The sequence below is a fragment of the Pseudanabaena sp. UWO310 genome, from assembly GCF_006861605.1.
Lineage (GTDB): Bacteria > Cyanobacteriota > Cyanobacteriia > Pseudanabaenales > Pseudanabaenaceae > Pseudanabaena.
In genome coordinates, this window is record NZ_SELU01000001.1 from 1 (window position 1) to 115,343 (window position 115,343).

The following is a 115,343-nucleotide window of genomic DNA, read 5'->3' on the forward strand; positions in this document are numbered from 1 at the left end:
ATTCTTACCTATTTAGTAATACCAACTTTTGAATAGTTTCAGTGAGTTCCTTTAATTTAAAGGGTTTACTTAAGTAGGCATTAGCACCTGCGGCAAGACAGCGATCGCGATCGCCCGTCATGGCAAGAGCCGTCAAAGCAATAATTGGCATATTCACGAATTGCGGATCGTCACGCAGTCGCTTAATTGTCTCAAATCCGTCCATAACAGGCATTTGGACATCCATTAAAATGATGTCGGGTTGGTGAGCCTTGGTCATCGCGATCGTCTCTACTCCATTCTTAGCAATGAGAAGGCGATATCCTTTCTGCTCTAGATAATCATCAATCATGCTGATATTAGTTTCATTATCTTCAGCAATCAAAATTAAGGGCTGTCTATACTTATTCGTCCCATCATTTATGCGATCGTGGAGCCGATCATACTGCGGGGCTAGCTCATTCCCTTCGTTACTTACCTTCCCACTCAAATTTACATTGAAGGATTGGGGTGACAGGACGAAGGGAATTTCGATCGCAAAGGAACTGCCAACACCTAGTTCGCTAGTCAGCCCCACCGTACCGCCATGAAGTTCCACAATCTGTTTGACTAGAGCTAATCCCAAACCCGTGCCCGTATACTTCCGATTTAAGGCGCTGTCGATCTGGATAAATGGCTGAAAAAGCTTTGGGATATTCTCAGGGGCAATACCAATTCCCGTATCAATCACCACAAAGCGCAAGCGCTCTTGATGGTCTGATTCGCCTTGAGACTCTTGCCTAGTGACTTCTAGCCTAACCTGCCCATATTCAGGGGTAAACTTTACCGCATTATTGAGAAGATTAATTAGGACTTGACGGATTCGCCTTTCGTCCAACAGGACATCAGGTAGATAGAAGGGAACTTGAATATCGATCTGAATATGCTTTTTGAGAGCCTGCTGTTTGATAAAGGCAAGACTGGATTGGCAAAGTTGCTGAATCGAGGTTGAAGTATAGCTTAACTCGATCTGCCCTGCTTCAATCTTGGCAACATCAAGAATATCGTTAATCAATTCCAGTAGATGATAACTACTACGTTCGACAGTTTTTAACGCTGCGATCTGGCGATCATTAACGACCCCAAATATTTCTTCTTGCATAGCTTCAGTCATGCCTAAAATGGCATTGAGAGGAGTCCGCAGTTCGTGACTCATCGTTGCCAAAAATTCATCCTTGAGACGAGTAGCACGCATCAGTTCGGCATTAGTTCTTTCCAATTGCTGTTCATATTCCTTCCTTACTCGCATATCTCGCATGATAAACGAGAAAAATTCTATTTCTTCTTGCTCCGATTTGTGGGAGAGAATCAATTGCGAAACGGGGATCTCCTCTCCTTCAGCATTCAGTAATGCGGTCTCACCAATCCAACTGCCCGTAGCGATCGCATGGGGGATCCCCACCTTTGTCACTAGGGATGCAGCCCATTCGGGGTGACAATCAGAAATTTGAAACTGTAAAGAGTCTTCATGGAGATTGATGCCACATAGACGCTTTAATTGGGCATTTTTCCAAAAGATCATTCCATTCGCATCAGACATGCTGATGTAATCGGTCGAAGCCTCTAAGATGGCAGTTAAGCGATTTTGTTTTTGCTGGAGATATTTGCGATCGCTAATATCTTCCGCCGTACCAATGGTTTGTTTGACCTTGCCATTAGCATCGCGGCTAAATACTGAGTCGCGCACATAGAACCAATGCCATTCACCATTTACATGCCTTATCCGATATTCCGACTCGATAATTTCGCCATCCTGAGCAGCAAAAATTCTCCTATGATGTTCGGGAAGAATCTTCAGGTCATCGGGATGCAACACGGTGGAAGTAAATTTGTCTCCCATGGCTTGAACTTCTTCAGGATGGTAACCTAAGGTTTTGTAAATTTCGCGATTCGTATAGACAATCTTTTGTTCTTCCATATCGTAGAGATAGAGAACGTTGGGAGAAGCATCGGCAATTTTTTGAATAAAGCTTTGACTCTCTTGCAGGGCTTGTTCGGCTTTTTTGCGATCGCTAATATCTTCCGCCGTACCGATGGTTTGTTTGACTTTGCCCTGCGCATCACGGTTAAAAACCGAATCGCGACTATGGATCCAGCGCCATTCACCATTGGCATGTCTCATCCGATATTCCGACTCGATCGTTTCGCCATCCTGAGCCGCATTAACCCTTTCATAATATTGGGGTAAGATCCTCTGAATATCATCGGGATGCATCACATTGAGAACAAAGTTTGCCCCCATCGCTTGAATTTCTGCGGGAGAATAACCCAACGTAGTAAAAATTTCCCGATTCGTATAAATATTCCGCTGTTCTTGAATATCATAGAGATAGAGAATATTGGGAGAAGCATCGGCAATTTTTTGAATAAAGCTTTGACTCTCTTGCAGGGCTTGTTCGGCTTTTTTGCGATCGCTAATATCTCGCGAGATACATACCCGAATCGATTCCCCTTCCCATTTCATGATACATAGAGAAACCTCGACGGGAAAGACGGAACCATCCTTACGACGATGCAATGTTTCAAAGGTATTGTCATTAAAGGATTCGTCTTTAAATATCTCTCGCAACTCTTCAGCACTCCATTTCGCCTCCCAATCTGACACATTAAAGGCAGTAATTTCACTAGACTCATAGCCGAGCATTTGGGCAAAGCGCTCGTTCGACTCTAGGAGATTCCCAGCTTTATCAAGAATATGGATCCCATCTAAAGTGGTATTAAAGATAGCGAAGCGCCGCTGAATTTCTTGTTGGAGAGCCATCTCTATTCGCTTGCGATCGCTAATATCCCGTGAGATGCAGATAAACACATATTCTCCCTGCCATTCCATCACTCGCCGCGAAATCTCGACGGGAAATACGGAGCCATCTTTGCGACGGTGTAGCGTTTCAAACGTATCTTCATTCAAGATCAACTTTTCGCTATTAAATAATTCTCGTACTTCTTCAGGAGTCCATTGTGCTTCCCAATCCGCCACATTAAAGTTAGTAATTTCCCAAGGCTCATAGCCCAGCATTTGGGCAAAGCGCTCATTGGAATCCATGAGATTCCCTGCTCTATCAAGAATGAGCATCCCATCGGAGGAGGCGTTAAAAATAGTAGCTCGCCGCAGGATCTCCTGTTGGAGAGACATTTCCATTTGCTTGCGATCGCTAATATCACGCGCAATACAAATATACATAGATTCCCCTTGCCATTCCATCACTCGCGCCGAAATCTCTACAGGAAAGATGGAACCATCTTTACGACGGTGCAGCGTTTCAATCGTGTCTTTATCTAAAATTGGTTTTTCAAATAATTCTTGTACTTCTTCAGGAGTCAATTTCGCCTCCCAATCCACCACATTAAAGTTAGTAATTTCCCAAGGCTCATAGCCCAGCATTTGGGCAAAGCGCTCATTAGACTCCTGTAGATTTCCCACCCTATCAAGAATGAAGATCCCATCGGAGGAGGTATTAAAAATGGCAGTTCGCCGCAGGATCTCTTGCTGGAGAGCCATTTCCATTTGCTTGCGATCGCTAATATCTCGAAAAATTCCTTGAGCGATAATCTCACCATCTAGCTCGATGCAACTGCCCGTAATTTCTACAGGAATCAGACTCCCATCTTTTCGGATTACTAGGCTCTCTAGCTTGGGAGCATTATTATTTTGAGTTACGGTTTTAAAATGATTCTTTGCTGCCTCTAAAGCCTCTGGAGGATGAATCTGAGACATATGCATATGCATCAGTTCCTCCCGACTATAGCCTAGGAGTTCTATGGCTTTTTGGTTAGTTTCGATCAGGTTGCCTTTGGCATCTGCTAAAAAGATCGCATCGCTCGCAAAACTAATCAAGGTACTATAACGAGCATTTTTGCGAGCCTCCGCCTCAAACTTGCGGCGATCGCTAATATCGCGAATGAGCCATCGCAAACCGATCGCTTGGGTATATTCGTCACGAATCGCGCCAACAATCACTTCCGCCAGAAATGGATTTCCCTGACGAGGGTGGAAGGAAATTTCCCAAGTTTGTTTGCGATCGCTATGCAATTGCGCCTCAATGCGATCGTAAAACAATGAATAGTCAGCGCGATCAATAAAAACAACTAGGGGCTTACCGACCATAAACTCCCGCTCTACCCCCAAAAACTGGAGAATTGCTTGGTTAGCGGACAGAACAATCCCCGCAGCATTAGTCACCAAATAGCCATCGGGGGCAAAATCAAACAAATCTTGGTATTTCTGTTGCTTGATCGCAAGTTGCATATTTTGATATTTCAGCTCATCATCAGAAATCCTTAGATTTTCTAAGGTTAGCCGCAACTCTTCATTTAGATCGAGAAGAAATTCTTGATTAAAATCAAGGAGATGAGATTCATGTTGGGAGGCTTGCGACTGCTGAGGTGACACCTCTTGCCCTGCGGGATTAGCGATCGCGATATCTGGCAGTACCTCCCTTAACAATAACGCCATCAGGCTATCTTGAGACAAAAGCCCTACTAAGCGATCGCCTGCCAGCACGGGTAAATGCCGAATTTGATGTTGCTGAAACAAACTCACAATGCCATTGATGTCATAGCAATCCGATGCTTGCAGCGAAATAACGGGATGGCTCATTACCATCTGCATCGGTTGTTCGCGGTCATAGCCCTGATTACTAACCCGAACCACATCCCGTTCGGTGAAAATACCGATCAGTCTTTCCGTATCTGGTTCGGTAATCAATAGACAGCTTGCGCCCACCCTATCCATCATCGCGATCGCCTTCATAACCGAAGTTTCTGGCGCAATTCTCACTGGCTCACAGGAGATCGCCGCCATTACTTGCTGATGAATTTGAATACTTTTAGCCACCATTATATTCACCTAAGCATAAGGGGATCGCAAACCAGTTATTTAATGAAGATCTAAATCTTTCAGATGAATAATGGCTTTTTTACTACTAGAAATCACAAGACAATCTTGCTTTTATCAGCTTTCGCTTGTAGACTCACACTGGGTTTCAGGCTCTAAATCAGACTCTAAATCAGGCTCTAAAAAAGATATTACATTATCTTTTAAGAGTTTGCAGGCAAGCGCGATCGCCAAACAATTTCTGTCAGCGAACTCACTGGTTAAATTCACATTGCCCCCATCCATTGCTGCAATTTATCTTACCCAAGCAAGACTCCCCCCCAATCACCATAATCCGTTCCCAATCCAGAATTGATAGAACGAAAGCCCAAAACAGTAGTGGCGTTGCTAAGCAACGCCACTACTGTTTTGGACTTTAGATTTTGGGGTTTAAATATGACCCGTTACTAGAGAGTTTGCAATAGAACCTACAGTCTTATATAGGCTTATGTAAACTCTTAGAACGGGTTCGACGGGGCTCGAACCCGCAACTTCCGCCGTGACAGGGCGGTGCTCTAACCAATTGAACTACGAACCCAAATTTTGCTCTTATAAATTTACCCTTTAGGTAAACCAAGAATCGCTTTTACTCGCTGGTTTGCAGCTCGTTTTTTTCGTTTCTTTATTTAAGCGCTCCTTATTATGTAGATTTACAAGGGGTTTGTCAATACCTTTGGCAAAAGTTTTTTGTTTTTTGTTGTATTCAATCCTCAAACCCGCTTCCAATGGGAAAAAGAAGCCCATCATCTTTTGGAGTTTATAACCCGCAAGAAGAAGAGGGCGACACTGCGTGTCGCCCTCTTCTTCTTGCGGGTTGTGGCGATAGCCACTTAAATAGAGAACAAACAACTTAAAACATCGTAAAAAGCCTGAAAAAGTCATTGCAATTGTGCCACTACGTGATATCCTGTCAGCCATTAATTGCCAGCTAAATTTTTCCTTTAGGATCGAATTGCTGTAGAGGAGTCCCATGAATTGCTTTAAGATCGCAAACATCAAAAGTGCAAAAAGTAGTGCAAAAAGTGTAACCATTGCGATCGCCACCACACTTTTGGCGCAAACAGCTAGTATGGCGCTGCCAATATGGCAATCGCTTGTGCCTTCAGCGATCGCCTTACCGGGACAAAGACCTGACGAAGTTTTGGATTGGATTAAAACTAATCCCGTACTGCGCCCCGAAAGTGGCGAGCGTTTACTGATCCGCAAAAGCGATACCCCTGCGCGTCGATTTCAATTTCAGGCAAGTGTATTAATTCCGGGGCTAGCGGAAGTGCGTGGGGAACCTAATGTTATCCGCAGCGAGCAAATCAAGTTTTTTGACATTATCAATGGCGTGACGAAATCGCGCTTAGAGGAATCTTTACGTTCTATTTATGGGCCAGAGATTATGCGGGATTATGCCACGGCTAAGGTGGTCTATGCCTATCCCACTGCCGAGATGCTTGCGCGATCGCAGGCTAAAAATGCTTCGCCAATTCTTAGGGCTTTGCAAGGGGAATTACGTCAGGGCAAGAAATACGCCTATTGGGTAGAGTTGCTGCAAAATGGCAAGGGTAGCGCCAACTCTGGACAAATCACAGTATTTGAACTAGAAAGTCTTCCCAAACTCAACCTAGAGCTAAGCAATCGCTAGCCTAAGCATCAAAAAAGCCTCGCTAAGCGAGGCTTTTTTGATGCAAAACAAGAAAAGGATGGGGCGGCGCGAAGCGCCGCCATCCTTTTCTTGGGCTTTATTTACAGAAACCAACCATAACTATGTAAACCTTTACCGAGAAGATTTACACCTAGATAACAAGTCCAAACTACCAATAACCCTAAGCTTGCCAAAATCGCAGGTTTACGCCCCTGCCATCCCTTAGTAATACGTGTATGTAAGTAAGCGGCAAATACGAGCCATGTAATCAAAGACCATGTTTCTTTGGGATCCCAACTCCAATAGGAACCCCATGCTTCATTTGCCCAAACACCACCCGCAATAATCCCAATTGTCAGCAGGGGAAAACCTAACCCGATCGCTCGATAACTGAGATTATCTAGGGTTTCACCGATGGTGAGGCGACGCAAGGACAAGGGCTGGGTTGGAGTGGCGCTCGCAGCAGCAGTTAATAAGTTACTGTTCAAGTTACTTTGCGCCGATGGTAAATTACCTGAATTCAAAACACTAGCCATGCTATCAACGGCAAAAGCCGCAAATGTCTCAGCACTAGCGGTTTTATTGGTATCAATCACACTGCGGAGATTTGTGCCAAAGGAACTTCCCTGTAACACCACATCCTGACCACGAGTAACGATCAAAAAGGCGATCGCCAAAATACTGCCCGTCATCAACGCGGCATAGCTTAACAACATTACGCTGACATGCATCATCAGCCAGTTAGACTTCAATGCAGGCACAAGGGGTTCGGATACCTGCATTCCCGAAGGCAGTGCTAGCGCAGCAAAAGCCGTAATTCCCATCGCCAGAGGTGAAGTGAATGCACCAATGAGACGCTTTGCCATATCGTTAGCACTCTTATTGCCAATGCGACTAACGACGATATGCATGGTGGTTATGCCCCATGCCAAGAAAAATAACGATTCGTAAAGATTGCTCAGTGGGAAATAGCCTGCATCAATCCAACGCGCTGCCAGTAGGGTAGCCATACAGAGATTAGCGATCGCCATACCCGCATTTCCCAGCGATCTCAGATAGGGTAAGTTCGGAAATGCGACATGTACCCAAAAAACGAGCATAGTCGCAAAGAGGATAGCAAAGGATGAGTTATCCAGTAAGTTCTGAAGCGCGACGAGTTGCATTCAGGCGATTCTCCAGCAATTTTAAGAAGATTTTATGAATTGATTGTTAAAAGTGCATTTTTTATGCTTTTTAATTGTAAGCGATGACGAGAAGCCTTACCATTTAACCTTTCACTCTACTCCCTTCCCAGTGAAGACGGCGCGAAGCGCCGCAACGTCTGAGGAAACAAAGCAGGAGTCAACGCACAGTTCAATTCGCCACAAGAACAATTAGCCTATAGGATTCAGTTGCCTGAGGAAGCCGATTTTCCTGCTATTTTTGCCGAACCAATGGAGATAGTGGTAAAAGCTCTGCAAACACAGACTAAGTGGGACGATATGTTGCGTCATCTTCCAGATATTTCGCTAGCTTCAGCGCAAGATTATGGCTTGATGTCAGTAAATCTATAAATGGGTTTACTCCCTTCCCAGTGAAGCATTAGACGTTGCGGCGCTTCGCGCCGCAACGTCTAATAGATTTATAGCTATTAGGTTTATAGATATAATTTGCTCATGACACTAAATTACCGATCGCTACCCGCTCAATTACCCAATCCTAATGCACTTGGGGCGATCGTCGCCCTGCATGGTTGGGGTGCAAACTGTGACGATCTGATCTCCCTTGCGCCTCTTGTGGGACTCCGCAACTATCAATGGATCTGTCCTGAAGCCCCCTTTAACCATCCCATGCCCAATGGCAAGATGTGGTATGACTTACAAAGTCTCGATGCGGAAGGACTAGCCCATAGTTGCGAACTGCTCAGTCAGTTTCTCGAAGACCTCCCCGCCATGACTGGTATTCCCTTAGAGAAAACTTTCTTGTTAGGTTTCTCCCAAGGTGGCGCAATGACCCTAGATGTGGGTTTAGTATTTCCCCTCGCAGGATTGATTGCGCTAAGTGGTTATCTGCATATCACAGAGGAACAGCTACAGGAAATCGCCCATGAATCATTACCACCGATCTTAATTGCCCATGGTACGCAAGACCCAGTAGTTCCGATTGGGATCGCCCGCAACACCAGAGAGATGTTCGATCGCTTGGGCGTAAATGTAGCCTATGAGGAATACGAGATGTCCCACGAAATCCGTCCTGAAACCTGCGATCGCATTCAAGCATTTATCTTGGAACATCAAGCCAAATAAAATCAAAAAAAATCCCAATTGTCCCTATAGAACGGCTTAGATCAGCTTAGATCGGCTTTTACAATTTTTTATCCCCTTTTTATTTGTAATTTTGTTTGTAATTTTGTTTGTAATTGTTTTTATTTGTTTTAACAGCTAGTCAATTTTTGATATGACAGTGTATTGTAAAGATCGAAATAAGAATCTATATATAAAAGGAGATATTGTATGAATCTTTCAGATGCTCAAGTTTTCACAGCATTAGTTGTTGCACTGTTCCCCGCAGTATTAGCAGCTTTATTAGGTTCTGCTCTTTCCAACTCCTAGTCTAATTCCTAGTCCTCATCTATCTTTTTTACAGCCTAGAGGTTGCGAATGGTTGCCAAACGAGACTTATCTCCCCATTTTTCTCCACAAGTACCAAAACAAACCCCGCGATCGCAGGGTCAGTACGGGCGAAATGATGTGGTGAGTATGCATTCGCGTAGTAACCATTCGGCAACCTCTGGTGCTAGCTCGCCACCGATGCAGAATGGGGCAAATAGCTACAGTGAAGCAGTTGCTCAGAACGTCCAGCGCAAAAAAGAGCAATTTTGCCGCGCCAAGGCAACTGAGTCCATCATTGTCATTGCCGTCAACGTGGCTTTATCCTTGGCGGCGATCGCGGCGATCGCCAAGTTGCTTCCCTATCAGTCCTCCCAAAAAGATCGTCTCGACGAAATCACTACAGAGGTAAATTCCGTCGAGCAAAGGGTCAATGGAATGCGCGATAAATTACCCCAGACCTTAAATTCGGGCAAGTCCCAAGAAATGCTACTGAGAAAACAAGGCTGGATCAAAAACAATCAAATGACCATCAAGCTGCTTGATCCCTCTGAAGTCGCGACTCCGAGTACGGATGGCATGATGCCCACTACGACCACGGCTCAGAAACCCAATCAGCAAAGACCCTAGACTCTCTACGGCTCGGCGGTGTGATGCACCGCTTATTTTTTCAGATTTTTATCTCGCTCTAGTTCGATCAATCGAATCGCCAATAAAATTTCCGCGAGCATTCTCTGCCAAGCATAATACCAACCTTCCCATCCATCCCAGATTCCGCCTTTGAGGATGAGGCAGTAAGGCAAAATGATGATCGGCGCGATCGCTTTTTGTTGGCGAAGGCGATCGGCAAGACTGAGTTGGGATGGGGGCGTGCTAAATAATTTTTGAGACTCGATCTGCATATACCGATCTTGCGCCCATAGCCAACGACTGAGGGACTTGCGATCGTCGTGATTAATATAGGATTTGAGAGTCCCAGACTCACCATCGATCCTTAACAACTGGGTATGTCCATCGTCAATATAAATAGCTTTATGTTTGCGAAAGAGAACTTGGCGCGGTGGCAGTAATGTCCCCTTCAATGGTTTCCCAAATACACAGTATCGAAAGGGAGCAAAATAGCCATCAAGGAGTTCCGTATGGGGAGAAGCAAATAGCGATCGTATTTCTTGGATTATTGCTTCTGACAAAACATAATCCGCATCCAGAGAGATGACCCATTCAGAATCAATTTGTTCTAATCCGTAATTCCATTGAATTGTATGGGTATCAAAACGCCGTTGATAGATCTCTACTTGGGGATATTGATTTAAAATTTCTAAGGTGCGATCGCTACTAAAGCTATCAATTACAACGATTCTTTTTGCCCAATACAACTGCTCTAAAGTCCGTTCGAGATTGGGTTCCTCATTATAGGTCAGAATTAGCGGCGTAATTGACTGGAGCATTTGCTTTCGGCTCTTGTTTCAGTTCTTGTTTCAGCTATTAAGCACCTCAGCATAATTAATACCAAATCACAAAATGGCTACGCCATTTTGTGATTTTAAAACCCTTACTGGATTTAGGTTTTAATTTCCAAAAGTGTAGCCACACTTTTGGAAATTGGTATAAAATCCAGATCTAAAACCTGCGGCGCACGCGCAGGTTTTAGGGTTTTATATTTAATTAAGCCCACTTACTTATCTAAGCTTTTGACTATAGCAATCCTAAATGATTTAGAGCAATTATCGATCAAACGAACCACAGGGAAATTTTTGAAAGCGTTGCAAAGCAACGCTTTTAAAGATTTTCTTGGTTTAGGTTTGAGCGTAAAGAGCTGTATATAGCAACGAAAGGGTTACTTAATGCATAATAATTTTTGCTTAAGCCCCAAAAAGATGTGAGTGGCGGCGCTTCGCGCCGCCACTCACATCTTTTGGGGCTGGGATTTAGGACAGGCGACAAAACTGACCTGAATGCAATCCTATTTCCCCAAAATCGGGAATCCATACCGCCCAACGTCCATCAGAATATTGACACATTAATAATGCTTCATCGTAGCAACTAGAATTTGGTGGTTCTAACAGGGTTACCCAAGTAGAAGGCAAGGGAGTTAAACATTGCGGAGCATTCTGTCTAATATTGCTCGTGGTTTTTGATAGGTGTTGGCGGGTAGTAGTGTTCATAGCAATATTCCTAGTCGCAGCCCTATTTTTCTTATAAATGATTTAGATCTGCTATGGCTAGCAGGCAGTTATACAGGTATAAATAAAGTATGTCATGAAAGCAATATATACCTAAACTTAAGTATTAAAAGATACAGAAATATTATTAAAAGTTAAAGGTTATTTTTTTAACCTAGCATAAAGCCCAAGAAGAGAATGGCAGTAACACTGTCATTCTCTTCTTGGGCTTTATGTCCTAAACAGCAGCGAGAGCTATAGACAAGTAAGGTTTGCTTAGGACAAAACCCCAAATATGAGTGGCGGCGCAAAGCGCCGCCACTCATATTTGGGGTTTTGATTGCGCCTATCTACTCAGCGATAACTAGGGCGAATTGCTGATTCGATCGCAATAGGGTTTCATTCATGACAAAATACGGTTAAAATCTTGCCCTAGTTTGTAGATATGTGGTGGACTGAATGTACGATCGCCATTATTGGCAAGAGATACCTAGTAAATCTTTGTCGAGCATTGTCCGAATTAATACCAAGATTGGACGGGGGCTCTGGCAATTTCTGGGGATAGGGATGGCAATTTTGGCGATGGCTACCAGTTGCTATTTTGCCTTAGGACATATAGAACCTGTCCAATCCCAGTCCGTGGAAGATTTAAAAAATTATCAAAATTTTGTTGAGCAACAGCGTCAAATCATTCAAAAGCAGCAGGAACAGATTAACGCGCTTGCCAAACCTGCACAATCTCGACTAGAGGCCTTAAGACGTAATGTGCGTGTCACTGACGCGCAGATTAAAGAAAACGAGAAAAAAATTCTCCAAGCCAAAAATCAATTTCAACTTCTCAGTACCAAGCTCCAAGAATTAGAATACGACCTCAATAAAAAACGGGATGCCACTAGCGCTCGTTTGCGTTACTTACAAAGACAACAGTTGCAACGATGGTGGGTGACATTGCTGAGTAGTCGGGACCTCAATCAATTTGCCGATCGCCGCCGCCAGATCGAAAGGATTTACGATAGCGATCGCCGCTTGCTCGCCAACCTGACCCAAAAGTCCGAGCAGGTTGAAAAACAGCGCAATCAAGTAATTGCCCAAAGAAATGAAGTCGAACTTTTAACCCAAAAACTGAAATATCAAAAAGCGAATATCGAAGCCGAAGCGGTGGCTCAACAAAATGCGATCGAACGACTCAAAAGCGATCGGCAAGCTCTCATCCAAGCCGAAGATCGCCTTGCTGAAGACTCGCGACGTTTATCCCAAATTATTTTGGCAAAGGTACAGCCCTACTCTGGGCTCGTTTTACCTCCAGGATCTGGTCAGTTGATGTATCCCACCATTGGACCTGTTACAAGCAATTTTGGTTGGCGAACCCATCCCATCTTAGGAACTGAGCGCTTTCACTCAGGCATCGACTTTGGCGCGGACTACGGCAGCCTCGTCTATGCTAGCGCCCAAGGTCGAGTCATCTATGCCGACTGGTACGGAGGCTATGGTAATGCAGTGATCATCGATCATGGCAATGGCATGACGACCCTATACGGTCACTGTAGCGAACTATACGTGAAGGATGGCGATGCGGTTGAAAAGGGGCAGCCGATCGCAGCCGTCGGCTCGACAGGATTTTCTACGGGTCCCCATTTACACTTTGAATTACGCGCTAACGGCGAACCGATCGATCCTGCCGCCTATCTATAGCTGTCGCTCTCCAAGCGTTATACCAATTCCCAAAATGGCAACGCCATTTTGGGAATCTCAAAACCTTACTGGGTTTGGTTTTTAATTCACAAAAGTGTTGTCACACTTTCGTGAATTGGTATTATATAGCTACAGTCACTTGACTTAGGACAAATCAAACCCCAAGAATTGAGTGGCGGCGCTTCGCGCCGCCACTCAATTCTTGGGGTTTATGTCCTAATACACTTGGCGACAGCTTTGGTTGTTACTACCAAACATCTGGCAAAATCGCGCCTTTAAAATCGGCAGTTTCCGTATTTGCACCGCTAAAATTGGCTTTACTGAGATTCGCACTGGTGAACTCAGCACGATTGAGATCGGCACGACTTAAATCAGCACCAATAAAATAGGCTTCACTACAATTTGCCCCACGGAGATCGGCTCCGATCAGATCGCAGCCGCAGAGATTGGCTCGATAGAGATTAGCTCCGATCAAATTGGCTCGAGATAGATTTGACTCGCTCAAGTCAATATCCATTAAAGTTGCCCCAATCAAGTCCGCTCCGACCAGAGTTGAAACATTGAGATTGCTGTGGGAGAGATCGGCTTCGCTTAAATTAGAACGACTAAAATCTGTCCCCGCTAGATTTGCTTCTCTTAACTCTGCACGGCTGAGATTGGAACCGATTAAACTCGCCCCGATCATGCTAATCCCGTTTAGGCAGGACATATTCAGCTTAGTTGTAGATAGATCGGCGCGATCGAGATTAGCCAGACGGAGATTAGAGCCACGAAGATCGGCTCCACTGAGGTTTGCTTGACTGAGATTCGCTTCACTCAAACAAATCATACTGAGATGAGCTGAACTGAGGTTTGCCCCACTCAAATTTATGCCTCGGAAATTTGCCATGCTCATATCAGCCCCACGGAGATTTGCCGAGTTAAGATTAACTTCTCGAAACTTTGCCCCACGGAGGTTAACCATGCTGAAGTCAATTCCAGAGAGATCGATTCCCTCTAGCTGAATTTCGCTAAGATCGACTCCACGAATATCGGGATGAGTCTCTTTCCATTGATTCCAAGCATTTACACCTAGATCAAGCAGTTTTTTAAATTCGTCGATCGCCACAATTAATCTTTCACCCGCAAAACTAGCAAACTTTTAGGAATAGGTTGCCCAAAATGTCAGCACAATGTATTCCCAGCTTATCGCGGTTTCTAAGGTATCTACATGATCTTAGAAACCGCAAACATTATATTTATCTTGGTTTACGATTCTCTCACTATCTAGGTCAATTCATGTCAATTCATGTCAATCGCTACTTAGTACTTGCGCTCTTGGGGAGTAAACCGATCGCGATCGATGGTTTGCAAACTCATATCCACGGGACGATTGCTCGTTTTCACCACACCCATTTCTAAATAACCGAGCGTATGTTTGAGGTATTTGGCATCATCCCTCTGCGGATAATCATCGCGAGAATGCGCCCCACGACTCTCTTCCCGAGATAAAGCACTAGACATGATAATCTCGCCCACCGTCAGCAAACTCTTCAGTTCGATCGCCTGCATCATTTCCATATTAAATACCGAACCGCGATCGTCTACCAAAAGATCGCGTTCGTAGCGATCGCGTAGGACTTGTAGCTTGGCTAAACCTTCCCTTAAACGGCGATCGTCCCGATAAATGCCACAATGCTCGGTCATCGTATCTTGCAACTGTTGGCGAATATCGGCAATGCGAGCATTACCTCGTTGCGATAACAGTCCTTTGAGTTTAGCCTCCGCATCGGTTATATACGGAAGGGGATCGAGTTGGGGCATGGCGCGATCGCTGACATAGGCTCCCAATTGCTCGCCCGCCCTTTTGCCAAAGACGACACATTCTAAAAGCGAGTTTGCCCCCAATCGGTTAGCCCCATGCACCGATAAGCAAGCACATTCGCCCGCCGCAAAAAAGCCAGCGATCGCTTTGCTATCCGTACCAATTACTTGACAATCGATATTTGTGGGAATCCCCCCCATAGAATAATGAGCCGTGGGACGCACGGGCAAAGGACTGTCGATACAGTCCACTCCCGCTAAACGCAAGCCCTCTTCGCGGGCAAAGGGAATACGACTGAGGATCTTCTCTCGCCCTAAATGACGCACATCCAGATAGACGTAGTTACCGCCATTGATACCCCGACCAGCCGCGATCTCACAAGCAATATTGCGCGAAGTAATATCGCGGGGCGAGAGTTCCATCCGATTTTTGCTGATCGCATAATTTGCCATAAAGCGATCGCCCAAATCATTAATCAGATAAGCTCCCTCACCCCTTACGGCCTCAGAAATCAGCACCCCCGCAGGGTATAACCCCGTGGGATGGAACTGCACAAATTCCATGTCCTGCAAGGGCAGTCCAATATTTGCTGTCAAACATAAACCATCACCCGTTGAGGCAAAATCATTAGAAGTAGTGTTAAATACTCTGCCATAGCCCCCCGTAGCCATCAGTACCGCCTTTGCCCGAAACACCTCTATTTCAGAAGTTTCAAGGCTATAGGCAACAAATCCTTTGATCTCTTGTCCATTATTACCCTCTTCATAAATCAACTGCATTACATACCATTCTTGGTAAATCTTGCCCCCCAATCGCAGTAAATTCATGACCAATTCATGCAAAATCGCATGCCCCGTTTTATCGGCGGCGTAACAGGCTCGACTGTTGGTATGTCCTCCAAATGCTCTTTGGGCGATCTTGCCATTATCGGCTCGCGAGAATAAAACCCCCAAATGTTCCAAATCAATAATTACGTCAGGAGCGGATTGGGTCAATACTTGGACAGCATTCTGATCGGCAAGATAGTCGGAGCCCTTGATCGTATCAAAGGCATGGGTAAGCCAGTCGTCATTATCGACATTTTGCAGAGAAGCGGCGATCCCTCCTTGAGCAGCGACGGAATGCGATCGGATCGGATGCACCTTGGAAATAAGTCCCACGCTGAGATGGGGATAGTTTTGGGCAACTGCCAAGGCAGCTCTAGAACCCGCTAAACCGCCTCCGATAATTAATACATCATGGTCGATCATAGGATTTAACTTTTTTGGATTACTCCCATCATAAAACCGTGTCATACCAAGATAAGAAATGGCTACGCCATTTCTTATAGCTATCGCCAATTGTAACCCCAAGAATTGAGTGGCGGCGCTTCGCGCCGCCACTCAATTCTTGGGGTTTGATTTGTTCTAAGTCAAGTGACTGTGGCTATAGTAAGTAGCTAGGCATAATTAAAAACCAAAACCAGAGAGCGTAATGCCCGCTACGCGGGCGTTACGCTCTTCTAGGTTTTAAGTTTACTTATGCCTAGCTACTTATAAGGTTTTATGTCCTGATAAGGTATTGCCGCCAATCAAATAGCCAACTTGTCAATCTAATAAGTACATCAGCATAATCAAAATCCAGATCTAAAACCTGAGGCGCACGCGCAGCGTGCGCCTCAGGTTTTAGGGTTTTATATTTAATTAAGCCCACTTACTTACTGTTACATTACTAAGGAAATAGTATGTCTATTGGTAATGAAATTCAGCTTATTTTTAGTGTCGATTCTTATCATTTTAGGATTTATCGCTTGTACAGTAATTGCCGCTATTATAAATCCCCATATTCTGACAAGTTTTTTCTCAAATTCCCCTAGTAAACTTTTTTATGATGTTGAGCATTACGCCAACTCCGCCATCCATCAAACCTGCAATGCCTTTTATCCATTATGGCCGTGGTTAATTAATAGACTGGGAAAACCTCAAACCGTCGATGAAGCTGCTTTATACTTTCGTGTTTTTGGCAGTTTATTTTCTGTAATCAGTATTCCTCTATTTTTGTTTCTATTATTGCGAAATATCAAAAGCTATAAAATAGCAATTTTAGTTACGGGGCTATACGCGATCTGCCCTCTTGCGATTTTTAGAGTAATTGGTTACACAGAAGGCATTTTTTCTTTGTTAAGTCTTCTGCTGTTAATAGTTCTCACCGATCTCAAAATAACTTCTCAAGTACCGATTGGAACTTCTAAATTAATCTACTTATTAATATCTACATTCCTTTTATCGCTATTGCTGTCGTTGACCAGACCTTTCTTAATCCAGTCATTATTTGCTTCTATCTCTGCCCTAGGTTCTATTCTAGTCATTAATTGGGTCATTAATAGAATGAAGAATGGCTCGGATTATTGGAAAATATTAAAAATCCATGGTGCAGCTACCATCATGATTTGTGTTGGGGCGATCGCAGGATATTGTATATATGGCTATTACTGCTTAGGGGTAAGGGGGGATTTTCTCGCCCCCTTTCACGATCAGAAAGCTTGGGGAAAGCAATTAGGATTTTATCCACAGCTATTTTTTATCCCACTTACCTATGTCGATTTTATTTCGATATATTTACCATTGATTGCCTTAATTGTGGCATGGTTAATTGTCATCTCTTCTAATATTAGAAAGCTGAGCTTTATAATTCCAAATCTTTGGCAGTGGGTATTGCTATTTGTCTATCCCCCAGCTTTTATGGCTTACTATGGATTTGATTTTCAAAAAAAGAACCTATCAAAAGCTCCTAGCAAGTTACAAGAAATCGGTTTAACTCAATCTTCTCAAAAGATCGCTACTAGTTATACATTTTGGTTTTGTATCTATTTTGCCCTGATACATTCCATTATTATTGTATTTAGCGATGAAAAACTAACGAGCCTCAGGCGTTTTATATTTGGTACTCCCTACTTCTTCGTTGTTGTTGCTTACTTAAGCCAATGCTTCCCATCGCGCATGGTTAGCAAACTACTTTTATGGATATTGGGATTATCAAGTATTGGACTAGTTCAGTATTGGCTGGATTATAGCAATTATGTTTGGATTGGTTAATAACAAGAAGAGAGTAGGGGCGCAAAGCGCCCCTACTCTCTTCTAATAGTAAAACCCAAAAAATCTATGGCGCACGCGCAGCGTGCGCCATAGATTTTTTGGGTTTATATTTAATTGCACCTAGCTACTTACTAGGCTTGCCAGTTAATCCAGTCTTGAGGCTTCAAGAATGTTTCATGAAGCTCAGCTTCGGGAGTATTGGGTTCGGGATGGTAGTCGTAATCCCAACGTACGAGTGGTGGTAGTGACATCAGGATCGATTCAGTCCGACCATTGGTTTGCAGACCGAAGATCGTGCCGCGATCGTAAACGAGGTTAAATTCTACATAGCGTCCACGACGGTATAGCTGCCATTGCTTTTCGCGATCGCCAAATTCCATATGGCGACGACGATTAGCGATCGGGGTGTAGGCAGGGAGAAACGCATTGCCGCAGCTATTCACAAAGGAAAAAATCTCTTCCCAAGTGCGAGGTACATCACCGATCTCGTCACTCATAACTTGAGCGGTTGTAGAGTCGCTACTGTTTTTGTAAAGCCCATCCTCTCCATTTTGATAGTCAAAGAAGATGCCGCCTACACCACGGGTTTCGCCGCGATGCTTGAGGAAAAAGTAATCATCACACCATTGCTTAAATACGGGATAGTAATGGGGATTGTGGCGATCGCAGGCATCCTTAAGCGTACTATGTAAATGTTTGGCATCTTCGCCAAAGCCATAGTAAGGAGTGAGGTCAAGCCCACCACCAAACCACCAGATTGGACCTGCTTCAAAATAGCGGTAGTTAAGATGCACAGTGGGAGCGTAGGGATTCTTAGGGTGTAACACCATTGAAGTACCCGTTGCATAAAAAGTCTCGCCAGCCACTTCGGGATGATGGCGCAAAATGGCTGGAGGTAACTGAGAGCCATAGACTTCAGAAAAGTTAACGCCACCTTTATCAAAATAGTCGCCGTCGGTAATTACCCGCGATCGCCCGCCGCCACCCTCAGCTCGTTCCCACTGATCCTGTTGAAACTTAGCTTTGCCATCGAGTTCTTCTAAGCCTTGGCAAATGCTATCTTGCAGATTCTGCATGAACTGTTTTACTCGGATTTTAGAATCAACGGGAACCTTAGGTAAAACCCTACTAGGGGCGATAGGGGCGATAGTCATAATCGTTTCTTACTACTTACTAATATGTGAATATGCGACTGAGGATTTTTATAAAATTTTTCTACTGGGAGCCCTAACCAAAAAAGTCAAGCCCCAATAAATAGATTAAGGATTGATATATCACTGTTAAATACTTTACATTCACTCTGGGATACCTAGGTGAAATGTAAAGCATTGTGTAGTAATTTGTGTAGTAATTTGGATTGCTAGACGAGTGGCGGCGCTTAGCGCCGCCACTCGTCTAGCAATCTCTACTTTGTTGTAGCTCTTGTTAGGACAAAATCAAAGCCCAAGAGAGGGTTGCCGCGCGGAGCGCGGCAACCCTCTCTTGGGCTTTATGTCCTGATACATTTGACGACAGCTATAATTCATGGTTTTATGAATATCCCTAATATGCAAGAACTACCAGATCAATTTCTCACTTTGCAAACACCAAGGCTTATTCTTCGCAAACTACTACTTAGTGATGCCGAAGATATTTTTGCCTATGCAAGCGATCCATTGGTCTCTGCCTATACTCTATGGGATACGCATCATTCGTTGGATGATACCTATCGTTATTTAAACGATATTGCCTTGGAAGTATATCGTTCTGGAAAAGGAATAGACTGGGGAATTGTCGATAAGAAAAGTAATAGACTAATTGGAACTTGTGGGTTATACACCACACCAATGCATCGACGAGCGGAAATTGGATATGCGCTAGCAAGGGATTATTGGGGACAAGGCTTGATGTCAGAAGCCGTGAGGGCGGCGATCGCTTTTGGCTTTCATGTGATGCAATTACTCAGAATTCAAGCCTTTTGTGCCCTAGAGAATATTGGTTCGGCTAGGGTTTTAGAGAAGTCAGGAATGCAGTTTGAAGGGATTTTGCATAATTATGTTTTTACTAAAGCCCAGTCTTGGGATGTCAAGATGTACGCAATTACGCGATCGCCGATATTCTAATACCAATTCACGAAAGTGTGACAACACTTTTGTGAATTAAACACCAACCCCAGTAAGGTTATACCAATTCCCAAAATGGCGTTGCCATTTTGGGAATTGGTATAACCGATATTCCATAGCTGTCGCCAAGTCTAATAGGACATAAACCCCAAGAATTGATTGGCGGCGCGAAGAGCCGCCAATCAATTCTTGGGGTTTGATTTGTCCTAAGTCAAGTGACTGTAGCTATAAAAGACAAGCCCTCGCTTAGCGAGGGCTTGTTGTGATGCTTAGTCAAAACCAAGGAGGTCAAAAATTTCACGATCCTTAAGCGGTTGAGCATAGAGCGGTTCGGCACTTTCAAGCATACCCTTAGCCAACTTGAGATATTCCTGCTGCACTTCTAGTACTTCAGGATCGGGTTCCATTTCAAATACCGTGCATTTTTTCAAGCGGCTACGTCGAATCGCATCAACGGTGCGGAAGTGGGCTAGGGTCTTTAAACCCACGCGATCGTTAAACTTGTCAATTTGATCGGTTCCTTCGCTACGGTTGGCGATGATCCCGCCCAGACGCACGCGATAGTTTTTCGCCTTCGATTGAATTGCCGCCACAATCCGATTCATGGCAAAGATGGAATCAAAATCATTTGCCGTCACGATCAAGCAATAATGGGCATGTTGTAAAGGTGCAGCAAATCCCCCACAGACCACATCGCCAAGGACATCAAAAATAACGACATCGGTATCTTCGAGCAGATGATGTTCTTTTAGCAATTTAACAGTCTGACCTGTGACATAGCCTCCGCAGCCTGTTCCTGCGGGAGGCCCCCCAGCTTCAATACACATGACTCCGTTATAGCCTTCAAACATGAAGTCTTCGGTCTGCAACTCTTCAGAATGGAAATCAACGGTTTCAAGAACATCGATTACCGTGGGAACCATTCTCTTAGTGAGCGTGAAGGTGCTGTCATGCTTGGGATCGCAGCCAATTTGCAAGACACGTTTACCAAGATGGGAAAATGCTGCGGATAGATTGGAAGATGTGGTGGATTTGCCGATGCCACCTTTACCGTAGACGGCAATTACCAAAGCACCTTCAATGACCATACCGGGGTCTTGATGCACCTGAACACTACCTTCGCCATCTTCACATTTCGTAATGGATGGTGGATGCGCTGTTAAAACTGCCAAAATAAACTCCTATAAAACAACTGTATTAATAAACTTCTCTTGGGCGCTTTGCGCCCAAATCCATTACTTGCCGATCGCCGCTTTTGCTTCGTAGAGAGTTTCTACGGTAATTGAAGTGATGCCGCGATCGCTAGCAAACTTCTCCGTATTGCGTTTGATTTTGCCGCGTACAAAGAAGGGAATCTTCTTTAACTCAGCTTCACCATCGGCGCTCCAAGTAATTCCTGACACCTCTTGAGCTACTTGTATGGGAGTGAGAACGGCTTGGTTGGAGACTCCTGCGGAGGCGATCGCCTGTTCGCTAATTCCCATTTCGCGAGGTAAATCGCGACGAATCTCTTGCGATGGCGCAGCGTGCAGATGGCTCATATGTCCCTCGGCAAACTCGAAGTCTTCGCGGAACATGCCAATCAAATGCTCCTCTAACCCCATCATCAAAGGATGTACCCAGCTATCAAAAATTACATTTGCGCCTTCCCAGCCCATTTGGGGTGAATAACGAGCGGGCACATCCTGAACATGAATGGGCGCAGAAATTACCGCGCAGGGGATACCCAATCGCTTGGCGATATGTCGTTCCATCTGAGTGCCAAGCACTAGTTCTGGAGCGGCTTCGGTAACTTTGGCTTCGACAGCAAGATAATCATCGCTAATTACGGCTTCCAGTCCGTGTTTCTTCGCTACTTCGCGCACTTCCCGCGCAAATTCACGGCTATAGGTACCAATACCAACGAGGGTAAATCCTAGTTCTTCAGTCGCGATTCGCGCAGCCGCAAGGGCGTGAGTCGCATCACCAAAGATAAAAACTCGCTTGCCAGTCAGATAGGTAGAGTCAACCGATCGCGAGTACCAAGGTAAACGGGAAGCCTGAGGATTGGCTGGTGATGAAATACGCGAAGCATCCCAATTTCCCAACGTATCAGACTGCGATCGCTGTAATGCTTCACTCACATCAATATCCGCAACCCTTCCAATTTCGGTAATAAAATCACGGGTTGCACCTACACCAATGGGGACTGTCTTGATAATAGGTTGGGCAAAACTGCGCGTCAGCCAAGTGCAGGTGGTGAGAGCAATTTCAGGATAGAGGCAAATATTAAAATCCGCATCGGGGATGCGCATCAAGTCATCGGGCGTTGCTCCCATTGGAGCAATTACATTCACATCAACGCCAATTTCGGCCAGTAACTTCACTACTTCACGAATATCATCGCGACATCGGAAGCCCAGAGCTGTAGGACCAATGATATTCGCTTTAGGACGAATATGGGGATCGCGTTTAGGTCTTTGGGTATTGGGTGGTAGCACAAAGGGCAAGAGCAAAGTCCGCACTAAATGATAGAGGGTTTCGCTAGCTCCCCAATTTTCTTTTTTAGAATAGGCGGGCAATTCTAAACTCACGATCGGGATTGGCAAACTCATCCCTTTGGCTAGGGAGCCTGGCTGATCCTGAATTAATTCCGCTGTGCAGCTTTCCCCAACTAACATGACTTGAGGTTTGAATCTCTCGTAGGCATCGCGGACGGAGGTTTTTACCATTTCCGCAGTATCTCCGCCGAGATCGCGAGCTTGAAAAGTTGTATAGGTGACAGGGGGACGGCGATCGCGCCGTTCGATCATTGTAAACAATAGATCGGCGTAAGTATCGCCCTGAGGTGCATGAAGTACATAATGCACGCCTTCCATACTAGTTGCAATTCGCATCGCTCCCACATGGGGAGGACCTTCATAAGTCCAGAGGGTTAATTCCATAGATTGTTTTTTATTGGGTAGTTGGCTGCCAGCGATTAGCGGCTAGTTTATGAATTGTTTTTGGGAAATCTGAATTTTTAGTTCTTGAGATCTAGCTATAAAACCGAAAGCTAAACCGAAAGCTAATCACTAAACTGTTAGTCTTCTACGTCTCTCAAGAGGTCGGGCAAACAATTCTGCTAAATCGGCGGCTTGGTCGTAACCATGAATCGGTGAAAACACTAATTCAATAGACCATTTCGTTGCCATGCCTTCAGCTTCGAGCGGATTGGCTAAGCCCAGACCACAGACGGTAATATCGGGTTTTGCTTGCCGACAGCGATCTAGCTGCTTTTCTACGTCCTGACCTTCGGAGAGGGCTGTGCCAACTGGTAATAGGTTGATTTCACTCTCCATCAATAGGCGATCGATATAGGGAGTCCCTACTTCGACTAGCTCCATGCCACATTCTCTGGATAGAAATCTTGCTAGGGGAATTTCCAATTGAGAATCGGGGAATAAAAAGGCTTTTCGACCTGCTAGGGTCTGACGATAGCGCTCTAGGGCTATCTTAGCGCGATTTACAGAGGGCGCGATCGCTTGCTCAAACTGACTGCTATCAATATGCCAAGCATCTGCGGCGGTTTTGAGCCATGCCGTGGTTCCCTCAATGCCAAAGGGATAGGGGGATGGTAATAGAGTAGCGCCTCTGGCAATCAGCGATCGCACGGTATCGCTGAGAAAGGGCTGTGCTAGAAGTAGCTTCGTGCCTTTGCCCACAGGGGGTAACTTGGATGCACGGCGAGGCGGAAAGAAATAAACAGGACCAATCCCTAATTTTTCAAATAGTCTTTGGAATTGGTCTTCCACCACATCGGCAAGACTGCCCACGATCATCAAGCTCGGTTCATCATAGCTATTGGGCAAAACTGGAACCATGGATCCTAAGCAAGCATCTTCACCCTGTGTAAAGGTTGTTTCGATGCCACTGCCAGAATAATTCAGAATCCGAACCTTCGGAAAGAATCGCTGATTCAATCGTTCGGAAGCCTTCGCCAGATCGAGCTTGATCACTTCTGAAGGACAGGAGCCTACTAAAAATAGAGTGCCAATGTCAGGGCGACGTTCGAGCAACTGATCGACAATGCGATCTAGTTCTTCGTTGGCATCGGCTAGCCCCGCGAGATCCCGTTCGCCAAGAATTGCCGTCCCAAATCTTGGTTCTGCAAAAATCATCACTCCAGCCGCAGACTGGACAAGATGGGCGCAGGTGCGAGAACCAACTACAAGAAAAAACGCATCCTGCATCTTACGGTGTAGCCAGACTATTCCTGTCAAGCCACAAAACACCTCTCTCTGACCCCGTTCCTTTAGTATGGGGATATCTGTCTTGATTTGGTTAGGAACTTCTGTGCAAGGCTCTAGAGCCATGTTTTGCTCTCCTCTGGGGATAAAAACCCAAAATTTTCTAAAGTCTAAGCCTTCATTCTTGAAGGGTTAGTCTCTGTCGTATGGCAAAAGCCATTGATTTAAAGGTAATCAATAAAATTAATTATCTTTACTATATTTAGTAAAACCAAGAGACCGATCAAAAAGTTGCAAAGGTTTACAGGAGTATAAGGTTCTACAAACGTTTTATGGGGATCGTAAGTATATATGCTCGTTTATATATCCATCAAACGGGGAAATGAATGGGTAATGAAAAAAATAGTAGTGCTAAAAAGGATGGGCGACGCTTCGCGTCGCCCATCCTTTTTTAGCACTATAGCTGCCGCCAACTGTATCAGGACATAAAACCCCAAAGAGAGTTGCCGCGCTCCGCGCGGCAACTCTCTTTGGGGTTTTGATTTTATCCTAACAAAACTGGCGGCAGCTATATAATTAAGCCCACTTGCTTAGGCACAATTAAATATAATAAATATAAAACTTAAATATAAAAGCTAAAAGCCTGTAGTGCAAGCACTACAGGCTTTTAGCTCTAATTTTTTAATCATGTCCAGCTACTTATTCATTTGTGTTCATTGCAGAGTAATTACAATTAAATGCTAGATTTTTGGACAAAAACCAGTGGAACTTGGATCAATGTCTTGGCGATCGCCATTGGTACGAGTTTAGGACTAATCCTACGCGGTCGGTTCCTCTCCCAAATTTTACCTATCCTTAAGCAGGCGATCGGGCTAATTACGATATTTGTAAGCTTTAATATGGCAAATAGCTTACTGAGGGTGAAAGCTGGTGTTTTGGATGGTGTCATCCTCTCGCTGATTTCCTTAATCCTTGGCGGCACGATGGGCGAGTTAGGACAAATTGAAAAGCGATTAGAAGCGATCGGTGACTGGTTGAAAGCGAAATTTAAGGGCAAGGGCAAATTTACCGAAGGATTTGTTGCGGCTAGCCTATTGTTTTGTATTGGACCAATGGCAATTATTGGCAGTCTTAACAATGGGCTTAGGGGTGACGATAATCTTCTAGCGCTCAAATCGACTCTAGATGGATTTATTTCCATTGTGTTTGCGAGTACCTACGGTGTGGGGGTGGGATTTTCCGCTTTGCCCGTTGCGATATATCAAGGCTTTATGTCTCTGCTCGCGGGGAATTTAGCTCAAAGTCTACCCGATCCCGCTAATGCTCCGTCTGTGTTAATTATTACGGGAGTGGGTGGATTAATGTTGTTAGGGTTGGGGCTAAATCTTTTAGAACTAGCTAAAGTACGGGTTGCGTCTTTTCTACCTGCTTTAGCGATCGCTCCCCTAGTCTATTGGCTAGCAAATAGCCTGAAATAGTATTAGCTAAAACCCCCAAGCTCTCTGGCGCACGCGTAGATTGCGCCAGAGAGCTTGAGGGTTTTAGCCCAGATCTTACATTGATGTTATTTATGCTATAAATTACTTAAGCTCCTCTGTGGCGTGCGTGACTACCGATAATGTGTCTTGATCGATAATTGTTTTCTAGGAGTCTTAGCAGTCTTCGCCGCAGTAAACCAGACTTGCATCTGGGAACTTAAGTTAGGTTAAGCGCCTTGGCTCCACCTGGTTTTACCGGGTCAAACAACTGAGGTAAGACGGCGTTGCGGAGGGGTGACCAAACCTATTGCAGCATCATCTAACGTGGTAATGCAGAAATTATATAATGTGAAAATTGTAGAGTTTCAAGCTAATTTCAAGCCAATATAAAATAAAATTTTTAAAAGTGCTTGCAATTCCATCAAACCATGTTATATTAGCTAAGCGAAACAACGCGGGGTAGAGCAGCCTGGTAGCTCGTCGGGCTCATAACCCGAAGGTCGATGGTTCAAATCCGTCCCCCGCCATTCAAAAACAGAACCCTTGCTAATGCAGGGGTTCTGTTTTTTTAACTCTGTTTTTTAGCTGTTTTTATATCTACAGTCACTTGACTTAAGATAAGAATTGACTGTCGGCGCGAAGCGCCGACAGTCAATTCTTGGGGTTTTTATTCGTCTTGCTCTAAGGCTAATTCCCAAAATGGCGTTGCCATTTTGGGAATTTCAAAACCTTACTGGGTTTGTTTTTTAATTCAATGAAGTGTTGGCTTCACTTCATTGAATTGGTATAAGGTGTGAGTATATTTAGCTGCTTATGAGTTGGTAATGCTTCTAAATAGATACCCAACTATCACACCAATAATAAGCGCCCATATTTGTCCAGTTTTGACAAAGTTATCCCAACCTTTCCCAACCTCTCCCATGACATCTTGTTTAAATTGTTGAGCCAGTAAATCCATGTTTATATGGGCTTGAATATCAGCAATAGAGAGGCTGCTAGCGAGATTGATATGATTTGGGTTAAGAGCCGATAGGTCGGTACTGACTACTAAATGTTGAGCAAAATCAAGCATAGTTTTCGAGGATGTGTTTTTAGGGTTAATTTAATTTACTAGAGCTTTGCTCTTTTAATTTACTAGAGCTTTGCTCTAAGGTTTTGTCGTTTATGTGCAAAACTACCAGAGTCATGTCATCAGTATGAGTATGCCCTTCTCCAATAAAGTTTTGTACTTCTTGGAAGATGTAGTCAAGAATCATTTGGGGGCGGGTTACATCATCGGAAAGCGGAAAGCAATTTTGGCAAGCCCAGTCTAGAGCTTTACGGAGATTTTCTTCGTCAAAGCGATCGCCTTCAGGGCTTGCAGCCTCCGTAAACCCATCCGTGTAGTAAATAACTACATCGCCTGAATTTAAAGTGGTACTACGCTCTTCATATTTGGAACCAGCTTCCAAACCAATCAACGCGCCCATCGTGTCGAGGGCATGGACAGATCGAGTCTTAGCTCGCCAGTGCAAGGCAGGGGTATGGGCAGCATTACTAAAGGAAAGAATCTGGGTTTCAGGATCGTACTCCGAATAAAACATAGTTACGAAGCGATGGGATTTTTCCAAATCTTCATACATCACTTCATTGAGGTGTTCCAGAATTTTGCTGGGGGAATGATTATTTAATACCTCAGCACGCAACATTCCTCTAGTCATGGTCATGATTAAGCCTGCGGGTACACCCTTGCCCATGACATCACCAACGACAAAGCTCCAGCGATCGCCTTTTTGAATGGGGATAAAGTCGTAGTAGTCACCGCCAACTCGACTAGCTGTGGAGCAACGTGCCGAGATCTCAATCCCTTGAATCTTGGGACAATTGCGTGGCAAGAGTTGGCGTTGGATTTCTGCGCCGATCTCCATCTCGCGATCTTGGCGCTCTTTTTTGATTAATTCGGTTGTGAGTTCGTGATTTTCTAGCCCTACCGAAGTTTGATCGGCAACGAGGCGCATCAAAGTGCGCTTATTGTCTGTCCACACATAATCAGGCTTGCGACTAAATATATAGAGGCGACCACGCACAGAATTTTTGACTAATACGGATGTGCCAAACAAATGGACATCAGCGCCTAGATAACGACTGACCATCTCATCAAGAGCAGTTGGGCTACCAGTTAAAACCTGCTGAATGGCTCGCTCGATTGCCGTTCTGACCTGCTGGGCTTTCATGCCACCTTGATTACGTTCGGGGCAATGCAACGACTCTAGACGGATTTGTCCGCTTGCTTTAAATAAAATTAGTGCGCCACCATCGGAGTCAGTTACACGACTGGCAATTAGGGGAATTAATTCTAAAAATTGGTTGAGGTTACTAAAGCTGCGGAGAGCGTAACCCAAAAAGCTAAGTAGCTCATGGATTTTGTTTTGATCTTGACTCATCCGTCTGAGTAGATCTTTGAGATCCTTCATCACCATTACAGAGGCATTGTCTGGATCTGGCTGTGGTGGGAGGGATCTATTTCTAGGTGGCAATGATAGGGACATACCAATGCTGCAACGCTAGGTGGTTAGTATGAAAGCTAATTTAGTCCAATAGTGTAGCCTTAGTTGGACAAAAATTAACAGGCGATTTCAGTAATTTGCTAAAAGTTATTTCAGAAGACTCATCTCATGCTATCGATTTGGTCAATTCCGTACGCAAATTGCTAGTTACTCAATAGGGCTTCTACAAATTCATAGCTGGAGAATGGGCGCAGATCTTCGATCCCTTCGCCAGCGCCAATAAATCTGATGGGTAGTCCTAGTTGCTGTACTACAGCGATCGCTACGCCACCCTTTGCTGTGCCATCGAGTTTAGTAAGGATCACCCCCGTAATTCCTGCGGATTGGGCAAATACTTCTGCTTGCTTGAGTCCATTTTGTCCTAGGGTGGAGTCGAGTACCAGCAGGGATTCGATCTTTGCCTCGGCAGACTTTTTATCAACGATACGACGAATCTTGCTGAGTTCCTCCATCAAATTTTTCTTGTTTTGCAATCGACCTGCGGTATCGACGAGTAATAACTCCGTACCTCTAGCTTGGGCGGCACTGATGGCATCAAAGACAACGGCGGCGGGATCGGCATTTTGGGCAGGATTGCAGATCACATCTACATTCGATCTTTGTCCCCAACTCTTGACCTGTTCAACGGCGGCGGCTCGGAAGGTGTCGGCGGCGGCAATTAGGGTTTTGTAACCCGACTTTACGCTTAGATGCGAAAGTTTACCGATGGTTGTGGTCTTACCTGCCCCATTCACGCCCGTGATCAACCAGATATTTAATTGGCTTTTTTCTGGGATCAGCATGGGTAGGGGAGATTCTCCCTTATGGTTGACATCCAGCATTTCGCGCAAAATTTGTTTGAGATAGGCGATCGCTTCTTCAGGAGGCAAAACTTCCTTACGCAGTTTTTCCTGTAACTTGGCAATAATTAGATCCGTTGCCTTCACGCCCACATCAGCCTGTAATAACAAAGCCTCAATGTCATCAACGGAATCGGCGCTAAGCGGACCTTGTCCAACGATCGCCTTGAGTTGATTGACTAGGGAGAGGCGAGTTTTGTCTAAACCTTGGCGCAGTCGATTGAGCCATGTGATTTCCTCGACGGAAATTTCTTCGGGACGACGACCCTGAGAGGCAAGTACTTCCGCCGACCAGATAAAGTCATCATCAAACTTGATGGTGGATCTACGACGAGGTGCGGGTTTAACTTCTGGCTCTGGTTCTATAATGGCCGTGGCTTCAAGGGCTGCAATGCGGGCTAGGCGATCGCTTTCGGACTGCATCCAAAAGGGGACAGGTGCGGTTTCGGCGATCGTTTCTATCTTTTCAATTTCGGTGGCGATCGGTGCAGATTCCTCTGTAGCGACTTCTTGAGAGATAACTATGGGATTTTCTGGCGACTCTGTGGGAATGACTTCAGGCTCGGTTGCTGAAATTGGGGCAACTTCTTGTGGGGCAATTTCTACCGTTGCAATTGCGGGTTCGGCGATCGGCGGCTCTGTAGTTTCTAACTTGTTAGTATCTTCTGGTACGACAGATCGTGCTTCAGATTCAGCAATTTCTGGAGCAGGCTTTGCTTCAATTACATCTGCTTGCTGCTGGACATTTGCATAGGCTGCTTTTGCCCAGTTCAATAAATCTTGGGAGGCAGGCGATACGGTAGAGCCAGAATCGGCACTTGCTTCCGATTCTGGTGCTTTTGCGTCAGTTTGGACTGGCTCTACAGGTTGACTATTTGCATCTTTGTCATCATCAAACTTTCGCCGAAACCAGTTAAACACCATACTAATAACCTCGCGCAATGCCTCAATCTATAATCAGTCCAATAGTAGTTGCAGATGGCAAATGCCATCTAAGTAGCTAGGCATAGCTAAAACCCAAATTCAAAATCTATGATGCAAGCGCAGCGTACACCAAGGCTTTGGGTTTTATATCTAATCGCACTTAGCTAATTAAATCCTACTCTTGAATTTATTATCAGCCTACTAAGCTAGTTTACGGTGTATGGGTTACTAGCACTAAGTCCGATCTAGACGGTTTCCCGAAATACGTGTTCACCATTAGTTGTGATGTTTCCGCATCGGGCACAGACCATAGCGACATGACAATGCTGGGAGTCCCAGCTAAGATAAAGGCTCTCGACAGATGTAGGTTAGAAATGTCTCTTGCTTCTTGCTCTGCTTGGAGTAAATCTCCAGTGGGTTTCCCCACAATCAAAAAGTCTTTACCTTTAGGAGCAAGGCGCAGCCGCATAGGTAGGTATTTTCAGCTTGAACATATTCTGAACTGTATTTGTAGAAAACCCTAAATTATCGAAAGCACGACCATAGGTTAAAGGATCTCCCGAACTCCTAGCAACTTCGACTTGAGTTTTTGCACCATCTACAGAGAATCTCCCAAAGCGAAATAATGACTCTCTGATGAGATTGTTTAACTCTTCACCAATAGATCGAGGATTGGACTGCTTGAATTTATGAAAGAGTGAATTTAAATTTGGAATGTCTTCGATACTAGCTAGTTTTTTTGATTTAGAATCAATACCAATGGAATTAGTACCAATGGAATTAAGTAGTTCGGCATAAGTAAACTTAAAACCTAGAAGAGCATACCGCCCCTGCGCGGGCGGTATGCTCTCTGGTTTTGGTTTTTAATTATGCCGAACTACTTAGTTCTATCTCGCATTTCTCCGTTGATGTTGTTCAAATCCATCAAATCTTGGGGGCTTAAACGTTGCAAGACAGGGAACTTCTTAAGGTTTTGTTGTACATCTTCCATTAATCCTTGGAGTTCCTTAAGATTTTGTAGCACCTCTGACATGCCATTATTTATTTTTTGCAACGATGGATAAGCACCAATAAGGTCTCCACTTCTGAGCTTTGGTGTAGCATTAGCCAAGTTTTGAATTACTTGATTTAGGTTGCTATATAGCTACAGTCACTTGAATTAGGACAAATCAAACCCCAAGAATTGACTGGCGGCGCTTCGCGCCGCCAGTCAATTCTTGGGGTTTATGTCCTAGTACAGGCAACAGCTATAAATTGAGCGGAACTTCGGTAAAGAAACAACTTCTTGCCCCTGTATGACAGGCGATCGCTCCAATTTGCTCGATCTTGACTAAAATTACATCGCGATCGCAATCGTAATAGAGGTGCTTTAGCTTTTGGATATGTCCTGATGTCGCCCCCTTGTGCCATAACTCTTGACGTGATCGGCTCCAATAATGAACTTCACCCGTAGCAACTGTGCATTCTAAGGCTTGACGATTCATCCAAGCCATCATCAAAATCGTGCCATCTTGCCAGTCTTGAGCGATCGCAGGAATTAGCCCTTGCGCGTCATATTTGAGATTTTCGATCCAGTTATTGGTCATGTTTTTAGGGATTGAGCATATTGGATAACTATCGCCAGATAGGTTTGGAGAAAATCTCCACCGCAATTTTTGGGGGTGGAGTTTCACCCTGCAAGTCTCTTTGGGGCTTGCCCTAATATACCTAGCGACAGCTATAAGCTTAGCAAACAGGGATATAGCAGTAGCCAGTTATGTTAGGACAAAAACAAAACCCAGAAGAGTGTTGCGGCGCTTCGCGCCGCAACACTCTTCTGGGTTTTATGTCTTAACTTATTTGGCTATAGCTATATGATGAAGATATTGTCTAAAATTCAGCGCAAAATCTAGCGCAAAATCAACAACATCAGATGCAAGATCAAAAGGCGATTGTATTAGGGGTTTCTGGGGCATCAGGCATGATCTATGCCGTGCGATCGCTCAAATTTTTGCTAAATAATAACTACAATGTCGATCTGGTGGCTTCTAAGGCAGCAATGATGGTTTGGCAGTCTGAGACTAATGTTGCCATGCCTAGTAATTTGCGATCGCAGGAACAGTTTTGGCGCGATCGCAGTGAGGCAGACGGCGGCAGACTAATTTGCCATCAATGGGCGGATGTGGGGGCAACGATTGCCAGTGGTTCCTTTCGGACGTTAGGAATGTTGGTGATTCCTTGCAGTATGGCTACGGTTGCCAAAATTGCCCATGGGCTGAGTTCCGATCTGTTGGAACGCGCCGCTGACGTACATCTCAAGGAAGGAAGAAGATTGGTAATCGTTCCTCGCGAAACGCCCTTAAGTTTGATCCACCTACGCAATCTCACCACCCTAGCCGAAGCAGGGGCAAGGATCGTGCCTGCCATCCCCGCTTGGTATCACAATCCCCAAACGATCGAGGACTTGGTTGATTTTGTGATCGTCAGAGCACTCGATCAACTGGATATTGATGCCGATTTAATCCAACGCTGGCAGGGTAAAATGCCCTCTGGCATTGTTTCTATGGCTCTAGGAGAATCAGGATTATGACGCGATCGCCATTTACCTCCAAACCCAATACTAAGCCCTCTAATCAAGGCTCACTAGGGACGATCGCGATCGTCCAGCTAGTCCTTCTATGCTCTTGCATTACCTTGGGGGCAGCGATCTTTGTCCAAAACTTCTCAACTGCGGTACAGATTTTCTTTTTGGGACAAAAAACGATCGCCATCCCTTTGAGCGTAGCCATGCTGGTGGCTTTCATCGGTGGCGGTATTCTTGCCCTAGTAATCAATGCGATCGCCTCTTGGCGGCATAATCTCCTCCTTCGTCGAGCTGTAATTGCGGCTGGATATGACAAAGCACCTCAAGAACAGGGCAGGGCTGAGTTTAATACTAAACAAGAATTTAGTGCCGATAATCGCACCTATGATGAGTATGAGGAAGAAGAGGACGAGGATGAGGAAGGAGAGGATGAGGATGAAGAAGACTATGAAGAGGAGGAAGATGACGATCCCGACACTGTGCCCTATGGCGATCGCCTAAACATGAAATCAAGAAAATCGGATCGACCAAAACGCGATCGTCCGCCCCTTGATGCCAAATTTATCAAGTAAGTAATACTAATTCCCAAAAGTGTGGCTACACTTTTGGGAATTAGAAACCAAACCCAGTAAGGGTTTTAAAATCACAAAATGGCTACGCCATTTTGTGATTTGGGATAACGTCTGTTCGGGACAAGCTGGCAAATTTTAAAAGCCCAAAAGTAAAAGCCTTGCTACGCAAGGCTTTTACTTTTGGGCTTTGAGAAAGGGTTTGCGTAGCAAACCCTTTCTCAAAGCCCGTTTCAAATTATCTCGAACTCACGTGCTATAGCCACTTAAATCAGGAAATCAAACCCAATAGAGAGTTGCGGCGCGAAGCGCCGCAACTCTCTATTGGGTTTGATTTTTGTCCTAACATTGCTGACTATAAATGTAGGTTTAACTATAGGTTGTAAGTTTATATATTTGCGCGGGAAAACTTACAATACAATAGAATACGTGCTTTACATTCGCTCTAACCTATAAGGCTCGTATGTTAGGCAAGCTACTCGATCGCCGCTACCGCATTATCAGAGAATTAGCAGAAGGAGGTTTTTCCCAAACTTACCTTGCTGAAGATACACGATTGCCCAAAAACCCCCAATGCGTCGTCAAACATCTTAATCCGACCATAGACGATCCAGTTTTTACCCAAAAAGCGCTCGAACTTTTTAAGGCTGAGGCAGAAACCTTACAAGAATTAGGCAAACATGATCTCATTCCCCAGCTTTACGCCTATTTCCAAGAAAACAAAGAATTCTATCTCGTTCAGGAATATATTGCAGGTCATCCCCTTAGCTCCGAAATGTCTCCTGGCAGTCAAATGGCTGAAGCAAGAGTCGCGCAGATTGTCAAAGAAGTTCTGGAAATCCTCCGATTTGTCCATAAATATAATGTCATCCATCGAGATATTAAGCCGAGTAATTTGATCCGTCGTCATAGCGACGGCAAGTTAGTTCTCATTGACTTTGGCACGGTCAAACAGGTGCAAATGGAAGTAGCCAATGCAAAGAACAAAGCTAGAGTAACCCTGCCAATTGGCACTCCTGGATATATGTCCTACGAGCAGGAACGGGGGCAATCCGTATCTAACAGTGACATCTATTCTTTAGGAATGCTGGCTTTGCAAGCGCTGACGGGCAAACATCCCAGTCAATTTCCTCGCGATCGCGATAATGAAATTAACTGGCGGAGCTATGCTAAGGTTTGTCGCGAATTTGCCGCAGTTTTGGATCGCATGACGCGCTGCAATCCTCGCGATCGCTATCAATCGGTTGAAGAAGTGCTGAGGGATATTGCCAAACTACCTAAATTAAGCACAGTCTCGCCTCGAATTACTGATGAACGGGAAGTAAATAGGTTAAATCCCCTATTGCCCTTAGCCATATCCTGCATTGCCTTAGCAGGCGGAGTTTATCTATTTAACGCAGTTAATGCAGGATGGAACCCTTTCAAAAACGATATTGATATTCCATCCATCAATAGATCGTTACCCCCTGCATCTCCATCGGTAACTTCTCCAATATCACAAACATCACCAATATCAAATCTCGACAACTCTAGTTACGAAAACCTGAGCAGCTTTCTTAAAGAGAAAAACTGGAAAGCAGCAGATCGAGAAACCTATACTCTGCTACTCAAGGCGGCGGGAAGTCAATCCTATAATGATGGGACATTCCATCCCGATGAGTTTAATCGGATCAGTTGCGCAGATCTAGTTTTGATCGATCAGCTCTGGACACAGGCTAGTAACGGCAAACAGGGTTTCACTGCTCAGAAAAAAGTCTATGAAGATTCGGGCAGAGATATTCGCAAAACCTACGAAAACCTTGGCTGGTTGACTCCATCGGGCGAACTAACGATCAATACCGCCTACGATCACCAAACTATGCGGTGGCAATATATCGAAGGTCGTCAACCCAATTTCAAGGCTCCGCCCGTCGGTCATCTCCCATTTCTGCTCCGCGATCCCAGCAAAAATTTAGATCGTCTGATTACTCTTTATCGATGTTCGTCCTAAAACTATGCGATTAAATGTGCGATTAAATATGCGATTAAATATGCGATTAAAATTCCCCGTTCAGGTTTTCCTGCTCGTTAGCTGCCTTGCTTTTAGCTATGTGGCTTTTGGTGAGTCGAAAGCCTTAGCTCAGGTTGCTGAAGTCCCTAACCCCGATCGCAATGGTGACTTTAGTTCGGCGTTTCAACGTGGCAATCGGGGTTTCTACACCATTAATAAATGGCTAGTCGTTCAGCCCATGAGTTTTAGCATGAAAGACTATGGCTTAAATTGTCGCTATGAACCTAATGGGCAGCTCCGATCGCAGATTCAAAGAGGTGCGGTGATCACGGCGGTATTTAAAGGGACTCCCAATTTGCGGACTGTCGAACCACCAGATCCCGCTAATGATGCGATCGTCTTCGATAGTAATGGATCGCCATGGCTCAGAGTCAAAGGAGTCGAGAATGAATTAGCCAACCCCGTCCAGCCCGTGAGTTTTGAGCAATTAGGGGAGTGCTATGTCAGGGCTAACTTAAAATATATTGCCCCAATCAACCCTGACTCTCTGATTTTTGATCACAAGTAAGTAGCTAGGCATAAGTAAACTTAAAACCCAGAAGAGCATACCGCCCGCACAGCGGGCGGTATGCTCTTCTGGGTTTGGTTTTTAACTCTGCCTAGCTACTTAATACCAATTCACAAAAGTGTTGTCACACTTTTGTGAATTACAGCTATAGCCAAATATAGCTGCCGCCAGTTTTGTTAGGACAAAATCAAAAGCCCAAAGAGAGTTGCCGCGCTCCGCGCGGCAACTCTCTTTGGGCTTTTATATCCTGATACAGTTGGCGGCAGCTATAAGTTAAGACATAAAGCCCAGAAGAGTGTTGCGGCGCAAAGCGCCGCAACACTCTTCTGGGCTTTGTTTTTGTCTAACATAACCTTACAACCTAACGGAAATAGCTCTTTCCCGCGCTTTCCGAGAATGCGGCTCACAAGTCTCACAATATGTTATTCTAAGACCAAGGGAGTAGGTAAAAAATTTACTAAATCAAATTTACTAAATCAAACAGATATGCAAGGGAATAGGCGTATTAAGTGTTGTAGTAGACACTAGCGGCTTAACTACATCTATTTTTATCAGCTTTTATTTTTATTAGCTTTGATCAGTTTTGCATATCGTCAAGAATGCCTCGCAGTTCATGCTCCCCCATGAACAAGAGACAGGTCGTAAGGTGCAGTTATCTGTCGCTACATACTAGGGTATCTGTGCCTTGCTTTTGCTATGTCATTCGTGAATTGGTATGAGGACAGAGGGTTGCCGCGCTCCGCGCGGCAACCCTCTGTCCTCATACCGTGTATAGAGCAGCTATACATTAGAAAAATCCTGATAACTGATAGAGCCGACGGAGAATTGCCATAATTTTTTTGTCGTAATTAATATCCTCAGCCCATCGTCCTGCTAGTTGTCCCAGTAGAGGGGCTGTGCCCCTCTTGACGATACTAAACCTCGGATCGACTAAGGGCTGTACTAAAGGTTTGGTGGTGGCATAGGCTTTCAAATGCTGAATTTGTGCCCTTACCCCAATGCGCCGATCGTCAAAGCGATCGCCCCTAGCTCCATGACCAGTTGCACCTATGCCACCAAAGTTATTTTGTTCGGGTCGAACATCCCCATCAAATTGCAAAAAACCCGTTTCCAGACACATCTGACAAAAGGCAATGTCATAGTTAACGCCTTCGATCGCTCCTTCTTCTCGATAAATGGTTGGCAAGTCTCCATAGAGATGTAAAGGGGCTTGGTTAATTTGTAAGAGGCGCAGAAGTTGGACTTCGGAAGTAGTCCCATCACCCATGATGCGATCAATTCTCCCAGCGAGCACGCGCGAACATAATTTTTCGCGATTGGCGGCACTAGTAAGAGCCGACATATCTTGGGCTTGAGCAGTATCTTTGCCAAGGCGACCGAATGCACATAGGGCGATCGCTCCAACTCCGTATTGAAGAAACTGCTTCCTTCTCATAAACCTTCTATTAACCGCTGTAGGTTGTCTAATTACTAATTAACTAAGCATTAATTAACTAAGCACTAATTAACTAAGCACTAATTAATTTTGTTGTAATAGACATTAATGAGACTGTCCTGTTTCTGGCAAGGGGGATTTGACGGATATTGAGTGCGCGGATCGCTGCAACTGCGAGGATCTTGCGAATAGGCGGAAGCGCTCCCTGCAAATGGAACTAGTAAAGCTGAAGCAGAGATGATAGATAGTAAGAATTTCATGATAATAACCTTGATGATAGATAATTAATTTTTTGAGGTTAAAGATATTTATATCCAATTAAAATGATGTTTAATTGATTTCTGGTTTTTTTGAGCCATTTAGCTTAACTAGATAGAAGCTTATATTTCTAAAAGTTAACCAAGACGATGTTTAAGGAAGTTGGGAATATCCATCCCCCGATCGTTCACGGCAGACTTGCCTGTGTAGAGAAGGCTATCGGAGACAGCTTCGATCAAGGCTGGATTTGTAGTTGATGCTTTTGCCAAATCCAAAAACAAACTCTCAATTTTTTGCATCGATTCAATAACGTGATGTTTGATCTTGATGCAATCGGTAGCTAACCAAAAGGATTGAGACTCTTCAATAGAACAATCAGCGATCAGGATTTCTATCTCATCTAGCAAACAATCCACATCATTTTGCAAATTTTGGGGCTGTGAATCTTGGGGCTGTAGCTCGGCATCATGGAGCAACAGCCGAGGTTGAAAATAATGTGAATAGATGGGGGGGGTGGGGAAGGCATCACTTTGCATACATCCCCCCTAGTTTGGAAAGACCAAGTGAGGATAGGTAGAGGTGCTCGCTTGGTGGTTCAGGTTGGTGAGATGGGCGCAGTTTAGGGTAGGTGAGATCGGCTAAAACTTCTAAAATACGGCAAAAATCTCGATGTCTGCGCCTACCACTCAGAAATTGCGGCATTTCCGATGAATGGGCATTTTTTTGCCAGTAATGGCGCAGATTGGCGATCGCATTCCAAAAGCTACACATCTCCTCATGGGTACAAGCTAGTAGAAAGCTCTCGATTTCATGGAGCAAATACGAAAAGCGATCGGCAATGCTCGGACGAACCCCAAGCTGTTGGGGACACAAAGGAATCGCCAAGGATCTGGGGATTAAATTAAGGTGACGTTGGGGCAAATGATGGGGGGCGCTCATGTTTCAATGCCTCTGCTTGTGAGGTTATATGAGGAAAAGTCGTTTTTTGTCGGAAAACATAATTTCCCTATTGCTATATGCACTTACCAGTGATACAAGAGTTAAATATTTCTTTATGTGAGGGTAAGTGAGTTTAGCGACCAGTACAAAGGACTTAAGGCTGAGTAAATCAACTACATAAGCTTTGTTGGCAATCAGCATACGACTCAAATTTCAATTTGCACACCAGAAAAAATAGTATTTTTTGTCAGTAAATACATGAATAAATCCAAAAGTATCCATTAGTAATACGAGGAATAATTGATAGTTATCCAATCAAAAATCAATCCCTTATTCGATCCCTTATTCGACCCTTGTTTGATTCTTTATTTGTCAGTAGCTCTAAAATAATGACTATATATATTTGCCAAATAACTTTGTTTTAAGCATCTATATTGACTTGCAAATATATTGGTATCGGTAAAAACAAGATCCTTAAGTATTTTGCTTGCAAAAACAATAATTTATAGATAAAGTGGCTGCACCTGATTTTTAACCCAATCCCAAGAAGCTTATAGGTAAGGGTTTATCAGAAAAGACAAGAAAAAATTGGTACCTATTAAAGCCAATGTCAGACTAAATCTGGATCTGGATAAAAACTAGGCAAAGCCATTGCAAATACAAAAATATATGTTATTTATCTAACGTGAAAAAACAAGAATATGTAAATTAAATCATCTGCAAAAGCTGGAATTAGTCATTCCTTAAACAAGATCGACTTCATCGACTGATAAATAGAGACAACCATATGAGTTTAAGCAAACATCAACTGTTTATTTGAAATCTAGAATCCATTAAATTCATTGCAACTTTCGCCCTTACTAATCCAATACCGAGACATTAACTGAGAGGAGTTACGACCATGACCACGATAACCATTGAAGATGCGATCGCCATCGTTGATGCTGCCATAAAGGATAAGCGTCTCAGCAATATTCAGGAGCAACTACTCCGCCAAACATGGGAGGGCAAGACCTATGCCGAGATTGCCGAATCCTGTGGCTATGATTCTTCCTACATTCGCGATGTAGGTTATCGTCTGTGGCAGATATTAACTAATGCTTTTGGCGAAAGGGTGACCAAGCACAATCTCCAAGTGGTGGTAAGGACTCAAGCTAAGCGTTTTCGCTCTAAGGCCGTGACGAGTGATATTCCCCTAGCGACCCATCCCCTGAGTCTAGTCAATCCTCACAATCCCGAAACATTGACGGTGCAGGGGATTCACCCAGATGTCAAACGCTGCGATTGGGGTAATGCGATCGATACTTCAATTTTTTACGGTCGTACGGAAGAACTCGAAACTGTGAAAAATTGGGTGATCGACGATCGCTGTCGGCTGTTGGGTGTATTTGGAATGGGAGGCATCGGCAAAACTGCCTTTGCCACCAAACTAGCAGAACAGGTACAGTCGGACTTTACCCTAATTGCTTGGCGATCGCTGCGTAATGCGCCAACCGTGGAAGTGATGTTGGGGGAATTAGTGAGCTTTTTGACAAACCAAGAAATTGCGGCATTACCACAGGATTTCGACCGTCTTTTAGGAATGTTGATTGCCGTTTTGAAGCAATCACGATGCTTAATCATTCTAGATAATGTCGAGTCAGTTTTGCGTAGTGGCGAAATTACAGGGCAGTATAACGAAGGTTACGAAGGTTATGGGGAATTGTTCCGTCAAGTAGGCGAGGTACGCCACCAGAGCTGTTTGATTTTGACCAGTCGCGAAAAGCCCCATGATGTGTTACCCCCCGATAGTAGCGATCGCCTAGTGCGTTCTTTGCAACTCACGGGCTTAAAAGAAGAAGCCAGACAAATGTTTCAACCAGAATTAGCGATCGCCCCTGAGACTGGTAAGTTGATCGATTTTTATTGCGGTAATCCTCTTGCCCTAACGGTGGTATCCCGTTCAATCCACAGCATGTTTGATGGAGATATCCAAGAGTTTATCGATCAAGATGCCAACGTGTTTGGCGATATTCGCTATCTCCTCGATCAACAGTATGGTCGCCTTTCCGAACGCGAGCAACAGGTAATGTATTGGTTGGCGATCGAGCGCGAACCGATCACTACCGACAATCTCCGTCAAGATATCGTGCCGATGATTTCCAAATCGCAAATTTGGGAATCGGTCATCTCCCTACGTTGGCGATCGCTGATCGAAAAGAATGCCAATAGCTTCACCCAGCAGCCCGTAGTCATGGAATATATGACCGCACGCTTGATTGATGAAGCTTACCAAGCAGCGATCGCAGGCAATCCTGAATTCCTCATGAGCTATGCCCTAGTTCAGCCCCGTGCGGAAGACTACATTCGCGAAACCCAGATCCGCCAGATCCTTCAGCCTTTGAGCGATCGCCTCCTCGCCCACTATGGCAGCGTCGATACTTTACAGCGCGAATTGCAGATTTTGCTAGAGACTTTGCGCGATCGCCAAACCGCGATCGGCTATGCCCAAGGCAATATCATGAATCTATTACGGGCTTCCCAAAGCGACCTCACCAAAAACTTTTGCCGCTTTCCCGAACGGGTCACGGAACATTCTGACTTACAAATTTTAGAGCGCTTGCTCGAAAGCGATCGGGCTGGGGGGCTTGCCACATGGGATCATCGTATTCCTTGGGCAAACAATCCCCTCGCTCAACAAACTTCCGAATCCAAAACCCAGATCCGCAGCAAAAATCTCTATTACCAATGGACAGAAGGTTCTCTCGAACAGTTACAACAGGAACTCAAGCAACAGCCTAAACTCCGTAAGAGGTACCATGCTTGGTTAAATGAGACTGAATTTGCCGCGATCGATGCTGATTTTGAAGCGGTCAAAATTACCGATACCCTCAATCAACCCGTTGAAGCCAGATTAGTTTTTATCAATGAGGTTAATATCGTAGAACCACCGATCGGTTTACCAACTCCAAGCGCTCGCCGCGCGGAAGTAAGAAGAAGAAAGCAAGCATTGCAAGCCAATCGCTCGAAAAAATTGGGTTAGTCCTCTCCAAAAATAGAGAGCCTTATCCCAATGAAGAAATGGCATAGCCATTTCTTCATTGGAAAACCATTTCTCAAAGCCCAAAAGTAAAAGCCTTGCATAGCAAGGCTTTTACTTTTGGGCTTTGAGAATTTGCCAGCTTATACCAATTTCCAAAAGTGTAGCTACACTTTCGGAAATTGAAAACCAAACCCAGTAAGGTTTTTAAAAACACAAAATGGCGTAGCCATTTTGTGTTTTGGTATTAACTCGAACTGACGTTTACTAGGCTTAGTTTTTACAGCAATTTTCGATCAAAAGAACCATAAGAAACTTTTTGAAAGTGTTGCAAAGCAACACTTTCAAAAAGTTTCTTGGTTTGGATTTGAGCGCAAAGCGCTGTAATTCAATCAGGATTTAAAAGTTTATGAGGGAAAAATCGTTTTGGTCTTACTACTCAGTTCGCGAATATCAATCTGTTCCCAGAGGATGCGATATAGTTGCAGTGGTTCTTCTTTCCCTTTAACTTTAATCAAGTCTAACTTCTCTAAAGGTAAATGCAAACTTTCAATCTTTACCTTTGTACTCTCAGAGATAAATACATCACCAGCTTGCGCCGCCGTGCAGATTCGGCTAGCCACATTCATCGTGTCGCCAATATTTGTATACTGAATCAGGTTTTCAGAGCCAATGTTGCCCGAAGCAACCATCCCCGTATTCAGTCCGATGTGAATTTGAATTTGCAGATCCCGTCCTTGTTCAGTCCAATCCTCATTTAATTTTCGCATCGCCCACTGCATAGCGATCGCCGCATTAACTGCCATGATCGCATCATCATCTCTTTGATAGGGAGAACCCCAAACGGCAAGCAAGGCATCCGCAATGTATTTCTCCAAAGTACCACCAAAGGGAAAGACTATATCTTCAACCATCACTTTGAAATATTCATTCAAGAATTCCAAAACCTTGCGTGGCTGCATCGGTGCTGTCATTTCGGTAAAGCCACTAATATCTGAAAATAGAGCCGTAACTTCTGTCTCAATAATCCGATTTAAGTCCCAACCCTCTTCAATTTTTTGACTGACCGCCGCAGGAAAAAATCGTTCTAATTTAGTGCGACGGATTACTTCCGATTGCATACTTTGATAGAGATTTGCATTTTCGATCGCGATCGCCGCCTGATTAGCAAGACTGCTCAAAAATTCTAAATCTTCTTTATGGTAAGCATGACCGTGGGAAAGGTTATCCACGTATAGCACGCCGATCGTGCGATCCCTTGGTTTTAGGGGCGCACACATGGCAGCTTGGATCGATTGCTGAATGATCGATTGAGAACTGTCAAAGCGGCGATCGCCCGAAGCGTCATCACTGATAATCGCATCGCCTTGCTTCAGGACAAAATTCGCAATTTTGCGACTATAAAAATCAAGATTAGCCGTAGCATTGGGATTACTAAATTTAGCTGCTTTGGGTTCCAGATTCCCCGTTTTTTCATCTATCAGCAATAGCACAGCGCGATCAACCGACATGATTTTGAGTAGCAACTCTAGAATTTTCTCAGGCAAAGCGGAGTAGGCTTCGGGCGATGACAGTTCTTGGCTTACCTCTAGCAATACGCGTAATTTCGCCGATGTTCGTTGAGCCTCATCCGATTCTTGAATCATCAACACCGAGCCAGAGGTGGCGATATTTTGCTTTAGCAAATCCTGCATATTCACGCGAGATTTTTCTGGAGAGACCCGCATCAAGATCGATAAACCCGAACTAGCATTGGTGGGGTTAGCGATAGCATTGATCTCACTACCAGAGCTACTAGCCTCAATTTTTAATTCATCCACTAATCGAAAGATGACACTGCCAAATTGAACGAGATCGTTATGATTGAGCTTTTGCTGCGCGATCTTGATCTGGTTCACCAGCGTGCCATTACTACTATTGAGATCGGTAACAAATATGCCCTTATCAGTAACTTGGATTTCGGCATGATGACGGGAGAGGCTACGCGCATCGTCTTCCACGACAATACTATTATCTAATCCTCTTCCAATCGTATTTACGCCATATCTCAGATCGCAGATACGTTCATGGGGAGTTCCTTGATTTTGAATAATGTATGGCATATCTCTACCTGCTGAGCCTACTGTTTGCAAATCATCTATTTATACCAAATCACAAAATGGCTACGCCATTTTGTGATTTTAAAACCTTTACTGGGTTTGGTTTTCAATTACCAAAAGTGTAGCCACACTTTTGGTAATTGGTATTAGAGGTGTGTCAACGCTACACCTCCAAATAATCTACGCCTTATACCAATTCCCAAAATGGCGTTGCCATTTTGGGAATTGCAAAACCTTACTGGGTTTGTTTTTTAATTAACGAAAGTGTTGTCACACTTTCGTTAATTGGTATTAATCGGCTAATTCCACTACAGAAGTTCCTACGAAAACTCTCATATCATTCATAATGAAATTAACAGCATTATCCCATTTTTATCCATGTCGCCAACTACGCTAGAAGTACAATCTCAAGCTCAGGCTGCTAGTCAAGTTTCTCCTGACGCGATCGCCGAGTTTAATCAGTATGTGATGAATACCTATGCTCGCTTTCCGATCGCCTTGGATCGCGGCGAAGGCTGTCGCGTTTGGGACAGCAATGGCAAGGAATATTTAGATTTCGTAGCGGGCATTGCTACTTGTACGTTGGGACACGCACATCCTGCCATGATAAAGGCGGTAACCGATCAGATTCAAACCCTGCACCACGCATCTAATTTGTTTTATTTTGCGGCTCAAGGGCAATTGGCTAAATGGTTGGTACAAAACTCCTGTGCAGACAAGGCTTTTTTCTGCAACTCAGGGGCAGAAGCCAATGAGGGCGCGATCAAGTTAGCCCGTAAATATGCCCATACCAAGCTTGGTATTACCGATCCTTTAATTTTGACAGCCAATGCTAGTTTTCACGGACGAACTCTGGCGACGGTGACAGCGACAGGGCAACCCAAATATCATAAAAATTTTGCTCCCCTCGTATCGGGCTTTGACTATATTCCTTACAATGACATCGCCGCCCTTGAGGTTGCCGTACAGAAATACGAAGGTAGACTCTGCGCGATCATGCTCGAACCCTTGCAGGGAGAGGGGGGAGTCAATCCTGGCGATCGCGCCTATTTTGCCAGAATTAGAGAAATCTGTGACGAGAAGAAGATCCTGCTAATTATCGATGAAGTGCAGGTGGGCATGGGACGCAGTGGTATGCTCTGGGGTTACGAAAACCTCGGTATCCAGCCCGATATCTTTACTTCAGCAAAGGGCTTAGGTGGGGGCATTCCCATCGGAGCGATGATGTGCAAGGCGCATTGCGATGTGTTTGAGCCTGGCGATCACGCCAGTACTTTTGGGGGTAATCCCTTTGCCTGCACGGTGGCGCTGTCGGTTTGCAATACGATGGTCGATGATAATCTGATCGCCAATGCCAGAGAGCGCGGTCAACAACTGCGCACGGGACTACAGGCTATTTGCGATCGCTATCCTCAACATATTGCTTCGGTGAGAGGTTGGGGCTTGATCGATGGTTTAGTACTGCAAGAATCCAGTAATATCCAAGCCCGTGATGTGGTTGCCGCAGGCATCGAGCATGGTTTGCTGTTAGTGCCTGCGGGTGTTAAGGTGGTGCGGTTTGTGCCACCACTAATCGTTTCGGCAACCGAGATCGACCAAGCCCTAGCCATAGTTGAGCAGGCGATCGCCAGTTTTGCATCTTAAAAATTCCATTTTTATAACATCTTCACCAAAATAAGGGGCGCTTTGCGCTCCTTATTTTGCTTCTTTCCGCAATCTTCAATCTCAAAAAACCAAGAGATTTTTGCAATTGTGGCTTCGCCACAATTGCAAAAATCTCTTGGTTTGGATTTAAACGCAAGCCCCAAAAGATAAGTGGCTACGCTTCGCGTAGCCACTTATCTTTTGGGGCTTGCTTATAGGTTCAGAAAATAGCTTTGCTATTTTCTGAACGGGTATTAATTGCTGGCAAAAACAATTTTTTAGCAGATTGATCGTCGCTAGTTGTCACATTTCATCAAAATTGATGTAGAATCTCACTCGTTCTCGTTACGGAAATTTTCAGAGCATCATCCCAGCCTTCTACAAGTCTTCTTACAGGGCTTCTTGTGCATTTATGTACGGCTTGTAGCTTGCTCTCAACCGTCCTACAGCGCATACAAAACTTTATGTCTCGCTCCCACCAGTTATTTAATTTGTTTAGTCATCGTCGATTATTCAACAAATCGAGAGCCTTAAATTTTCGTCTATTAGGGCTAACTCTATGTGGATTGACTAGTAGTTTGGCGATCGCTGCTCCCATTGCTCAGGCAAATCGGTTGGAAACTTTTGTATACGATCTGAACGATAGCAAGATCGAATTTTCACTCAAAAATGATATTGAGCCCAAGGGAACGGTAATTAGCAATCCCACTCGCATCGTGATCGATCTTCCAGGCATCATTTATCAAGGACCTACGGTCAGGCGGCGCGTAGGTCGTGGAGTACAGGCAGTTAGAGTCGGACAGGTTGATGCTAATACCACCAGAATGGTAGTCGAACTGTCCCCTGAGATTACGCTCAATCCTCAGGATTTGCGCCTAAAATCCTCACAACCAGGAAAATGGACAATGCAACTTCCTCAAAATATTGCGGCGATCGATCTTAATAGTGTTGCTAATTTCACTCTACCTATTACTGGGGCTGCGATCAGTTCTGGGTTTGGCTGGCGCGTACATCCGATTACTGGCGAAAGAAAACTCCATAAAGGAGTGGATTTTGCCGCGCCATCGGGCACACCTATCTTTGCTGCTGCCGATGGCGTAGTTAGCGATGCAGGATGGACAGATGGTGGCTATGGCAATATTGTCGAGTTGCAGCATAACAATGGGGCGGTGACCCTTTATGCTCACACCAATAGGGTTTATGTTGCCAAAGGGCAAGTAGTCCGCAAGGGGCAAGCGATCGCGGAAGTAGGCTCGACAGGATTTAGCACGGGCCCGCATTTACACTTTGAAGTACAGCCTGATGGTAAAACCGCAGTCGATCCAATGGACTATCTACAACTTCGTCAAGTGACGTTAGATCTAGCTTCCAACAGTTTCAAGGATTAGAAAAAACAGCGCAAAGCGCTGTTTTTTCTAATCCTAAATTGCTTGCAGGGCTAGATAAAAAGCTGTGATGGACTTGGCATCAAGTCTTGCGTCAGCACTAGGCGATCGCAATAGATACTCAATTTCGGCGCGGCTGAGTAAGACCACTTCTATTTCTTCATCTTCATCTTGTGCGGGAGGATGCTCTAGCTTCTCTAAATCTTGGGCTAGATAGGCATGAATGATCTCATCGGAATAACCTGGACAGATGTAGAAACCGCCAAGATATTGCCATTTATTAGCTTTATATCCTGTTTCCTCTTCTATTTCGCGGGCGATCGTGATATCACTATCTTCGCCAACTTCCAAGGTTCCCGCAGGAAATTCTAATAGATAGCCTTGAATCGCAAATCGATATTGCTTGACTAAGACAAATTTGCCATCGGCAGTGATTGGTACTGCCAAACCCGCCCCAGGATGCTTGATATAGGAATATTCTCCCGTTACACCATTGGGTAGTTTAAGGCGATCGACATGGAAGGAAAACTTACTGCCTTGGTAACTGAGACGGTTTTGCAGGATTTGGGCTGGGGTAGATGACATGAAATTTTTGTAATCTAAAATCACAACCCATTTTATACCAATTCCCAAAATGGCATGACTATTTCGTGGGTCTTAAAGCGCAAAGTAGAGATGCGGCGCTTCGCGCCGCATCTCTACTTTGCGCTTTAAGACCAATTCCCAAAAGTGTGGCTACACTTTTGGGAATTGAAAACCAAACCCAGTAAGGGTTTTAGAATCACAAAATGGCTACGCCATTTTGTGATTCTAAAACCCTTACTTAACAACTCTAATTGTGGCAAGACTGGCATCACTGGCTCCATTAACGATCCCGCCCGATCGCGCGATCGCTTGCAAAAGACTTACCGTCTCCGCCGTGATTTCTTCGCCAATACAAATCAAGGGAATGCCAGGAGGATAAGGGCAGAGAGATTCCGCACTAATTCGCCCGATCGCTTGCAGGAGGGGAAGGCGATCGCTTTGAGCAAAATAGGCGACGCGAGGGGTTAGTCTTGGGATGGGTAGAGAAATTGGCGAAAATTGGCGATCGGGTCTGAAGGAAGGCTCCTTGATGTGACTAGGCAGTTGCTGAAAAGCACGTACAAGGCGATCGATATCGGCTTGATGATTGCCTAAACTGAGAATAAAAACTAGTTGGCTGAGGGTCGGCATTTCCGCCATCACCCCTAGCTGAGAATGGAAAAGGGCATCAGCTTCAAAACCCGTAATGCCAAGGCGATCGACCATCACGGTTAATCGCGTCGGATCGAGGGTTGGCACTTCGGCTTGACTGAGGGTAAGTAGGCTAGGCAATTTACTTAATCGCGATCGGGCTTCGGTAGATAATCGCAAGGTTTCTGTTAATAATTCCTGCCCCTCGATCGCCATCTGTCGCCGCGCTACATCGAGGGAAATCATCAGGAATAGATTGGGACTGCTGGATCGCAATATTTGTAAAGCGCGATCGATACGATCGATGGCAATGCGATCGCCTTTGACATGCAACATCGAAGATTGGGTGAGACTGCCAGCAACCTTATGGGTGGATTGCACCACCAGATCGGCTCCTGCTTGCAGAGCTGAAATCGGCAGATCGCCATGAAATCCTAAATGAGCTCCATGGGCAGCATCGACCAAGAGGGGAATATTCCTAGCATGGACAATCGCCGCCATTTTTGCCAATTCGCCACAGATCCCAAAATAGTTGGGACTGACCAACAGTACCGCTTTGGTATCAGGATGCTTTTGTAAGAATAGTTCTAGGGTTGCAGGACTCACGCCCAAGTCCAGATCGAATTCTGGCAAATATTCCGTCGGCAAATAAATAGGCGTTGCTCCCGTCAAAACTAAGGCGGCGATCGCTGATTTATGGCAGTTACGCCCAATTAACACCTTGTCTCCCTCCTGACAGGTTGCTAACAGCATCGCCTGCACACCACAGGTAGAGCCATTGGTCAAGAACCAAGTGCGATCGCTCCCGTAGGCTTTGGCAGCTAATATTTCGGCATCAGCGATCGCCTCTTCTATTTCTGGTAGTTCGGGCAAATCCAATTGAAAAACAGACTTACCGAATAGTTCAAGCAATTCGTGGTTAATTCCCCGACTGCGTTTATGTCCTGGGGTATAAAAAGCAGCATGATCGATGGATAAATATCGTCGCGCCGCTTCTAATAATGGAACAGAATTTTGATTCAAGGACTAAATAAGTAGCTCAGCATAAATAAACTGAAAACCTAGAAGAGAGTACCGCCCGCGTAGCGGGCGGTACTCTCTCTGGTTTTGTTTTTTGAACAGTGTTGTCACACTTTCGTAAATTGGTATTCGTAAATTGGTATTAGTGCATAAGTATCGGCAAGACAGGCTGACCGCTAAGCGGTCAGCCTGTCTTTGGGAGCTACCTATTGCAAATATTTGATCAAGGCAGTTTCCACGATATCCTTCATCGAAGCACCCTGTTCTTCCACCGCCTTTTTCAAGAGTTCGTAGGATTTCGTCGATAGAGTAACGCGATGGCGTACATCTTTCCGTTTGCCCTTTGGCTCATTTTCTTCAAGCTCAGGCACATAGGCTTCCGCAAACTTCCGCAGGTCTTCATTGCCTTTGCGATCGCAAAAATCACCAAAGGTTTCCCCCACAGCTCGTTCATTTTTGAAATAAACAAATAGAGGCTCTAAGCCCTTTTCAAGATTATTGATATGCAAGCGCTGCACGTAGGGCTGAGCCAAACGAGTCGAGTTAAAACTACCCCCCAGCCAAATTTGGTATTCATCGGCGGCACTGCCAACAAAAGCTAGCTCAGCCATGTAGGGACGAGCGCAACCGTTGGGACAGCCAGTCATACGGGTGACAAAGGTTTCATTCTCTAAGCCCAAACGCACCAATAGTTCGCGGATTCTCGCCAATACATTTGGCAAGGCGCGTTCTGACTCGGCGATCGCCAATCCACAGGTGGGGAAGGCAGGACAAGCCATCGAGTAACGTACGAGGGAATCGATCTGATCGGGAGCGAGCACACCGCAGCGATCGAGAATTTTTTGAATCTCCTCCTTCTCATCGGCAGCAACCTCTGTAATCAACAGATTGTGATTGGGAGTCAGGACGAAATCATGGTGAAATTGCTCACTGATTTCACGAAGGGCTGTTTTTAGTTTTAGCCCCTCGCGATCGATCACCCGACCATTTTCAATGGAGATACCCACAAAATATTTACCGTCGCCTTGCTCGTGCCAGCCAAGATAATCCTGATATTTAAAGGGGGGTAACTCGCGTGCGGGAGCTAGGGGCGTGGGGTAATAGTCCAATAACACCTGTTTGAACTTTTCCAATCCCCATTCATGCAAAATATGTTTGAAGCGAGAATGGCGACGATTGTGGCGATCGCCATAGTCCCTTTGCAAAGAAACGATCGCTTTGATTGCATCATAAATTTGGGCGACAGGGACAAAGCCAATGCTGTCGGCAAGACGCACGATGGTCGCATCATTATTGTGAGCGCGTCCCAAGCCACCACCGACATAGACATTAAATCCTTCCAGTTCGTTTTGTGCGTTGGTAATGACCACCAGCGACAGATCATTGGTATAAAGATCAACCGAGTTGTCCCCAGCAACGGCGATCGCAATCTTAAATTTACGAGGCAAATATTGGGTGCCATAAATTGGCTCCACATCGCTAATATTGGTTTTCGCCGTTCCCGTTCCTTGACGGTTACGCGCCTCAGTTACCTCTGGAGCTTCAGAGGCAGTGACCGCAACTTCTCCATCCAACCAAATATCGTAATAGGCTCCAGCCTTAGGCGCTAGCAAATCTGCTATTTTGAAAGCATACTCACGGGCATAGGCATATGCGGGCTTATTCTTAAAGGGAACCGAAGGAGCCATCACATTACGGTTGATGTCACCACAAGCCCCCATCGTCGAACCCATGTTTCTAGCGATGTCGGCAATTACTGTCTTCAGATTCTCCTTGAGAATGCCATGAATCTGAAAGCCTTGGCGTGTCGTCGCCCGCAAAGTATGGTTTCCATACTTATCACAAAGTTTATCTAGGGCCAAATACAATTGCCAAGGAATAACTCCCCCTGGGCTACGAGTACGCAACATCATGCTGTACTGCGCTTCCTCGCCCTTAGCCTTTATCTTTTCAAAATCTCGCTCTTTTTGTTGATAGGAACCATGAAACTTGAGAATTTGCATACCATCCTGACTAAAAAATGGATTGCCATCGGTTAGTTCAGTATTGATGGGGCCACGCAAAAAGTCACTTTTTTGCTTAAGTACTTCAACCTTTGATACTTTGGCATTATTCACTACAGTGTTTGTCATGATTCAACTATCGAAATTTGTATGCGTATAACTTCTTTGCCCCACTATTATACCCCGATAACCCCATCGGAATTAGGATGAACTTTACAAAATAAAACTAAGCACCTGTGCTACCCACGGCAAAGGCAACATGGAATCCTTACAGTGCTTATGGCAGCGCGAAGCGCTGCCATAAGGGACTTGCGATTTAATGAAGTACCAAATATAAAACCAGAATCGGTGGCGCGGCTCCGCCGCGCCACCGATTCTGGTAAATCTGGATTGGTATCTTATTTTCTCGCAAGTCCCTAAGCACTATAGGCTTAAATCCAAAATTAGCTTTCACCTTCCTTGAGAAAACCAGAATAGGCTTCCATTCCATGTTCGGAAATATCTAAACCTTTAAACTCTTCCTCGCCTTCAACGCGAATACCAGAGGTGATGAGGGAAATCACGTACCAAGCCATAAAGCTAAAAGCAACCGTAAAACCACCCACAGAGATAGCCCCTATCGTTTGGTATAAAAGTTGTTCAAACCCGCCACCAAAGAATAAACCCGCCTTAGGACCAGCACCAGCTTGCAAAATATAACCGCCGCCTATATCTGTTTTTTGACCGACGGCAAATAGACCAACCGCCAGAGTGCCCCAGATACCGCAACATAAATGAACGGAAGTCGCTCCTACGGGATCGTCAATTCTGAGATTGTCAAAGAAGCCCACGGCAAACACCACAATTACGCCACCGATCGCGCCAATGATTAAAGCACTAGGCAAGGTGATCCATGCACAGGAAGCCGTTACCGAGACTAGTCCCGCCAATATCCCATTCACGATCATCGATAGATCTGGTTTTCCCAAATAGAGCCATGCCACGATCGTAGCGGCGATCCCTCCTGCGGAAGCCCCCATATTTGTGGTCAAAGCAATATGCGCGATGAGACGACCATCGGCAGCCATAGTCGAACCAGGATTAAATCCAAACCATCCTAGCCATAGAATCAAACAACCTAAGGTTGCCAGACTCATGCTATGTCCAGGAATTGCGCGAGTTTTACCATCCTCAGTGTATCTTCCAGCCCTTGCACCCAGTAAAGCCGCACCAATGAGAGCAGCCCAGCCACCAACGGAGTGAACAACGGTGGAACCTGCAAAATCAAAGAAAGCACCAGTGGTTGTCCCCTGAGCATCTTTAGCTAAATTGGCTAGCCAGCCACCACCCCAAACCCAATGTCCAGTGATGGGATAGGACAAAGCCACTAGGACAAAGCTGAATAGTAAAAAAGCAAGAAATTTAATACGCTCGGCAACCGCTCCCGAAACGATCGTTGCCGCTGTTGCGGCAAACACCAACTGGAATAAGAATTTTGCCTCTAGAGGGATTCCCGTCCAACTAAGTCCAGGGAAATCTCCTTTATATTCACCAAGGGTTGCAGGACTGTTATCTACAGCTTGCAGAAAAAATCCTTTCATCCCAATAAAGGTATTACCACCATTGTCCCCATACATAAAGCCAAAGCCTACGGCCCAATATGCGATGGTGGCGATCGCAAATACGATCAGATTTTTGGTCAGAATATTAACCGCATTTTTTCTTCGACAAAACCCAGACTCAACTAAAGCAAAGCCTGCATTCATAAAAAATACCAGAAATGAAGCGACAACAACCCAGAGCGTATCTAAGCCGACTTTAAGCGCAACCACACTTTGTTGAATGCTTTCCGTCGTTGGTGGATTTTGAGGATTTGTTTGAGCAGTAGCCGCATATACCCAAAAAACACCAATCAGAGCAGCCAGAGGAATACAGGCTAACCAATTTACGGTACTATTTTTCCCTTTTTGACGCGACTTATGACCCAGCACCTTAAGTTTTTCCTCAGTGAATATATAGATTATTTAGATTTATAACAACAGACTCAAGCATGTCTGGTTTGTATATGTCTATACATTTCCCTCGGACTCATCAACGAAAAAATTCAATATAAAGCATAAGTACCGAACAAATCAAAACCCTAAAGATGAGTGGCGGCACTCATCTTTAGGGTTTGAGATTACCCAAATGGCAACGCCATTTGGGTAATCTCAAACCCTTACTAGGTTTGGTGTTTAATTCACAAAAGTGTTGTCACACTTTCGTGAATTGGTATAACGTGAGTTCGGGAAAGGGTTTGCTACACAAACCCGAACTGACGCTAATTACTAAAAATCACTAAAAATCTAAGGGACGATATTCTGCATGGAGTTGGGCATTAACGATAATTGCGGTAATGCTCTCCATGCTGTACTGCATCATCATGGCGATCGTCTCATCAAAATGATTAGCCTGAGAATGGGTCAGCGTAATAATCCCGATCGCATTAATGCCATATATCAGTGGTAAAGCGATCGCCGATCTTGCCTTATAGGGTTGATTGGGTAACTGGATCCAGCGATCGTCAGTCATTGCGTCATGGATAATGCCAATCTGACGGTGACGTAACGCCCAGCCCGCTAATCCATCGTCAATCACTTTAGAAATTACGGTGTCTTTAAGATCTCGCGTGACAGGTCCCCTTGCTAAGATACTCTCCATAATTAACCCATCTTCATCGATTAGAAAAATACTTCCTTCATCGGCTTCAGTATATTGAGTGAGAGTTTCTAAGGTGTTTTTTAATGTCGTTTTAAGAATTAAACTGCCACTTACCGATTGGGCATAGGAAATAGAGTTTTTGAGTAAAGTGGTCTGTAACTGGATCGCAAATTGAGCAGCTTTTAGTAATAGATGCTCTTCTAGACTGTTTTGTAAAGGAATGATATGCAAAAGGCTGTGGATCGAATTCTCTTGAGCGTCGATTATTTTGGGGTTCATGCGCGGTTACGGATTGCTGCAAAAAAGCGGTTTTGGGAAAGATTGCTGAAATATATCCCAGTAAATTGCTAATCGAGTACTTGTGTGCTATAAATCTTAGCCTAAATTCCCTCATGAATTGCACCTATGAATGCCACAGTAAATGCCCTCGCGAACTCATCCGAAAACATGACTAATAATCTTCAGCAGGAAATCAATTTACTTAAGGTCGATTTGGAGCAGAAGGATCTGCTAGTGCAGCAGCTTTCTGAAGAGCTTTTTCGTTTGGTGAAAGGCAATACTGCCTTTTTGCCCAATGCGGAGGTTCACGAGCAGCATTCAGAGGAGATGCGATTTTTGGCAGAAAAACTTGCGATGGTCGAAAATCAACTAATGGCAACCCAAGCCCAAATCCAAGAACGCGATCGCGAAGCCGTGGAATTACGCCAGACGATTCAAGATATGAGCGATCGCAATCGGATGTTGGAGCAAGTCGTGCAAGAATTGCCCAATATTTACCGTGCTAAATTTGCCGAGCGGATCGTTCCTATTAAGCAAAAGATCGAAGCACTCCAAAAGGAAAATCGCCAACTACATATCGAATTGCAAAGCCTCAGCTTCCGTCTGTCTGGGCGCACTCGTCGTCCTACGGCACAGCAACGCCTTGAGCTTCCTAGAGTCGTTCCTGCCGTCGGTTAAAAACTTTCCGCTAAAAACTATGAGGATGGGCGGTACTTCGCGCCGCCCATCCTCATAGTTTTTAGTGTTTTTTAAGAGCTTTACCGTAAATTTAAGGGGTATTAGAATATTTTATAAACTCTATCGTGAGATGTAATAAATCATAGATAGCAATGCTTAACCACAGCCCTAGGACGCTATTGGTTTGAATTGGTTGTTTTTGTTATATTCTCAAATTAGGTGCAGCCACTTATCAAAATATTTAGAGTATTAACTTTTTCGGTAGAATTAACTGGCAAGGCTATAGCTTTAGAAGTTTTTTTAGCGATCGCGATGATGGCATCAGTAATCGTCATCACTAGTTAAAAGTAATTAAAAGTTTTTGAGCGCATTTTAAGCACATCTTAAATATAAAATTTTCGAGGAAAGTAAAGCATGAGTACCAGTAACGACACCAAGGCTGAAGGCTCTAAGCCAGAAATCGTAAAGCCCGAAGAAAAATCCTCCCGTCCCACTAAAGCTAAGGCTGAAACCGAAACAACTGTAAAAACAGGTACAGTAGATATCTCAGCTTTGGCGGTTAAAGAAGAATCTCAACCCGTCGCAGCATCAATCGAACAAAAAGGTTCATTAATTGTGACTGAAACCCTTAAGCATTATGGCGATCGCCCCATTGTTGATGGAGGCTTTCGTGCCGTTGAGTATTTCAACAGTTCGGGCGAACGTCCGATCGAGGCGAGCAAGTTAGCAATTAGCAGCACCTACACGACAATGGGCGGTCAACGTCCAATTACCAATAGCGGTGTCCATGTGACGGGTACGTTTTTCTCTTCGGGCGAACGTCCTGTCGTTGAAGATGGATTTGTGATTGTCGATAAGTTCTATATGGCGGGTGAGCGTCCTGTAGGCTCTTCAGGTTTAGTGGTAGACGAGACTTATTCCCAAATGGGAGGTACGAGACCTGTGGCTTCTAACGCGATCGACAGTGCAGGACTGATGGGTTACATCGATTAATTCTGGGAAAGCGTAAAAAGCATTTTTTAAGTATCTCAGCATAATTAAAATTCAGGGCTAAAACCTGCGGCTCATGCTGCACATGCGGCACAGGTTTTAAGGTTTCATATTTAATTAAGCTCACTTATACCAAAACTAAAAATGGCTAAGCCATTTTTAGTTTTTCAAACCCTTACTAGGTTTGGTGTTTAATTCACAAAGGTGTTGTCACACTTGCGTAAATTGGTATTACTTAATAAATGCAAAAAATGCAAAAGTGAAGGCGACGCAAAGCGTCGCCTTCACTTTCTCCTAAGCTTTACTGGTAATAGCTCTGGTAGCTATAGTTATACCAAGTTAAGCAATGGCGTAGCCATTGCTTAACTTGAAAACCCTGACTAGGTTTAGCTTTTAATTCACAAAAGTGTTGTCACACTTTCGTGAATTGGTATTAAGGGTGTAAATTCAAAGTGGTGCGATTTTTGCGATTTTTAAGATTCTGATGGATACAAAACTGACCGCGTTAAAAGATAAGTTGTTTTCAGGTAAAGAGGCAAATCAATTACCTGCGATCGCTGAATTAGCAAATCTCGAAGCCGACTTTGGTGAAGAAGGCTTACAAATATTAGACGAATTTATTCAAGCACGTAAAGCTGCTAATACAGAAGTGACATGGATCGATGGCAAAATCCATCAAGTTTTATTGCAGAGCAATTTGCCAAAGGCAACCGAGTTAGTTCAAAGCCATTATGCCAACGGAGTCGTTACGTTAAAGTCGGAAAAGGCGATCGACTATCAGCCAATTCAAATTTTGTTGGCGAAACAAGAATTTGAAGAAGCCGATCGCATTACTAGTAAAAAATTATGTGAGGCTGCTGGAGCAGATGCCTTGGCGAGAGGTTGGCTGTATTTTACGGAAGCAAAGTCAATTCCGATTAGCGATCTGCAAACGATCAATCAACTATGGCTAGTTTATTCGGAAGGTAAGTTTGGATTTTCTGTACAGCGCAAAATTTGGCTGAGTCTTGGTAAAGGATGGGAAAAGTTTTGGCTGAAAATTGGTTGGAAAAAAGATGGCTCCTTTACCCGCTATCCGAAGGAATTTATTTGGAGTTTGGATGCACCGAGGGGACATTTACCGCTTTCTAATCAATTACGAGGCAATAAAACTATGCAAGCAATTTTTTCGCATCCAGCTTGGTAAGGATAGCTGTCGCCAGTCTTGTTAGGACAAAATTAAAACCCAAAATAGTGTTGCCGCGCGTTCCGCGCGGCAACACTATTTTGGGTTTTCAAAGCTCAAAATGGCTACGCCATTTTGAGCTTTGGTATAAGAGAAGGTTGGCGCTTCGCGCCAACCTTCTTTTTAGCTACTTAGAATTATGAAGAAGCAATAAACTTTGCTTGTTAGTTCTTGTATCATAGCCTCACAGTTTAATTGGCTTGATTGTCTAAAGGTGGCGAAAAATGCAGAGGAAAATAGCTGTAAGGAGTCCGATCGCCCATATTTTCAATAATGCCTCGCGGGGGCTTGCCGTAGCCGCCATAAGTGGCTATCAAAAATTTATTTCACCCCATAAAGGCTTTTCTTGTGCCCATCGCGTTCTTTATGGATGTGAATCCTGTTCTCAATATTTTAAGAGGGTGATTGCGGAAGAGGGGATTACTACGGCGATCGCTAATGCTAAGGGGAGATTTCAAGAATGTCGGGAAGCCAATGAAATTTTAAAGGAAAAACGAGCTAAATGCAGGGCGCGGCAAAAATATTATGCCAATCGAGATTATGTCAATCGAGCGATCGTTGCCATGGACGCAGAAAGCTCTGAAGAGCCAGAACTCCCTGAAGAACCAGAACTTCCTGAAGATTCCGAATTTCCCGAAGAACCCAGAGCTAAAAGAATCGGTGGTGGAAGGTGGGATCGCCAAAGGCAATCTGAGGGAAACCCATCTAATAATCTTAACGGTACTAATAATGCTAATAATAATTGTGGCGACTGGGGGAATTGTAACGATTGCGCTAATTGTGGCGATGTCCTCAATGTGATTCCCAATGATTGCGGCAAAGATGCTCATAATAGTAATTCTTGCCCCGATTTAAGCTGCCCCGATTTAAGTTGTCCTGATTTAAGTTGTCCTGATTTAAGCTGTCCCGATCTCAATTGTGGTAACGCTGACTGTTTTTCGGGAATGGATTGTAGTGGTTGCGGTGACTGCGGTAACCTCGATTGTGGTGGTGCGGACTGTGGCAGTTGTGGGTAAAAAAACTAGAAGCGCATACATTAGTATAGCTGTGGCAAAGACTTAGGAGATGGGATTAAGTGTTAGAGATTAACAATCTTAGCGTTCGCTATGGAGGTATTCAGGCTTTACAGGATGTTAGCTTGCAAGTCACTGAAGGGGAAATAGTAACTTTAATTGGGGCGAATGGTGCTGGTAAAACTACGACCTTACGAACTATTTCGCGCCTAGTCACCATGGGATCGGGGCAGATTATCTACAATGGCAAATCTATTAATAACTTACGACCAGATCGCATCGTCCAAATTGGTATCGCGCATAGCCCAGAAGGGCGGAGAGTGCTCGCCCGACAAACAGTATTAGATAATCTGGAATTGGGCGCTTTTTTACGGAGCGATCGCTGGGGAATTAAAGCCGATATCGAAAAACAGTTTGAGATTTTCCCTCGCCTTGGGGAGCGTCGCCATCAACTGGCTGGAACTCTAAGCGGAGGCGAACAACAAATGCTCGCGATCGCCCGAGCTGTTATGAGTCGCCCCAAATTACTATTGCTGGATGAGCCAAGTTTAGGACTAGCCCCCCAGATCATCAGGGAAATTTTTAAAACGATTGTGAATTTAAATCAATCTGGAGTCACGATTTTGTTGGTCGAGCAGAATGCCAATTTAGCTTTGCAACATGCTCATCGCGGCTATGTGATGGAGTCGGGCATCATCACCATTGAGGGAAAAGCATCGGACTTGTTAATTGATGAAAGAGTCCGCAAAGCTTATCTAGGATAGAGAAAGACCGAGGGAAAAAAACGAGGCAACAGTTGACTCATCACCTAAAAATTAAGCGATTATGGGATACCACAGCCCTAAAACTAGATTACCTTCGATCTTTGTAAGAAACTTTTCGTGAATTTGTGTTTTAACAAACACTTTTAGCGCACAATTTTAAGTAGATACCTAGCGCGTCACATTGTTTCGTATGATTGAGACCCTTAATAAGTTGCCTCGTTGGTTTTCACTAGGCTTAACTTTTCCGTTAATCTTTCTAAACGGATGGTTATTGCTACTGCTATGTCGAGAATTGCAGCCATTAGTCAGTATTCTTATTACGGCGACAGTTATTTCGTTCTTGCTAGATTATCCTATTCGCTTTTTGATCTCCTTAAAGGTGAAGCGTGGTGTCGCAGCAGGATTAGTCATCCTGATATTTTTCATGCTGCTCAGCACCTTAGCCATCTTCCTCGTGCCTCTAATTTTGGCTCAGGCAAATGAACTAATCGTCCGCTTGCCAGAGTGGATTAAATCTGGACAGCAGCAGCTTCAGACTCTTGAGACTTGGGCGATCGCTCAGCAACTGCCGATCGATATCAGCAGCACTTTTAATCAATTAATCGAAAAACTGACGGGTGTCCTGAGATCGATTACCAGTCAACTTTTTAGTATTGTATTTGGGGCGATCGGCAGCCTTGTCAATATTTTCTTAACCCTGATATTCTCAATTTTTTTAGTGCTCCGTGGAGAATTTTTGTGGAATGGGCTGCTCAGTTGGCTACCCCAAAAATGGAACGATCAGGTGCGTAATTTACTGCCGCGCAATTTTGAGCGTTTTATTGTGGGACAAGTGACTCTAGCCACAATTCTGGGGGTATCGCAAACCGCCGCCATGATGATTTTAGGCGTTCCACTCGCGCAACTATTCGGGTTTGGCATTGGCGTAGCAAGCTTGATCCCCCTTGGTGGTTCTAGCACGATTATCACCGTCAGCTTGCTGATTGCCTTGCAAAATTTTTGGTTGGGAGTGAAGGTGCTACTTGTCGCCGTCGCCATCATTCAAATTGTGGAAAATGTGTTAGGTCCTCGTATCGTGGGCGAACTAACGGGCTTAAATCCTGTATGGATGCTAATTTCCCTTGATATTGGCTTTAAGTTAAATGGCGTTCTAGGTTTGCTAGTTGCCGTCCCGATCGCAGGATTTATTAAAGGAACATTTGATACGATTCGGGGCGTAAGTAGTCCACCCCCTATAGATGCGATCGCTGAAGCTCATACCGAAGTGTCCATAAAATGATATGCGCTCTCCAATAAGAAGGGAGCTTTAACAGAAAAAAGATCTATGCGATGCATAGATCTTTTTTCTGTTAAAGCAATTATCGCTCAAACAAACCAAGAAAATTTTTGAAAGCTTTGCTTCGCAAAGCTTTCAAAAATTTTCTTGTGGTTCGTTTGAGCGCAAAGCGCTGTAAATATAGAAAAAATTTATGGAAAAATACATATTTTTTTATATGTCATCAAAATCAAGTTAAGATAAATTTTAAAAGAAGAATAACCATTAATTAACCTAGTATTTTCCAAAATAATGCTTAATTTATTTCTAAGTTCAATAATAAATTCTGCCCAAGTACAACTTATCGCCCAAGCAGCAACTGTCTATCTACCAGTTGCTACTAAACAGTCAAGAAATCAAAACTGCGTCACCTATGTGACTACAAATTCCACAACTAGGCGAGTAAGCAATATCCAAGTCAATCTTCGCAATAGTAGAGGCGAAATTAGTAAACGCTATTTAGCTTCAAATTTGGCGGCTGGAAGAAGTATCTCCTTCGATTTATGCAATAACTCTTTCGTCAATGTTGAAGCAAGGCAAGATTAGCTAAGTTTTTTAAGCTGGGCATAATTAAAAGCCAGTGCGAAAACCTGTAGCGGACGCTAAGCATCCACTACAGGTTTAGGGGTTTGATATTTAATATATAGCTGTCCCAAATCGTAAAGATCTACTAAGAGCATCTTTAAGTTTTTGTAATTTACACCACAATCTGCAAGCATCCTGTTAATCTAAGTAAAAGAAACATGAGTAGCCTTTTGTCGCCGCTCATGTTTCTCTTTTAGAGAAGCATTGGTCAGTATTGCCTATGAAACGTTTTCGGGATGAATGGATTGATGAATGGTGTCAGGAAAATGGTTGGACTGACCTATTTGTCGAACGTTGTTGTAATTATTGGGCATTTCCGCCAAGCTCCGTAATGCCATTGCCGATTCCCAATGACACTCTCCGCGCGATTAAAAATGCGAAGGGGATGAGCGATGATGAAAAATCTTGGACATTTGCCGCGATCGCAATTTCCTGTCTAGCATCAATATTTAGCTTTATCTTAAGCAATCCCTTACCGATCACCTGTGCTTTTGGCTGTGTCGCTTTTATTGTCGGACAACTGGAAATCGAAGAATTTTAATATCTAACGTCAGTTCGGGTTAATCTGGCAAATTTTCAAAGCCCAAAAGTAAAAGCCTTGCTACGCAAGGCTTTTACTTTTGGGCTTTGACCCAAAATACGAGTGGCGGCGCTTTGCGCCGCCACTCGTATTTTGGGTTTTGCTATAGAGCAATTATTTTAGAAACGAGGGCGAGACTTTCCTCAAAGAGAACCTCTCGTCCCCATCGTTGCAATTGTTGCCCCAATAGAGTATCAGCACTTTGATCTGACAAAGGCGAAACTTGATGGACGCGATAGTTTTGAGCACCACCACCAGCCTCCATACGCATACAGCCCGTTGATTCCGAGCAGAACACGTTACAAGCATCCGTATTTTGGTTAGAGGCTGTCAAGCGCAACCCAATTAGATCGCCAATGACCTCGCCTGGATCACCAATGGGGATCGCTGCTAATTCAGCCTTAACCTTGATATGGTTGCGACCTTCAAAAATTACATGCTGAATATTGTAATCACCACCTTCAACATTGCGCTCAATTGGTTCCCATTCCAGACGACTCGCAATCCAGCCCAAAAACATCAAAGCCTGAGTGCTATTGCCTCGTTCGTAGTCAATCGTAATGCCATCAATTTCCCATACTGCCGAGCGGCGATCGGGCTGATCGAAAGCTTGAGCAGTGAGTTCTTGCCAAGGAGCTAGTCTCTGCCAATTGAGATCGGCGATTTGAGTGCCAGCACCAATCATCCCTTGAACTTTAAGGAGATCTGCTTCTGAATCAGGAAAAACTGCTGAATCTAAGATCAAGCGATCGCTTAAATTCACTAGTTTTTCAAACATCCGCGTATTTGGGGCAGGACTATCTTTCCACCACAAAAACACAGGGAGATCGGGGATCAGTAGTTCTGGCAAGATGCTATGCACGCGATCAAAGGCAAGTGTTGCTCCCGTCAAGGTGATATATTCACCACAAACTAACGAGCTGCGACTTTTTTGAATCGGGCAATAGGCTGCAACCTGCGCCGATATCCCTTCATCCACACCATCCAAGGTCACCAAATCAATAACGCGACAGGGGCTTTGAGACACGATCGCATCAACGGAAGCCATCCTTGACGCTGCACCAATAGTTTCTGGTTCGTACACTAACAGATTGAATGTAGTAGCACGCGCAGCGGAGTTTTCTCCATAGGACTGCCAGATTTTGCTTAGCTCTGCTTCGACTTGAGAAACCGAGACATCTTTGGGAGCTTGCAAAGATACAACGGAAGTTGCTTGCGTATTCATGGATTTATAAAAACATCTCTGCTGGATACTGAATAAGATTTGGTGATAGGTAAAGGCAATTGGTAATTGGTAATTGGCAACTGGTAATTGGTAATTGGTAATAATTAATTCGCAATTCGTAATTCGTAATTCACAATTCGTAATTCATACTAAGCCCTTACCAATTACCAATTAATCTTTACCTATAACCGCCGCCACTGTCTTCCATCACGTTCGATCAGTTGTTCGGCTTCAGAAGGTCCCCAAGTCCCTGCCTCGTATTGAGGCACGACAATAGGATCGTTAGGCATTTCCCACGCACTAAGTGCAGGGGTAACCACTTTCCAAGCAGCCTCTACTTCATCACCACGAGTAAATAGAGTCTGATCGCCTAACATACAATCTAGCAACAGGCGATCGTAAGCGTCGGAACCTTCGATCCCAAAGGTTTTGCCATAGCCAAAGTCCATATCTACCGATCGCGATCGCAGATCGGCTCCTGGCATTTTTGCCTCAAACTTCAATGCAACCCCTTCATTCGGCTGAATTCTTAAAGTCAGCACGTTTGGCGAAACTTGCTTAGCTGCTGATTGAAATAATAAATAGGGAACATCACGAAATTGAATCGCAATTTCACTAACTTTTTTAGGCATCCGTTTTCCCGTTCGCAAATAAAAGGGAACACCTTGCCAACGCCAATTGTTAACTTCAAACTTCATCGCAACGTAGGTCGGCACGAGGGAGTCAGGATTCACATTAGGTTCATGGCGGTAACCCTGTACCTGTTTCCCCTTCATCCAACCCGCACTGTACTGCGCCCGCACGCAGGATCGCTCCAATCGGCGCGTATCCGCCAATCGAGTTGCCTGAATCACCTTAACTTTCTCATTTCGCAACGAATCAGCATCCATCGAGTTAGGTGGCTCCATTGCGGTCAAACAAAATAGTTGCATCAAATGATTCTGCAACATATCTCTGAGCGCTCCAGAGTTTTCATAGTAACCAGCGCGATCTTCAACACCAACGGTTTCCGCCACGGTAATTTGAATGTGGTCGATAAACTGACGATTCCATAAGGGTTCAAAAATTGCATTAGCAAATCTTAGAACTAAAAGGTTCTGAACGGTTTCTTTACCAAGATAATGATCGATCCGATAAATCTGCTTTTCATCACAAGCTTTCTGAACTACCCGATTGAGATCTTGACATGATGACAAATCTCGACCGAAAGGCTTCTCAATTACTAAGCGAGTTTTTTGCGGATTTTTAATCATGCCTGCTTGCCCTAACTTCTCGATCGCATCGGTAAAGTAATTGGGTGAAACAGCCAAATAAAAGACTCGATTACCACGAGTACCCCTTTCCTTATCTAGCTGGGTGAGGAATTCATCCAACTTACGATAATCCTCAAGATTACTCATATCAAGAGACTGATAGTACAAGCTTTCGGCAAAGTCTTGCCAAAGCGCCTCAGCACCGACACCCACTGAGAATTTCTCTACGCCTTCACGCATTTGCTCTCGGAAGTAATCATGGCTCCAAGGTCTTCGAGCTACTCCGACAATTGTGAGTTCGGGAGGTAGGCGGCGCTGCTGCTTGAGATGGTAGATTGCTGGAACTAGCTTGCGGATAGTCAAGTCGCCCGATGCCCCAAAGATTACCAGAATCAAAGGCTCAGGAGATCTTTCTTGCTGTAAACCAACCCGTAAGGGATTTTCGAGTATTTGTACCACAGGCTCGGTTGTTGAACGCTAAGTAGATTTTAGCCAATACATTCTAAATTCATCCAATTCGTCTGTTTTCCTTTAGGATCACTGGACTCTTTTGCATCCTCAATATATGATAATAATAATCATTATCATATATTTGTCATGGAGAGGTAATACCGATCCCCAAAATGGCAACGCCATTTTGGGGATCTCTAAACTTACGAGGTTTGTTTTTTAATTCAATGCAGTGTTGTCTCACCTCATTGAATTGGGAATTGGTATAAAACCCTAAAACCTGCGGGTGTGCCGCAGGTTTTAGATCTGGATTTTAATGATGCTGAGGTACTTAGAAATCAATAGATACATTGTTTGCTTCTCCTAAACAATGTATCTATTGCAAGATAAAATCAATAAATTGATTAGTATCTTATATATAAAAACGGATAAGAAGCATTAGGCTCGCTTCACCTATATTAGTCAGCATTAATCAGCTTAATCAGTCACCTTAGATTTTGCGCTAGGAAAATCTAAGCTATGGGATCTTGCGATGCGTTTTTAATGAAAGCCTATAGCTCTGCGCGTAGAGAAACGCGGGAAATACATGCTCATCGTTGAAATGAGCCATCTCCTCAAAAGTCATATTTTGGGAGTAGTTAAGTAGCCAGCAGCTCACAAAACTGCACCATTACTTTACAAGCATCCCATAACAATCATAATAAAATCAGCTTTTAAATCAGAATTACTACGGTAATTAATGATATTAATTACTATTAAGATCGAATTGATATAGTGAGGAGTTTAGAATGTCGAAAGTTTGGTTTGCCCAAGTTCAAAGATCGGTGCTTGGAGCGATCGCTTTTTCCACCTTGGCAACTTTGCCTAATCCGAGTGCAGCCCAATCATTACCTCCATCCAAAGATGTGATAGGTCAGAATGTCACATCGGTTTCTCAGCTCAGTGATGTGCGCCCCACGGATTGGGCTTTTACGGCGCTACAGTCTTTAGTCGAGCGTTATGGATGTATAGCGGGCTACCCCGATCGCACTTTTCGCGGTAAACAAGCCACCAGCCGTTACGAATTTGCCGCAGGTCTAAATGCTTGCCTAGATAAGATCAATGAGATTATTTCCGCAGGTTTAGCAGATAAGGTCAGCAAAGCCGATCTCGCCACCTTACAAAAGTTACAAGAAGAATTTGCCGCTGAACTTGCCACTCTGCGCGGTCGAGTCGATACCCTTGAGGCAAAAACTGCCAAACTCGAAGCCCAGCAATTTTCCACGACGACAAAACTCGATGGTCAAGTCATCGTATCCGCCTCAGCTAGTGGTTCTGGCAGCGATAGCCTCTTAAATCCGATTGGGAATGCATCAGGGCTTTCGGGTAAGGCAAACACCACTGTAATCAGTCGCGTCCGTCTCAATTTGAATACCAGTTTTACAGGCGAAGATTTGTTATTAACACGTTTGGAAGCAGGGAACGGTGGTACTAATCTGACGAATTCTCTCAATGACGCTGGCGGTGTTTTCCGAGGATTTACAGGATTTAAAAATAGTTCTGTTTTCGATTACAGCGAAGCAGGCACGACCTTCACGCTCGGTCGCTTGCGCTATGACTTTCCTATAGGCAAGGATATTCGCGCTTCGCTGGGCGCGGTAATGTCGCTCAACGATCACTTGGATCACAACAGTTTTGCTAACGATGAGTCCGTTGATTTTTCCAGTCGTTTGTTTATTAATAATCCCCTAATTTTGCCCGTCAATGATGGTGCGGGTGGATCGATCGCTTGGAATATCGGTGGCAGTGCTTTTACTCTGCGAGCAGGATATGTCGCGGCAAACGCCAATCAAGCAACCAACGATGGGACGATCAATCGCGGTTTATTTGGTGATCCCTATCAAGGAACGGTGGAACTGGAGTTTGCCCCCAAAAACAGCGAAAACGATAGTCCCTTTGCATTGCGCTTGCAATATACCAGAGCCTCGGTCAATAATCTCGATTACAACACAGGCGGATTGAATCTGGAATGGGCTTTTAATAAAGCGATCGCGGTCTTCGGACGCTATGGATTTGGGAATATCAGCAATCGGGGATCGGCGATCGCGAATGCATTACCTACCTATATCAACGCTGGGGTAACCAGCGATTCAATTAGTCCTCAAACTTGGTCTGCTGGTTTTGCTTTTCCCGATTTGTTTAAGGAAGGAGCAATGGGAGCGATCGCGGTAGGACAGCCGTTCATTGAGAGTAAGGTCGGTAATGCCACTCAGACAAATGTGGAGTTGTTCTATCGTTTCCCGATCTCTAGCAATATTAGTATCACCCCTGATTTGCAATTTATCTTCAATCCCAACAATAACAGTGGTAACAGCACCATCACCGTCGGCACATTGAGAACTGTATTTACTTTCTAGGATTTCAAATAGTTCAGCATAAGTAAACTTAAAACCTAGAAGAGCGTACCGCCCGCGTAGCGGGCGGTACGCTCTCTGGTTTTGGTTTTTAATTATGCTTAACTACTTAGTATAGCTACCGTCAACTGTATCAGGGCATAAAGCCCAAAATAGTGTGCCGCGCTCCGCGCGGCACACTATTTTGGGCTTTATACCAAAGCTGAAAATTATTTGGTTTCCGTGGAGGTCAATTCCGCAATGGGAGCGATCGCCTTTAATTTGAGTTTTGGATGATCGCTTTCAACTTGATTTAAGTTCCATTGATTTTTAAATAGCAGCACGGGACGATTCCAACTATCCTTGACTACCATGGTATTAAACAATCTGCCCACCGATTCGAGGGCATCCCAACCATCCTCAACCCAACGCGCCACTGAATAGGGCATAGATTCCAGCATTGTTTCTACGTTATATTCGCTTTGCAAACGATATTGGGCGACTTCAAATTGAAGTTGACCCACAGCCGCCAGAATCGGATCGCGCTTAGCCTCATCCACGGAATACATAATTTGAATTGCGCCTTCCTCCTGTAGTTCCGATATACCTTTACGAAATTGTTTGAATTTAGAAGGATTAGGATTGCGAAGAGTGCAAAATAGTTCGGGAGAGAAGCAAGGAATTCCCGCATACTGCCGTTTTTTACCAAGATAGATCGTATCTCCGATCGCAAAGGTGCCTGGATTATTCAGACCAATCACATCGCCTGCATAGGCAACATCGATCGCCTCGCGATCCTGCCCGAATAGTTTTTGGGCGTGGGATAGGCGAATATTTTTGCCACTCCGTAAGTGGGTGACGCTCATATCCTTTTCAAACTTGCCCGAACAAACGCGCACAAATGCAATGCGATCGCGATGACGGGGATCCATATTGGCTTGCAGTTTGAATACAAAGGCGGAGAAGTCCTCGTCGGTAGGCGAGACCTCACCGCTAGAACTATCGTGAACGGCCGGAGTTAATCCATATTCAAGGAATGATTTGAGGAATAACTCTACTCCAAAATTGGTCATTGCACTACCAAAGAAAATAGGCGTGAGCTTACCAGAATGCAAATCTTGGGTATTCCATTCTGCACCAACAGAATCCAGTACTTCGAGATCTTCTAAAAGTTGATTGTAGAGATTCTTCCCAATAAACTTAATGGCTTGAGGATCGTCAAAGGGATAGATATTAACATCCGCCTCGCGCTGTCCATGAGCGCTACGCTTGAATAAATGCACGGTTTTACTAGAGCGATCGTAAACGCCTTTAAACTGATCGCCCGTGCCGATCGCCCAATTCATCACATAGGGCACAATTCCTAATTCTTTTTCAATTTCATCCAATAGTTCCAGTGGTTCGCGGGTGGGGCGATCCATCTTATTGATAAATGTGAAAATTGGCAGCGATCGCATCCGACAAACTTCAAACAGTTTGCGGGTTTGCGGTTCCAAACCCTTTGCACCATCCACCAACATCACCGCATTATCAGCAGCGGCTAGGGTGCGATAGGTATCTTCACTGAAATCTTTGTGCCCTGGGGTATCGAGTAAATTGATGCAATAGCCCATATAGTCAAATTGCAACACGGTAGAGGTGATCGAAATCCCGCGTTGTTTTTCTAATTCCATCCAGTCAGAAGTAGCATGGCGTTGGGCGGCTCTCGCCTTGACTGCCCCCGCAAGGTGAATTGCTCCCCCGTACAGCAATAACTTTTCAGTTAATGTCGTTTTCCCCGCATCGGGGTGGGAAATAATTGCAAAGGTGCGTCGCCGTTCGACTTCGCGCTCTAACTCTTGCCACAGTTGACTCATGAAAATTTTGACGAACTTTTTTAAATTTATCGGTACTGCTTATATTATGCTCATTTTTTAGCGCAAATCATTGAACTCATTAAAATAGAAACATAAGTAGCTGGGCATCATTAAAACCCAGAATCACAATCTGAAGCGCACGCGCAGCGTGCGCTTCAGATTGTGGGATTTTATTGGGATTTTATATTTAATTGAGCCTCACTACTTAAGGCAGACCATAGCTTTGGCAATAACTAATGCAAGAAACAATTCACGAAAAATTTGAGTTAACGGGCGAATATATTACCCTATGCAACCTATTAAAGGTGTGCGGGGTTGCTGATACTGGTGGTGTGGCAAAGTTAATGATTATTGATGGCGATGTTGAAGTTGACGGTCAAATCGAATTACGCAAAGGCTGCAAGATCCGTGCGGGGCAATGCGTCAGTGGGTATGGATTTACAATTTATGTAGTTGCCAACAAGTAGCTAAATAAAAAGCTGTGGCGCAGGTGCAGCGTGCGCCACAGCTTTTTAATTTTTGGTTTTATATTTAATTGCGCCTAGCTATTTATACCAATTCACGAAAGTGTGACAACACTTTTGGGAATTAAAAACTAAACCTAGCAAGGGTTTTCAAGTTAAGAAATGGCTACGCCATTTCTTAACTTGGTATTAGATGCTTAGCCATTTTTTCGCTTAGGTCAAAGAAAGTGAGAATTATCTAGTCAGCAATTGTGCGAATTGACCCCTTTGATCGATCAAGATAGCATGATGCAATATTTTCCTTTGCAAGCATAAAACTCTGCTATCTAATCATTTTGTCAAACTTTTACAAAACAAGCTGCTAATGGTTACTTTGGCGGTAACTATTGGTGTACAAACGATCGCGATCGCCAAAAACTGGTTAGATAACAGAATAAATATCAAGTTAGCCACCCGCAATTTAAGTACCCTAGATATTCCCACTCTCGACCATCCCCTAGAAATTATTACCAATCGTTGGCTCGTACTTGCCATGGCGATCTCTATTGCGAGTATCTTGGGGCGATCGCTAGTAATAACTTTAAATCGCCTCAAACAGTCCAATAAGGAACTAGAGTCGCTCATTCAAGAAAAAACCAATGAGCTAGATGCGTCCAAATCTTCCTTGCAAAGGACTAATTTTATTTTGTCCCGTCGGGAACAACAGCTCCGCAAACAGCAGAACGTGTTATTTGATTTGACCAAGGATCGCGCCATCAATCAAGGAGACTTTATTGTTGCCGTCCAAAATATTACCCGCACGGGGTGCTATGCCTTAAATGTCGAGCGTGTCAGTATTTGGCTATTTGATAAAAACAAAACAGTTTTGCATTGCCTCGACCTCTATCAAAAAAGCACCCACATCCATAGCGAAGCTGATGTTTTAACCGCAGCCGCATATCCTAGTCTATTTAAAGCAATATTAGAAAATCGCAGCATTGCGATCGAAGATGTACAGGAAGACCCAGTGCTTCAGGAACTGGTCGTCTCCTACTGTATACCCTTAAATGTTGTTTCAGTTCTATTATCCCGATTTGAACTGAGCGGCGAAGTCATGGGCATAATTCTATTTGAACATACGGAAATTGAGCATTTATGGATCGAAGAAGAAATTAGTTTTGCTCATTCCCTATCGGATTTACTCGCTCTCAGTTTAGAAGCGCAAGAGCGACGACGCGCAGAAGAGAGCTTAAGATTTGAACAAAAAAAATCTGAACGGCTACTGCTCAACGTCTTGCCCCAAGAAATTGCCGAGCGGCTGAAATCAATCCAATCGATGACTAAAGTCCATTTAAAAACCAGCGGCACGATCGTCGCCGATTCCTTTGAAGAAGTTACGGTTTTATTTGCAGATATTGTCAATTTTACGGAATATGCGGCTTCTATCTCTGCTAGTGAATTAGTCAATGTCCTCAATGATATTTTTTCGGAGTTCGACCATCTGGTTGAGCAGTACGAGCTCGAAAAGATTAAAACCATCGGTGACTCCTACATGGTTGTAGGCGGGTTGCCAGTGCCAAGCAAAGATCATGCTGAGTCGATCGCGGAAATGGCATTACAGATGCAAACCGTCATTCAGAAATTCAAGCGTTCGGATGGAAGCGTTTTCTCTTTGCGTATTGGGATTCATACGGGTCAGGCGATCGCAGGGGTAATTGGGACAAAGAAGTTTATCTACGATCTATGGGGAGATACGGTGAATGTTGCGAGTCGCATGGAATCTTACGGACTAGCAGGCTGCATTCAGGTCACTGAAGCCACCTACCAACTTTTAAAAACGAAGTATGTTCTTGAGGAGAGAGGGGCGATTGATATCAAAGGCAAAGGAGAGATGATCACCTATCTCCTTAAAGGAAAGATCATAATTTAGAGGATAATTAAGTAGCTAAGCATAAGTAAACTTAAAACCTAGAAGAGAGTACCGCCCGCTTAGCGGGCGGTACTCTCTCTGGTTTTGTTTTTAATTATGCTGAACTACTTAGTAATCTATGGAATGATAGGGTCAAGGCTGCTATTGTAATGGAACCTCAAAATAGCGTAAATTGGCTTCAGACAACTGAAAACAACTCTTAAAAAGCCTGCGCTGGATTGCTTATTTCCATTGCTTATTTCCATAGTCAGCCAAATTTGTTATATATCATGCTTAAAATCCCCGATACACCACAGTTGTTTGCCAAATTATTTAAAAATATCCCTTTAAAGGTTATTTTAGTTGTACCCTTTGTCGTACAGATTTGTATAACGGTTGGCGTAGTCGGAACCTTCTCATTTCGGAACGAACAACAAGCAGTGGGTGAATTGGCTACCCGTCTCAGTGGCGAAGTTAGCGATCGCATAAGTACCAAACTCGATAACTATTTACGCATCCCGCCCCAGATCAACCAAGCTAATGCTAATGCGGTGAAATTGGGAATGTTGAATCTAGAGAATTTTCAACAAACAGGGCACTTCTTCTGGAAACAGATGGATTTATATAATGTGGGATATATAAACTATGCTGCGGACAGTCAAGAATTTATTGGGGCTGAGCGAAAAAACGATGGCAAGATATTAATTACTGAGACAACCTTGGCAAGGGGAATTACTAAGACCGCTATTTTCAATACCGATAGTGAAGGAAATCGCCAAGAGCCGCCCGAAGTTATGGAATTACCTAAGGATGTGCGGCAAGAATCTTGGTATGCCGATGCGGTCAAGGCAGGCAAACCGACATGGACGAAGATCTATCAATGGGATAGTCGCCCTGAAGTTTTATCTATTTCCCATAGCTATCCCCTCTACGATCGCGATCGCAAGTTAATTGGCGTACTGGGAGTTGATTATATCCTCACCCAAATAAATATCTTTTTGCAAGACTTAAAGACCGATAATTCCGAACGTATTGTGATCATTGAGCGTTCAGGATTAGTCGTCGGCACTTCTAGCAATGAACGAATTTTCTCCATTATTAATGGCAAACCTCAGCGCTTGAATATTCTCAATAGTAACGATGTCCTATCCCGATCTGCGGCTCGCTATCTCATCAAAGAATTTGATAATTTTAATTTTATTCAAGAAGAATTAAAACTAGAACCAACCTTAGAAGGAGAGAAGCAATTTATTCGGGTGCAGCCTTGGCGCGATCGCGATGGGCTAGACCTGTTGATCGTCGTGGTGCTCCCCGAATCGAGCTTTATGGAGCAGATTAATAGTCGTCGGCAATTCACCATCTTATTTAGCCTCGCCACCTTGGGGATAGCGATTTTAATTGGGATGATGACGGCTCGTTCGATTACAGCTCCGTTACTCAATCTCAGCGGTGCGTCCCAAGCGATCGCCGATGGCGATCTCGATTCTAGGGTATTGGTCAAGGGCACAAGCGAAGTCAAGATTTTGTCTGAGTCCTTCAATCGCATGGCCGAAATGCTTACGGAATCCTTTAAACGGCTTGAAAAAGCCAATATTGAATTAGAGTCGCGAGTACAAGAAAGAACTAGCGAACTGGCTAACTCGCAAATATCTCTACAACGGAGTAACTTCCTATTACAGCGCCGCGAACAGCAACTGCGCAAACAACAAAAAATCCTGATCGATCTCACCAAAAATAAAGCGCTTAACTTGGGGGACTTTATCATTGCTGTCCAGAATATTACCGCTACCGCCAGTCATACCTTGGATATCGAGCGTGTCAGCGTCTGGCTATTTGATAATGCTAAGACCAAATTGCATTGCCTCGATCTCTATATCAAAAGTGTCAATATCCATAGCGAAGCGGAGTTTTTAGATGCGGATAAATTCCCCATCTTTTTTGCAGCAATCCACGAACATCGGAGTTTGGCAGTAGAAGATGTGCAGGATGAAGCAGTTTTAGTCGAGCTATACCAAGACTATCTCTACCCTTCTAAGATCGTATCTCTACTCGTATCCTCCTTTGATATTGCGGGGGAATTAACGGGCATCTTGATGTTTGAACAAACGGAAGTAGAGCGGCTATGGATGCTAGAGGAAATTAGTTTTGCGAGTTCTTTATCAGAATTGTTATCTTTAGGGATGGAAGCGCAAGAACGTCGCCGCGCCGAGGAAAATTTGCGGATTGAGCAAATACGCTCGGAAAGGTTATTACTCAATGTTTTACCCAAAGCGATCGCCGAACGCCTCAAATCCTCAGCTCTCTATAATTCAAACAATATCACCCTTAATAGTTCTGCGGAAATTCTATCAAGTTCCATTTCTAAGTTAAAACCACGCGGGACAATTTTAGCGGATAGTTTTGATGAAGTGACAGTTCTATTTGGCGATATCGTGGGATTTACCGAATTTGCGGCCTCGGTATCTGCGGATGAACTGGTGTATATGCTCAATGAAATCTTTTCTGAATTCGATCGTCTTGTGGATCGTTACAACCTAGAAAAGATCAAAACCATTGGCGATTCCTATATGGCTGTGGGTGGGCTACCCATTCCCCGTGACGATCATGCGGAAGCGATCGCTTCTATGGCGCTAGAAATGCAAAAATCCATTAGTCAATTTGTCCGCCCCGATGGCAAGCAATTCAAGCTAAGAATTGGGATTCATACGGGGAAAGCGGTGGCAGGGGTTATCGGCAAGAAAAAATTTATTTACGACCTGTGGGGAGACACGGTAAATATCGCTAGTCGGATGGAGTCCCACGGGCTTCCAGGCTGCATCCAAGTGACAGATACGACCTATCAAATTTTGAAAGACAAATACCAATTCGAGCCTAAGAGAACTATTGAGATCAAGGGTAAAGGGGAAATGGTGACATATTTGCTAACGAACGAACTTTAGAAACCATTTAAGAATTACTTTCTGCGGTCAAAAACTCTAAGAGATCCCCCTCAATCCCCCTTAAAAAGGGGGAAGAATTTAATGCTCCCCCCTTTTTAAGGGGGGCTGGGGGGGATCTATCCAATTCTTAAATGATTTCTTAACCCCCGATCTTTAATCCAAAAGCAAATAGCGAGGCTTCCACAAACCCTTTAGGATTGCTATAGTTTAAATTTTTAGTTATTAATTTTAATTATTAAACAGTCCATTCATGACAGAAACCGCAGATAAGGAATCAACGAACCTACACGATCGCTGGATGCAACGATGTATTGATTTGGCTCTCCAAGCCAGAGGTCGCACCGCACCAAACCCAATGGTGGGCAGTGTAATTGTGAAAAATGGGCGGGTGTTAGGGGAAGGCTTTCATCCGCAAGCGGGGCAGCCTCACGCCGAAGTATTTGCCATCCGCGCCGCCCAGCAAACGGGAGAGGATCTGCAAGATGCGACCCTCTACGTCAATCTGGAGCCCTGTAACCATCACGGACGCACGCCACCCTGTTCCGAGGCAATTATTCAAGCAGGAATTGGGGAAGTGGTCATGGGGGCGATCGATCTCGATCCCCGTGTTGCTGGCACTGGGCGCGATCGCCTCAGGGCGGCAGGGCTGAAGGTGACCACTGGAGTCTTGGCTCAAGCCTGTTTAGAACTAAACGAAGCCTTTTTTCATCGCGTGCGGACAAATCTTCCCTTTGGTATTTTTAAATATGCGATGACCCTCGATGGCAAAATCGCCACCACTTCAGGACATAGCTATTGGATTACTGGCGCTGAAGCAAGGCGAGTGGTTCATGATCTGAGGGGAGGCTGTGACGCGATCATTACAGGCGGAAACACGGTCAGACTCGACAATCCCCATTTAACAACCCATGGAACGAGCCGCCATTGTCCTTTACGGGTGGTGGTCTCCGCTAGTTGTGATCTGCCCGAAACCGCCAATCTATGGCATATTACGGAGAGCGAGAAAACACTCTTGATTGTTCCCCCCGATCGCCATCACCAGCTAAAGCAAAAGCTCCGCGATCGCCAAGTGGAAGTGCTCGAACTCGATATTCTCTCCCCTGAAGCCGTGATGCAAGAATTAGGCAAACGTGGTTGTAACACCGTTCTCTGGGAATGTGGCGGCAGGCTGGGAGCAGCCGCAATTAAAGCTAAGATGGTACAAAAAATCTACGCCTTTATTGCTCCCAAATTAATTGGGGGATTTACGGCTCCCAGTCCCATTGACGATCTGGATTTAACCTTGATGACCGAAGCGATCGCCATCGAGAGATCGCAATTACAACAAATTGGTACGGACTTTTTGATTACTGGATATCTCCCATGAGCGATCGCTTAGCATTCCCAAATCCTCAAAAGCCGCGAAAGTTAACCCTTAAGTTCATTCTCATCGGTCAGTTTGCGATCTTGATCATGGGAATATCAGGATTGATGGCATGGCTATCTTGGCACAGCGAACAAGAAACGATCGACAACCTCGTCGGTCAACTGCAAAACGAAATTAGCGATCGCATCGAACAAAAGCTCACCTCCTATCTAGAAGTCCCCCATTTAATCAATAGAATTAATGCCGATGCGATCGGTCAAGGCATATTAAAAACTCAAGATCGCCCTAGCGAGAAATATCTATGGCAGCAGATCAATAACTTTCCGATGGTTTCTTGGATCTATTATGGAGAAGAAAGCATGGGTAACTTTGTGGGCATTACCCGCATTGACAACAAACTCCAAACAGCGATCAACATTAACGGAAGCAAGGGTTTACAACGTTATCTTTACAACTTAAATAGCCAAGGAGAGCGCCTCAGTCTGGCGGGAACTCCCGAAGCCTACGATCCCCGTCAACGTCCTTGGTATCGGGCGGCTTTAAGAGATCGCCAATCAACTTGGAGTCCGATCTATCAAGATTTTAATCGCCCAGAACAGGTAATTACTGCGAGCCTAGCCGTATATAATGCGGAAGGAAAGAGAATTGGAGTCTTAGGGACGGATCTGTCCTTAGGCAGTATCAGCCAATTTTTAAACGGTTTGCAAATTGGGAAAACAGGACAGGCTTTCATCATCGAACCTTCAGGTTTATTAGTCGCTAGCTCCGTTCGAGAGAATCTCTACGATCTAACTTCGCAAAGAGTCCCCCTTAAGAATGTCAAACAACCCATGATTCGGATGGCAGCGAACTATCTAGAGCAGCAGGCGGGAGGACTGGATCACCTGAACACCGCCCAGCATCTAAAATTCCAATCGGAGGGAAAAAATATATTTCTGAAAGTACTTCCCTATCGAGACAATCGCGGGCTTAACTGGACGATCGTGGTGACAGTGCCCGAGTCAGACTTTACCGAGCAACTCGATCTTAAACGCCAAAGAACGATTTTACTGATTGGGCTATGTCTTGCGGGGGCGATCGCCTTAGGTATATTCACGACTCAATATATCAACCGACCGCTCCGCAGACTAACCCTTGCTAGTCAAGCGGTGACCAATGGAGAACTGAATCGCGAAGTTCCCTCTGCCGCAATTGAAGAAATGGATCTGCTCTCCCAAACTTTTAACCAGATGGCATTTCGTTTAAAGCTATCTTTTGATGAATTAGAACGCGCCAATGAAAATTTGGAATCTCGGATTCAGGAAAGAATGACCGATCTCCAAGCATCCGAAGAGAAATTTAGAAGTTTGGTTTCTAACTTTTCGGGAATTGCCTACCGTTGCAACGGCGATCGCGATTGGACAATGGTATTTATTGGCGGCGATGTCGAGGGCTTAACGGGATATCAGCCTGAAGATTTTGTCGCGGATCGCGTCCGTAGCTGGACAAGCATCATTTATCCCGAAGATCGCGACCATATCAAACGGGGAATAGATGAGAGCTTAGCCTGCGGACAGCCCTATAGCCTTGAATATCGAATTATCAATGCCCAAGGCAATCTGCGCTGGCTCTGTGAGAAGGGACAAGGCATATTTGCGGACGATCGCTTGCTGTGGCTCGATGGCGCAATTTTTGATATTAGCGATCGCAAGCAAGTAGAAGCGGAATTACTAGAGCGGGTGCATCTATCGATTTTAATGGCAGAAATTGGTTCCGCTTCCACCCAGCTCCATACTCTCGCCGAAGTACTCCAATCCTTTGTAGAGTCTCTCTGGCGACATATGAATGTTGCCTTTGCCCAGATATGGACGCTCAATGCCTTTGGCAATAGTTTAGATATCGATGTCAGTGCAGGAAACTACAACCATACCGATCGCGAGAGACTGCGGCATCTCGTTCCCCAAGCCAAAATTTGGTCGATTACCCAAGGGAATTTCCAACCCCTCCTGACCAATCAAATTTTGGCGGATATATCTGAAGTCGATCGCCAATGGCTACAAGAGGAAAACATTATTTCCTTGGTTGGATATCCCCTAATCGTCAAAGGGAAAGTGATCGGTGTCATCTTGATGCTCTCGCAGTCGCATTTAGATACTGATATCCAAACCATAGATCTGATTTCTAATGCGATCGCCATCGGCATCGATCACAAACAGTCTGAAGAGAAACTCAGGATTACCAATGCCGAAATGCAAGCCCTATTTGCCGCGATGGATGATGTCATTTTGGTGCGCGATCGATTGGGACGCATTCTCAAAACCCCTGAAACTCGCAAAGAAAACTGGCGAGAGGCTAGCGAAATTATTGGTAAGTTGCCTTCGGAAATATTTCCTCCAGAACAAGCAGAACTCTTTACAAATTGCATTGAGAAGGTTTTAGAAACCCAGCAAACTCTAAATGTCGAGTATCTCTCATCTAACGATCAAGCCCTCGATCGCTCAATCTGGTGGAATGCCAGTATCTCTCCCATTGATCGGGAGACCGTAGTTTGGGTGGCTCGCGATATCACTGACAGAAAACAGGTCGAAGAGCAACTCAAACAGGCTAAACAAACCGCCGAAAGCGCGAGCCAAGCCAAGGGGCATTTTTTAGCGAGTATGAGTCACGAACTCCGCACCCCGCTAAATGCAATTCTGGGATTTACCCAGCTCATGCTCCGCGACCTCAGCCTTACCAATAGCCACCGCTCCTATCTCAAAATTATTCATGACAGTGGCGAACATCTACTGGAATTAATTAATGATGTTTTAGATATGTCCAAGATCGAATCGGGGCGCATCACCTTCAATAGTACCTGCTTCGATCTTTATCGCATGTTAGATATGTTAGAACAGATGTTTCGACTGAAAGCGATAGATCGCAAGGTGAAATTGATTTTTAGGCGATCGCCGAAATTACCGCAGTGGATCGTCACCGACGAAGGTAAACTCCGCCAAATCCTCATTAACTTATTGAGCAATGCGATTAAATTCACCCCACAAGGATCGATCACTCTATCAGCCGAGGCGCTCCATCAAGAAGAAACTAATGACTTAGGAGAAGAATCACCCTTAAATCCCCAAAAGGAACAATCCTCAAGCACCCTCATCTTCAAAATAGAAGATACGGGTGCAGGCATTCCACTACATCAACTAGAACGAATATTTGAAGCCTTTGAGCAAACCGATATCGGGCGTAGAGCTTCCGAAGGAACTGGTTTAGGATTACCCATTAGCCTGAAATTTGCCCAGTTTATGGGTGGGCAGATTACCGTCAGTAGCATCTTGGGCGAGGGTAGTACCTTTCAAGTGCAAATCCCCATTAGTATATCGGCAGCATCCGTCCCCTTACATCAGCCCAACGATCTCTATGTCACTGCTTTAGCTCCCGATCAGCCAGAATATCGACTCCTCGTCGTAGAAGACCGCTGGGAAAGTCGGCACTTGTTAGTCAAAATTTTAGAAGCAGTTGGCTTCCAAGTCCGCGAAGCGCAGAATGGGGCGGAGGCTCTCGCTATTTGGGAAGAGTGGCAACCGCACCTGATCTGGATGGATATGCGAATGCCTATCATGGACGGCTATGAGGCAACTCGCCAGATCAAATCCCACCTAAGGGGGCAAGCCACCGTCATTATCGCCTTAACCGCCAGTGCCTTAGAGGAAGAAAAAGCAATTATTCTCTCGGCAGGCTGTGATGATTTTGTCCGTAAACCTTTTCGGGAAAGTCTCATTTTCGAGAAGCTAACCGAATATTTAGGGGTGAATTATTTATACGAGCATGAAAGCGATCGCCATATTAAGGGGAAAAACAACCTCGATCTAGAAACTTTGGGAGCAAATTTTACCGCCAATTTATCGCAAATGACCGACCATTGGATCGCCCAACTACATCAAGCAGCTATGCTAGCTGACAATGACTTAATTAATGAATTAGTTGCGGAAATTCCAGAAGATAATACTGTTTTAATCCATTCTTTAATCGCCCTTGTGGATAATTTTTGTTACAATCAAATCATGGGTTTGACCAAACAAGCTCTTCGCAAATAATCAATAGCATGTCTGCACTAAATATATCAGTATATAAATAAGTGGACTTAATTAAATATAAAACCCTAAAATCTGCGGTGCAGGCGCAGTGTGCGCCGCAGGTCTTAGCTCTAGATTTTAATTATGCTGAGGTACTTAGCAGTCTTAACCATTTATGAGAAAAATAAGGCTTTGAATTCACTCAGCCAAACTATGCTGAAGCACCGTATCTAGTCTATGGCAAGATATCTAGCCAACTATCCTTTGGAAGCTACAATTAATTGCTAAAAAAGCGATTGTTAACTAATTTGACATGGACTATAGGTAATTTTTAGAATTATTGAATTCCTAGTCATCAAAGCAATTCTGGGACAACATCTATGGATACGGCTACATAATGACTAGAAATTATAGCGGCGACATATTAATAGTCGATGATATGCCCAATAATTTGCGTTTTCTATCGACAACTTTGACGGAGCAAGGCTATAAGGTACGCAGCGTCACCGATGGATTAATGGCTTTGACCGTAGCAAAGGCCGCTAAACCCGATCTGATTCTGCTCGATATCATGATGCCGAATATCGATGGCTACGAGACCTGTGTCAGGCTCAAGGCTGATGAGAAGACCTGCGATATTCCTGTGATTTTTTTGAGCGCCTTGGATGAGGTAATTGATAAGGTTAAAGCCTTCACCGTGGGTGGGGTGGATTATATTACCAAGCCCTTTCAGCTAGAAGAAGTATTGGCACGCATTCAGACCCATTTAAGTTTGCGGTTTGCCCAAAAAGAAATTAGGCAACTTAATGCCGAACTTGAGCAGCGCGTGCGTCAGCGAACTGTCCAACTAGAACAAGAAATTGCGGAGCGCCTACAAGTTCAAGAAAGATTACTCCACTTAGCGCTGCATGATGTCCTGACGGGATTACCGAATCGAACTTGGTTCATGAAGCGATTAGAGCAAATCCTCCAGCAGGCTATTCAACAATCTGGATCGCATTTTGCCGTATTGTTTTTAGACTGCGATCGCTTTCAAGCCGTTAACGATTCCTTAGGACATTTAGTTGGCGATCAACTATTAGTCTCGATCGCCCGCAGAATTCAGCTTTGTCTCCGTCCTGGCACTATGCTTTGCCGATTGGGAGGAGACGAGTTTGCCATACTGCTGCAAGATACCGAAAAATATGCCGATGCCATCAAAACTGCCGATGATATTCTGCGCGAATTAGCCGCACCCTTTCAAATTAGCGAATATCAAGTATTTACCAATGTCAGTATTGGCATTGTGATGGGCAATGGGGTTTATAGACAGCCCGAACATATCCTCAGGGATGCCGATACCGCCATGTACCAAGCTAAAGCGAATGGAAAGGCTCGATATCAAGTGTTCGAGCAAACAATGCATAACCTTGCCCTCTACAACTTTCAGCTCGAATCCGATCTCCGACATGCCTTAGAGCGTCAAGAATTAGAGGCCTATTATCAGCCGATCGTCAACTCCATCAGCAATGAAATCACCTCCTTTGAAGCGCTAGTGCGTTGGAATCATCCCGAAAAAGGATTAGTCGTCCCTAACAAGTTTATTCCGATCGCCGAAGAGACGGGATTAGTAATTGCGATCGACCTATTTGTGTTGCGCCAAGCCTGCCAGCAACTGCGAATTTGGCGAGATGCGGGTATTGTCAAACATTCCTTAACCATGAATGTCAATCTTTCGGTAAAGCATTTTATGAGCTTCGATCTGCTAAAGCAGATCGATCGCGTGCTTGAGGAGACAGGTATTGATGGCGATTCCTTAAGATTAGAAATCACCGAAAGCGACATCATGGAGAATGCCGAATTTGCTGGCAAAATCATCGCCCAATTGCACGATCGGCATATTCAGCTAAGTATTGATGATTTTGGTACTGGTTACTCTTCCCTAAGTTATCTCCATCGGCTACCGATCAATCATCTCAAAATCGATCGCTCCTTTGTGATGCGTATTGGGAAAAATGGCAAAAATACGGAAATTATTAAAGCAATTATCGCATTGGCGAAAAGCTTAGACATGTTTACGATCGCCGAGGGCGTAGAGACCCAAGAGCAGCTAGCCCAGATTCGAGAATTGCATTGCGATTTTTGTCAGGGCTATTTATTTTCTCGCCCCGTCAATGCCGAAGCTGCCCAAAATTTATTGCTTACAGGATTTAAAACCCAAGCCTAGAAGGGTTTGCCCTTGCTACGCAAGAGGCAAACCCTTCTAGCCCTGTATAAAGCCCAAGAATTGAGTGGCGGCGCGAAGCGCCGCCACTCAATTCTTGGGCTTTATGTCCTAGTACAAGGCGACAGCTATAAAAAACTGCTTGGGGGTTCTTTTGTTCGAGAATAGTTGTAAAAATAAGAGTAAAAATAAGACCAGAGCCTAAACCGTCTAAGTAGCTAGGCGCAAAATATAAAACTCCAAAAGCTGTAGCGCACGCTGCGCGTGCGCTACAGCTTTTGACTCTGGGTTTTAATGATGCCCAGCCACCTATACCAAATCACGAAAGTGTGACAACACTTTTGGGAATTAAACACCAAACCCAGTCAGGTTTTGAGATTCCCAAAATGGCGTTGCCATTTTGGGAATTGGTATAATACCAATTCACGAAAGTGTGACAACACTTTTGGGAATTAAACACCAAACCCAGTCAGGTTTTGAGATTCCCAAAATGGCGTTGCCATTTTGGGAATTGGTATTACTCTACGGTCGGCTTTGCCGTAACTTTAGTCGAGGAATGATATGTATATTCTGATTGGTGGGGCGGGAATGATGGGATTAGACCTAGCCCGTACCCTCCTCCATATGGGACATACGATCGCCGTGATCGACACCGATCCCATCGCCTGTCAATATGCCCGCCAAAAAATTGGGGTGATGGCTTTTGAAGGCAGTGCAGTCAACACGACCGTCTTATTAGAAGCAGGAATTCGCAAATGTAATGCTTTTATTGCCGCCTTACGGGAAGATGCCCTGAACCTAGCCATTGTGACCCTATCCAAACATTATGGCGTACCCCAAATTATGGTACGCATGAGCGATCGCGACTTTGAGGAACCCTATCAACTAGCGGGAGCAACCCATATTATCGGCACATTAGAACTTGCTATTTCACGGATTGTCAATGCGATCGAATATCCTCAAGTCGATGCGATGATGCATTTTGAACAGGGTCAAGTCGAAGTCGTCAAACTATCAATTCCGCAACTTTGTGCCATTGTCGGGTTGACGGTCGCCGAGATCGCCCAAAACCCCCAATTCCCTACAGGGACGCTCATCATCGGCTATCAAGCCCATCCCCACGAAGATTTAATCGTTCCCAATGGCAGCACTATTTTAGAAGGGGGCTCAACAATTCTAGTAGTTACGAAACCCAGTCTTGTGAGGCAAATGTTGGACTTTATGGGGCTATGTGCCTAGTCTTCCCTTAGGGAAAGGAGCTTTTCATTGAGTACTTTGAGATAACTATGCCCAACATCATCGGAAAGCAATCCTTTGCGAATAGCATCATTAATCGCCACCTTTTCCGCAAGATAAAGGCGGCGGCGCAATCCATCTAGATAATTTTGCTCCTCTGGATTTTCATGGCGATCGCTAATGCGTTGATTGTAAATATCGCGTAGTTCATGCTCGGAGGTGGCAATCTTAGCTTGATAGCTGGCAAATAGTTCCTCATATACCGATTTTTGTAAACTCCCCGACTCCAACAGATTCGCTAACTCCTTTTGAGCGGCTTTTGAGGCGATCAGATTTAACTGAAGGGATTCAATTTGTTGCTTCGTGGGTGATGGACTGGATAGATTCAACTTCTTCACAAACCAAGATAGACTCAATCCCTGTCCCACCAAGGAGATTAGTACCGTACTAAAGACAAGGGCGATCGCTTGCGTGCGATCGGGCAAAGCAAAGGGCAGACTCAGGGCAAGCGCCATCGATAGCGAGCCTTTGACATTGCCCAGAATTAAGACATGTTGCCAACGTAAGGGGATCGGGCGATCGAAGAAACTCAGTCCATAGAGCAAGGGATAAATCGCCACAATCCGTCCGATTTGATAGGCAAAAACCGCAAACAAAGCCGCAGGAGCGGTACTCAAAAGCGATAATGGCGCTACTTCAATCCCCACTAATAAAAAGATAAATGTGTTCGCCCCAAAGGCCGCATATTCCCAGAAATTCAGCAAACTCACCTCCGTGGGAGCCGAGGTTTGCCGAAAGCCGAGGTTGCCAATTACCAATCCCGCAATCATTACGGCGATCGCACTGGAAACTCCCAAAGCATGACCGATCTGAAAAGTCCCCAAGGATACCGCCACCGTTAACAAAATATTACTGAGCGCGTCATCCGACTGCTGAAACAGCCCCACACAGAGATAGCCCAGTCCCAAGCCCAAAATACTGCCCCCGACAAAGGCAATAAAAATCTGCTGTAGTCCTTCCCCAAGCGTAAAGGAACCCTGCATAAAAATCGTAGTAATCATACTAAGCAGGACTAAAGCAATCCCATCGTTAAAGAGGCTTTCTCCTTCCACAATGGTGGCAAGTGGTCGCGGGACAGTCACATTCCTAAAGGCAATAATTACCGAAACCGTATCCGTAATCGTTAAAATTACGCCAACGGCACTAGCGGTAATCCAAGCTAGATTAATGCCAAATTTGAGTAAGGTGGCGGTAATCGTCGCCGATAAAATCACCCCAGGTCCTGCGAGCAATAAAATCGGCTTAATCGTGCTGCGCAGACGACTGATATCGGTATTGATCGAGGCTTCAAAGATCAAGATTGGCAGAAATAGATTGAGGATCACTTCTGGATTTAAGCCAATGGAAGCAGGTAGTATATGCTTGGGAATCGCTAAACCTGCTAAGACTAGCCCCACAACGTAGGATATCCGCAATCGTCTCGTAATCAGAGCAACCGCAGTTGCCACAATTAACAGAATAATTAATGTATTGACTAATCCAGTAAATTCGCTGGAGTTTTTCGAGAGGGTCTGCTCTAGGGGAGGACTATTTAAAGCATTAACAAAAAGATAACCAATCAAGGTATTTGCACTAATGATAGAGCGATAGCTATTTTCATTAAAGTTAGGACATAAAAACCAGAAAGTAAAGGCAGATCACTTTAGGAGATTACTTCGGGAACGTTTTCTGGTTTTAAAATCAAGCCATCTTGAATGCGGATAATCCGCCGAGTTCTTTCTGCCACATCATGTTCGTGGGTAACTAGAACGATGGTAATTCCCTGTGAATTTAAATCCCCCAAGAGTTCCATTACCTCATGGGAAGTTTGGGTATCGAGCGCTCCCGTCGGTTCGTCGGCAAGTATTAGTGCAGGACGATTAGCCAAAGCACGGGCGATCGCTACCCGTTGTTGCTGTCCTCCCGATAATTGATTGGGACGATTGAGTAGGCGATCGCTAAGTCCCACCTTCGTAAGGGCTTCTGTCGCGAGTCGATGGCGTTTCTCCTTGGGGATATTGGAATAAATCATCGGCAACATCACATTCTCGATCGCTGTCGATCTTGAGAGTAAATTAAATTGCTGAAAGACAAAACCAATGCGGCGATTGCGAATAAAGGCTAACTCATCATCGTTATAGGTGGTTAATTCCCGATCTTCAAGATAGTATTTACCAGAGGTAGGGCGATCTAGACAACCGATAATATTCATCAAGGTGGATTTGCCTGACCCCGACATCCCCATGATTGCCGCATATTCTCCCGACTGAATTTCCAGATCGATGCCTTTGAGAATGGGAACATTCACTTCACCGAGACGATAGGCTTTACGAATATTTTCTAATCGAATCATAGATGTTCCTTAATTTTAATCACTTCTTAATCACTTCTGAGAGCTTGAATCGGATCTAACTTCGCGGCACTTCGGGCAGGAATTACACCTGCCACTAGTCCTACCATCATTGACAAACCAAATCCCGCGACTACTGACCAGATCGATACCAAAAAGGGAAATTGAAAAATTGTTGCCGAACCATAGGCGATCGCAATTCCTAACGCAATCCCCACTACGCCGCCCAATCCCGACACTAAAATCGCCTCAGTCAAAAACTGGTTGAGAATCGCCGATCGCGTCGCGCCGAGAGCTTTTCTCACCCCAATTTCACGGGTGCGCTCCACGACCGAGACTAGCATAATATTGGCGATACCAATGCCGCCGACCACCAAAGAGATCGCGGCGATCGCGCCCACCATCAGAGTCAGTAAGCCGACAATATTGGTAAAAGCGCTTAAAATATCCGTCTGATTCACGATCCGAAAATCATCGGACTGGGGTGGATAAATTTTATGCCGCAACCGTAGGAGATTTGTCAATTGAAATTGCGCTGCTTCAAGCTCTGCCTCATCTAGGGCTTGCACCCAAAACCCACTGACGGATATACCCTGTAAAGCATTATTGCCGACCTGTCTTGCCGACATATTCTTGAGCGGGATATAAACGCGATCGTCCTGATCGAATCCCCCAGTTGACCCTTTCGACTCCATCACCCCAATTACTTGATATTGTTCCCCTTGGATCCTAATTCTCTGCCCGATCGCATTGCTTCGACCAAACAGATCCGAGCGCACCTTAGAACCCAGCACCACTAAAGATTTTGCATTGTCGATATCTTCCTGTTCAAAATATCGACCTTCCGTAGGGAAAGTATTTCTAATCGGTGAATAATTAACATCAGTACCAATTACGGTTGTTGATGTATTTTGATTCTCATAGGAAACCTGTCGGGTGCGCTGCAAATAGGCAGAAACTAACTTTACTGCTGGAGCCTTGGCAACCGCTTGAGCATCTTCTAAGGTCAAGGTGGAAGCAGACCCTCCTCCCTGATTTACCCCGCCCGTTCTCGCCGCCCCTGTGAGGACATTGATCGAATTTGTGCCAAGGGCTTGTAGTTGATTTTCGGTAGCCTTCTGGATACCCTGTCCGACCGAAGTAATCGCAATCACCGCCGCAATGCCAATAATTACGCCCAACATCGTCAAAGCAGTTCGCAAGCGATTATTCCATAGAGATTCTGCTGCCATGGTCAGAATCTCGGTAAAGGGAACCTTGGCAACTTGAAGGCGTGATTGGGCAAATTTGGAGATAGGTTTAGCATTTTGCATGGCTTCATCTAACCCCGACTGCGCTGTGGTGAAGGGGAAAGTCCAGGAATACCACTGGGATTAGTCTTTGGTCGTGAACCTTCAGGGAAGGAGACAAAGATTTTTTCATTACCCGTTAAACCCGACTTCACTTCGGTTTTATCATCCACGGTCACCCCAGTTTCAATGGCAGTAAAGACGGGCGTTTCACTCTGATCAGTCTTGACATATACACCCGTACTACCCTGTTGTCTGACGATCGCGACAGTGGGGACGACCAATACATCCTTGAGTTGTCCTGCCTTAAATTCTAAGCTGGCATTCATTCCCGACCGTAACATTTGCTTATCTTGGGATGTAATCTCAGCCTTGACTTCAAAACTAGTAACGTTTTGATTGACGATCGCTTGCGGTGAAATCGAGACCACCCGACCGCTAAATTTTTTATTAGGATAGGCATCGACCTGCACTGTGACTTCCTGACCAATGGCGATCTGGGCAATATTTGACTCAGCAACATTCGCTACAACTTGATTATTGCTGGCTAGAGCCAAAATTGAAGAAGCGGTTGCCGAACTTACCGAACTGCTAGAAGTAGTAGGGGTAACAAAGGCTCCAGGATCGGCATACTTGCGTAACACGACTCCATCAAAGGGGGCGCGAATAATGGTGTCCTCCAATTGTGCTTGGACGATTTGGAGGGAACCTGCGGCTGATACGACTTGCGCCTGAGCGCGATCAATTTCTTCAGGACGAGCTCCTGCCTGTTGGAGAGCTAATGCTTCGCGTACCTGCGAGACTCTAGCGCGATTTGCCTCCATCGTGGTTCTGGCATTGTCCAGATCGCGGGAAGAAATCGCCCCTTCTTTGTAAAGTTGTTGATTTTGGCGATAAATAATTTCTGATTGTTCGAGGGTCGCTTGGGCATTACTCAGGTTTGCTTGTGCTTGAGCGATATCCTGAGCGCGATTTCCCGCATTTAGGAGATCGAGACTAGCTTGAGCTGCCGCGAGCTGTCCATCGGCTTGGGTAACTTGACCTAAGGTATTGGACTCATCCATATAGGCGAGGATCTGCCCCTCCCTCACCGCCTGTCCTTCTTTTACTAACAGGCTTTTGAGTCTACCAGAGCTTTTGGGGCTGACATTAATGGACTTCTCAGGTTGAATTGTGCCATTAGCGGTCACAATAATCGGTAAATCTGCGCGTTTAATGGCGATCGTCCTTTCGCGCTTACGACTATCTTTGTTATTGGCGGGAGCCGTTAATTGGGTATAGGCATAGTAGCCACCACCGCTGGTGACGAGCAATATCAGTAAGATCACAAGGCGCGATCGCCATCGTCCCATCAACTTTTTTTTAGGGCTATGCTCGGGGAAATCGGATAGATCGTCCAGCAACGCCTCATCCTTGGGTTCTAGCTTCTCTGATTGCATGGGAGTTACGTTAATCACTATTAGGTTTAGACTCTTATATCCGATCAAAGGGTCAAATTATAGCGGTAATACCAATTCACGAAAGTGTGACAACACTTTTGTGAATTAAACCCTAAAGCCTGCGGCGCACGCGTAGCGTGCGCCGCAGGCTTTAGCTCTGGATTTCTAGCTCTGGATTTTTATTATGCCTAGCTACTTATACCAATTTCCACCATGGCGTTGCCATTCTGGAAATTGGTATTACTGGGATTTTCGCCGTAGACGATAGCCAATAAATACTGCGATCGCGATGAGCACGCCGAAGACCACGACCTTAGTAATTACATCAATGTATTTTTCCACTAGATCGTAGTTTTTGCCCAAAAAACAACCCGCATAGGTTAATAAAGCTACCCATACCACGGTTCCAATTGTCGAATAGAGAAAGAAAGGAACGAGCGGCATTTTGCTGATGCCTGCGGGAATAGAAATCAACGTACGAATGCCAGGAACTAAGCGCCCAAATAGTACCGCCTTCGATCCATGCTTCTGAAACCAAGTTACTGATTTATCAATATCATCGCCAGAAATGCCAATCCATTTCCCGTAACGTCCCGCCAATATTTGTAAACGCTGTTGTCCCAATAGTAACCCTGCATAGTACCAAGGGATTGCGCCTAAAATCGTACCAACTACCCCAACTGCGATCGCGGGAATCACCTGAATGGTGGAATTAGGAAAAGTAGCCGTATAGCCTGCAAGGGGCATAATCAGTTCCGAGGGAATGGGGGGAAACAGATTTTCGAGAAACATCAGTAAGCCGATCCCCAGATAGCCTAGGGAATTCATTGTGTTTGTAATCCATTCCGTCATCGCTATTGCTCAATATGATGGTAACCAAGTTTCAATTTTATATTAGAGCGAGCTGCCACCCATCTTTATCTATTGACAGCGCTTTGCGCTCAAACCCAAACCAAGGGGATTTTTAAAAGCGTTGCAAAGCAACGCTTTTAAAAATCCCCTTGGTTTGTTTGATCGATAATTATTGATTGGCGGCGCAAAGCGCCGCCAATCAATTCTTGGGATTTTGGTATATTTAAGATTAGGTTATGGAATGTCACCATGCAGCTCAGATTTAAATTAAATAAATTTTGCTAAGGCGCATTGAGCCTTATTGCTAATGAAAAAGTCTTTTGTTTATCGCACTCTTCAAATTGCTACTGCGGTAGCGGTTTATAGCGCTATTTCTGTATGGGCCTCGACAAATCATGTCGATAGCGTTACCAATACCATTATCAATATCAATTCGTTCATGGTGATTCTTGGGATCGCTCTCATCTTTCCCTATATTTGTTTCAATGTTTTAGGGAAACTCTATACGCCGCCAGCATCGCGAAATTCTAGGCGATCGTCAGAATCTAGCAGATCCCCATTTAGCCAAGATGATCTCAATGCGATCGACACACCGCAAGAGCCAGAGTCAATGCTATATCGTGGTGCACGCTATAATCCAGATGATCTAAAGCCAACTCCTAATATTAACGAAAACAACCCAAAAACGGTTAAAAATCCACCGAACATTAAATATCGTGGAGCCAATATCGAAAGCAGTTCCGATGATAACTCCTCAGAATCACCAGATTCCTTTGCATCTGAAAGAAACTCTCAAAAATCTGCCAAGCCCAAGGAAAGAATGAAATATCGCGGTTCTTATATAGATTAAACCGTCAGTTCGGGCTAAGCTGGCAAGTTTTAAAAGCCCAAAAGTAAAAGCCTTGCTAGGCAAGGCTTTTACTTTTGGGCTTTGAGAAAGGTTTTGCTACGCAAAACCTTTCTCAAAGCCTGTTTCAAATTATCTCGAACTCACGTTAACTAGCGTTGCGGCGCTCCGCGCCGCAACGTCACATCTCTCACTGGGAAGAGATTTAGAGAATGACGGCACTTCAGATCGCTCTCTCTAGGCATAGGTTAAAATTCTTATAAGTAGTTCGGCATAATTAAAAATCAAAACCAAAACCTGTGGCGCACGCTGCGCGTGCGCCACAGGTTTTAGGGTTTTATACTTAATTAAGCCCACTTATTTAGTCCAATTTTTAGCCCTACATAACTTCATGGTTTTATTGCAGAGTGCTTTTCCCACCGCATCAAATCCCTCGCCCCAATCCCCACAAACTGCCCAGAAATTTGCCGCCCTGCGATCGCAACTGCTCAAACATGACTTAGATGCCTATTTTGTCCCCTCGGCGGACGAACATCTCAATGAATACCTACCCGAAGCCAAGCAACGTCGTCAATGGATTAGTGGCTTTACGGGTTCCGCAGGTGATTTTTTAATCAGTACCGATCGCGCTTGGATATATGTCGATTCGCGCTACTACGAACAGGCGGAGATGCAAGTGGATGAGAACCTCCAGAAAATCTGCAAAGTAGGACTAGCAGAGCATCAAACCTTGGAAGAAACCCTTGAAGAACTCGGACAAAATTCCTCGCGACCATGCCAAACCTTGCGCTTGGGCATCGATCCCTTTACGATTACAGTCTCCCAATATCGTCGTTTTTCCGAACGCCTAAGAGCCAGTGGAGTCGAGATCGTCCCTGTATTAGAGAATTTAGTCGATAATGTGCGATCGCAAAGCCCTTGGGTAGAGACAGAAACAGTTCCGCCCTTTGGCGATCGCCCAGTCATTGCGCTTCCCGATGACCTTACTGGCGAAAGTTTAGCCAAGAAATTAGAGCGCGTTCGGAAAGTAATGGGTAAAAAAAGAACCGCCATTTTACCGATTACTAAGCTTGATCAGATCGCATGGCTCTATAACTTACGTGGGCGAGATGTAGATTGCAATCCCGTATTCATTAGCTATGCGATCGTCACGCTCACCGATGCCTATCTCTTTACCAATACTTCGCGCATTGATGACACCGTTCGTCAGGCTCTAGCAGGGCAGGTGCAGATTTTAGCCTATGAGCAATATATTCCCACCCTGCGATCGCTGGTTGCCGACAATCGCCCCGTCCAAGTCGCGATCGCTCAGACTACTTACGGAACCTATCTGCAACTCAAGGAAGTCGGAGCCAAAATCATCGAAGCTGAAAACCCTATCGAAATCTTTAAAGCCCATAAAAATGCCGTAGAAATCACACAAATGCAACGGGCAAATCTCAAAGCAAGTTGGGCAAAAACTCTTACAATTAAATGGATAGAAGAGCAGGTTAATGCGGGTAACTCCATCAGCGAACGCGATGTTGCTGATAAAATCGAAGGGCTCTACAGACAACAAGAGGGCTTCTATGACCTCAGTTTCCCGACGATCGCTGGTACGGGGGCAAATGGCTCGATCGTCCATTACAGCAATCCCAATCCCGACTGTAAACTTCTCAATGGCGATTTGCTGCTCCTAGATTCTGGTTCCCAATTCTATGGCGGTACTACCGATGATACGCGATCGATTAGCATTGGTACGCCTACAGATGAACAATGCGATCGCTATACCGAGGTTCTCAAATCCCATATTAATTGTGCGATGCAGAAATTCCCTAAAGGAACTACTGGTAGCCAAATCGATGGCATTGCCCGTTCTTCGATGTGGCAAAGTGGGCTAGATTTTGGTCATGGTACAGGGCATGGGGTGGGCGTATTCTTGAACGTCCATGAGGGACCCAATGGCATCAGCAGACGGGTAAATCAATCGCTCGATCTAGGAACAGTTAACAGCATCGAACCAGGATATTACAAGCCCAAATGGGGAGGTATCCGTTTGGAGAATCTCTATTTTGTCAAAGAGATGACAAAGGAATCGGATAGTGTTCATGAGGCAGAACCCAATGTGATCCCTTGGTACGAGTTTGAATCCTTGACCTATATTCCCTTTGACAAAAAGCTCATCGATCGCCACAAGCTCAATCCTCAACAGATCGCATGGCTCGAAAGGTATTACGCCTCTGTCGTAGAGAAGTTATCCCCGATGCTCACTGATGCAGAAACAGTATGGCTAAAACAAGCTTGTAGCTTTTAATAAACAGTAAAAAGAGCGCAAAGCGCTCTTTTTACTGTTATGGATTATTTTGGAGAGTCGTTTATAATGCGATCGCCACCTAAATTTATCTAGCAATCTAACTCCATGTCTCAAGATCTGCTTACCGAAATTAGCAACGCTTTTGAACCATTTGATCCACCGCCGCAGGGTGCTTATGTGGATTGTGGTTCTGTGCGTGGTGACTGGAGTATTTTGACGGAGTTAGGCAGAAAAATTATTCGCAGTAAAACTACTACTTGTCAGCTTTACACTGGACATCGGGGAGCGGGTAAATCAACAGAGCTTTTACGGCTGGAGAAATATCTAACCGAGCAGAAGTATTTTGTGGTTAATTTTGGGGCGGATGATGAGGATATTGATATTGCGGATACGGAATATGCTGATATTTTGATGGCTTGCACAAAGCACTTGGTTAAGAAGGTTAAATTTGAAGATCCAAATCCCTTAAAAGGTATCTCAAGTTGGCTACAGGCAAGAGCTGATAGTTTATCCGAACTTTTATTAACTGAATTAAAATTTGATGGGTTATCTCTAGAGCAACAGGTTTCGCAAATTACTAAAATCACAGCAACGATTAAGGCACAGCCTGATAATCGCAAAAAAATTCGAGAGCGAATTAATGCTAATGCACCATCTTTATTGCAGGTCTTGAATGATTTTATTGATGCTGGTAAAAAGTCTTTAATCAAGCAAGGCTATAAAGACTTGGTGTTGATTGTTGATAATCTCGATCGCATTATCGAAAGCCAAAAATCGGCAAATGAACTCAGCAACTATGATGAGATTTTTATCAAGCGTCACGATCAGATGCGGGGTTTACATTGCCATGTGATCTACACTGTCCCGATCGCAATGGTTTATTCAGAACGCTGCACACAGTTACAAAATAATTTTAATGAAACTGATGTATTGCCGATGATCATGCTTCAGAATGAGAAGGGTGAGAAAAGTGAAGAAGGACTTGCCAAATTTCGCGAAATCATTGCTAAGCGGATAGCACCAATTGCGATTAATGGTCAAGATATTGGCTTAACTTTGTCAAAGGCAGTGGAAACGCAAGTTTTTGAATCGAAGGAGGTTCTTGAGCGTTTGTGTTTGATGAGTGGTGGACATATTCGGTTATTCATCAAGATGATTCAAAAGGCTTTGGATCATACCGATGATCTACCAATTTCTAGAAAAGCGGTCAATCGAGCGATCGAGGATGCAAAGGAAGATTATCTCAATGCAATTTTTGATCATCAGTGGAATCTTTTAAGTGAGGTTAACGCAACTAATCAGATTCCTAATGCTGAGAATGACAAGGAATATCCGCGATTATTAGCAAATCGTTGTGTGTTGGAATATCGATATCGCGATCAAGATGACAAGCTCAAGCGTTGGTATGCGGTGCATCCGTTGGTTAAAGAACTTGATAAATTTAGGGTATAAAATTTATGTCAGGTGTAGCCCAAAGAGTTGATGAAAGTGTTGAAAGTACTCCTGAAGATGAGTACAAATCACTGTTGCGCTCTTTGCGTCGTCGGAAGGGTTTTGGATTGGCTTTTGTGCGTTGTTCTCCTGCGGGTGGTGTGGAACTGATCAAAAAAGTACGTGATGATTTGCCTCAAAAACAAGTTGGAGTTTTAGAACTTCAAGCACCTATTGATAATTTAATTGAGCGCGTAGAAAGTTTTCCTAATCAAGAAAATCTCAATATTTTATTTGTAGTTGGTTTAGAAAAATCTCTAGAGGAATATATTCGTTCGGGTTATGGTGGAGAAGGAGATTATTACAATCTAGATGAGATTCCACCGATTCTAAATCATCTCAATTGGCAACGGGAAAACTTTAGAGATAAATTTCGTCATATCTGCTTTGTCTTTCTATTGCCCCAATTTGCAATCAAATACATTATCCGCCGCGCTCCAGATTTTTATGATTGGGCATCAGGAAAGTTTGATATTCCCACCCAGTCTGCAACTCTAAACGCTGAGTTGTCAAAAATCATAAATGATACTGATTTTACGGAATACTTAGCATGGAATCCCCAACAAAGAAAAATAAGAATAATTGAAATTAACGAGCTGTTATCAGAGCCTTGTCAAACAGCCGATAATCAGCAAGCGTTGCTCTTTGAACAAGGCAATATTTTTTTTGCTGGGCAACAGTATGACAATGCGATAGATTCATATGATAGAGTACTGGCTATCAAACCTGACGACCACGAAGCATGGTATAACCGAGGTAGTGCACTAAGTAATTTAGGAAGAGAAGAAGAAGCGATTGCCTCTTATGACAAAGCACTGGCTATCAAACCTGACGACCACGAAGCATGGCATAATCGAGGTAGTGCACTAGGTAATTTAGGAAGAGAAGAAGAAGCGATTACCTCTTATGACGAAGCGCTAAAGCTAAAGCCTGATTTACATGAAGCATGGTATAATCGAGGTATTGCACTAATGAGATTAGGAAGAAATGAGGAAGCAATCGTCTCCTATGATAAATCCCTATATCTCAATCCTAACTTACATGAAGCGTGGTACTACCGAGGTATTGTATTAAATGATTTAGGAAAAAGGGAAGAAGCAATCGCTTCCTATGATAAATCTCTAGCCATCACTCCTAAAGTCTACGAAGTATGGTTTATTCGAGGCTTAGCTCTAGAAGATTTAGGAAGGAAAAAAGAAGCTCTCGAATCCTATGATAAAGCTCTAGCTATTCAAGAAGATGATCCCAAAGTATGGCTCGTTAGAGGCTATATCTTAGAGGAATTAGGCAGAAGCAAAGAATCTCTCATTTCCTATCAGCAAGCTGCAAACATAACGATCATTCCTGACGACCACGAATCATTTAACAATCGAGGCATAGCGCTAAGAAAGTTAGGAAGATATAAAGAAGCGCTTGAGTCGTTCGACAAAGCTCTAGCTACCAATCCCGACTTCGATACAGCACTTATAAATCGTTCAATAGTGCTGCGAAAGATTTTATTGCAGAACTTTATTCAAGATGCTAAAAAATTTATTAGTAGATTATTTGCTAGATAAGCGATCTAGTTGACAACACCCTCCACTATCTAAACTTTCAAGCCTTGATACAATAGGAGAAAAACCCATGACTACCCCACTCAAACAAGCCCTTACCGCCGCTTCTGCACTACCACAGACAGAACAAGATAAAATAGCAGAACTAATCTTTCGAGAAATTGAAAGACTGCAAAAGGATGAAACTCCCAAGAAACCTTTTATGCTCAAACCAGTAACTAAAGGTAGTGGCTACATAGATACATCCATTAACCACGATGCAGTATTAGCCGAATTTATTTACACCAATAAAGTTTCTCAACAGTCACGATAGGAGATAAACCAATGAGCATAGTTTTAGAACGATAGGAAGTGATTCACGATTTCAAACCTTCAAACCTTGATGCAATAAGAGAAAAACACCATGCCACAACTACTCAACCAAGCCCTTGAAGTCATTTCTCAACTCTCAGAAACCGACCAAGAACATATCGCCGCCCTAATCTTGCAAGAAGTAGAAACCCTTCGCAAACAGCAAGAACTAGAAAAACAAGCAGGTTATGCCCAAGCCCAAGCATTCCTACAACGCATCGCCAAAATCCGCGAAAGCATACCAAAAGAAGAATGGCAAAAACTCCCATCTGACGCTTCTAAAAACGTTGATCATTACTTATATGGATCACCCAAAGAAGACTAATGCGGCAAATATTTGTTGACACAAGCTATTGGATTGCAATTCTTAACCCTACTGATTCACTCCATGATTTTGCTAACAATCTCACGCTAACACTATTCCCATCCAAGCTAGTTACAAGCGAACTCATACTCAATGAATTGCTCAATCATTACTCAGGCAGTGGATCGCGATTTCGTGAAATCACATTTAATTTAATTTGCCAAATTCAAGAAGACGAAAATATGGAAGTCATTCCTATAACGAGTCAACTTTTCACAAGCGCCTTTCAACTCTACGCCCAACGTCAAGACAAAGCATGGAGTCATACCGACTGCTCATCATTTTGCATTATGGAAGAACTAGGGATTACGGAAGCTCTAACCTATGACAAACATTTTGAACAAGCAGGTTTTGTTGCTTTGTTAAGAAGTTAGGAGAAAACCATGATTACAACTACAGAAATCTTCCAAACCATTCCCAAACTGCCTCAAAAAGACTGCTTCCAAATAGCAGAAATACTTTTACAAAGACTGCTCACTCAAACAAAACCCACCCCGCGCCCAAATCAACCAACAGCTAAAAATTGCTGCCTCACTTGCCGTTGACGACTACACCAACGATCCAGAACTAACAGCCCTAACTGCCCTTGATGGCGAGGACTTTTACGAATATGAATAGAGAAGAAATCTGGTTAGTTCAACAGAAAAATTAAAATTATGGTTCAACTTTTCCGAATTTCTGAAGAAACAAGCCTTGAAAAACTAGAACAAGACTTTCTCTTACAACGTAATGACGATCGCAACTTCTTTTTATAGCTACCGCCAGTTTTGTTAGGACAAAATCAAAACCCCAAAGAGAGTTGCCGCGCGGAGCGCGGCAACTCTCTTTGGGGTTTTATGTCCTGATACAGTATTTACCAAATCTGACAGAAAGCGATCGCAAAGACTTGCAACGAATCACCGAACTTTATGACCGCATTAATCAGCGATCGGTTGTTTCAGAAAACATCATCAAAATGGCGATTTTGTCTCCATTGCTGGATCTTGCAGGATTTTATAGCTCCATGTTCTTAAACCAAAAGGACTCGCTAAGCGAGTCCTTTTTGTATGTCCTAGGCTGATTCAGGTTTAGGCATAGAGGCAGGATGCTGCAAAATCTCGGCTGTGGATAGTTTTTCTACCATATCGCGAGTAATTAAACATTTAGTCACATCCTTGCGGGATGGCAGCTCATACATCATGTCTAACATCAACTGCTCGACAATACCCCGTAAAGCTCTCGCCCCTGTTTTACGCCGATAGGCTTCTTTAGCGATCGCCTGTACCGCATCAGTTTGGAACTCAAGCTGGACGTTATCCATTTTCAAGAGCTTTTGATACTGCTTAATCAAGGCACTTCGAGGCTCGGTTAAGATTGCCATCAAAGCCTTTTCGTCAAGGGGATCAACCACCGCCGTTACAGGTACACGACCGATAAATTCTGGAATCATGCCAAACTTAACCAGATCGTCGGGCTGTACATTCTTCAGAATTTCAGCAGTGCGCTTTTCACGGGGCATAGCTTCACCCTGCTGCACAAAGCCCATCGACTTTTTACCAATACGTTGCTCGATCGACTTTTCTAACCCACCAAAAGCCCCACCACAGATAAACAAGATGTTTTTAGTATCGATCTGGATACAGTCTTGGTAGGGATGTTTGCGCCCACCTTGAGGCGGCACATTCGCGATCGTCCCTTCCAGCATCTTCAGTAAGGCTTGCTGTACCCCTTCTCCCGATACATCACGGGTAATCGAGGTGTTTTCTCCCTTACGGGCGATTTTATCAATTTCATCGATATATATAATGCCCCGCTGCGCCTCTTCAACATCCAGATCGGCGACCTGCAATAGCCTCAGTAAAATATTCTCTACATCTTCGCCAACGTAGCCAGCCTCAGTCAGTGTGGTCGCATCGGCAACCGCAAAAGGCACATCCAGCATCTCAGCCAAGGTTTGCGCTAGAAGGGTCTTGCCGCAACCCGTGGGACCAATCAGCAGAATATTAGACTTCTGAAGTTCAATTCCATCTTCATTCTGACCTTTTGCTGAAGACTCGATAAAGCTCAAACGCTTGTAATGGTTGTAAACCGCTACAGACAAAACCTTTTTAGCTTCGTCTTGACCGACTACATTTTCATCCAGATAGCGCTTGATATCGCGGGGCTTGGGGATCTGACTGAGATTAAGATTTGCCGCAGTTTTAGGTTTTCGCTTTTCACTGGCAGGATCTTTTCGTTGGGCAGCTTGGGGAGGAGCGCTATTAAACAACTCCTCATCGAGGATTTCGTTACATAAATCCACACACTCATCGCAAATGTATACCCCTGGTCCAGCAATTAACTTGCGTACCTGCTCCTGCGACTTACCGCAGAAGGAACATTTAAGATGAGAGTCATATTTACTGGGCATAAGCTATCTCAATGTGAGGTTGTCGCAATGGCTAGACTAAGGATAGGGCGGAGGGCTGGAAGCCTTTGGAATTAGTTAAAACTTGATCGATTAAACCATATTGTTGAGCTTCAACGGGTGACATAAAGAAATCGCGTTCGGTGTCCTGCTCGATCTGCTCGATGGGCTTACCCGTACTAGCAGCTAGCATCTCGTTCAGCGATCGCTTAATGTACAAGATTTCTCGCGCTTGGATTTCGATATCAACGGCTTGACCTTGAGCGCCACCGAGGGGCTGGTGAATCATGATCCGCGCATTGGGCAACGACATCCGTTTACCCTTAGCACCAGAGGCGAGGAGAAACGCCCCCATACTCGCGGCTAACCCCATACAAATAGTACAAACGTCAGGACGAACGTGATTCATCGTATCGAGGATCGCCATGCCTGCATAGACAGATCCGCCAGGAGAGTTGATATATAGATAAATGTCTTTGTCTGGGTCTTCAGCTTCTAAAAATAAAAGCTGCGACATGATCAGATTTGCGGTGGTGTCATCTACTTGCGAACCTAAGAACACGATGCGTTCGCGCAGTAGACGCGAAAAAATATCAAATGCTCTTTCGCCTTTACCTGATTGCTCGACTACCATCGGCACAACCTGATTTTGGGTCGAAGCGATCGCAAATTGGTTTGATGTTAATTGACTAGATAAAGGGTACATTCGTTTTGAATTCACCATAAAGTTAACGAAATATCCTAGGCAAAACCCGAGCAGTAAAGCTTGAGTTTAAAGATACCTACTTGAGAGCTATTATGCCTCAAAAATTGTATTGGTATCCAGCCACACTAATTCTAAGCCAAAAATTTTCATGACTAATTAAATCAAATTAAACAAGAGAGGGGTGCTTAGCACCCCTCTCTTGTTTAATTAGGCTTCTTCAGATGATGCATCAACGGTTACGACATCTGCATCAGCCTCTGGTGAGATACTTTCGAGGACTTCAGGTTCTGGCTTGAGCGACCCTTGCTCGACCAACTCAATTTCAGAATGCTCGATTAGCCAGGCCAAGGCGCGTTCGCTCAAGATCTCCTCTTGGATTAAATCAGCTAATCGAGAAACATCGATATTAGGATCCTTAATGGCTGCAAGGGTATTAGCGACTCTTTCCTTGAGTTCGGCTTCATCAACAGTAATATTTTCCTGTCTGACGATTTCATCTAGGGCAACTTTACGTCTGAGACGATTAACTGCCTCTGGTTGATTGAGGCGACGCATCTCCTCAACGAGTTCCTTGGTAAATAGCTGCTTTGCCATGGCAGGATCGATGCGTTCTTGCAAGTAACTGGCTTGTTGTCTTACCAAAAAGTCGAGTTCTTGTTGCAATAGGGTTACAGGCAGATCGACCTCCAGCTCGGCGGTAAGTGCTTCAAGCACTGCCCGTTCCTTGTTTGCTTGAGTCTTTGCCTCAGCATCGTCTACTACCCGCTTTTCGAGCAGTTCGCGTAGTTCGGCGATCGTTTGCTTGTCGCTAATCGATTGAGCAAATTCGTCATCGAGGGCAGGAAGTTCGCGACCCTTGATCGATTTGATCGAGACTACATACTTAATTTCCTTACCGACATATTCTTCAGGATAATATTCTTCAGGAAAAACCGACTCAACCTCGATGACATCATCGATCGCTGCACCGATGATCGCTCGAACAACTTCAGGAATAAATGCTTTTTCGTCCACATCTAACTGAAAATCTTCTTCACCTGCATCGGGCAATTCTTCGCCTGTGGCGCGGTCTAGAACCTTAAGATCGACGGTGACCACATCATTGAGCTGAATAGCCCGATCTTCGACGGGAACAAGGGTAGACTTGCGAACTTGGAATTCGTTTAAGGTGCGATCAACTTCAGTGAGGTCAGGTTTAATTTCTTCTGCTTTTACGGTGAAGCCTTGATATTTCGCAAGCTTTACATCGGGTTCGACATCGATCGCCGCCTTAAAGGATAACTCTTGTCCTGGAGTGAAGGTTTGAACGAGGGTCTCGATATCCGTAATAAGTTGGAAGCCGCCCAGAGCCTTATCTTTTACTTCTTTATTTTCCGCAAGAGCTTCATTTAGGGTTTTTTCCAGTAGCTCTTCAAGGACATTAGCTTTAAGTCTTTGACTGCCAACCTGTCTCAATACCAGTTGAGTAGGAGCTTTACCTTTGCGAAAACCGGGGACTTGCATCGTACGTGTCAAATCTTTGACGATGCGATCGTATATTGCTTGAGACTTTGCCCCTTCTACTTGAATGTCAAAACCAATTTGACTAGCGGGAAGCTTCTCTAGAGTGACCTTCATTATTTAAATATGCCTAGATTAAGTATGCCTAGATTGAATATATCTAGAAATCAAAAAACGTTGTTTGGGCTTTTGCCAACTTTTGGCAAAACTGTCAACTTGTGCCAAATTATGCCAAGTCTATGATAATACGATATTGGCGATCGCATATTTCAAAAAACTATACATTGGGTGAGAGCAAATTTTGCCCTCACCCATAATAAATCCCCCTTTACTCTTTCGCCTTTATTCTTTCGCCTTTATTCTTTCGCCTTTACTTTTTCGACATAAAGGTAGGACGACCATCGGCGGGCTTATTGGGCGACAACGGCTTAGTAGCGGCATCGCGTGGTGAAGGTGTCATCGCTTCTGCGCCATCTAGCAAAATTTGCAACTTGGGGCCAGTAGTCGCAAGGCGAATCGTAATACCGTCCTGCACTCGCTCTGTTTCGATCTGTTGATCATTAATATATGTGCCGTTTGCGCCAATATTAACGATCTCCCAATGCAGTGAATGACGACGGAGCTCCACATGGTAGCGAGAGACAACTGAGCTATAAAGGATCACGTCATTATCCCCCGATCGCCCAATTCTAATGACAGGCTCAGATTTAAATTTCCATGTTTGGATCGGGATAGCTTCGATAGGATGCAGTAGGTTCAGCGTAATCACAGGGTTAATGCATTAATTTTGCAGGACTAAGGGATTTTCTACCGCAAATGCTACAGGATTTGCATTTATTTCAAAAGTTTAGCATTGACTTTAAGCATGATTACGATCTAACTATAAAGACCGTAAAGATCGAATCTTACCCACCTAGAGTGGGTAAGCAAAATTTACTTTTTTCAGCAAATTTAATCGAAGCGTTTAACCTTAAGCGAAATATTCATGAAAAGCGTCACTATCATTGGTTGCGGGGTGATTGGGGCAATGCTTGCCTATGAGCTAAGTAAGGACAAAAATCAGGACAAAAACAAGGGCAAAAATAATGATGAATTTAGGATAACAGTGCTTGAAGCCAATGCTCGACCTGCAATGGTATCGACAAGTTCGGCTTTGGGCGTACTCATGGCAGCTTCTAGCTCCAGAGCAAGGGGAGTTTTGGTAAAGTTACGTTTGGCAAGCTTGAGTAAATACGATCGCTTGATTGCCGAGCTGACCGACCAAACCCAGTGCGATATTCTCTACAACCGCAAGGGGATTTTAAATCTATACCGATCGCCTGATGCTGAGAGCAAATCGCGATCGCTGTCTGAAATTCGCGCAAGACAGGGATTTGCGCTGCAATGGCTAGATCGCGAGGAAGTTTCCGCTGATTTTCCACTATGGAAAACCGATGGCGGCTTATTAAGTCCCTGCGATCGCGCCGTGCATCCTACCCAATTGGTTAAGGCTCTAGTTACAGCGGCTACCCAAAATGGGGTGAATTTCCTTTGGAATACATCAGTGAATAATTTAGAGGAAATATCCAGCGATCGCATTGTCGTGACCTCAGGTTTGGGCGCTAATGCCCTACTTGCCCCTTTTTTACAAAATCACCCTAAATATGTGGGGCAGGATCTCATGCAACCTGTTGGCGGTCAAGCCCTGCTATTGCATATCCCCAACCTAAATCTCCAAAATGTCGTTCATATTGAAAATGAGGATGGCTCGGATCTCAATATTGTGCCTTTAGGCGGCGATCGCTATTGGCTCGGTGCAACCCTAGAGTTTGAACCCAAGCAAATCCCCTGCGAAGCGAACGTATCGTTATTGCTAGAACAAGCGATCGCTTGGTGTCCCACCTTTGCCGATGCGGAAGTTTTAGAAACATGGGCAGGCGATCGACCCAGACCGCTTGCTAATCAATCGCCCATTTTAGGTTTTGTCCCCGATCATCCACATATGCTCGTTGCGACAGGTCACTATCGCAATGGCGTATTGATGGCTCCCATAACGGCTCAAATTACCAAAGATTTGCTGTTAACTGGCACAAGCGATCTACCTTGGCGACCCTTTACCCTCTAAGTACACTTAAGCCGCTATTTCTAATTCTTCTAAATCTTGATCAGGATCTTCCAACTGAACTTCAGCAGCATCAACTGTCACCGTCAGTTTTAACCCTAGCCCCTTGAGCCAATCAGCTAAACTGTGAATTGCTTCAGTACCTTGTTTTTGTAAGATTGCTTCTAGAGATTGAGTACTAGCTCCTGTTTGATCTAGCGCTTTAGATACGTCGTTAAGTGCTAGGGACAGTAGCTCAGGTTCAGGCTCTTCAGCTTCGATGATGGCAGTAAGATAGCAAGCTGATTCAATAGGATCTTGCAGAGAGTTAATCAGAGCATCCAAATAGCTGTCACTTACTAAGGTGTTAACTGGCGCATTATTTGTCTGGGCTTGTACGCTGTTCATAGTCTCTCCAATAGTTTTTAGCTTTGCGAATATCTCGATTTTGAGTGCTTTTGTCACCGCATTTCTCTTGGTTGTGCTGACATCAACTTAACTTCGATTTGTGTAGTTGCTTCGTGATGTAACGATTAACGATATTAAATCAATTTGCGTGACGATTGCTCTATCTGCCTGACTACGGTTAGTGCTGAATAACTCACCCCTGCGGTTCCTTCTCCTGGATGGGTAGAGTCACCAACTAGCCAAATATTTTTGAGCGGGGTGCGATTAGCGAAACCAAAGGGACCAAAGGTAGAAACGCGCATTCCTACGCCGCCAACGATACCGCGATCGCGTCCTGTATATCGCTCAAAGGTTTGCGGTGTCGCCGCCTCAACATGAATGATCGTCTCTTCGTTGAGATGGAAATAGTTACTTAACTGCGCGATCGCTCGTTCTGTGAATCTCTTCTTAAGTTCCTGATAATCTTCGCCGCCATACCAAACTGCTGCATCGGTAAACTCAGAAGCAATTATCGTCGCTTTTCCATCGGGAGCGCGACCATCTCCTTCCTTGCTAACGGAAACAAATAGCGAATGGGGTCTATGAATTTGGGAATCCTCATAGGCTTCCAAAAATTGCAAATGCGGCGGACAACCTTCAGGAATCGCAGCCCGATCCACTCCCAAATAAACCACAAACGCAACAGAAGCAGGCTTGAGATTAGCAACCCGTTTCGCATAGCCCTTGGGCGCAGCATCTCCCAAAAGCTGCACAAAATTATTCACCGTCACATTCGCCACGATGTGATCGGCGCTATCTTCAAAAATCCCTTGCGATCGCAGATTTTTTACTTTTATCTTTTTCCTTTTACCTTGATCCGCGATCGCGCTAACTTGATGTTGCATCAAGACCTTTCCTCCATCACGCTCAATGCTCTCAATCAAGCGATCGCTTAAGACTTGCATACTTCCCTTAAGATGAAACAGCCCTAACGGAGTTTGGGAAACTGCTAAAGCGGTCGCAGCATAAAGTAAAGCCGTCTCTTCCGCATTCACCTGTGAATAGAGCTTCAATTGTAAATCGAGAAAGGTGCGTAATCTTTTGTCACTGGCTAAGCCAAAACCTTGCAGAGCGTCGCCCACGGTCGAGAAGGTATAGGGAACCGTCGCCAAAGTATCAATTCGTAAAGCTTTAACTAATTGCCATGCATCCCAAATATTACGTGGCGGCAAAATCGGATCGCGTGACTGAAAGCGCCAACTGCGCCAAAATAAATCTTCTAAGAAATTCCAAAATGCTTCGCTATTGGGAAATTGCCTTTGTCGTTCGAGTTTCCACTTTTGGCGATCGCGCCAGACATTAATCGGTTCATTCTCATTGGGCAAAAACACGGCACAGGCAGGATCGCAATCGGTCGCTTCGGGAAGTTCTATTTCTAATTCTTTAAAAATGCGATCGTGAATCCCGCCAGATTCCAATCCCGCTACCTGTGTCGCGCCCACATCAAAGGTAAAGCCTCGTCGCTTAAATGTGGAGGCACAGCCACCCGCAACGATCGCCAAGTCATAAACAACGACTTCATAGCTACGCTTTGCCAACAAAGCCGCCGCCGTTAAGCCGCCGATTCCCGCCCCAATCACGATAATTTTTTGTTTTATTTTTTGTTTAGATTTACTCAACACTGGCTATGACCGATTAACAATAATTAATAATTCTTAATCTAGTCTAAGCGATCGTCCTGACATGAGACAGATCTCAATCTGTGCAGCTTGTAAAACTGGAATTGCTTGAAAATTTTGGCGCTTGGGCAATGGTTCACCTTTTTCTATGGCAGTTTCTACTAGCAGTTCGATGACTTCTTGAGCATTTTGGACTGCCTCTAAGTAAGTATCGCCATGGGTGCAAGGCTGCATCACATTTGTAAATTCAGGCAAAAAGACAACAAAACAGTTATCTTCATCAGATCATTGAATGAGAATTGTGTATCGCATCGATTGATGATTCTTCATTAATTTTAGCTTCTACGAATCCGAATTTTTTGCTTTGATGCAATCACAACGGCTCCAGCTTCTAAATCTTGCCCCCAACTAGACAATACATCTTGAAATAGAGCCATTCTTTCTGAACGAGGTAAATTTTCCAATCTTAAAACTCCACAATGTTGCCTTCCTTGTAGCCAAATCATTTGCTCAAAATCGGAATCAATCCGTCGTAATGATAATGCGCTTTTCTCTTACCGCCCAATTCAAAATCTCACTATCACTCATTTTGCAATCAACATCACGCACACAAGCAACATCATGACCAGAATCTAGCAATAAATTCAGTAAAGCACCACTTGCATTCATATCAAGTAAAAATCTCATGACTATGATGCAACCGACCTTTCAAAAATCTCCTCATTAGCGACTAGGCGATAAGCATAGAGTAATGCTGCATAAATATCAGCTATTTCTAAATCTGGATAATCTTCCAAAATTTCTTGCATTGCTGCTCCCTTAGACAAAAGCTCTAAAATCATCGCCACGGAAATTCTCATACCGCGAATTATCGGCTTACCACCCAAAATATTGCGATCGAAGGTAATTCTTGATAACAGTGATTCATTAGTAACTGACATAAATCTCTCCTCTATTTTTTTAGCTATAAGAAATTACATCTAAAGAAATTGTTTACGCAGCTTCTTTGTCAGGTGTGTAAAACTCAACATTTCTACGATCTAATTCTGAAATGGCTGATTGGATGATATCAACCTCATGTTCAGCAAAATATACTTCACCGCACTGATCGCAAACCAAGGCAGGAATTGCATCCCAATGTAAATAATAGCCATTTTTCTGAATGCTAAACGGTGCAGTCTTTTTCTCCATGTGACCTTTACAGTAAATACATTCCATTTCTATGCTGCTTGCAAAAGTTGCAAAGAATTTTTCGGCTGCGGCAGAGATTTTCCCTCTTCACGGTAAATCTCAAGATAGCTATTAATTACCTCCTGTCCATGTTTAGCAGCTTCTTCGTAAGTATCGCCATGCGTATGAAATTGCTGAAATGGGAAGTCTGGGAGATGAACAAGATAGCAACTATCTTCTTCTGACCAGATAATTATCATGCTGTAGTGTGGCATTACTTTAAATCCTCTAATTTTTTCAATCTTTGTTTAACTTCTTTTTCTAAATAGAGTTTGGCATCATCACCATCTTTACCTGCGATCGTCAGTGGTAATTCTGGCAGTAGTTTATGTATCCAGACTGTATGACTACCTTTGGCAGGACGATAGGTAAACCCTGCCTTCAGCAACATACTTTTTAGTTCTCGAATCTTTTTTGGCATAGGGATTTACTGAGGTGTTGACAAGATAAATTTTATATTCTAAAGATTCCAAATTACCTCTTCTCCCCCCTTCTCAAGGGGGGCTGGGGGGGATCATCCTCTCTATCTCCTCACACACATTCTCAAAATCCTCTAAGACCTGTCGATTAGTAAGCCGAATCACCTTAATCCCATAGCCTTCTAATCGTTGTGTTCTTTCTTGATCATAAGCTTTTCCCTCATCGCTATAGTGACTCTCGCCGTCAGCTTCAATCACTAGTTTGAGGCTAGGACAGTAGAAATCAACGATGAAATGGTCAATTGGTCTTTGTCGGAGAACTCTAAATCGGAAGTTTTTTAAATATCGATGCCAAAGTTTTCTTTCTGCGGGTGTCATATTTTGACGCAGTTCTTTAGCTCTGGTGGTGAGGTCAGGGTTATAGGGAAGATGGTGTTCGCTGATTTTAAGTGTCATTGATCCCCCCAGCCCCCCCTTGTAAAGGGGGGAGAATTAATTTCTTTTTCTTCTAAGTCGGGAGAATTAGATTTTTTCTCTTCTTCCCCCTTTGCAAGGGGGATTGAGGGGGATCTAAACCTTGAAACGTAGTCAGGTGGTTTTGTGTGTACTTTGTGGTTTGGGAAATGGGGCTTGTGATTTAGGATATGATCCCCCCCAGCCCCCCTTGTGAAGGGGGGAGAAGAGGTGGTTGCTGATTCTCTAATTTGTTGAAGAATGTCTTCCATAATTAGAGAATTAAATTCTTTCTCTTCTTCCCCCTTTGCAAGGGGGATTGAGGGGGATCTAAACTTTGAAACGTAGTCAGGGAGTTCTATGTGTACTCTGTGGTTTGGGAAATGGGGGGTGTGGTTTAGGATATGATCCCCCCCAGCCCCCCTTGTGAAGGGGGGAGAAGAAGTGGTTGCTGATTCTCTAATTTTTTGAAGAATATCTTCCATAATTTTAGACTCATGGCTTAATCAAGTGTTCTTCTTTGCGGCGATAGGCGGAGATTTTACGCTGACGCTCAATGGATGGATAGAATAAAAGATAGCCTAACCAACTAGCACTAGCTATAGTGCCTCCATAGATAAATAGACTATTTGAGCTTAGCCAAGCACGAACTACTATAAGTTTTGAACTAAATACCCTTTGCCCATAGCTCGTCCACCAATTTATGTCTAAACTTGTTAGCCAGTCTGTGCCTATCCAGAGAGAATAAATACATCCTATAAAAAAGCCCAGTGTTAATCCTGATAGAAGAGTAAATCGGCTTTTCCGATCTTGATTAACGAAATTTAAGAGACATACAATCATTAAAAGCAGAAGTCTGAACAACCCACGACTATTCAATACACCACTCCATTCGACAGTAGCAAATATAATTAAAAATGCAACCCCAGCAAAATACCCAGTTCTTAGTGCAGCTTTACTTCCTAGTGCAATTGCCCCGATCATTGTAGCTAAAATTATCATAAATATGAGGATAATGAGACCCAAACCATATTCATGTAAAACATTAGCAGAAGAATTACCATAAAATAACACTGAAGTTGCGAATAACATACTACCAACAGCAATCTGTCCACTGAGTGCAACAACTATCAAGAGTTGAGCCATAAATTTAATAGAAAACTTCTCATGGTCAATTGGTAATGTAGCCGTTTCAATCGCAATTTTGAAACTGTAATTTCTCCGAGCAGTATTGAGATAGATATTTATCTTCCTTTGTCCTTTCCCTTGGGCAATCAACTTACTAGTATCCACAACAATCTCACAATCAACATGATTACCTTCAAACTTTTTCTGATTAAATGAAATCCAAGAATGATTATCGGGACTATGTGGCGGATCATTTGGATGAGGATCAACTTCCCAATGACCTTCTAGAATAGTTTCAGGAATAGAATTAATCAGAGTAATTGTCTGAGTGAGCTTTTCACCTAAATTTGTCGCCTTAAATTCCAAAATTGTCTTACTCGGATCGAACTCCACACCATCTCTAAAAAACTTGACTTCAGGCACACGCACCACATACAGAGGCTTCAACGCATCCAATGCAGTCTTAGCCTCAGCAAAACGCTTACTCGGATCGGGCTCAACCATTTGATCTAGCCACTTCACAAAGGTTAAACTGCATCCTTTCAACTTCGGATCGATTTTACTGCGATCTAGCTGATTGCTGAAATCGATGTAATTGCCGATATCTGTCGAACGAATTGCCCCAATCAAGCAGATTAATGTCAAACCCAAACCATAGAGATCGGAAGCATTGGTTAGCTTGAGATTGCGGATTTGTTCGGGAGCCATGAAGCCAAACGTCCCTGCATTAGCGCTACTCATCGCCACACTACCACTACCCACCCGCGCAAAACCAAAATCAATCAGGTAAACATTGAGATTATTATCTACAAGAATATTCTCAGGCTTAACGTCACGGTGAATGACGGATGGCATTCGCTCTTGCAGATAAACCAAAATTTCTAAAAGCTGCACCGCAATCTGCTTGATTTGATCGGGCATAAAACTTCGCGCCGCCGCCAAAGTATCCGCAGGGAAATATTCCGTAACTAAGCAATAGCCGTTATCCGTTTCAAATTTGTCTAAATATTTGGGAATACCGCGATGATTTAAACCCTGCAAGCTTTGGATCTCACGCTCGATCGCTCTAAATCCATCCCACCCCGAACCCGTCGCAAACTGAAATTGCTTGATGGCAACGTCAACATTATCCGCAAGACGTTTAGCAAGGTATGTAAACCTGCCCCCCTCCAAGTTATGCCCCAACTCTTTGATAACTTGATAACCATGCACCGCAAAATCAGGAAATGCACTCATATTTCTAGGTAAAAACTAGATTTTTATTATGTTTCCTATTTTCGCAGTATTTTTATGATTTGAAAATCTAGTTTTTACTTTTTTGTAATTGAGTTAACAGCCATGAAGTAACCTGACCATGATCGCTTTCTCTTGATAATCTTAAAGCTTCTTCTAAAAGAGAAATTTCTAAACCTGTAATTACTTGCGATCGCGTAATTCGATAACTACCTTTAGCATCATCAAAATCCGTAATTGTAAAGGCTAAAATCTCTACATTTTTAACATCAATTACCCAATATTCCTTCACGCCCAAATCTTCATACATCAAGCGTTTTTTACCAATATCATCCGCCCAAGAAATATTCGCGATCTCGATCGCCAAATCAGGAGCAGGATAAACATCCAAATCAACCACACCCGTACCCCAAGGAATTAACTGAGCGCGATCGCCAACATAATAAGAAATATCGGGCTGGACTTCCTTACTGCCAACTTTTCGGTAAGAGCAATTATCTTTGCTATTTAAAGCTAATCCATTAACGGCAACAAATAAGCCAATAGCCATAACTATTAGTGCATGATCGGCTGAATGGTCTGAACCAGTAGACATAGGTTCGACTCTTGATTCTCCATTGAAGTAATAAAACTTGTATTTTTGATATTTCGGATCGTCAGCAACTTGAATGAATTCTTCCCAAGAGATTTTGACCCAAGTATTTAGGTTCTGCTCAATTATGTTTTCAGTTGATTGATCGGCAGCTTTATCGATACTTAATACCGCAACCATATCTATACCTCATTGGCAAAATATTAAGGAGGATGACGCTTTCGGTCATCCCCATATCTTAATACAATCGATCTAAAACGTAGTTTGTTAAACCTATCAGAGATTGCTTAGGCGCAGAGGATGGGAGCCACTCGATCGCAGTAAATGCAGACTTAACATGACTCTTCGCGAGTTCACGCGATCGCGAAATTCCCTCACTGTTATGAACCAGTTCCAGAGCCTTTTCTAAATCTCCCACTTCGCTAAACTCACGCTCGATCAATCCACGCAACTGAGGATGCTCTTCGAGAGCAAATAAAACGGGTGCAGTTAAATTACCTTGCTTCAGATCGGAGCCCGCAGGTTTACCTAAAGTCTCGGTGGAACTGGTGAAATCAAGAATGTCATCGACAACCTGAAACGCGATCCCAAAATGCTTACCAAAATTAAATAACTGCTCAGCCTGTACCTGACTGACACCACTGAGAACACCCGCAGCCTTGGCGCTACCTGCCATTAACGAGGCAGTTTTATAAAAACTCTTTTCCAGATAATCCTCCAAAGTCAGATCACTATCAAAGGCCGTGAGACTCTGGCGAATTTCACCCTCAGCAAAATCGGTAATGACTTTCGACAAAAGCTTAACAACTTCAAGATGATCTAAGTTAGCTAAATACCAAGAGGCTTGGGCAAACAGGAAATCACCCGCAAGTACGGCAATGCGATTACCAAAACTATTATTCACCGTGGGCATCCCACGCCGTAGGTCAGCCGAATCGATCACATCGTCATGCACCAGACTGGCTGTATGGATCATTTCCGTGATCTCCGCAAGACGACGATGGCGTGAGGTGATATCGCGATCGCTCATCGTCGCCCGTGACACTAGCAAGACCAGCGCGGGGCGCATACTCTTGCCCTTAGCTTCAAACAAATGTTCGGCAGCAGCATACAAAATTGGATGTCTTGCCCCTACCAACTGCTTCAAATTATCCGTGAGAGTATGCAAGTCATCTTTGACTGGTGCAAAAAGTTCGGTGACAGAAGTAGTTGGAAGGCTCATGCGAATAAACCAGTTTTATATCAATTTTTACATATCTTCATATATTGTATGAGAATGTTGTAAGAGTTGAAGACAGACTTAACTAGTTTTATCGATCAATAATTGATCAATATGGTATAGAAAGCTTTAAATAGCTGATACGCTGTACCTACTACTCCTTTAGCCAGAAATTTTTTAGCGATCGCCATTAAGACCAACTATGACTGGTAGTACGACTGATAGCACATCACCCCATCCCCGACTTGTTATGTATCCCTGTGATATATTTTAAAAAAACGTAATCAAATCGTATAGATGGAACTTTGACTAATGATGCCTAGGCTACTCTTGATTGATGATGATCCGATAATATCTGAAATGGTCACGCTAAACCTTGAACATGCTGGATATCAAGTCAGTCAAGCAAGTGATGGAATCAAAGGACAAGCCCTTGCCATTCAGTTGATGCCAGACATGATCATCCTTGATTTAATGCTACCTAGGGTAGATGGATTTACAGTTTGTCAAAGATTGCGTCGTGACGAAAGGACTAAAGAAATTCCCGTAATGATGCTCACAGCCATGGGACAAACCCAAGATAAAGTCGAAGGTTTTAACGCTGGAGCCGATGATTATTTAACTAAGCCCTTTGAACTCGAAGAAATGCTAGCGCGAGTGCGGGCTTTACTAAGGCGCACAAATCGAATTATTGATACGGCTAAGCATGGTGAAATTTTAATCTTTGGTTCCTTAACACTCGTACCTGAGCGCTTTGAAGCCATTTGGTTTAATCAAACCGTCAAATTAACCCATCTAGAATTTGAGCTCCTGCATTGTCTCTTGCAACGTCACGGTCAGACCGTATCGCCTAGCGAAATCCTCAAGGAAGTTTGGGGCTATGAACCTGATGACGATATCGAAACCATCCGTGTCCATATTCGGCATCTCCGTACCAAACTCGAACCCGATCCGCGCCATCCTAAATATATTAAAACCGTATATGGTGCGGGATATTGCCTAGAGCTACCCCATGATAACGATAGCAGTCCAGACGATGGCGCGATCGCTGAGTAATAGCAAGTTAAGAAATGGCGTAGCCATTTCTTAACTTGAAAAACCTTGTGGCTAGGCGTAATTAAATCAAAACCCCAAAGAAGAGTGGCGGCGCTTTGCGCCGCCACTCTTCTTTGGGGTTTTGATTTTTCCTAGATATCTCCTACGTTGCTACAGTACTTTCCAGAAAATTTTGCAAATTTCATATAGTCGAGTATTCGGCAACACAGGGGTGTTGAGACCTTAACCTTCAAAATAAGTTGGATGTAGATTCTTGTTAGAAAAATGGGTTATTAGGGACTATGCAGAAAAGAGCGTCATCTTGGGGATTCAAATCTTGTTGTTTATCATCATTAACATCATTAATATGTATAAACGGAATAATATGTATAAATGGAATAGTTGTCTCAGAAGTGGTGAGTCAGACTAATCCCTTTCCACTTGATGCTCAACTTCGTTATAACGGCAGTGGCGCAGGTCTAGACGGTAATACTAGCGTTGAGTTACGCATTCCTCTCAATCAAACTCCAGAAAACTTTTTATATCTCAATCCTCAAGTTCGGCTCTTTAACAATGGGCGCATGGGTTCTAACCTTGCCGTTGGTTATCGATCGCTAAATGACATTGGCAAATATATACTAGGTGGCTATCTAGCCTACGACAATCGCGATACGGGAGCGCAGTTTTTTCATCAAATTTCCGCAGGTTTAGAGTTTTTTGCAGAATCTTGGGATATGCGACTCAATGCCTATCTTCCAGTGGGCAAGACTAATACCCAATTGAGCGAAACGATTCTCAACAGTGGAACTTTTCAGGGCACTCAGTTTTTGATCGATCGCGAGCGTCGTTTTGATGCCGCCATGGGTGGTGTGGAGTTAGAAGCTGGCACAATAGTCAACACAGGCGATGCTGGCTACCTACGCCCCTATCTCGGAACCTATTATTACACCGCTACCAATAGCATCGGAGCCTTAGGTATTAAGGGGGGCTTAGCGTACTATGGCGATCTCGTTAATGCGGGTTTATCGATTCAGAACGATCGCATTTTTGGCACCAGCATTCTTTTCAATATTGGCATAAATCTTTCCAACCGTTCGGAAAGAAAAGTCACTCCGCCGACCTTGCTAGACCGCATGAATGAACCGCTTTCGCGGAATGGCTCCATCCTAGTCGAGAATCAAACCGTTCGCGATGGACTTGTCGCCATCAATCCCGTAACAGGTCAGCCTTACAGTTTCTTTGTAGTCGCCGATAGTACTACAGGTTTAAGTGGCACGCCGAATGTTGTGTCTTTTGCTAATTTTTCGACAGCCCTTGCCAATGCGGGGGCATCTAGTGGCAATGGCATTGTTTATACCTATACCCCCAATGGCTCTACAGCGCCAACTTTCAGCGGATTTACAATTCCTGATGGCACAAAAGTTATATCTAGTGCGCCCAGTGTCATCCCCATTGCCTATCAGCTTGGTGCAGGCGGTACTACTTTCTCCAATCTGCCAGTTACGTCAAACACTGGTGTCTATCCCATAGTCAATGGAACAGTTACTCTAGCATCTGGCTCCAATCAAGCCCTGATCGGCTATCGCATCAATAAAAATGTTGGTACTACGGGTGCAAATCCCGCAGTTGTCGGTAATAACAATGTTAATTCCACGATCGCCTATAACAACGTCACGATTACGGCTCCCGCCACTACTCCTATAGGTAGTTCGGGTCGAGGCATTGTCTTGGTAAGCGCGAGTGGTAATACAAACGTCACGGGAAATCAAGTCAGCAATGCGATCGCCGAGGGCATTCGTCTCGATAACGTCAGTGGCAATGCCGTAATTTCTGGCAATACCGTAGTTAATACAATTCAGCCCAGCACCCAAACTAACGTAGAGGCAAGTATTCTCGTACGCAACAATACAGGCAATATCAATCTGACGATTGCGAATAATACTGTGGGTAGCAATACCGCTACAGCAGGCGTAAATGAAATAGATGGTATTGAGTTTAGTCTTTGCCGAGTTTACAGTGATTTGGGAGCCTGTAGTACCACGGCTACTGCCACGGTCAATATTACTGGCAATGCCATTAAGAATATTACTGGCGCTACAGATGGAGCCGATGGCATTGATATTAATCTTGGCAATCGTGCTAATGCCACATTAACAATTAGCAGCAACACGATCGATAACGTTATTAACAAAGGCATTAGCTTTGGGGCAGTTGACGGCTCAATTGGAACAACGACGATCGCGAACAACAATATTAGCAATGTCGGTGGTGCGGCAATTCAGGTGCGGGTAGGAGAAACGAACAGTGGCGGTGAGTCATCTATTCGGGCGGCGGTGTTAAACAATAAAGTTACCAACACCAACACCCAAGCTGGTGTAGATGATGCATCAATGATTATGAGATCCCAGAACGCGGCCACTCTCTGTGTCAGGTTTGAGGGAAATACCTTAAACAATCCCACTTCTACTCTAGATTATCTATTCCGCCGACAAAGTACTTCAGCATCAGGATTGCAACTGGCCGGATTGACCACAGCGATCGCCACAGGAAATCCCAGCCCAGCCTTGGTAACCGAACTCACAGCCAGAGGCAATACAGGCACAGCTAGTAAATATAGAGTCCAAAATAATTCTGTACAAATTCCCACTGCGGCTTGCACATTTCCTTAAGCCCCCGCAAGAGCCCCCACTATCTACGATTTAGGGGCTCTTGCGGGATCTCCCGCAATGCTTCCCAAAAAATAGCTGCTGTAGCGATCGCGCTATGCCTGAAAATAATTTAAATAGCCAGACAATACGAGTAACGATCGAAGAATGAAAATTTTATTTGCGGCGGCTGAAGTTGCTCCTCTCGCCAAAGTTGGCGGTATGGCAGATGTCGTGGGCGCACTCCCCCCGATTCTGAAGAAGATGGGGCATGATGTGCGCATTATCATGCCTTACTACGGCGTGATCCCAGACAAGCTGAAAGAAAATCCTGAATGGATCTGGAAAGGCTATGCCATGTTTCAGGAATTCGATATTTTTCAGACCGTACTACCAGGAACGGATGTTCCCCTTTACTTAGTAGGGCATGGAGCCTTTATTCCCGCCCGCATTTATGGTGGCGATGACGAAGATTGGCGTTTCACGATGTTTGCCAATGCCGTTGCCGAATTTGCATGGAATTACTGGAAACCCAATATCATTCATTGCCATGATTGGCACACAGGCATGATTCCTGTGTGGATGCATCAAGTTTCCGATATTGGCACGGTATTTACAATTCACAACCTCGCCTATCAAGGACCTTGGCGTTGGTTCTTAGACAAAATCACATGGACTCCTTGGTATATGGATGCCCATAACACGATGGCAGGGGGAATTAAGTATGCCGATCGCGTAAATACCGTTTCTCCCACCTATGCGCAGCAAATTTGTACGCCGACCTATGGGGAAGGTTTAGAAGGATTACTTTCATTCCTCAAACCTTGGGGTATTTTAAACGGCATCGATACCGATTTAGAAAATCCTGCCACCGATACCGCCTTGGTACAAAACTATTCCGTTGCTACCCTTGACGATCGCCTTGCCAATAAAATTGCTTTACAAAAAGAGTTGGGCTTAACCGTCAATCCTGCCACTTTCTTGATCGGCATGGTCGGAAGGCTGGTCGAACAGAAGGGGCTCGATCTACTCTTACAAACCTTAGAACGCTATCTCGCCTATACCGATGCTCAGTTTGTAGTCTTAGGTACGGGCGAACGCTACTACGAATCCCAACTATGGCAAATCGCAGCTCGCTATCCTGGACGGATGTCGGCACAGATTCTCTTTAATTCCGCCCTATCCCATCGTGTTTATGCAGGTTCCGATGCCTTTTTGATGCCCAGCCGTTTTGAGCCTTGCGGACTCAGCCAATTGATCGCTCTGCGTTATGGTTCTGTGCCCATCGTCCGCCGCACTGGTGGCTTGGTGGACACCGTATCCTTCCACGATCCCATCGGTCAGGTGGGAACTGGGTTCTGCTTCGATCGCTACGAGCCTTTGGACATGTACACCTGCATGGTCAGGGCTTGGGAAAGTTACCGCTACACCGATGCATGGCGTTTGTTACAGGAACGCGGCATGAATAGTAATTTCAGTTGGCAATCCTCAGCGGATAAGTATGTCCAGCTATATCGCTCGATTCCGGGCTTAGAAAATGCCTAATACCAAATTACAAAATGGCTACGCCATTTTGTAATTTTAAAACCCTTACTGGATTTGGTTTTAATTCCCAAAAGTGTAGCCACAAGCTACATCCAAAAAATGAGTAGTGGCGCGAAGCGCCACTACTCATTTTTTGGGTTGACTTGCCAATCTTGCCAAGCACTGTAAAAATTACCCTTAACCGAAT

At 44.3% G+C, this 115,343-nt stretch carries 97 protein-coding genes, 2 tRNA genes, 1 other RNA gene and 1 pseudogene; 47 read left to right on the forward strand and 54 right to left on the reverse strand.

The features are described from left to right. Nucleotides 1–4: 4 nt before the first annotated feature. From PseudUWO310_RS00005 to PseudUWO310_RS00015, 3 genes are all read right to left on the reverse strand, one after another. Nucleotides 5–4,855 carry a PAS domain S-box protein gene (locus tag PseudUWO310_RS00005; RefSeq protein ID WP_142597990.1) on the reverse strand — a complete coding sequence of 1,617 codons (4,851 nt, stop codon included), beginning with the start codon at nucleotides 4,853–4,855 and terminating at the stop codon, nucleotides 5–7. Nucleotides 4,856–5,355: 500 nt separating this feature from the next. Next, nucleotides 5,356–5,429, reverse strand: a tRNA-Asp gene (locus tag PseudUWO310_RS00010). Between the two features lie 26 nt (nucleotides 5,430–5,455). Beyond that, nucleotides 5,456–5,863, reverse strand: coding sequence for a hypothetical protein (locus tag PseudUWO310_RS00015; RefSeq protein ID WP_142597993.1), 408 nt, complete (start codon nucleotides 5,861–5,863; stop codon nucleotides 5,456–5,458). On the opposite strand from PseudUWO310_RS00015, the gene PseudUWO310_RS00020 reads away from it, so the two are divergent. Further along, nucleotides 5,862–6,524, forward strand: coding sequence for a hypothetical protein (locus tag PseudUWO310_RS00020; protein WP_055077470.1), 663 nt, complete (start codon nucleotides 5,862–5,864; stop codon nucleotides 6,522–6,524). The two genes, PseudUWO310_RS00015 and PseudUWO310_RS00020, sit on opposite strands and share 2 nt — an antisense overlap. A gap of 101 nt (nucleotides 6,525–6,625) precedes the next feature. On the opposite strand, the gene ccsB is transcribed toward PseudUWO310_RS00020, so the two are convergent. Further along, the gene (ccsB, locus tag PseudUWO310_RS00025; protein ID WP_142597995.1) at nucleotides 6,626–7,687 is read right to left on the reverse strand and encodes a c-type cytochrome biogenesis protein CcsB; all 1,062 of its coding nucleotides are present in this window, start codon (nucleotides 7,685–7,687) and stop codon (nucleotides 6,626–6,628) included. Nucleotides 7,688–7,915: 228 nt separating this feature from the next. Between ccsB and PseudUWO310_RS22630 the strand changes: the two genes are divergently transcribed. From PseudUWO310_RS22630 to PseudUWO310_RS00040, 4 genes are all read left to right on the forward strand, one after another. Then, on the forward strand, nucleotides 7,916–8,077 hold the full coding sequence (locus PseudUWO310_RS22630; protein WP_156341540.1) for a hypothetical protein: 162 nt from the start codon (nucleotides 7,916–7,918) through the stop codon (nucleotides 8,075–8,077). 102 nt (nucleotides 8,078–8,179) lie between these two features. Then, the gene (locus tag PseudUWO310_RS00030) at nucleotides 8,180–8,809 is read left to right on the forward strand and encodes an alpha/beta hydrolase (protein ID WP_142597997.1); all 630 of its coding nucleotides are present in this window, start codon (nucleotides 8,180–8,182) and stop codon (nucleotides 8,807–8,809) included. Nucleotides 8,810–9,016: 207 nt separating this feature from the next. Continuing rightward, the gene (psaM, locus tag PseudUWO310_RS00035) at nucleotides 9,017–9,115 is read left to right on the forward strand and encodes a photosystem I reaction center subunit XII (protein ID WP_009628308.1); all 99 of its coding nucleotides are present in this window, start codon (nucleotides 9,017–9,019) and stop codon (nucleotides 9,113–9,115) included. A 48-nt stretch (nucleotides 9,116–9,163) separates the two neighbouring features. Beyond that, nucleotides 9,164–9,742: a hypothetical protein gene (locus PseudUWO310_RS00040; RefSeq protein ID WP_142597999.1), complete on the forward strand. Its 579-nt coding sequence runs from the start codon at nucleotides 9,164–9,166 to the stop codon at nucleotides 9,740–9,742. A 32-nt stretch (nucleotides 9,743–9,774) separates the two neighbouring features. Here the strand turns inward: PseudUWO310_RS00040 and PseudUWO310_RS00045 are convergent, their stop codons facing one another. Next, nucleotides 9,775–10,560, reverse strand: coding sequence for a glycosyltransferase family 2 protein (locus PseudUWO310_RS00045; RefSeq protein ID WP_142598001.1), 786 nt, complete (start codon nucleotides 10,558–10,560; stop codon nucleotides 9,775–9,777). A 480-nt stretch (nucleotides 10,561–11,040) separates the two neighbouring features. After that, nucleotides 11,041–11,277 carry a hypothetical protein gene (locus PseudUWO310_RS00050; RefSeq protein WP_223805473.1) on the reverse strand — a complete coding sequence of 79 codons (237 nt, stop codon included), beginning with the start codon at nucleotides 11,275–11,277 and terminating at the stop codon, nucleotides 11,041–11,043. 456 nt (nucleotides 11,278–11,733) lie between these two features. Between PseudUWO310_RS00050 and PseudUWO310_RS00055 the strand changes: the two genes are divergently transcribed. Next, nucleotides 11,734–12,966: a murein hydrolase activator EnvC family protein gene (locus tag PseudUWO310_RS00055; RefSeq protein ID WP_142598003.1), complete on the forward strand. Its 1,233-nt coding sequence runs from the start codon at nucleotides 11,734–11,736 to the stop codon at nucleotides 12,964–12,966. Between the two features lie 247 nt (nucleotides 12,967–13,213). Here the strand turns inward: PseudUWO310_RS00055 and PseudUWO310_RS00060 are convergent, their stop codons facing one another. Continuing rightward, nucleotides 13,214–14,074, reverse strand: coding sequence for a pentapeptide repeat-containing protein (locus PseudUWO310_RS00060; protein ID WP_190315849.1), 861 nt, complete (start codon nucleotides 14,072–14,074; stop codon nucleotides 13,214–13,216). 194 nt (nucleotides 14,075–14,268) lie between these two features. Beyond that, nucleotides 14,269–16,020, reverse strand: coding sequence for a succinate dehydrogenase/fumarate reductase flavoprotein subunit (locus tag PseudUWO310_RS00065; RefSeq protein ID WP_142598007.1), 1,752 nt, complete (start codon nucleotides 16,018–16,020; stop codon nucleotides 14,269–14,271). 507 nt (nucleotides 16,021–16,527) lie between these two features. Here PseudUWO310_RS00065 and PseudUWO310_RS00070 point away from each other — a divergent pair. After that, nucleotides 16,528–17,844, forward strand: coding sequence for a hypothetical protein (locus PseudUWO310_RS00070; RefSeq protein ID WP_142598009.1), 1,317 nt, complete (start codon nucleotides 16,528–16,530; stop codon nucleotides 17,842–17,844). Nucleotides 17,845–17,975: 131 nt separating this feature from the next. On the opposite strand, the gene hemF is transcribed toward PseudUWO310_RS00070, so the two are convergent. Then, the gene (gene hemF, locus PseudUWO310_RS00075) at nucleotides 17,976–18,998 is read right to left on the reverse strand and encodes an oxygen-dependent coproporphyrinogen oxidase (RefSeq protein WP_142598011.1); all 1,023 of its coding nucleotides are present in this window, start codon (nucleotides 18,996–18,998) and stop codon (nucleotides 17,976–17,978) included. A 378-nt stretch (nucleotides 18,999–19,376) separates the two neighbouring features. Here hemF and PseudUWO310_RS00080 point away from each other — a divergent pair, with 378 nt between their 5' ends. Continuing rightward, entirely contained in the window at nucleotides 19,377–19,946 is a 570-nt protein-coding gene (locus tag PseudUWO310_RS00080) for a GNAT family N-acetyltransferase (RefSeq protein ID WP_142598013.1), read from the forward strand. A 269-nt stretch (nucleotides 19,947–20,215) separates the two neighbouring features. Here the strand turns inward: PseudUWO310_RS00080 and bchL are convergent, their stop codons facing one another. The 3 genes from bchL to PseudUWO310_RS00095 form a co-directional block, all read right to left on the reverse strand. After that, entirely contained in the window at nucleotides 20,216–21,088 is an 873-nt protein-coding gene (gene bchL, locus PseudUWO310_RS00085; protein WP_190315863.1) for a ferredoxin:protochlorophyllide reductase (ATP-dependent) iron-sulfur ATP-binding protein, read from the reverse strand. A gap of 93 nt (nucleotides 21,089–21,181) precedes the next feature. Continuing rightward, nucleotides 21,182–22,870: a ferredoxin:protochlorophyllide reductase (ATP-dependent) subunit B gene (gene bchB / locus PseudUWO310_RS00090; RefSeq protein WP_142598017.1), complete on the reverse strand. Its 1,689-nt coding sequence runs from the start codon at nucleotides 22,868–22,870 to the stop codon at nucleotides 21,182–21,184. Between the two features lie 129 nt (nucleotides 22,871–22,999). After that, nucleotides 23,000–24,280, reverse strand: a complete 1,281-nt coding sequence (locus PseudUWO310_RS00095) for a ferredoxin:protochlorophyllide reductase (ATP-dependent) subunit N (RefSeq protein WP_142598019.1) — start codon at nucleotides 24,278–24,280, stop codon at nucleotides 23,000–23,002. A gap of 611 nt (nucleotides 24,281–24,891) precedes the next feature. Here PseudUWO310_RS00095 and PseudUWO310_RS00100 point away from each other — a divergent pair. The 3 genes from PseudUWO310_RS00100 (at nucleotide 24,892) to PseudUWO310_RS00110 (ending at nucleotide 26,159) form a co-directional block, all read left to right on the forward strand. Then, nucleotides 24,892–25,632, forward strand: a complete 741-nt coding sequence (locus PseudUWO310_RS00100) for a DUF554 domain-containing protein (protein ID WP_142598021.1) — start codon at nucleotides 24,892–24,894, stop codon at nucleotides 25,630–25,632. A 110-nt stretch (nucleotides 25,633–25,742) separates the two neighbouring features. Next, a non-coding RNA gene (gene ssrS, locus PseudUWO310_RS00105) (6S RNA) lies at nucleotides 25,743–25,929 on the forward strand. Nucleotides 25,930–26,085: 156 nt separating this feature from the next. Further along, nucleotides 26,086–26,159, forward strand: a tRNA-Met gene (locus PseudUWO310_RS00110). A 284-nt stretch (nucleotides 26,160–26,443) separates the two neighbouring features. Here the strand turns inward: PseudUWO310_RS00110 and PseudUWO310_RS00115 are convergent. The 6 genes from PseudUWO310_RS00115 to hisI form a co-directional block, all read right to left on the reverse strand. Continuing rightward, nucleotides 26,444–26,704, reverse strand: a complete 261-nt coding sequence (locus PseudUWO310_RS00115; RefSeq protein ID WP_142598023.1) for a hypothetical protein — start codon at nucleotides 26,702–26,704, stop codon at nucleotides 26,444–26,446. Nucleotides 26,705–26,729: 25 nt separating this feature from the next. Beyond that, a complete protein-coding gene (locus PseudUWO310_RS00120) occupies nucleotides 26,730–28,160 on the reverse strand; it encodes a PP2C family protein-serine/threonine phosphatase (protein WP_142598025.1) in 1,431 nt (476 codons plus the stop codon). 161 nt (nucleotides 28,161–28,321) lie between these two features. After that, the gene (gene ftsY, locus PseudUWO310_RS00125; protein ID WP_142598027.1) at nucleotides 28,322–29,941 is read right to left on the reverse strand and encodes a signal recognition particle-docking protein FtsY; all 1,620 of its coding nucleotides are present in this window, start codon (nucleotides 29,939–29,941) and stop codon (nucleotides 28,322–28,324) included. A 211-nt stretch (nucleotides 29,942–30,152) separates the two neighbouring features. Then, on the reverse strand, nucleotides 30,153–30,410 hold the full coding sequence (locus PseudUWO310_RS00130; RefSeq protein WP_142598029.1) for a CHAT domain-containing protein: 258 nt from the start codon (nucleotides 30,408–30,410) through the stop codon (nucleotides 30,153–30,155). Nucleotides 30,411–30,818: 408 nt separating this feature from the next. Next, complete coding sequence (locus tag PseudUWO310_RS22635; RefSeq protein WP_190315850.1) at nucleotides 30,819–31,052, reverse strand: hypothetical protein; 234 nt, start codon at nucleotides 31,050–31,052, stop codon at nucleotides 30,819–30,821. 136 nt (nucleotides 31,053–31,188) lie between these two features. Further along, a complete protein-coding gene (gene hisI, locus PseudUWO310_RS00135) occupies nucleotides 31,189–31,527 on the reverse strand; it encodes a phosphoribosyl-AMP cyclohydrolase (RefSeq protein ID WP_055077727.1) in 339 nt (112 codons plus the stop codon). Between the two features lie 326 nt (nucleotides 31,528–31,853). Between hisI and PseudUWO310_RS00140 the strand changes: the two genes are divergently transcribed. The 4 genes from PseudUWO310_RS00140 to PseudUWO310_RS00155 all read left to right on the forward strand — a co-directional run bounded on the left by PseudUWO310_RS00140 (nucleotide 31,854) and on the right by PseudUWO310_RS00155 (nucleotide 35,631). Continuing rightward, nucleotides 31,854–32,510, forward strand: coding sequence for a flavin prenyltransferase UbiX (locus PseudUWO310_RS00140; RefSeq protein WP_142598031.1), 657 nt, complete (start codon nucleotides 31,854–31,856; stop codon nucleotides 32,508–32,510). After that, nucleotides 32,507–33,076 carry a LapA family protein gene (locus PseudUWO310_RS00145; protein ID WP_142598033.1) on the forward strand — a complete coding sequence of 190 codons (570 nt, stop codon included), beginning with the start codon at nucleotides 32,507–32,509 and terminating at the stop codon, nucleotides 33,074–33,076. Before PseudUWO310_RS00140 ends, PseudUWO310_RS00145 begins: the two co-directional genes overlap by 4 nt. Nucleotides 33,077–33,536: 460 nt before the next feature. Continuing rightward, nucleotides 33,537–35,063, forward strand: coding sequence for a serine/threonine-protein kinase (locus PseudUWO310_RS00150; RefSeq protein WP_142598035.1), 1,527 nt, complete (start codon nucleotides 33,537–33,539; stop codon nucleotides 35,061–35,063). 40 nt (nucleotides 35,064–35,103) lie between these two features. Beyond that, a complete protein-coding gene (locus tag PseudUWO310_RS00155; protein WP_142598037.1) occupies nucleotides 35,104–35,631 on the forward strand; it encodes a hypothetical protein in 528 nt (175 codons plus the stop codon). Between the two features lie 787 nt (nucleotides 35,632–36,418). Here PseudUWO310_RS00155 and PseudUWO310_RS00160 read toward each other — a convergent pair. The 4 genes from PseudUWO310_RS00160 to PseudUWO310_RS00175 all read right to left on the reverse strand — a co-directional run bounded on the left by PseudUWO310_RS00160 (nucleotide 36,419) and on the right by PseudUWO310_RS00175 (nucleotide 38,263). Next, nucleotides 36,419–37,066, reverse strand: a complete 648-nt coding sequence (locus tag PseudUWO310_RS00160; RefSeq protein ID WP_142598039.1) for a glucosaminidase domain-containing protein — start codon at nucleotides 37,064–37,066, stop codon at nucleotides 36,419–36,421. Between the two features lie 80 nt (nucleotides 37,067–37,146). Then, nucleotides 37,147–37,326: a hypothetical protein gene (locus PseudUWO310_RS00165; protein WP_142598040.1), complete on the reverse strand. Its 180-nt coding sequence runs from the start codon at nucleotides 37,324–37,326 to the stop codon at nucleotides 37,147–37,149. A 135-nt stretch (nucleotides 37,327–37,461) separates the two neighbouring features. Beyond that, entirely contained in the window at nucleotides 37,462–37,860 is a 399-nt protein-coding gene (locus tag PseudUWO310_RS00170) for a hypothetical protein (protein WP_142598042.1), read from the reverse strand. Then, complete coding sequence (locus PseudUWO310_RS00175; RefSeq protein ID WP_142598044.1) at nucleotides 37,850–38,263, reverse strand: hypothetical protein; 414 nt, start codon at nucleotides 38,261–38,263, stop codon at nucleotides 37,850–37,852. Before PseudUWO310_RS00175 ends, PseudUWO310_RS00170 begins: the two co-directional genes overlap by 11 nt. A gap of 901 nt (nucleotides 38,264–39,164) precedes the next feature. On the opposite strand from PseudUWO310_RS00175, the gene PseudUWO310_RS00180 reads away from it, so the two are divergent. Then, the gene (locus tag PseudUWO310_RS00180) at nucleotides 39,165–41,285 is read left to right on the forward strand and encodes an NB-ARC domain-containing protein (RefSeq protein ID WP_142598046.1); all 2,121 of its coding nucleotides are present in this window, start codon (nucleotides 39,165–39,167) and stop codon (nucleotides 41,283–41,285) included. 404 nt (nucleotides 41,286–41,689) lie between these two features. Here the strand turns inward: PseudUWO310_RS00180 and PseudUWO310_RS00185 are convergent, their stop codons facing one another. After that, complete coding sequence (locus PseudUWO310_RS00185; protein WP_142598048.1) at nucleotides 41,690–43,384, reverse strand: adenylate/guanylate cyclase domain-containing protein; 1,695 nt, start codon at nucleotides 43,382–43,384, stop codon at nucleotides 41,690–41,692. Nucleotides 43,385–43,759: 375 nt separating this feature from the next. Between PseudUWO310_RS00185 and PseudUWO310_RS00190 the strand changes: the two genes are divergently transcribed. Beyond that, nucleotides 43,760–45,025, forward strand: a complete 1,266-nt coding sequence (locus tag PseudUWO310_RS00190) for an aspartate aminotransferase family protein (RefSeq protein WP_142598050.1) — start codon at nucleotides 43,760–43,762, stop codon at nucleotides 45,023–45,025. A 464-nt stretch (nucleotides 45,026–45,489) separates the two neighbouring features. Continuing rightward, on the forward strand, nucleotides 45,490–46,413 hold the full coding sequence (locus PseudUWO310_RS00195; RefSeq protein WP_142598052.1) for a peptidoglycan DD-metalloendopeptidase family protein: 924 nt from the start codon (nucleotides 45,490–45,492) through the stop codon (nucleotides 46,411–46,413). 33 nt (nucleotides 46,414–46,446) lie between these two features. On the opposite strand, the gene PseudUWO310_RS00200 is transcribed toward PseudUWO310_RS00195, so the two are convergent. The 5 genes from PseudUWO310_RS00200 to PseudUWO310_RS00220 form a co-directional block, all read right to left on the reverse strand. After that, entirely contained in the window at nucleotides 46,447–46,995 is a 549-nt protein-coding gene (locus PseudUWO310_RS00200; protein ID WP_142598054.1) for an NUDIX hydrolase, read from the reverse strand. Between the two features lie 234 nt (nucleotides 46,996–47,229). Next, the gene (locus PseudUWO310_RS00205; RefSeq protein WP_142598056.1) at nucleotides 47,230–48,648 is read right to left on the reverse strand and encodes an aminotransferase class I/II-fold pyridoxal phosphate-dependent enzyme; all 1,419 of its coding nucleotides are present in this window, start codon (nucleotides 48,646–48,648) and stop codon (nucleotides 47,230–47,232) included. Nucleotides 48,649–48,851: 203 nt separating this feature from the next. Then, nucleotides 48,852–50,777, reverse strand: coding sequence for a sulfite reductase, ferredoxin dependent (gene sir / locus PseudUWO310_RS00210; RefSeq protein WP_142598058.1), 1,926 nt, complete (start codon nucleotides 50,775–50,777; stop codon nucleotides 48,852–48,854). Nucleotides 50,778–51,091: 314 nt separating this feature from the next. Continuing rightward, the gene (locus PseudUWO310_RS00215; protein ID WP_142598060.1) at nucleotides 51,092–52,618 is read right to left on the reverse strand and encodes an ammonium transporter; all 1,527 of its coding nucleotides are present in this window, start codon (nucleotides 52,616–52,618) and stop codon (nucleotides 51,092–51,094) included. A 346-nt stretch (nucleotides 52,619–52,964) separates the two neighbouring features. Beyond that, entirely contained in the window at nucleotides 52,965–53,606 is a 642-nt protein-coding gene (locus PseudUWO310_RS00220) for a GAF domain-containing protein (RefSeq protein WP_142598062.1), read from the reverse strand. 126 nt (nucleotides 53,607–53,732) lie between these two features. On the opposite strand from PseudUWO310_RS00220, the gene PseudUWO310_RS00225 reads away from it, so the two are divergent. The 8 genes from PseudUWO310_RS00225 (at nucleotide 53,733) to PseudUWO310_RS00255 (ending at nucleotide 60,717) form a co-directional block, all read left to right on the forward strand. Beyond that, nucleotides 53,733–54,284, forward strand: a complete 552-nt coding sequence (locus PseudUWO310_RS00225; RefSeq protein ID WP_009628225.1) for an Npun_F5560 family protein — start codon at nucleotides 53,733–53,735, stop codon at nucleotides 54,282–54,284. A gap of 219 nt (nucleotides 54,285–54,503) precedes the next feature. After that, nucleotides 54,504–54,629, forward strand: coding sequence for a hypothetical protein (locus PseudUWO310_RS23470; protein ID WP_263363358.1), 126 nt, complete (start codon nucleotides 54,504–54,506; stop codon nucleotides 54,627–54,629). Between the two features lie 69 nt (nucleotides 54,630–54,698). Then, a complete protein-coding gene (locus PseudUWO310_RS00230) occupies nucleotides 54,699–55,277 on the forward strand; it encodes a hypothetical protein (RefSeq protein WP_055075793.1) in 579 nt (192 codons plus the stop codon). A 481-nt stretch (nucleotides 55,278–55,758) separates the two neighbouring features. Then, complete coding sequence (locus tag PseudUWO310_RS00235; RefSeq protein ID WP_142598064.1) at nucleotides 55,759–56,460, forward strand: GUN4 domain-containing protein; 702 nt, start codon at nucleotides 55,759–55,761, stop codon at nucleotides 56,458–56,460. 263 nt (nucleotides 56,461–56,723) lie between these two features. After that, entirely contained in the window at nucleotides 56,724–57,515 is a 792-nt protein-coding gene (gene yidD, locus PseudUWO310_RS00240) for a membrane protein insertion efficiency factor YidD (RefSeq protein WP_142598066.1), read from the forward strand. A gap of 59 nt (nucleotides 57,516–57,574) precedes the next feature. Next, nucleotides 57,575–58,276 carry an ABC transporter ATP-binding protein gene (locus PseudUWO310_RS00245; RefSeq protein WP_142598068.1) on the forward strand — a complete coding sequence of 234 codons (702 nt, stop codon included), beginning with the start codon at nucleotides 57,575–57,577 and terminating at the stop codon, nucleotides 58,274–58,276. Between the two features lie 190 nt (nucleotides 58,277–58,466). Further along, nucleotides 58,467–59,555 (forward strand): AI-2E family transporter, encoded by a 1,089-nt coding sequence (locus PseudUWO310_RS00250; protein ID WP_142598070.1) that lies wholly within the window; start codon nucleotides 58,467–58,469, stop codon nucleotides 59,553–59,555. An 841-nt stretch (nucleotides 59,556–60,396) separates the two neighbouring features. Next, the gene (locus tag PseudUWO310_RS00255) at nucleotides 60,397–60,717 is read left to right on the forward strand and encodes a hypothetical protein (protein ID WP_142598072.1); all 321 of its coding nucleotides are present in this window, start codon (nucleotides 60,397–60,399) and stop codon (nucleotides 60,715–60,717) included. A gap of 142 nt (nucleotides 60,718–60,859) precedes the next feature. Here PseudUWO310_RS00255 and opcA read toward each other — a convergent pair whose 3' ends face one another. Next, nucleotides 60,860–61,981, reverse strand: coding sequence for a glucose-6-phosphate dehydrogenase assembly protein OpcA (gene opcA, locus PseudUWO310_RS00260; RefSeq protein WP_142598074.1), 1,122 nt, complete (start codon nucleotides 61,979–61,981; stop codon nucleotides 60,860–60,862). 182 nt (nucleotides 61,982–62,163) lie between these two features. After that, nucleotides 62,164–63,693, reverse strand: coding sequence for a glucose-6-phosphate dehydrogenase (zwf, locus tag PseudUWO310_RS00265; RefSeq protein ID WP_142598076.1), 1,530 nt, complete (start codon nucleotides 63,691–63,693; stop codon nucleotides 62,164–62,166). 779 nt (nucleotides 63,694–64,472) lie between these two features. On the opposite strand from zwf, the gene PseudUWO310_RS00270 reads away from it, so the two are divergent. After that, a complete protein-coding gene (locus tag PseudUWO310_RS00270; RefSeq protein ID WP_142598078.1) occupies nucleotides 64,473–66,080 on the forward strand; it encodes an iron uptake porin in 1,608 nt (535 codons plus the stop codon). Nucleotides 66,081–66,286: 206 nt separating this feature from the next. Here the strand turns inward: PseudUWO310_RS00270 and PseudUWO310_RS00275 are convergent, their stop codons facing one another. Then, nucleotides 66,287–67,912 carry a peptide chain release factor 3 gene (locus PseudUWO310_RS00275; RefSeq protein ID WP_142598080.1) on the reverse strand — a complete coding sequence of 542 codons (1,626 nt, stop codon included), beginning with the start codon at nucleotides 67,910–67,912 and terminating at the stop codon, nucleotides 66,287–66,289. Nucleotides 67,913–68,148: 236 nt separating this feature from the next. On the opposite strand from PseudUWO310_RS00275, the gene PseudUWO310_RS00280 reads away from it, so the two are divergent. The 7 genes from PseudUWO310_RS00280 (at nucleotide 68,149) to PseudUWO310_RS00310 (ending at nucleotide 82,054) form a co-directional block, all read left to right on the forward strand. After that, nucleotides 68,149–68,379, forward strand: a complete 231-nt coding sequence (locus PseudUWO310_RS00280; protein ID WP_009628674.1) for an RNA-binding S4 domain-containing protein — start codon at nucleotides 68,149–68,151, stop codon at nucleotides 68,377–68,379. A gap of 361 nt (nucleotides 68,380–68,740) precedes the next feature. Further along, complete coding sequence (locus PseudUWO310_RS00285) at nucleotides 68,741–70,285, forward strand: adenylate/guanylate cyclase domain-containing protein (protein ID WP_142598082.1); 1,545 nt, start codon at nucleotides 68,741–68,743, stop codon at nucleotides 70,283–70,285. A 269-nt stretch (nucleotides 70,286–70,554) separates the two neighbouring features. Beyond that, nucleotides 70,555–73,203, forward strand: a complete 2,649-nt coding sequence (locus tag PseudUWO310_RS00290; RefSeq protein WP_142598084.1) for an adenylate/guanylate cyclase domain-containing protein — start codon at nucleotides 70,555–70,557, stop codon at nucleotides 73,201–73,203. Between the two features lie 250 nt (nucleotides 73,204–73,453). Then, on the forward strand, nucleotides 73,454–74,569 hold the full coding sequence (gene ribD / locus PseudUWO310_RS00295; RefSeq protein ID WP_142598086.1) for a bifunctional diaminohydroxyphosphoribosylaminopyrimidine deaminase/5-amino-6-(5-phosphoribosylamino)uracil reductase RibD: 1,116 nt from the start codon (nucleotides 73,454–73,456) through the stop codon (nucleotides 74,567–74,569). Further along, complete coding sequence (locus tag PseudUWO310_RS00300; protein ID WP_142598088.1) at nucleotides 74,566–78,633, forward strand: cache domain-containing protein; 4,068 nt, start codon at nucleotides 74,566–74,568, stop codon at nucleotides 78,631–78,633. The genes ribD and PseudUWO310_RS00300 overlap by 4 nt, the downstream gene beginning before the upstream one ends. Nucleotides 78,634–79,009: 376 nt before the next feature. Next, a complete protein-coding gene (locus tag PseudUWO310_RS00305; RefSeq protein WP_142598090.1) occupies nucleotides 79,010–80,818 on the forward strand; it encodes an EAL domain-containing protein in 1,809 nt (602 codons plus the stop codon). A 558-nt stretch (nucleotides 80,819–81,376) separates the two neighbouring features. Further along, nucleotides 81,377–82,054 carry a potassium channel family protein gene (locus PseudUWO310_RS00310; protein ID WP_009628973.1) on the forward strand — a complete coding sequence of 226 codons (678 nt, stop codon included), beginning with the start codon at nucleotides 81,377–81,379 and terminating at the stop codon, nucleotides 82,052–82,054. Here the strand turns inward: PseudUWO310_RS00310 and PseudUWO310_RS00315 are convergent. From PseudUWO310_RS00315 to PseudUWO310_RS00335, 5 genes are all read right to left on the reverse strand, one after another. After that, the gene (locus PseudUWO310_RS00315) at nucleotides 82,051–83,673 is read right to left on the reverse strand and encodes a cation:proton antiporter (protein WP_142598092.1); all 1,623 of its coding nucleotides are present in this window, start codon (nucleotides 83,671–83,673) and stop codon (nucleotides 82,051–82,053) included. The two genes, PseudUWO310_RS00310 and PseudUWO310_RS00315, sit on opposite strands and share 4 nt — an antisense overlap. An 80-nt stretch (nucleotides 83,674–83,753) precedes the next feature. After that, nucleotides 83,754–84,443 (reverse strand): ABC transporter ATP-binding protein, encoded by a 690-nt coding sequence (locus PseudUWO310_RS00320; protein WP_009628975.1) that lies wholly within the window; start codon nucleotides 84,441–84,443, stop codon nucleotides 83,754–83,756. A 26-nt stretch (nucleotides 84,444–84,469) separates the two neighbouring features. After that, nucleotides 84,470–85,753 carry an ABC transporter permease gene (locus PseudUWO310_RS00325; RefSeq protein ID WP_190315852.1) on the reverse strand — a complete coding sequence of 428 codons (1,284 nt, stop codon included), beginning with the start codon at nucleotides 85,751–85,753 and terminating at the stop codon, nucleotides 84,470–84,472. Nucleotides 85,754–85,761: 8 nt separating this feature from the next. Then, nucleotides 85,762–87,168 (reverse strand): efflux RND transporter periplasmic adaptor subunit, encoded by a 1,407-nt coding sequence (locus tag PseudUWO310_RS00330; protein ID WP_142598094.1) that lies wholly within the window; start codon nucleotides 87,166–87,168, stop codon nucleotides 85,762–85,764. Between the two features lie 240 nt (nucleotides 87,169–87,408). Further along, nucleotides 87,409–88,020, reverse strand: a complete 612-nt coding sequence (locus PseudUWO310_RS00335) for a DedA family protein (RefSeq protein ID WP_142598096.1) — start codon at nucleotides 88,018–88,020, stop codon at nucleotides 87,409–87,411. A gap of 307 nt (nucleotides 88,021–88,327) precedes the next feature. On the opposite strand from PseudUWO310_RS00335, the gene PseudUWO310_RS00340 reads away from it, so the two are divergent. The 9 genes from PseudUWO310_RS00340 (at nucleotide 88,328) to PseudUWO310_RS00375 (ending at nucleotide 95,979) form a co-directional block, all read left to right on the forward strand. Further along, on the forward strand, nucleotides 88,328–88,870 hold the full coding sequence (locus PseudUWO310_RS00340) for a hypothetical protein (protein ID WP_142598098.1): 543 nt from the start codon (nucleotides 88,328–88,330) through the stop codon (nucleotides 88,868–88,870). Between the two features lie 388 nt (nucleotides 88,871–89,258). Beyond that, nucleotides 89,259–91,160, forward strand: a complete 1,902-nt coding sequence (locus PseudUWO310_RS00345; protein ID WP_142598100.1) for a M24 family metallopeptidase — start codon at nucleotides 89,259–89,261, stop codon at nucleotides 91,158–91,160. A gap of 105 nt (nucleotides 91,161–91,265) precedes the next feature. Next, on the forward strand, nucleotides 91,266–92,612 hold the full coding sequence (locus PseudUWO310_RS00350; protein WP_142598102.1) for an AAA family ATPase: 1,347 nt from the start codon (nucleotides 91,266–91,268) through the stop codon (nucleotides 92,610–92,612). Between the two features lie 5 nt (nucleotides 92,613–92,617). Further along, entirely contained in the window at nucleotides 92,618–94,207 is a 1,590-nt protein-coding gene (locus PseudUWO310_RS00355) for a tetratricopeptide repeat protein (protein ID WP_142598104.1), read from the forward strand. 67 nt (nucleotides 94,208–94,274) lie between these two features. Next, entirely contained in the window at nucleotides 94,275–94,517 is a 243-nt protein-coding gene (locus PseudUWO310_RS00360) for a hypothetical protein (protein ID WP_142598106.1), read from the forward strand. Nucleotides 94,518–94,607: 90 nt separating this feature from the next. Beyond that, nucleotides 94,608–94,880: a hypothetical protein gene (locus PseudUWO310_RS00365; RefSeq protein WP_126389420.1), complete on the forward strand. Its 273-nt coding sequence runs from the start codon at nucleotides 94,608–94,610 to the stop codon at nucleotides 94,878–94,880. Further along, entirely contained in the window at nucleotides 94,880–95,293 is a 414-nt protein-coding gene (locus PseudUWO310_RS00370; protein ID WP_142598108.1) for a type II toxin-antitoxin system VapC family toxin, read from the forward strand. The genes PseudUWO310_RS00365 and PseudUWO310_RS00370 overlap by 1 nt, the downstream gene beginning before the upstream one ends. A gap of 9 nt (nucleotides 95,294–95,302) precedes the next feature. Further along, nucleotides 95,303–95,464, forward strand: coding sequence for a hypothetical protein (locus PseudUWO310_RS22640; protein ID WP_190315853.1), 162 nt, complete (start codon nucleotides 95,303–95,305; stop codon nucleotides 95,462–95,464). A gap of 281 nt (nucleotides 95,465–95,745) precedes the next feature. Continuing rightward, entirely contained in the window at nucleotides 95,746–95,979 is a 234-nt protein-coding gene (locus tag PseudUWO310_RS00375) for a hypothetical protein (protein WP_142598110.1), read from the forward strand. On the opposite strand, the gene clpX is transcribed toward PseudUWO310_RS00375, so the two are convergent. The 4 genes from clpX to PseudUWO310_RS00395 all read right to left on the reverse strand — a co-directional run bounded on the left by clpX (nucleotide 95,971) and on the right by PseudUWO310_RS00395 (nucleotide 100,280). Beyond that, a complete protein-coding gene (clpX, locus tag PseudUWO310_RS00380) occupies nucleotides 95,971–97,308 on the reverse strand; it encodes an ATP-dependent protease ATP-binding subunit ClpX (protein WP_009627249.1) in 1,338 nt (445 codons plus the stop codon). The two genes, PseudUWO310_RS00375 and clpX, sit on opposite strands and share 9 nt — an antisense overlap. A gap of 31 nt (nucleotides 97,309–97,339) precedes the next feature. After that, a complete protein-coding gene (gene clpP, locus PseudUWO310_RS00385) occupies nucleotides 97,340–98,011 on the reverse strand; it encodes an ATP-dependent Clp endopeptidase proteolytic subunit ClpP (protein WP_142598112.1) in 672 nt (223 codons plus the stop codon). A gap of 207 nt (nucleotides 98,012–98,218) precedes the next feature. Further along, nucleotides 98,219–99,628 (reverse strand): trigger factor, encoded by a 1,410-nt coding sequence (gene tig, locus PseudUWO310_RS00390; RefSeq protein ID WP_142598114.1) that lies wholly within the window; start codon nucleotides 99,626–99,628, stop codon nucleotides 98,219–98,221. A gap of 253 nt (nucleotides 99,629–99,881) precedes the next feature. After that, nucleotides 99,882–100,280, reverse strand: coding sequence for an FHA domain-containing protein (locus tag PseudUWO310_RS00395; protein ID WP_009627246.1), 399 nt, complete (start codon nucleotides 100,278–100,280; stop codon nucleotides 99,882–99,884). Between the two features lie 216 nt (nucleotides 100,281–100,496). Here PseudUWO310_RS00395 and PseudUWO310_RS00400 point away from each other — a divergent pair, with 216 nt between their 5' ends. Then, on the forward strand, nucleotides 100,497–101,615 hold the full coding sequence (locus PseudUWO310_RS00400; RefSeq protein WP_142598116.1) for an NAD(P)/FAD-dependent oxidoreductase: 1,119 nt from the start codon (nucleotides 100,497–100,499) through the stop codon (nucleotides 101,613–101,615). Between the two features lie 6 nt (nucleotides 101,616–101,621). Here PseudUWO310_RS00400 and PseudUWO310_RS00405 read toward each other — a convergent pair whose 3' ends face one another. The 14 genes and pseudogenes from PseudUWO310_RS00405 to sds all read right to left on the reverse strand — a co-directional run bounded on the left by PseudUWO310_RS00405 (nucleotide 101,622) and on the right by sds (nucleotide 109,934). Further along, complete coding sequence (locus PseudUWO310_RS00405) at nucleotides 101,622–101,999, reverse strand: transcriptional regulator (protein ID WP_142598118.1); 378 nt, start codon at nucleotides 101,997–101,999, stop codon at nucleotides 101,622–101,624. A 134-nt stretch (nucleotides 102,000–102,133) separates the two neighbouring features. Then, the gene (gene crtD / locus PseudUWO310_RS00415; RefSeq protein ID WP_142598120.1) at nucleotides 102,134–103,660 is read right to left on the reverse strand and encodes a C-3',4' desaturase CrtD; all 1,527 of its coding nucleotides are present in this window, start codon (nucleotides 103,658–103,660) and stop codon (nucleotides 102,134–102,136) included. A 33-nt stretch (nucleotides 103,661–103,693) separates the two neighbouring features. Next, nucleotides 103,694–103,969, reverse strand: a pseudogene (locus PseudUWO310_RS00420) (type II toxin-antitoxin system HicB family antitoxin). A gap of 23 nt (nucleotides 103,970–103,992) precedes the next feature. Then, on the reverse strand, nucleotides 103,993–104,121 hold the full coding sequence (locus tag PseudUWO310_RS23475) for a hypothetical protein (RefSeq protein WP_263363359.1): 129 nt from the start codon (nucleotides 104,119–104,121) through the stop codon (nucleotides 103,993–103,995). Nucleotides 104,122–104,179: 58 nt separating this feature from the next. Continuing rightward, nucleotides 104,180–104,344 (reverse strand): DUF5615 family PIN-like protein, encoded by a 165-nt coding sequence (locus PseudUWO310_RS22650; protein ID WP_190315855.1) that lies wholly within the window; start codon nucleotides 104,342–104,344, stop codon nucleotides 104,180–104,182. A 2-nt stretch (nucleotides 104,345–104,346) separates the two neighbouring features. Next, nucleotides 104,347–104,598, reverse strand: a complete 252-nt coding sequence (locus PseudUWO310_RS00430; RefSeq protein WP_142598122.1) for a DUF433 domain-containing protein — start codon at nucleotides 104,596–104,598, stop codon at nucleotides 104,347–104,349. A gap of 52 nt (nucleotides 104,599–104,650) precedes the next feature. Further along, a complete protein-coding gene (locus tag PseudUWO310_RS00435) occupies nucleotides 104,651–104,875 on the reverse strand; it encodes a YgiT-type zinc finger protein (RefSeq protein WP_142598124.1) in 225 nt (74 codons plus the stop codon). A 2-nt stretch (nucleotides 104,876–104,877) separates the two neighbouring features. Continuing rightward, a complete protein-coding gene (locus PseudUWO310_RS00440; RefSeq protein WP_055073957.1) occupies nucleotides 104,878–105,102 on the reverse strand; it encodes a type II toxin-antitoxin system HicB family antitoxin in 225 nt (74 codons plus the stop codon). Beyond that, nucleotides 105,102–105,308: a type II toxin-antitoxin system HicA family toxin gene (locus PseudUWO310_RS00445; protein WP_142598127.1), complete on the reverse strand. Its 207-nt coding sequence runs from the start codon at nucleotides 105,306–105,308 to the stop codon at nucleotides 105,102–105,104. Before PseudUWO310_RS00445 ends, PseudUWO310_RS00440 begins: the two co-directional genes overlap by 1 nt. 73 nt (nucleotides 105,309–105,381) lie before the next feature. Then, the gene (locus PseudUWO310_RS00450; protein ID WP_142598128.1) at nucleotides 105,382–105,762 is read right to left on the reverse strand and encodes an endonuclease domain-containing protein; all 381 of its coding nucleotides are present in this window, start codon (nucleotides 105,760–105,762) and stop codon (nucleotides 105,382–105,384) included. After that, on the reverse strand, nucleotides 105,759–106,244 hold the full coding sequence (locus PseudUWO310_RS00455) for a hypothetical protein (RefSeq protein ID WP_142598129.1): 486 nt from the start codon (nucleotides 106,242–106,244) through the stop codon (nucleotides 105,759–105,761). Before PseudUWO310_RS00455 ends, PseudUWO310_RS00450 begins: the two co-directional genes overlap by 4 nt. A 10-nt stretch (nucleotides 106,245–106,254) precedes the next feature. Beyond that, nucleotides 106,255–108,123: a serine/threonine protein kinase gene (locus tag PseudUWO310_RS00460; protein WP_142598131.1), complete on the reverse strand. Its 1,869-nt coding sequence runs from the start codon at nucleotides 108,121–108,123 to the stop codon at nucleotides 106,255–106,257. Nucleotides 108,124–108,190: 67 nt separating this feature from the next. Next, nucleotides 108,191–108,892 carry a Uma2 family endonuclease gene (locus PseudUWO310_RS00465; RefSeq protein WP_142598133.1) on the reverse strand — a complete coding sequence of 234 codons (702 nt, stop codon included), beginning with the start codon at nucleotides 108,890–108,892 and terminating at the stop codon, nucleotides 108,191–108,193. Nucleotides 108,893–108,950: 58 nt separating this feature from the next. Next, on the reverse strand, nucleotides 108,951–109,934 hold the full coding sequence (sds, locus tag PseudUWO310_RS00470) for a solanesyl diphosphate synthase (RefSeq protein ID WP_055076544.1): 984 nt from the start codon (nucleotides 109,932–109,934) through the stop codon (nucleotides 108,951–108,953). 312 nt (nucleotides 109,935–110,246) lie between these two features. Between sds and PseudUWO310_RS00475 the strand changes: the two genes are divergently transcribed. The 3 genes from PseudUWO310_RS00475 (at nucleotide 110,247) to glgA (ending at nucleotide 115,156) form a co-directional block, all read left to right on the forward strand. Next, nucleotides 110,247–110,987 (forward strand): response regulator transcription factor, encoded by a 741-nt coding sequence (locus PseudUWO310_RS00475; protein WP_055076548.1) that lies wholly within the window; start codon nucleotides 110,247–110,249, stop codon nucleotides 110,985–110,987. Nucleotides 110,988–111,382: 395 nt separating this feature from the next. Then, a complete protein-coding gene (locus PseudUWO310_RS00480) occupies nucleotides 111,383–113,635 on the forward strand; it encodes a beta strand repeat-containing protein (RefSeq protein ID WP_142598135.1) in 2,253 nt (750 codons plus the stop codon). Between the two features lie 144 nt (nucleotides 113,636–113,779). Continuing rightward, the gene (glgA, locus tag PseudUWO310_RS00485; protein ID WP_142598137.1) at nucleotides 113,780–115,156 is read left to right on the forward strand and encodes a glycogen synthase GlgA; all 1,377 of its coding nucleotides are present in this window, start codon (nucleotides 113,780–113,782) and stop codon (nucleotides 115,154–115,156) included. Nucleotides 115,157–115,343 lie beyond the last annotated feature (187 nt).

What these genes read in the sequence shown, in the direction of transcription:
- PseudUWO310_RS00365 (WP_126389420.1), top strand. Translation starts at nt 94,608, where the DNA reads ATGCCACAACTACTCAACCAAGCCCTTGAAGTCATTTCTCAACTCTCA.
- PseudUWO310_RS00015 (WP_142597993.1), bottom strand. Translation starts at nt 5,863, where the DNA reads ATGGGACTCCTCTACAGCAATTCGATCCTAAAGGAAAAATTTAGCTGG.
- PseudUWO310_RS00350 (WP_142598102.1), top strand. Translation starts at nt 91,266, where the DNA reads ATGTCTCAAGATCTGCTTACCGAAATTAGCAACGCTTTTGAACCATTT.
- PseudUWO310_RS00310 (WP_009628973.1), top strand. Translation starts at nt 81,377, where the DNA reads ATGTATATTCTGATTGGTGGGGCGGGAATGATGGGATTAGACCTAGCC.
- PseudUWO310_RS00050 (WP_223805473.1), bottom strand. Translation starts at nt 11,277, where the DNA reads ATGAACACTACTACCCGCCAACACCTATCAAAAACCACGAGCAATATT.
- PseudUWO310_RS00175 (WP_142598044.1), bottom strand. Translation starts at nt 38,263, where the DNA reads ATGAGCGCCCCCCATCATTTGCCCCAACGTCACCTTAATTTAATCCCC.
- PseudUWO310_RS00165 (WP_142598040.1), bottom strand. Translation starts at nt 37,326, where the DNA reads ATGAAATTCTTACTATCTATCATCTCTGCTTCAGCTTTACTAGTTCCA.
- PseudUWO310_RS00435 (WP_142598124.1), bottom strand. Translation starts at nt 104,875, where the DNA reads ATGGAATGTATTTACTGTAAAGGTCACATGGAGAAAAAGACTGCACCG.
- PseudUWO310_RS00150 (WP_142598035.1), top strand. Translation starts at nt 33,537, where the DNA reads ATGTTAGGCAAGCTACTCGATCGCCGCTACCGCATTATCAGAGAATTA.
- opcA (WP_142598074.1), bottom strand. Translation starts at nt 61,981, where the DNA reads ATGAATACGCAAGCAACTTCCGTTGTATCTTTGCAAGCTCCCAAAGAT.
- glgA (WP_142598137.1), top strand. Translation starts at nt 113,780, where the DNA reads ATGAAAATTTTATTTGCGGCGGCTGAAGTTGCTCCTCTCGCCAAAGTT.
- PseudUWO310_RS00280 (WP_009628674.1), top strand. Translation starts at nt 68,149, where the DNA reads ATGCAAGAAACAATTCACGAAAAATTTGAGTTAACGGGCGAATATATT.
- PseudUWO310_RS00200 (WP_142598054.1), bottom strand. Translation starts at nt 46,995, where the DNA reads ATGTCATCTACCCCAGCCCAAATCCTGCAAAACCGTCTCAGTTACCAA.
- PseudUWO310_RS00040 (WP_142597999.1), top strand. Translation starts at nt 9,164, where the DNA reads ATGGTTGCCAAACGAGACTTATCTCCCCATTTTTCTCCACAAGTACCA.
- bchB (WP_142598017.1), bottom strand. Translation starts at nt 22,870, where the DNA reads ATGGAATTAACCCTCTGGACTTATGAAGGTCCTCCCCATGTGGGAGCG.
- PseudUWO310_RS00285 (WP_142598082.1), top strand. Translation starts at nt 68,741, where the DNA reads ATGGTTACTTTGGCGGTAACTATTGGTGTACAAACGATCGCGATCGCC.
- PseudUWO310_RS00230 (WP_055075793.1), top strand. Translation starts at nt 54,699, where the DNA reads ATGAGTACCAGTAACGACACCAAGGCTGAAGGCTCTAAGCCAGAAATC.
- clpX (WP_009627249.1), bottom strand. Translation starts at nt 97,308, where the DNA reads ATGCCCAGTAAATATGACTCTCATCTTAAATGTTCCTTCTGCGGTAAG.
- PseudUWO310_RS00405 (WP_142598118.1), bottom strand. Translation starts at nt 101,999, where the DNA reads ATGAACAGCGTACAAGCCCAGACAAATAATGCGCCAGTTAACACCTTA.
- PseudUWO310_RS00235 (WP_142598064.1), top strand. Translation starts at nt 55,759, where the DNA reads ATGGATACAAAACTGACCGCGTTAAAAGATAAGTTGTTTTCAGGTAAA.
- PseudUWO310_RS00095 (WP_142598019.1), bottom strand. Translation starts at nt 24,280, where the DNA reads ATGGCTCTAGAGCCTTGCACAGAAGTTCCTAACCAAATCAAGACAGAT.
- PseudUWO310_RS00355 (WP_142598104.1), top strand. Translation starts at nt 92,618, where the DNA reads ATGTCAGGTGTAGCCCAAAGAGTTGATGAAAGTGTTGAAAGTACTCCT.
- PseudUWO310_RS00305 (WP_142598090.1), top strand. Translation starts at nt 79,010, where the DNA reads ATGACTAGAAATTATAGCGGCGACATATTAATAGTCGATGATATGCCC.
- PseudUWO310_RS22650 (WP_190315855.1), bottom strand. Translation starts at nt 104,344, where the DNA reads ATGAGATTTTTACTTGATATGAATGCAAGTGGTGCTTTACTGAATTTA.
- PseudUWO310_RS00455 (WP_142598129.1), bottom strand. Translation starts at nt 106,244, where the DNA reads ATGGAAGATATTCTTCAAAAAATTAGAGAATCAGCAACCACTTCTTCT.
- psaM (WP_009628308.1), top strand. Translation starts at nt 9,017, where the DNA reads ATGAATCTTTCAGATGCTCAAGTTTTCACAGCATTAGTTGTTGCACTG.
- PseudUWO310_RS00290 (WP_142598084.1), top strand. Translation starts at nt 70,555, where the DNA reads ATGCTTAAAATCCCCGATACACCACAGTTGTTTGCCAAATTATTTAAA.
- PseudUWO310_RS00055 (WP_142598003.1), top strand. Translation starts at nt 11,734, where the DNA reads ATGTACGATCGCCATTATTGGCAAGAGATACCTAGTAAATCTTTGTCG.
- PseudUWO310_RS00190 (WP_142598050.1), top strand. Translation starts at nt 43,760, where the DNA reads ATGTCGCCAACTACGCTAGAAGTACAATCTCAAGCTCAGGCTGCTAGT.
- PseudUWO310_RS00400 (WP_142598116.1), top strand. Translation starts at nt 100,497, where the DNA reads ATGAAAAGCGTCACTATCATTGGTTGCGGGGTGATTGGGGCAATGCTT.
- clpP (WP_142598112.1), bottom strand. Translation starts at nt 98,011, where the DNA reads ATGTACCCTTTATCTAGTCAATTAACATCAAACCAATTTGCGATCGCT.
- PseudUWO310_RS00255 (WP_142598072.1), top strand. Translation starts at nt 60,397, where the DNA reads ATGAAACGTTTTCGGGATGAATGGATTGATGAATGGTGTCAGGAAAAT.
- ccsB (WP_142597995.1), bottom strand. Translation starts at nt 7,687, where the DNA reads ATGCAACTCGTCGCGCTTCAGAACTTACTGGATAACTCATCCTTTGCT.
- PseudUWO310_RS00030 (WP_142597997.1), top strand. Translation starts at nt 8,180, where the DNA reads ATGACACTAAATTACCGATCGCTACCCGCTCAATTACCCAATCCTAAT.
- PseudUWO310_RS00250 (WP_142598070.1), top strand. Translation starts at nt 58,467, where the DNA reads ATGATTGAGACCCTTAATAAGTTGCCTCGTTGGTTTTCACTAGGCTTA.
- PseudUWO310_RS00450 (WP_142598128.1), bottom strand. Translation starts at nt 105,762, where the DNA reads ATGACACTTAAAATCAGCGAACACCATCTTCCCTATAACCCTGACCTC.
- PseudUWO310_RS00430 (WP_142598122.1), bottom strand. Translation starts at nt 104,598, where the DNA reads ATGTCAGTTACTAATGAATCACTGTTATCAAGAATTACCTTCGATCGC.
- sir (WP_142598058.1), bottom strand. Translation starts at nt 50,777, where the DNA reads ATGACAAACACTGTAGTGAATAATGCCAAAGTATCAAAGGTTGAAGTA.
- PseudUWO310_RS00460 (WP_142598131.1), bottom strand. Translation starts at nt 108,123, where the DNA reads ATGAGTGCATTTCCTGATTTTGCGGTGCATGGTTATCAAGTTATCAAA.
- PseudUWO310_RS00325 (WP_190315852.1), bottom strand. Translation starts at nt 85,753, where the DNA reads ATGCAAAATGCTAAACCTATCTCCAAATTTGCCCAATCACGCCTTCAA.
- PseudUWO310_RS22640 (WP_190315853.1), top strand. Translation starts at nt 95,303, where the DNA reads ATGATTACAACTACAGAAATCTTCCAAACCATTCCCAAACTGCCTCAA.
- PseudUWO310_RS00145 (WP_142598033.1), top strand. Translation starts at nt 32,507, where the DNA reads ATGACGCGATCGCCATTTACCTCCAAACCCAATACTAAGCCCTCTAAT.
- PseudUWO310_RS00160 (WP_142598039.1), bottom strand. Translation starts at nt 37,066, where the DNA reads ATGAGAAGGAAGCAGTTTCTTCAATACGGAGTTGGAGCGATCGCCCTA.
- ftsY (WP_142598027.1), bottom strand. Translation starts at nt 29,941, where the DNA reads ATGGTGTTTAACTGGTTTCGGCGAAAGTTTGATGATGACAAAGATGCA.
- PseudUWO310_RS00120 (WP_142598025.1), bottom strand. Translation starts at nt 28,160, where the DNA reads ATGTCCCTATCATTGCCACCTAGAAATAGATCCCTCCCACCACAGCCA.
- PseudUWO310_RS00340 (WP_142598098.1), top strand. Translation starts at nt 88,328, where the DNA reads ATGAAAAAGTCTTTTGTTTATCGCACTCTTCAAATTGCTACTGCGGTA.
- tig (WP_142598114.1), bottom strand. Translation starts at nt 99,628, where the DNA reads ATGAAGGTCACTCTAGAGAAGCTTCCCGCTAGTCAAATTGGTTTTGAC.
- PseudUWO310_RS00275 (WP_142598080.1), bottom strand. Translation starts at nt 67,912, where the DNA reads ATGAGTCAACTGTGGCAAGAGTTAGAGCGCGAAGTCGAACGGCGACGC.
- PseudUWO310_RS00445 (WP_142598127.1), bottom strand. Translation starts at nt 105,308, where the DNA reads ATGCCAAAAAAGATTCGAGAACTAAAAAGTATGTTGCTGAAGGCAGGG.
- PseudUWO310_RS00320 (WP_009628975.1), bottom strand. Translation starts at nt 84,443, where the DNA reads ATGATTCGATTAGAAAATATTCGTAAAGCCTATCGTCTCGGTGAAGTG.
- PseudUWO310_RS00330 (WP_142598094.1), bottom strand. Translation starts at nt 87,168, where the DNA reads ATGCAATCAGAGAAGCTAGAACCCAAGGATGAGGCGTTGCTGGACGAT.
- PseudUWO310_RS00335 (WP_142598096.1), bottom strand. Translation starts at nt 88,020, where the DNA reads ATGACGGAATGGATTACAAACACAATGAATTCCCTAGGCTATCTGGGG.
- PseudUWO310_RS00005 (WP_142597990.1), bottom strand. Translation starts at nt 4,855, where the DNA reads ATGGTGGCTAAAAGTATTCAAATTCATCAGCAAGTAATGGCGGCGATC.
- PseudUWO310_RS00370 (WP_142598108.1), top strand. Translation starts at nt 94,880, where the DNA reads ATGCGGCAAATATTTGTTGACACAAGCTATTGGATTGCAATTCTTAAC.
- PseudUWO310_RS00345 (WP_142598100.1), top strand. Translation starts at nt 89,259, where the DNA reads ATGGTTTTATTGCAGAGTGCTTTTCCCACCGCATCAAATCCCTCGCCC.
- ribD (WP_142598086.1), top strand. Translation starts at nt 73,454, where the DNA reads ATGACAGAAACCGCAGATAAGGAATCAACGAACCTACACGATCGCTGG.
- PseudUWO310_RS00140 (WP_142598031.1), top strand. Translation starts at nt 31,854, where the DNA reads ATGCAAGATCAAAAGGCGATTGTATTAGGGGTTTCTGGGGCATCAGGC.
- PseudUWO310_RS00220 (WP_142598062.1), bottom strand. Translation starts at nt 53,606, where the DNA reads ATGAACCCCAAAATAATCGACGCTCAAGAGAATTCGATCCACAGCCTT.
- PseudUWO310_RS00180 (WP_142598046.1), top strand. Translation starts at nt 39,165, where the DNA reads ATGACCACGATAACCATTGAAGATGCGATCGCCATCGTTGATGCTGCC.
- PseudUWO310_RS00465 (WP_142598133.1), bottom strand. Translation starts at nt 108,892, where the DNA reads ATGGTTGCGGTATTAAGTATCGATAAAGCTGCCGATCAATCAACTGAA.
- sds (WP_055076544.1), bottom strand. Translation starts at nt 109,934, where the DNA reads ATGAGCCTTCCAACTACTTCTGTCACCGAACTTTTTGCACCAGTCAAA.
- PseudUWO310_RS00080 (WP_142598013.1), top strand. Translation starts at nt 19,377, where the DNA reads ATGAATATCCCTAATATGCAAGAACTACCAGATCAATTTCTCACTTTG.
- PseudUWO310_RS00115 (WP_142598023.1), bottom strand. Translation starts at nt 26,704, where the DNA reads ATGCTTGATTTTGCTCAACATTTAGTAGTCAGTACCGACCTATCGGCT.
- PseudUWO310_RS00475 (WP_055076548.1), top strand. Translation starts at nt 110,247, where the DNA reads ATGCCTAGGCTACTCTTGATTGATGATGATCCGATAATATCTGAAATG.
- hisI (WP_055077727.1), bottom strand. Translation starts at nt 31,527, where the DNA reads ATGACCAATAACTGGATCGAAAATCTCAAATATGACGCGCAAGGGCTA.
- PseudUWO310_RS00225 (WP_009628225.1), top strand. Translation starts at nt 53,733, where the DNA reads ATGAATGCCACAGTAAATGCCCTCGCGAACTCATCCGAAAACATGACT.
- PseudUWO310_RS00045 (WP_142598001.1), bottom strand. Translation starts at nt 10,560, where the DNA reads ATGCTCCAGTCAATTACGCCGCTAATTCTGACCTATAATGAGGAACCC.
- PseudUWO310_RS00440 (WP_055073957.1), bottom strand. Translation starts at nt 105,102, where the DNA reads ATGCCACACTACAGCATGATAATTATCTGGTCAGAAGAAGATAGTTGC.
- PseudUWO310_RS00185 (WP_142598048.1), bottom strand. Translation starts at nt 43,384, where the DNA reads ATGCCATACATTATTCAAAATCAAGGAACTCCCCATGAACGTATCTGC.
- PseudUWO310_RS00170 (WP_142598042.1), bottom strand. Translation starts at nt 37,860, where the DNA reads ATGCAAAGTGATGCCTTCCCCACCCCCCCCATCTATTCACATTATTTT.
- yidD (WP_142598066.1), top strand. Translation starts at nt 56,724, where the DNA reads ATGCAGAGGAAAATAGCTGTAAGGAGTCCGATCGCCCATATTTTCAAT.
- PseudUWO310_RS00195 (WP_142598052.1), top strand. Translation starts at nt 45,490, where the DNA reads ATGTCTCGCTCCCACCAGTTATTTAATTTGTTTAGTCATCGTCGATTA.
- PseudUWO310_RS00300 (WP_142598088.1), top strand. Translation starts at nt 74,566, where the DNA reads ATGAGCGATCGCTTAGCATTCCCAAATCCTCAAAAGCCGCGAAAGTTA.
- PseudUWO310_RS00020 (WP_055077470.1), top strand. Translation starts at nt 5,862, where the DNA reads ATGAATTGCTTTAAGATCGCAAACATCAAAAGTGCAAAAAGTAGTGCA.
- PseudUWO310_RS00360 (WP_142598106.1), top strand. Translation starts at nt 94,275, where the DNA reads ATGACTACCCCACTCAAACAAGCCCTTACCGCCGCTTCTGCACTACCA.
- PseudUWO310_RS00130 (WP_142598029.1), bottom strand. Translation starts at nt 30,410, where the DNA reads ATGCGGCTGCGCCTTGCTCCTAAAGGTAAAGACTTTTTGATTGTGGGG.
- PseudUWO310_RS00100 (WP_142598021.1), top strand. Translation starts at nt 24,892, where the DNA reads ATGCTAGATTTTTGGACAAAAACCAGTGGAACTTGGATCAATGTCTTG.
- PseudUWO310_RS00270 (WP_142598078.1), top strand. Translation starts at nt 64,473, where the DNA reads ATGTCGAAAGTTTGGTTTGCCCAAGTTCAAAGATCGGTGCTTGGAGCG.
- hemF (WP_142598011.1), bottom strand. Translation starts at nt 18,998, where the DNA reads ATGACTATCGCCCCTATCGCCCCTAGTAGGGTTTTACCTAAGGTTCCC.
- PseudUWO310_RS00065 (WP_142598007.1), bottom strand. Translation starts at nt 16,020, where the DNA reads ATGATCGACCATGATGTATTAATTATCGGAGGCGGTTTAGCGGGTTCT.
- PseudUWO310_RS00155 (WP_142598037.1), top strand. Translation starts at nt 35,104, where the DNA reads ATGCGATTAAAATTCCCCGTTCAGGTTTTCCTGCTCGTTAGCTGCCTT.